The 111096-nt window shown below is 60.8% G+C and carries 124 protein-coding genes (2 of these 124 only partly in view); 69 read left to right on the forward strand and 55 right to left on the reverse strand.

The annotated features are described in order from the left end of the window. The 3 genes from proC to JAO82_RS05205 all read right to left on the reverse strand — a co-directional run. Nucleotides 1–191: the 5' end (the start) of a pyrroline-5-carboxylate reductase gene (gene proC / locus JAO82_RS05195; protein ID WP_198685303.1), read on the reverse strand. Its footprint begins 625 nt before the window's first position; the window shows 191 of its 816 coding nt (coding positions 1–191); its start codon is at nt 189–191; its stop codon lies beyond the left edge, outside the window. A 33-nt stretch (nt 192–224) separates the two neighbouring features. Continuing rightward, a complete protein-coding gene (locus JAO82_RS05200) occupies nt 225–725 on the reverse strand; it encodes a type III secretion system chaperone family protein (protein ID WP_198685304.1) in 501 nt (166 codons plus the stop codon). Between the two features lie 329 nt (nt 726–1054). Continuing rightward, nucleotides 1055–1297, reverse strand: a complete 243-nt coding sequence (locus tag JAO82_RS05205) for an accessory factor UbiK family protein (RefSeq protein WP_198685305.1) — start codon at nt 1295–1297, stop codon at nt 1055–1057. A gap of 94 nt (nt 1298–1391) precedes the next feature. Here JAO82_RS05205 and lgt point away from each other — a divergent pair, with 94 nt between their 5' ends. From lgt to pgeF, 3 genes are read left to right on the forward strand one after another with little or no spacing between them, the layout of a single operon-like run. Further along, nucleotides 1392–2279 (forward strand): prolipoprotein diacylglyceryl transferase, encoded by an 888-nt coding sequence (gene lgt, locus JAO82_RS05210; RefSeq protein ID WP_198685306.1) that lies wholly within the window; start codon nt 1392–1394, stop codon nt 2277–2279. After that, nucleotides 2276–3343 (forward strand): class I SAM-dependent methyltransferase, encoded by a 1068-nt coding sequence (locus JAO82_RS05215; RefSeq protein ID WP_198685307.1) that lies wholly within the window; start codon nt 2276–2278, stop codon nt 3341–3343. Before lgt ends, JAO82_RS05215 begins: the two co-directional genes overlap by 4 nt. Further along, nucleotides 3340–4095 (forward strand): peptidoglycan editing factor PgeF, encoded by a 756-nt coding sequence (gene pgeF, locus JAO82_RS05220; protein ID WP_198685308.1) that lies wholly within the window; start codon nt 3340–3342, stop codon nt 4093–4095. The genes JAO82_RS05215 and pgeF overlap by 4 nt, the downstream gene beginning before the upstream one ends. Before the next feature lie 15 nt (nt 4096–4110). Here the strand turns inward: pgeF and JAO82_RS05225 are convergent, their stop codons facing one another. After that, entirely contained in the window at nt 4111–4611 is a 501-nt protein-coding gene (locus JAO82_RS05225) for an Lrp/AsnC family transcriptional regulator (RefSeq protein WP_198685309.1), read from the reverse strand. 201 nt (nt 4612–4812) lie between these two features. Between JAO82_RS05225 and trxB the strand changes: the two genes are divergently transcribed. Together trxB and JAO82_RS05235 are read left to right on the forward strand one after the other, a co-directional pair. Next, a complete protein-coding gene (trxB, locus tag JAO82_RS05230) occupies nt 4813–5817 on the forward strand; it encodes a thioredoxin-disulfide reductase (RefSeq protein ID WP_198685310.1) in 1005 nt (334 codons plus the stop codon). 268 nt (nt 5818–6085) lie between these two features. Next, complete coding sequence (locus JAO82_RS05235) at nt 6086–7795, forward strand: bifunctional sulfate adenylyltransferase/adenylylsulfate kinase (RefSeq protein ID WP_198685311.1); 1710 nt, start codon at nt 6086–6088, stop codon at nt 7793–7795. Nucleotides 7796–8010: 215 nt separating this feature from the next. Here JAO82_RS05235 and JAO82_RS05240 read toward each other — a convergent pair whose 3' ends face one another. Both JAO82_RS05240 and JAO82_RS05245 read right to left on the reverse strand, forming a co-directional pair. Next, nucleotides 8011–8235 (reverse strand): DUF1150 family protein, encoded by a 225-nt coding sequence (locus tag JAO82_RS05240; protein ID WP_198685312.1) that lies wholly within the window; start codon nt 8233–8235, stop codon nt 8011–8013. 3 nt (nt 8236–8238) lie between these two features. Then, on the reverse strand, nt 8239–8652 hold the full coding sequence (locus JAO82_RS05245; RefSeq protein ID WP_198685313.1) for an Hsp20 family protein: 414 nt from the start codon (nt 8650–8652) through the stop codon (nt 8239–8241). 167 nt (nt 8653–8819) lie between these two features. On the opposite strand from JAO82_RS05245, the gene JAO82_RS05250 reads away from it, so the two are divergent. The 3 genes from JAO82_RS05250 to JAO82_RS05260 all read left to right on the forward strand — a co-directional run bounded on the left by JAO82_RS05250 (nt 8820) and on the right by JAO82_RS05260 (nt 10666). Then, entirely contained in the window at nt 8820–9044 is a 225-nt protein-coding gene (locus tag JAO82_RS05250; RefSeq protein WP_198685314.1) for a YdcH family protein, read from the forward strand. A gap of 67 nt (nt 9045–9111) precedes the next feature. Further along, nucleotides 9112–9600, forward strand: a complete 489-nt coding sequence (gene purE / locus JAO82_RS05255) for a 5-(carboxyamino)imidazole ribonucleotide mutase (RefSeq protein WP_198685315.1) — start codon at nt 9112–9114, stop codon at nt 9598–9600. Next, complete coding sequence (locus JAO82_RS05260) at nt 9593–10666, forward strand: 5-(carboxyamino)imidazole ribonucleotide synthase (RefSeq protein ID WP_198685316.1); 1074 nt, start codon at nt 9593–9595, stop codon at nt 10664–10666. Before purE ends, JAO82_RS05260 begins: the two co-directional genes overlap by 8 nt. A gap of 3 nt (nt 10667–10669) precedes the next feature. Here the strand turns inward: JAO82_RS05260 and smc are convergent, their stop codons facing one another. The 6 genes from smc to JAO82_RS05290 all read right to left on the reverse strand — a co-directional run bounded on the left by smc (nt 10670) and on the right by JAO82_RS05290 (nt 17332). Continuing rightward, nucleotides 10670–14125 (reverse strand): chromosome segregation protein SMC, encoded by a 3456-nt coding sequence (smc, locus tag JAO82_RS05265; protein WP_198685317.1) that lies wholly within the window; start codon nt 14123–14125, stop codon nt 10670–10672. Nucleotides 14126–14697: 572 nt separating this feature from the next. Continuing rightward, nucleotides 14698–15267, reverse strand: coding sequence for a F0F1 ATP synthase subunit B (locus JAO82_RS05270; protein WP_198685318.1), 570 nt, complete (start codon nt 15265–15267; stop codon nt 14698–14700). 5 nt (nt 15268–15272) lie between these two features. Continuing rightward, a complete protein-coding gene (locus JAO82_RS05275; RefSeq protein WP_198685319.1) occupies nt 15273–15842 on the reverse strand; it encodes a F0F1 ATP synthase subunit B' in 570 nt (189 codons plus the stop codon). Nucleotides 15843–15927: 85 nt separating this feature from the next. Then, complete coding sequence (locus JAO82_RS05280) at nt 15928–16164, reverse strand: F0F1 ATP synthase subunit C (RefSeq protein WP_198685320.1); 237 nt, start codon at nt 16162–16164, stop codon at nt 15928–15930. A 63-nt stretch (nt 16165–16227) separates the two neighbouring features. Next, on the reverse strand, nt 16228–16935 hold the full coding sequence (locus tag JAO82_RS05285) for a F0F1 ATP synthase subunit A (RefSeq protein WP_232897269.1): 708 nt from the start codon (nt 16933–16935) through the stop codon (nt 16228–16230). A 37-nt stretch (nt 16936–16972) separates the two neighbouring features. Continuing rightward, complete coding sequence (locus JAO82_RS05290) at nt 16973–17332, reverse strand: AtpZ/AtpI family protein (protein WP_332872489.1); 360 nt, start codon at nt 17330–17332, stop codon at nt 16973–16975. Between the two features lie 229 nt (nt 17333–17561). Between JAO82_RS05290 and JAO82_RS05295 the strand changes: the two genes are divergently transcribed. The 10 genes from JAO82_RS05295 to JAO82_RS05340 all read left to right on the forward strand — a co-directional run bounded on the left by JAO82_RS05295 (nt 17562) and on the right by JAO82_RS05340 (nt 23844). After that, nucleotides 17562–17912, forward strand: coding sequence for an ArsR/SmtB family transcription factor (locus JAO82_RS05295; protein WP_198685323.1), 351 nt, complete (start codon nt 17562–17564; stop codon nt 17910–17912). A gap of 249 nt (nt 17913–18161) precedes the next feature. Next, nucleotides 18162–19658: a signal recognition particle protein gene (gene ffh, locus JAO82_RS05300; RefSeq protein ID WP_198685324.1), complete on the forward strand. Its 1497-nt coding sequence runs from the start codon at nt 18162–18164 to the stop codon at nt 19656–19658. After that, the gene (locus JAO82_RS05305) at nt 19655–19903 is read left to right on the forward strand and encodes a hypothetical protein (protein ID WP_198685325.1); all 249 of its coding nucleotides are present in this window, start codon (nt 19655–19657) and stop codon (nt 19901–19903) included. Before ffh ends, JAO82_RS05305 begins: the two co-directional genes overlap by 4 nt. Continuing rightward, nucleotides 19900–20196, forward strand: coding sequence for a chorismate mutase (locus JAO82_RS05310; RefSeq protein ID WP_198685326.1), 297 nt, complete (start codon nt 19900–19902; stop codon nt 20194–20196). Before JAO82_RS05305 ends, JAO82_RS05310 begins: the two co-directional genes overlap by 4 nt. A gap of 57 nt (nt 20197–20253) precedes the next feature. Next, nucleotides 20254–20619: a 30S ribosomal protein S16 gene (rpsP, locus tag JAO82_RS05315; RefSeq protein WP_198685327.1), complete on the forward strand. Its 366-nt coding sequence runs from the start codon at nt 20254–20256 to the stop codon at nt 20617–20619. 109 nt (nt 20620–20728) lie between these two features. Further along, nucleotides 20729–21259 carry a ribosome maturation factor RimM gene (gene rimM, locus JAO82_RS05320; RefSeq protein ID WP_198685328.1) on the forward strand — a complete coding sequence of 177 codons (531 nt, stop codon included), beginning with the start codon at nt 20729–20731 and terminating at the stop codon, nt 21257–21259. Beyond that, complete coding sequence (trmD, locus tag JAO82_RS05325) at nt 21256–21984, forward strand: tRNA (guanosine(37)-N1)-methyltransferase TrmD (RefSeq protein WP_198685329.1); 729 nt, start codon at nt 21256–21258, stop codon at nt 21982–21984. Before rimM ends, trmD begins: the two co-directional genes overlap by 4 nt. 248 nt (nt 21985–22232) lie before the next feature. Then, complete coding sequence (gene rplS / locus JAO82_RS05330) at nt 22233–22616, forward strand: 50S ribosomal protein L19 (protein WP_198685330.1); 384 nt, start codon at nt 22233–22235, stop codon at nt 22614–22616. Between the two features lie 11 nt (nt 22617–22627). Then, on the forward strand, nt 22628–22849 hold the full coding sequence (gene rpmE / locus JAO82_RS05335; protein WP_198685331.1) for a 50S ribosomal protein L31: 222 nt from the start codon (nt 22628–22630) through the stop codon (nt 22847–22849). A gap of 185 nt (nt 22850–23034) precedes the next feature. Then, entirely contained in the window at nt 23035–23844 is an 810-nt protein-coding gene (locus JAO82_RS05340; RefSeq protein ID WP_198685332.1) for a division plane positioning ATPase MipZ, read from the forward strand. Nucleotides 23845–23860: 16 nt separating this feature from the next. On the opposite strand, the gene JAO82_RS05345 is transcribed toward JAO82_RS05340, so the two are convergent. Genes JAO82_RS05345 through fdhD form a run of 4 tightly spaced genes read right to left on the reverse strand, consistent with a single transcriptional unit; the run spans nt 23861 to nt 27238 of the window. After that, on the reverse strand, nt 23861–25153 hold the full coding sequence (locus JAO82_RS05345; RefSeq protein ID WP_232897254.1) for a molybdopterin-binding protein: 1293 nt from the start codon (nt 25151–25153) through the stop codon (nt 23861–23863). A 54-nt stretch (nt 25154–25207) separates the two neighbouring features. Beyond that, on the reverse strand, nt 25208–25699 hold the full coding sequence (mobB, locus tag JAO82_RS14245) for a molybdopterin-guanine dinucleotide biosynthesis protein B (RefSeq protein WP_232897255.1): 492 nt from the start codon (nt 25697–25699) through the stop codon (nt 25208–25210). Continuing rightward, a complete protein-coding gene (gene mobA, locus JAO82_RS05350) occupies nt 25696–26316 on the reverse strand; it encodes a molybdenum cofactor guanylyltransferase MobA (RefSeq protein ID WP_198685333.1) in 621 nt (206 codons plus the stop codon). Before mobA ends, mobB begins: the two co-directional genes overlap by 4 nt. Nucleotides 26317–26347: 31 nt before the next feature. After that, a complete protein-coding gene (gene fdhD / locus JAO82_RS05355) occupies nt 26348–27238 on the reverse strand; it encodes a formate dehydrogenase accessory sulfurtransferase FdhD (protein WP_408635506.1) in 891 nt (296 codons plus the stop codon). Between the two features lie 50 nt (nt 27239–27288). Between fdhD and JAO82_RS05360 the strand changes: the two genes are divergently transcribed. Continuing rightward, complete coding sequence (locus tag JAO82_RS05360; RefSeq protein WP_198685335.1) at nt 27289–28005, forward strand: AzlC family ABC transporter permease; 717 nt, start codon at nt 27289–27291, stop codon at nt 28003–28005. Next, nucleotides 28002–28346, forward strand: coding sequence for an AzlD domain-containing protein (locus JAO82_RS05365; RefSeq protein ID WP_198685336.1), 345 nt, complete (start codon nt 28002–28004; stop codon nt 28344–28346). The genes JAO82_RS05360 and JAO82_RS05365 overlap by 4 nt, the downstream gene beginning before the upstream one ends. Here the strand turns inward: JAO82_RS05365 and JAO82_RS05370 are convergent. The 5 genes from JAO82_RS05370 to JAO82_RS05390 all read right to left on the reverse strand — a co-directional run bounded on the left by JAO82_RS05370 (nt 28335) and on the right by JAO82_RS05390 (nt 32401). Next, on the reverse strand, nt 28335–28964 hold the full coding sequence (locus JAO82_RS05370; RefSeq protein ID WP_198685337.1) for a hypothetical protein: 630 nt from the start codon (nt 28962–28964) through the stop codon (nt 28335–28337). The genes JAO82_RS05365 and JAO82_RS05370 overlap by 12 nt on opposite strands. Nucleotides 28965–28979: 15 nt before the next feature. Continuing rightward, the gene (locus JAO82_RS05375) at nt 28980–29111 is read right to left on the reverse strand and encodes an aa3-type cytochrome c oxidase subunit IV (RefSeq protein ID WP_198685338.1); all 132 of its coding nucleotides are present in this window, start codon (nt 29109–29111) and stop codon (nt 28980–28982) included. An 83-nt stretch (nt 29112–29194) separates the two neighbouring features. Then, on the reverse strand, nt 29195–29641 hold the full coding sequence (locus tag JAO82_RS05380) for a DUF6173 family protein (protein ID WP_198685339.1): 447 nt from the start codon (nt 29639–29641) through the stop codon (nt 29195–29197). A gap of 1 nt (nt 29642) precedes the next feature. Continuing rightward, complete coding sequence (locus JAO82_RS05385) at nt 29643–30695, reverse strand: MBL fold metallo-hydrolase (RefSeq protein WP_198685340.1); 1053 nt, start codon at nt 30693–30695, stop codon at nt 29643–29645. A 2-nt stretch (nt 30696–30697) separates the two neighbouring features. Then, on the reverse strand, nt 30698–32401 hold the full coding sequence (locus JAO82_RS05390; protein WP_198685341.1) for an acyl-CoA dehydrogenase: 1704 nt from the start codon (nt 32399–32401) through the stop codon (nt 30698–30700). Between the two features lie 133 nt (nt 32402–32534). Here JAO82_RS05390 and JAO82_RS05395 point away from each other — a divergent pair, with 133 nt between their 5' ends. Further along, nucleotides 32535–33482, forward strand: coding sequence for an L-threonylcarbamoyladenylate synthase (locus tag JAO82_RS05395; protein ID WP_198685342.1), 948 nt, complete (start codon nt 32535–32537; stop codon nt 33480–33482). On the opposite strand, the gene JAO82_RS05400 is transcribed toward JAO82_RS05395, so the two are convergent. After that, nucleotides 33479–34033 (reverse strand): YqgE/AlgH family protein, encoded by a 555-nt coding sequence (locus JAO82_RS05400; RefSeq protein ID WP_198685544.1) that lies wholly within the window; start codon nt 34031–34033, stop codon nt 33479–33481. The two genes, JAO82_RS05395 and JAO82_RS05400, sit on opposite strands and share 4 nt — an antisense overlap. Nucleotides 34034–34195: 162 nt before the next feature. On the opposite strand from JAO82_RS05400, the gene JAO82_RS05405 reads away from it, so the two are divergent. Together JAO82_RS05405 and JAO82_RS05410 are read left to right on the forward strand one after the other, a co-directional pair. After that, on the forward strand, nt 34196–35008 hold the full coding sequence (locus JAO82_RS05405) for a protein-disulfide reductase DsbD domain-containing protein (protein WP_198685343.1): 813 nt from the start codon (nt 34196–34198) through the stop codon (nt 35006–35008). After that, the gene (locus JAO82_RS05410) at nt 35005–35472 is read left to right on the forward strand and encodes an NUDIX hydrolase (RefSeq protein WP_332872490.1); all 468 of its coding nucleotides are present in this window, start codon (nt 35005–35007) and stop codon (nt 35470–35472) included. The genes JAO82_RS05405 and JAO82_RS05410 overlap by 4 nt, the downstream gene beginning before the upstream one ends. Here the strand turns inward: JAO82_RS05410 and JAO82_RS05415 are convergent. The 5 genes from JAO82_RS05415 to JAO82_RS05435 form a co-directional block, all read right to left on the reverse strand. After that, on the reverse strand, nt 35430–38801 hold the full coding sequence (locus JAO82_RS05415; RefSeq protein ID WP_198685344.1) for an efflux RND transporter permease subunit: 3372 nt from the start codon (nt 38799–38801) through the stop codon (nt 35430–35432). The two genes, JAO82_RS05410 and JAO82_RS05415, sit on opposite strands and share 43 nt — an antisense overlap. A gap of 3 nt (nt 38802–38804) precedes the next feature. Continuing rightward, a complete protein-coding gene (locus tag JAO82_RS05420; RefSeq protein ID WP_198685345.1) occupies nt 38805–40262 on the reverse strand; it encodes an efflux RND transporter periplasmic adaptor subunit in 1458 nt (485 codons plus the stop codon). Nucleotides 40263–40360: 98 nt separating this feature from the next. Next, complete coding sequence (gene moaB, locus JAO82_RS05425) at nt 40361–40903, reverse strand: molybdenum cofactor biosynthesis protein B (protein ID WP_198685346.1); 543 nt, start codon at nt 40901–40903, stop codon at nt 40361–40363. Nucleotides 40904–40906: 3 nt separating this feature from the next. Then, nucleotides 40907–41527, reverse strand: coding sequence for a LysE family translocator (locus JAO82_RS05430; protein WP_198685347.1), 621 nt, complete (start codon nt 41525–41527; stop codon nt 40907–40909). Further along, a complete protein-coding gene (locus JAO82_RS05435) occupies nt 41520–42287 on the reverse strand; it encodes a uracil-DNA glycosylase (RefSeq protein WP_198685348.1) in 768 nt (255 codons plus the stop codon). The genes JAO82_RS05430 and JAO82_RS05435 overlap by 8 nt, the downstream gene beginning before the upstream one ends. Before the next feature lie 106 nt (nt 42288–42393). Here JAO82_RS05435 and JAO82_RS05440 point away from each other — a divergent pair, with 106 nt between their 5' ends. The 13 genes from JAO82_RS05440 to JAO82_RS05500 all read left to right on the forward strand — a co-directional run bounded on the left by JAO82_RS05440 (nt 42394) and on the right by JAO82_RS05500 (nt 55301). Beyond that, nucleotides 42394–43083 (forward strand): scavenger receptor class F, member 2, encoded by a 690-nt coding sequence (locus tag JAO82_RS05440; RefSeq protein WP_198685349.1) that lies wholly within the window; start codon nt 42394–42396, stop codon nt 43081–43083. Nucleotides 43084–43178: 95 nt separating this feature from the next. Continuing rightward, nucleotides 43179–44126, forward strand: coding sequence for an aspartate carbamoyltransferase catalytic subunit (locus JAO82_RS05445; RefSeq protein ID WP_198685350.1), 948 nt, complete (start codon nt 43179–43181; stop codon nt 44124–44126). After that, nucleotides 44123–44653 (forward strand): hypothetical protein, encoded by a 531-nt coding sequence (locus JAO82_RS05450; RefSeq protein ID WP_198685351.1) that lies wholly within the window; start codon nt 44123–44125, stop codon nt 44651–44653. Before JAO82_RS05445 ends, JAO82_RS05450 begins: the two co-directional genes overlap by 4 nt. Further along, the gene (locus JAO82_RS05455) at nt 44650–45039 is read left to right on the forward strand and encodes a hypothetical protein (protein ID WP_198685352.1); all 390 of its coding nucleotides are present in this window, start codon (nt 44650–44652) and stop codon (nt 45037–45039) included. The genes JAO82_RS05450 and JAO82_RS05455 overlap by 4 nt, the downstream gene beginning before the upstream one ends. Next, a complete protein-coding gene (gene pyrC, locus JAO82_RS05460; protein ID WP_198685353.1) occupies nt 45036–46349 on the forward strand; it encodes a dihydroorotase in 1314 nt (437 codons plus the stop codon). Before JAO82_RS05455 ends, pyrC begins: the two co-directional genes overlap by 4 nt. After that, nucleotides 46349–46957, forward strand: coding sequence for a glycerol-3-phosphate 1-O-acyltransferase PlsY (gene plsY, locus JAO82_RS05465; protein WP_198685354.1), 609 nt, complete (start codon nt 46349–46351; stop codon nt 46955–46957). Before pyrC ends, plsY begins: the two co-directional genes overlap by 1 nt. A gap of 73 nt (nt 46958–47030) precedes the next feature. Further along, nucleotides 47031–48017, forward strand: a complete 987-nt coding sequence (gene hslO / locus JAO82_RS05470) for an Hsp33 family molecular chaperone HslO (protein WP_198685355.1) — start codon at nt 47031–47033, stop codon at nt 48015–48017. Beyond that, nucleotides 48007–48606, forward strand: coding sequence for a CoA pyrophosphatase (locus tag JAO82_RS05475; RefSeq protein ID WP_198685356.1), 600 nt, complete (start codon nt 48007–48009; stop codon nt 48604–48606). The genes hslO and JAO82_RS05475 overlap by 11 nt, the downstream gene beginning before the upstream one ends. After that, nucleotides 48603–49763, forward strand: coding sequence for a CCA tRNA nucleotidyltransferase (locus tag JAO82_RS05480; protein ID WP_198685357.1), 1161 nt, complete (start codon nt 48603–48605; stop codon nt 49761–49763). The genes JAO82_RS05475 and JAO82_RS05480 overlap by 4 nt, the downstream gene beginning before the upstream one ends. A gap of 44 nt (nt 49764–49807) precedes the next feature. After that, on the forward strand, nt 49808–51646 hold the full coding sequence (locus JAO82_RS05485) for an ABC transporter ATP-binding protein (protein WP_198685358.1): 1839 nt from the start codon (nt 49808–49810) through the stop codon (nt 51644–51646). Next, nucleotides 51643–53475, forward strand: a complete 1833-nt coding sequence (locus JAO82_RS05490) for an ABC transporter ATP-binding protein (protein ID WP_198685359.1) — start codon at nt 51643–51645, stop codon at nt 53473–53475. The genes JAO82_RS05485 and JAO82_RS05490 overlap by 4 nt, the downstream gene beginning before the upstream one ends. Beyond that, nucleotides 53476–54699 carry a class I SAM-dependent RNA methyltransferase gene (locus JAO82_RS05495; RefSeq protein ID WP_198685360.1) on the forward strand — a complete coding sequence of 408 codons (1224 nt, stop codon included), beginning with the start codon at nt 53476–53478 and terminating at the stop codon, nt 54697–54699. It abuts the gene before it with no gap. 107 nt (nt 54700–54806) lie between these two features. Further along, the gene (locus JAO82_RS05500; RefSeq protein WP_198685361.1) at nt 54807–55301 is read left to right on the forward strand and encodes a L,D-transpeptidase family protein; all 495 of its coding nucleotides are present in this window, start codon (nt 54807–54809) and stop codon (nt 55299–55301) included. Nucleotides 55302–55325: 24 nt separating this feature from the next. On the opposite strand, the gene dalA is transcribed toward JAO82_RS05500, so the two are convergent. After that, nucleotides 55326–55838: a divisome-associated lipoprotein DalA gene (gene dalA, locus JAO82_RS05505; protein ID WP_198685362.1), complete on the reverse strand. Its 513-nt coding sequence runs from the start codon at nt 55836–55838 to the stop codon at nt 55326–55328. A gap of 166 nt (nt 55839–56004) precedes the next feature. Here dalA and JAO82_RS05510 point away from each other — a divergent pair, with 166 nt between their 5' ends. Together JAO82_RS05510 and JAO82_RS05515 are read left to right on the forward strand one after the other, a co-directional pair. Beyond that, on the forward strand, nt 56005–56595 hold the full coding sequence (locus JAO82_RS05510) for a L,D-transpeptidase (RefSeq protein ID WP_198685363.1): 591 nt from the start codon (nt 56005–56007) through the stop codon (nt 56593–56595). Nucleotides 56596–56732: 137 nt separating this feature from the next. Then, complete coding sequence (locus JAO82_RS05515; protein WP_198685546.1) at nt 56733–56915, forward strand: hypothetical protein; 183 nt, start codon at nt 56733–56735, stop codon at nt 56913–56915. Nucleotides 56916–56972: 57 nt separating this feature from the next. Here the strand turns inward: JAO82_RS05515 and hemH are convergent, their stop codons facing one another. Further along, the gene (gene hemH / locus JAO82_RS05520) at nt 56973–58028 is read right to left on the reverse strand and encodes a ferrochelatase (protein ID WP_198685547.1); all 1056 of its coding nucleotides are present in this window, start codon (nt 58026–58028) and stop codon (nt 56973–56975) included. Nucleotides 58029–58083: 55 nt separating this feature from the next. Then, nucleotides 58084–58899 carry a methyltransferase domain-containing protein gene (locus JAO82_RS05525; protein ID WP_232897256.1) on the reverse strand — a complete coding sequence of 272 codons (816 nt, stop codon included), beginning with the start codon at nt 58897–58899 and terminating at the stop codon, nt 58084–58086. A gap of 17 nt (nt 58900–58916) precedes the next feature. Here JAO82_RS05525 and JAO82_RS05530 point away from each other — a divergent pair, with 17 nt between their 5' ends. The 4 genes from JAO82_RS05530 to JAO82_RS05545 are packed head-to-tail and all read left to right on the forward strand — an operon-like array spanning nt 58917 to nt 61229. Beyond that, nucleotides 58917–59645: a ComF family protein gene (locus tag JAO82_RS05530; RefSeq protein ID WP_332872498.1), complete on the forward strand. Its 729-nt coding sequence runs from the start codon at nt 58917–58919 to the stop codon at nt 59643–59645. A 51-nt stretch (nt 59646–59696) separates the two neighbouring features. Continuing rightward, on the forward strand, nt 59697–59954 hold the full coding sequence (gene grxC / locus JAO82_RS05535; protein ID WP_198685365.1) for a glutaredoxin 3: 258 nt from the start codon (nt 59697–59699) through the stop codon (nt 59952–59954). Between the two features lie 2 nt (nt 59955–59956). Next, a complete protein-coding gene (locus JAO82_RS05540) occupies nt 59957–60793 on the forward strand; it encodes a carbon-nitrogen hydrolase family protein (protein WP_198685549.1) in 837 nt (278 codons plus the stop codon). Further along, nucleotides 60786–61229, forward strand: a complete 444-nt coding sequence (locus JAO82_RS05545; RefSeq protein WP_198685366.1) for a MarR family winged helix-turn-helix transcriptional regulator — start codon at nt 60786–60788, stop codon at nt 61227–61229. Before JAO82_RS05540 ends, JAO82_RS05545 begins: the two co-directional genes overlap by 8 nt. On the opposite strand, the gene ubiG is transcribed toward JAO82_RS05545, so the two are convergent. Next, a complete protein-coding gene (gene ubiG / locus JAO82_RS05550) occupies nt 61226–61972 on the reverse strand; it encodes a bifunctional 2-polyprenyl-6-hydroxyphenol methylase/3-demethylubiquinol 3-O-methyltransferase UbiG (RefSeq protein ID WP_198685367.1) in 747 nt (248 codons plus the stop codon). The genes JAO82_RS05545 and ubiG overlap by 4 nt on opposite strands. A gap of 47 nt (nt 61973–62019) precedes the next feature. Between ubiG and pip the strand changes: the two genes are divergently transcribed. The 6 genes from pip to infB all read left to right on the forward strand — a co-directional run bounded on the left by pip (nt 62020) and on the right by infB (nt 69569). Beyond that, on the forward strand, nt 62020–63003 hold the full coding sequence (gene pip / locus JAO82_RS05555) for a prolyl aminopeptidase (protein ID WP_198685368.1): 984 nt from the start codon (nt 62020–62022) through the stop codon (nt 63001–63003). Then, a complete protein-coding gene (locus JAO82_RS05560) occupies nt 63000–63830 on the forward strand; it encodes an ABC transporter substrate-binding protein (protein WP_198685369.1) in 831 nt (276 codons plus the stop codon). Before pip ends, JAO82_RS05560 begins: the two co-directional genes overlap by 4 nt. 392 nt (nt 63831–64222) lie before the next feature. Next, complete coding sequence (gene rimP / locus JAO82_RS05565; RefSeq protein WP_198685370.1) at nt 64223–64801, forward strand: ribosome maturation factor RimP; 579 nt, start codon at nt 64223–64225, stop codon at nt 64799–64801. After that, nucleotides 64801–66423, forward strand: a complete 1623-nt coding sequence (nusA, locus tag JAO82_RS05570) for a transcription termination factor NusA (protein WP_198685371.1) — start codon at nt 64801–64803, stop codon at nt 66421–66423. The genes rimP and nusA overlap by 1 nt, the downstream gene beginning before the upstream one ends. Before the next feature lie 23 nt (nt 66424–66446). Further along, entirely contained in the window at nt 66447–67070 is a 624-nt protein-coding gene (locus tag JAO82_RS05575; protein WP_198685372.1) for an RNA-binding protein, read from the forward strand. Between the two features lie 9 nt (nt 67071–67079). Continuing rightward, nucleotides 67080–69569 carry a translation initiation factor IF-2 gene (gene infB / locus JAO82_RS05580; RefSeq protein WP_198685373.1) on the forward strand — a complete coding sequence of 830 codons (2490 nt, stop codon included), beginning with the start codon at nt 67080–67082 and terminating at the stop codon, nt 69567–69569. Between the two features lie 66 nt (nt 69570–69635). Here the strand turns inward: infB and JAO82_RS05585 are convergent, their stop codons facing one another. Genes JAO82_RS05585 through JAO82_RS05595 form a run of 3 tightly spaced genes read right to left on the reverse strand, consistent with a single transcriptional unit; the run spans nt 69636 to nt 72123 of the window. Further along, a complete protein-coding gene (locus JAO82_RS05585; RefSeq protein WP_198685374.1) occupies nt 69636–70034 on the reverse strand; it encodes a (deoxy)nucleoside triphosphate pyrophosphohydrolase in 399 nt (132 codons plus the stop codon). A gap of 7 nt (nt 70035–70041) precedes the next feature. Then, complete coding sequence (gene argJ / locus JAO82_RS05590) at nt 70042–71268, reverse strand: bifunctional glutamate N-acetyltransferase/amino-acid acetyltransferase ArgJ (RefSeq protein ID WP_198685375.1); 1227 nt, start codon at nt 71266–71268, stop codon at nt 70042–70044. Nucleotides 71269–71271: 3 nt separating this feature from the next. Next, nucleotides 71272–72123 (reverse strand): peptidylprolyl isomerase, encoded by an 852-nt coding sequence (locus tag JAO82_RS05595; protein ID WP_198685376.1) that lies wholly within the window; start codon nt 72121–72123, stop codon nt 71272–71274. Nucleotides 72124–72320: 197 nt separating this feature from the next. Between JAO82_RS05595 and secA the strand changes: the two genes are divergently transcribed. Continuing rightward, nucleotides 72321–75017: a preprotein translocase subunit SecA gene (secA, locus tag JAO82_RS05600; RefSeq protein ID WP_198685377.1), complete on the forward strand. Its 2697-nt coding sequence runs from the start codon at nt 72321–72323 to the stop codon at nt 75015–75017. 15 nt (nt 75018–75032) lie between these two features. On the opposite strand, the gene radC is transcribed toward secA, so the two are convergent. The 3 genes from radC to dnaK form a co-directional block, all read right to left on the reverse strand. Further along, nucleotides 75033–75794: a RadC family protein gene (radC, locus tag JAO82_RS05605; RefSeq protein WP_198685378.1), complete on the reverse strand. Its 762-nt coding sequence runs from the start codon at nt 75792–75794 to the stop codon at nt 75033–75035. 48 nt (nt 75795–75842) lie between these two features. Then, nucleotides 75843–76982, reverse strand: a complete 1140-nt coding sequence (dnaJ, locus tag JAO82_RS05610; protein WP_198685379.1) for a molecular chaperone DnaJ — start codon at nt 76980–76982, stop codon at nt 75843–75845. Between the two features lie 76 nt (nt 76983–77058). Then, nucleotides 77059–78966 carry a molecular chaperone DnaK gene (gene dnaK, locus JAO82_RS05615; protein WP_198685380.1) on the reverse strand — a complete coding sequence of 636 codons (1908 nt, stop codon included), beginning with the start codon at nt 78964–78966 and terminating at the stop codon, nt 77059–77061. Nucleotides 78967–79185: 219 nt separating this feature from the next. Here dnaK and JAO82_RS05620 point away from each other — a divergent pair, with 219 nt between their 5' ends. Both JAO82_RS05620 and zapE read left to right on the forward strand, forming a co-directional pair. Continuing rightward, a complete protein-coding gene (locus JAO82_RS05620; protein ID WP_198685381.1) occupies nt 79186–79785 on the forward strand; it encodes an alpha-ketoglutarate-dependent dioxygenase AlkB family protein in 600 nt (199 codons plus the stop codon). A 42-nt stretch (nt 79786–79827) separates the two neighbouring features. After that, a complete protein-coding gene (gene zapE, locus JAO82_RS05625; RefSeq protein WP_198685382.1) occupies nt 79828–80886 on the forward strand; it encodes a cell division protein ZapE in 1059 nt (352 codons plus the stop codon). 65 nt (nt 80887–80951) lie between these two features. On the opposite strand, the gene JAO82_RS05630 is transcribed toward zapE, so the two are convergent. The 3 genes from JAO82_RS05630 to JAO82_RS05640 all read right to left on the reverse strand — a co-directional run bounded on the left by JAO82_RS05630 (nt 80952) and on the right by JAO82_RS05640 (nt 84152). After that, nucleotides 80952–82226, reverse strand: coding sequence for a bifunctional folylpolyglutamate synthase/dihydrofolate synthase (locus tag JAO82_RS05630; RefSeq protein WP_198685383.1), 1275 nt, complete (start codon nt 82224–82226; stop codon nt 80952–80954). Further along, nucleotides 82223–83197 (reverse strand): acetyl-CoA carboxylase, carboxyltransferase subunit beta, encoded by a 975-nt coding sequence (gene accD, locus JAO82_RS05635; RefSeq protein ID WP_198685384.1) that lies wholly within the window; start codon nt 83195–83197, stop codon nt 82223–82225. The genes JAO82_RS05630 and accD overlap by 4 nt, the downstream gene beginning before the upstream one ends. 61 nt (nt 83198–83258) lie before the next feature. Continuing rightward, nucleotides 83259–84152 carry a CPBP family intramembrane glutamic endopeptidase gene (locus tag JAO82_RS05640; protein WP_198685385.1) on the reverse strand — a complete coding sequence of 298 codons (894 nt, stop codon included), beginning with the start codon at nt 84150–84152 and terminating at the stop codon, nt 83259–83261. A 153-nt stretch (nt 84153–84305) separates the two neighbouring features. Here JAO82_RS05640 and ilvD point away from each other — a divergent pair, with 153 nt between their 5' ends. The 4 genes from ilvD (at nt 84306) to JAO82_RS05660 (ending at nt 87714) form a co-directional block, all read left to right on the forward strand. Beyond that, nucleotides 84306–86069, forward strand: a complete 1764-nt coding sequence (ilvD, locus tag JAO82_RS05645) for a dihydroxy-acid dehydratase (RefSeq protein WP_198685386.1) — start codon at nt 84306–84308, stop codon at nt 86067–86069. Between the two features lie 106 nt (nt 86070–86175). Beyond that, complete coding sequence (locus JAO82_RS05650; protein WP_198685387.1) at nt 86176–86937, forward strand: DUF6478 family protein; 762 nt, start codon at nt 86176–86178, stop codon at nt 86935–86937. A gap of 13 nt (nt 86938–86950) precedes the next feature. After that, nucleotides 86951–87481 (forward strand): hypothetical protein, encoded by a 531-nt coding sequence (locus tag JAO82_RS05655; protein WP_332872492.1) that lies wholly within the window; start codon nt 86951–86953, stop codon nt 87479–87481. A gap of 17 nt (nt 87482–87498) precedes the next feature. Then, entirely contained in the window at nt 87499–87714 is a 216-nt protein-coding gene (locus JAO82_RS05660) for a hypothetical protein (protein WP_198685388.1), read from the forward strand. A gap of 22 nt (nt 87715–87736) precedes the next feature. On the opposite strand, the gene flbT is transcribed toward JAO82_RS05660, so the two are convergent. The 5 genes from flbT to JAO82_RS05685 form a co-directional block, all read right to left on the reverse strand. Next, nucleotides 87737–88144: a flagellar biosynthesis repressor FlbT gene (gene flbT, locus JAO82_RS05665; RefSeq protein ID WP_198685389.1), complete on the reverse strand. Its 408-nt coding sequence runs from the start codon at nt 88142–88144 to the stop codon at nt 87737–87739. A gap of 1 nt (nt 88145) precedes the next feature. Then, nucleotides 88146–88517, reverse strand: a complete 372-nt coding sequence (gene flaF, locus JAO82_RS05670; RefSeq protein ID WP_198685390.1) for a flagellar biosynthesis regulator FlaF — start codon at nt 88515–88517, stop codon at nt 88146–88148. A gap of 67 nt (nt 88518–88584) precedes the next feature. Continuing rightward, nucleotides 88585–89424 carry a flagellin N-terminal helical domain-containing protein gene (locus JAO82_RS05675; protein ID WP_198685391.1) on the reverse strand — a complete coding sequence of 280 codons (840 nt, stop codon included), beginning with the start codon at nt 89422–89424 and terminating at the stop codon, nt 88585–88587. Between the two features lie 203 nt (nt 89425–89627). Then, nucleotides 89628–89987, reverse strand: coding sequence for a flagellar biosynthesis protein FlgN (locus JAO82_RS05680; RefSeq protein ID WP_198685392.1), 360 nt, complete (start codon nt 89985–89987; stop codon nt 89628–89630). Further along, on the reverse strand, nt 89984–90259 hold the full coding sequence (locus tag JAO82_RS05685) for a rod-binding protein (protein WP_198685393.1): 276 nt from the start codon (nt 90257–90259) through the stop codon (nt 89984–89986). Before JAO82_RS05685 ends, JAO82_RS05680 begins: the two co-directional genes overlap by 4 nt. Before the next feature lie 252 nt (nt 90260–90511). Between JAO82_RS05685 and JAO82_RS05690 the strand changes: the two genes are divergently transcribed. Continuing rightward, nucleotides 90512–91342, forward strand: a complete 831-nt coding sequence (locus tag JAO82_RS05690; RefSeq protein ID WP_232897257.1) for a flagellar hook-length control protein FliK — start codon at nt 90512–90514, stop codon at nt 91340–91342. A 4-nt stretch (nt 91343–91346) separates the two neighbouring features. Next, nucleotides 91347–92024 carry a flagellar hook capping FlgD N-terminal domain-containing protein gene (locus JAO82_RS05695; RefSeq protein ID WP_198685395.1) on the forward strand — a complete coding sequence of 226 codons (678 nt, stop codon included), beginning with the start codon at nt 91347–91349 and terminating at the stop codon, nt 92022–92024. A 65-nt stretch (nt 92025–92089) separates the two neighbouring features. On the opposite strand, the gene JAO82_RS05700 is transcribed toward JAO82_RS05695, so the two are convergent. The 5 genes from JAO82_RS05700 to JAO82_RS05720 all read right to left on the reverse strand — a co-directional run bounded on the left by JAO82_RS05700 (nt 92090) and on the right by JAO82_RS05720 (nt 97544). After that, the gene (locus JAO82_RS05700; protein WP_198685396.1) at nt 92090–93421 is read right to left on the reverse strand and encodes a UDP-glucose dehydrogenase family protein; all 1332 of its coding nucleotides are present in this window, start codon (nt 93419–93421) and stop codon (nt 92090–92092) included. 152 nt (nt 93422–93573) lie between these two features. Further along, nucleotides 93574–94392, reverse strand: a complete 819-nt coding sequence (locus JAO82_RS05705; protein WP_198685397.1) for an ABC transporter permease — start codon at nt 94390–94392, stop codon at nt 93574–93576. Further along, a complete protein-coding gene (locus JAO82_RS05710; protein WP_198685398.1) occupies nt 94389–95267 on the reverse strand; it encodes an ABC transporter permease subunit in 879 nt (292 codons plus the stop codon). The genes JAO82_RS05705 and JAO82_RS05710 overlap by 4 nt, the downstream gene beginning before the upstream one ends. Then, a complete protein-coding gene (locus tag JAO82_RS05715; RefSeq protein ID WP_198685399.1) occupies nt 95267–96394 on the reverse strand; it encodes an ABC transporter ATP-binding protein in 1128 nt (375 codons plus the stop codon). The genes JAO82_RS05710 and JAO82_RS05715 overlap by 1 nt, the downstream gene beginning before the upstream one ends. Before the next feature lie 64 nt (nt 96395–96458). Continuing rightward, nucleotides 96459–97544: a polyamine ABC transporter substrate-binding protein gene (locus JAO82_RS05720; protein WP_198685400.1), complete on the reverse strand. Its 1086-nt coding sequence runs from the start codon at nt 97542–97544 to the stop codon at nt 96459–96461. A 296-nt stretch (nt 97545–97840) separates the two neighbouring features. On the opposite strand from JAO82_RS05720, the gene gpmI reads away from it, so the two are divergent. From gpmI to JAO82_RS05735, 3 genes are read left to right on the forward strand one after another with little or no spacing between them, the layout of a single operon-like run. Further along, on the forward strand, nt 97841–99358 hold the full coding sequence (gene gpmI, locus JAO82_RS05725; protein WP_198685401.1) for a 2,3-bisphosphoglycerate-independent phosphoglycerate mutase: 1518 nt from the start codon (nt 97841–97843) through the stop codon (nt 99356–99358). Next, the gene (locus JAO82_RS05730) at nt 99355–100491 is read left to right on the forward strand and encodes a murein hydrolase activator EnvC family protein (protein ID WP_198685402.1); all 1137 of its coding nucleotides are present in this window, start codon (nt 99355–99357) and stop codon (nt 100489–100491) included. The genes gpmI and JAO82_RS05730 overlap by 4 nt, the downstream gene beginning before the upstream one ends. Before the next feature lie 6 nt (nt 100492–100497). Further along, complete coding sequence (locus tag JAO82_RS05735; protein WP_198685403.1) at nt 100498–101838, forward strand: S41 family peptidase; 1341 nt, start codon at nt 100498–100500, stop codon at nt 101836–101838. 42 nt (nt 101839–101880) lie between these two features. Here the strand turns inward: JAO82_RS05735 and JAO82_RS05740 are convergent, their stop codons facing one another. Beyond that, nucleotides 101881–103218, reverse strand: coding sequence for a FliI/YscN family ATPase (locus tag JAO82_RS05740; protein ID WP_198685404.1), 1338 nt, complete (start codon nt 103216–103218; stop codon nt 101881–101883). Between the two features lie 89 nt (nt 103219–103307). Between JAO82_RS05740 and JAO82_RS05745 the strand changes: the two genes are divergently transcribed. The 9 genes from JAO82_RS05745 to JAO82_RS05785 are packed head-to-tail and all read left to right on the forward strand — an operon-like array spanning nt 103308 to nt 107822. Beyond that, nucleotides 103308–103682 carry a FlgB family protein gene (locus JAO82_RS05745; RefSeq protein WP_198685405.1) on the forward strand — a complete coding sequence of 125 codons (375 nt, stop codon included), beginning with the start codon at nt 103308–103310 and terminating at the stop codon, nt 103680–103682. A gap of 15 nt (nt 103683–103697) precedes the next feature. Beyond that, on the forward strand, nt 103698–104090 hold the full coding sequence (flgC, locus tag JAO82_RS05750) for a flagellar basal body rod protein FlgC (RefSeq protein ID WP_198685406.1): 393 nt from the start codon (nt 103698–103700) through the stop codon (nt 104088–104090). Between the two features lie 22 nt (nt 104091–104112). After that, nucleotides 104113–104394, forward strand: coding sequence for a flagellar hook-basal body complex protein FliE (gene fliE / locus JAO82_RS05755; protein WP_198685407.1), 282 nt, complete (start codon nt 104113–104115; stop codon nt 104392–104394). Nucleotide 104395: 1 nt separating this feature from the next. After that, nucleotides 104396–104668 carry a flagellar biosynthetic protein FliQ gene (locus JAO82_RS05760; RefSeq protein WP_198685408.1) on the forward strand — a complete coding sequence of 91 codons (273 nt, stop codon included), beginning with the start codon at nt 104396–104398 and terminating at the stop codon, nt 104666–104668. Then, entirely contained in the window at nt 104668–105381 is a 714-nt protein-coding gene (locus tag JAO82_RS05765; RefSeq protein WP_198685409.1) for a flagellar hook-basal body complex protein, read from the forward strand. Before JAO82_RS05760 ends, JAO82_RS05765 begins: the two co-directional genes overlap by 1 nt. Before the next feature lie 22 nt (nt 105382–105403). Beyond that, the gene (gene flgG / locus JAO82_RS05770; RefSeq protein ID WP_198685410.1) at nt 105404–106189 is read left to right on the forward strand and encodes a flagellar basal-body rod protein FlgG; all 786 of its coding nucleotides are present in this window, start codon (nt 105404–105406) and stop codon (nt 106187–106189) included. Next, nucleotides 106189–106605, forward strand: coding sequence for a flagellar basal body P-ring formation chaperone FlgA (gene flgA / locus JAO82_RS05775; RefSeq protein ID WP_198685411.1), 417 nt, complete (start codon nt 106189–106191; stop codon nt 106603–106605). The genes flgG and flgA overlap by 1 nt, the downstream gene beginning before the upstream one ends. Continuing rightward, nucleotides 106605–107345 (forward strand): flagellar basal body L-ring protein FlgH, encoded by a 741-nt coding sequence (gene flgH / locus JAO82_RS05780; protein ID WP_198685412.1) that lies wholly within the window; start codon nt 106605–106607, stop codon nt 107343–107345. Before flgA ends, flgH begins: the two co-directional genes overlap by 1 nt. Nucleotides 107346–107354: 9 nt before the next feature. Beyond that, nucleotides 107355–107822, forward strand: a complete 468-nt coding sequence (locus tag JAO82_RS05785) for a flagellar basal body-associated protein FliL (protein ID WP_198685413.1) — start codon at nt 107355–107357, stop codon at nt 107820–107822. On the opposite strand, the gene JAO82_RS05790 is transcribed toward JAO82_RS05785, so the two are convergent. The 4 genes in view from JAO82_RS05790 to flhA are tightly spaced (each overlapping or abutting the next) and all read right to left on the reverse strand, a layout consistent with a single transcriptional unit that may run on beyond the window. Then, complete coding sequence (locus JAO82_RS05790; RefSeq protein WP_198685414.1) at nt 107810–108181, reverse strand: hypothetical protein; 372 nt, start codon at nt 108179–108181, stop codon at nt 107810–107812. The two genes, JAO82_RS05785 and JAO82_RS05790, sit on opposite strands and share 13 nt — an antisense overlap. Then, nucleotides 108178–109269, reverse strand: a complete 1092-nt coding sequence (gene flhB / locus JAO82_RS05795) for a flagellar type III secretion system protein FlhB (RefSeq protein ID WP_198685415.1) — start codon at nt 109267–109269, stop codon at nt 108178–108180. Before flhB ends, JAO82_RS05790 begins: the two co-directional genes overlap by 4 nt. Next, nucleotides 109266–110039 (reverse strand): flagellar biosynthetic protein FliR, encoded by a 774-nt coding sequence (locus JAO82_RS05800; RefSeq protein ID WP_198685416.1) that lies wholly within the window; start codon nt 110037–110039, stop codon nt 109266–109268. The genes flhB and JAO82_RS05800 overlap by 4 nt, the downstream gene beginning before the upstream one ends. Then, a protein-coding gene (gene flhA, locus JAO82_RS05805) for a flagellar biosynthesis protein FlhA (protein ID WP_198685417.1) crosses the window boundary here: on the reverse strand, nt 110036–111096 show its 3' portion. Its footprint extends 1024 nt past the window's final position; the window shows 1061 of its 2085 coding nt (coding positions 1025–2085); its start codon lies off the right edge, out of view; the stop codon is at nt 110036–110038. The genes JAO82_RS05800 and flhA overlap by 4 nt, the downstream gene beginning before the upstream one ends.

Genomic DNA, 111096 nt, shown 5'->3' on the forward strand with positions numbered 1-111096 from the left:
GCCGGATCAGGGGGCAGGTCGGCGTTCAGATGCACCCCCTGCCGTCGCAGCCACGCGGACGGGGCCGGGTCGATCACCCACACCGCCCCGGCGGGCAAACCGCGCTCCAGCCACCCCGCCAGCAGGGCCGAACCCATCTTGCCGCAGCCCAGCAGCACCAGCCCACGCTGTGCAATCGCATCCATTTCCATCTCATCCCTGCCTCAGCCAATATCGGCCACAGGTTATGCGCGCCCGTAGGCCTCGGCAATGGCGACCTGCATCGCTTCCGTCGGTGTGCGATCGCCCCAGACTAGAAGCTGAATCGCAGGGTAATACCGCTCGGCGCTCGACACCGCGGAGCGAATCATGGTGTCAATCTGCTCGGGACTAGCGATCTGCCCTCCGCTCAGCACCAAGCCATAGCGATAGACCATCAGTTTTTCCGCACCCCAATAGGTAAAGCAGCCAGCCCAGCACTGATCGTTCATTGCATTCAACAACTCATACAACCGGCCCAGACGCTCCACCGGTGGCTCCATTTCGAACGTGCACACCAAACGCAAGGTTTCGTCATGTTCCGACCAGTCCAGCGTAATTGAATAGGTCCGCCATTGCCCAACCACAGCCATGGCAATCTGATCGTCTCCCAGTCGTTCAAAATCCCACTCATGATACGCAGCGAGATGCTCAACAGTATCGATAGGATGAATGTCTGTTTCGAGAAACTGCTCGGAAAGGGCCATAATGCCACCTCTCTGCTCGCTAGGTCGGAGCGGATGCCCTCAAACACTAGGCGCCTGCACTACCGGGCGGGGCGATCCCCCGATCCCATACAATATATGGTGCGGCGCGGCAGAAGCTCTGGCAACCCTTAATTTGTAGATAACCGCTGCAAATCGACAATAAGTTGTGGACAAAACCGCTTTTCACGCCATATATCGCGGCACCCTGCTTCTTTCTGGTTTCAAATACCCAAATCCCGGCCGCGCAAAAGAAAGCGCCGCACAGGAATGGTGCGGCGCTTTGCCAAATCAGATTCAATAAACATCCACTAAACGCAGACGCGAAATGGTCAATCTTTGGCTTCCAGAGCGTCCAGACGGGCTGCCAAAGCCGCATTTTCCTCGCGCGCCTTTTGCGCCATGGTCCGTACCGCGTCGAACTCTTCCCGTGTGACCAGATCGCGATCTGCCAGCCAGCGGTCCAGCATCGACTTCATCGCGGTTTCCGCTTCTTCCCGCGCGCCCTGCGCGACGCCCATCGCGTTGGTCATCAATTGCGAGATGTCGTCGAAGATCTTGTTGCGGGTCTGCATTATCATTCTCCTGTGGTACTGCGCCCTATATGGGCGGTCATTCCAACCGCGACAAGGTTGACTTTCGGCGCGGATCAACGGCATTCAACCTGCCATGCGCGCATCCCTCTCCTTTCCCGACATCTCGCCTGATATCCTGTCTTTCTCCATAGGCGGAATGGAATTTGCCCTGCGCTGGTACGCGTTGGCCTATATCGTCGGCATCGTGATCGCGTGGCGGCTGGCGCTTGCGGCGCTGAAACGGCCCGCGCTCTGGGGTGCAGACGCACCACCGCTGCGCCCCGTACAGGTCGAAGATCTGCTGACCTGGATCATCCTTGGCGTGATCCTTGGCGGGCGGCTGGGCTTCGTGCTGTTCTACCAGCCGGGCTATTACCTGCAGAACCCGGCCGACATTCTCAAGATCTGGCAGGGCGGCATGTCCTTTCACGGCGGGTTGATTGGTGTTGTTTTGGCCGGCTGGCTGTTTGCGCTCAGTCGGGGCGCGCCGATGCTGTCGCTGGCGGACCTGATCGCCCATACCGCGCCGCCGGGGCTGCTGCTGGGGCGGCTGGCCAATTTCATTAATGCCGAGCTTTGGGGCCGGCCCACCGACCTGCCCTGGGGCGTGATCTTTCCGGGCGACGCTGCGCAGCACTGTCCCGGTGTCCTCGGCCTGTGCGGGCGCCATCCCTCGCAACTCTATGAAGCCGCGCTAGAGGGGCTGATCCTTGGTGCGCTAATCCTTTGGCTCGCTTACCGCCGCGGCGCGCTCAAGGCTCCCGGCCTGATTACCGGAACTTTTCTCACCGGCTATGGGCTGGCACGGTTCATTGTCGAGTTTGTGCGCCAGCCCGACGCGCAATTCATCACCCAAGACAACCCTTTGGGGTTGGCTTGGCATATCGGGGGCTACGGTCTGACCATGGGGCAGATCTTGTCGCTTCCGATGGTCTTGCTGGGCCTGTGGCTGATCATGCGCGCCCGCCGGGCCCTCCGATGACCCTGCTTGATCTGATTGCCGCGCGCATCCGCCATGACGGACCGATCAGCGTCGCCGATTATATGACTGACTGCCTGCTGCATCCGACACTGGGCTATTACACCACCCGCGATCCGCTGGGTGCCGCCGGGGATTTCACCACCGCCCCCGAGATCAGCCAGATGTTCGGCGAATTGATCGGCCTGTCGCTGGCGCAAGCATGGCTGGATCAGGGCAGCCCGAACCCCTTTACACTGGCCGAACTTGGGCCCGGACGCGGCACATTGATGGCCGACCTGTTGCGCGCGACCCGTGCCATCCCCGGCTTTCACGATGCCGCGCAAATATCGCTGGTCGAGGCCTCGCCGGTTTTACGCGCCACTCAGGCCGAAAACCTGCCGGATCATGCGCCACAATGGCTTGATAGCGCCGCCTCCCTGCCCCAAGCACCGCTGTTTCTGATCGCGAACGAGTTTTTTGATGCTCTGCCGGTCCGCCAGTTCATCCGGCACGAACAGGGTTGGGCCGAACGCCGAATCATCTATGTTGATGGAGCGCTGGCCTTCGGGCAGACGGCTCCGACAGAACACCCGGCTCTGGCGCATCGCCTCAACGACACACGCCCCGGCGATCTGGTCGAACTTTGCCCCCCTGCCCCGCCCATCCTTGCCGCTATTGCCAGTCGCATTGCACAACATGGTGGCGCGGCGCTGATCGTGGATTACGGCGATTGGCGCTCTCTGGGCGACACTGTTCAGGCCCTACGCGATCATCGTCCAGTGGATGTGCTGGACCAGCCCGGCAAGGCGGATCTGACGGCCCATGTCGATTTCGAGCTCTTGGCGCAGGCCGCTCGCGGCGCGGGGTGCGGCGTGACAAAACTGACCAAGCAGGGGGTGTTTCTTGAGCGCCTGGGGATCACGGCACGGGCGCAAGCATTGGCGCAGGGCTTGCAGGGCGCGGCGCTGGATGATCTGGTCGCGGCACATCGCAGGTTGACGCACCCGCAGGAAATGGGAAACCTGTTCAAAACGCTGGGGCTGTTCCCGGCGCAGGCATCACCACCGCCGGGATTAGAGATATGACACTGGAAATCTTGACCTCCGAGCATCTGAGCAAACTGCGTCACGGCTTCTTCACTCGGCGTGGCGGCGCGTCTTCGGGCGTATTTGCCGGGTTGAACTGCGGCCCCGGGTCCTCGGATCAACGCGACATCGTGGCGATTAACCGCGAGCGCGTCGCCGACGCCCTGCACCTCACGCCCGAGGCCCTGATCGGGCTGCATCAAATCCACTCTGCGGATGTTGTCAGCGTCACCGCCCCCTTACCCCACCAGCCACGCGCCGATGCGCTGGTGACCGCAACGCCGGGCCTTGCCCTGACCGTGCTCACAGCGGATTGCCAACCGGTCCTGTTCGCGGACCATGCAGCACAGGTGATCGGAGCCGCCCATGCCGGTTGGCGCGGCACCCTTGATGGCGTGCTCGAGGCAACGCTTGACGCGATGGAGGTGCTGGGCGCTGACCGCGCCAATACGGTCGCCATCATCGGCCCCGCAATCAGCCAATCCGCTTATGAGGTTGGACCCGAATTTCTTGATGACTTCATGATTGACGACCCGGAGAATGTCAGGTTTTTTGCCAATGGCGAGGGCGACCGGCTGTTATTCGACCTGCCCGGCTATGGTCTGCATCGGTTACGCCAGGCGGGCGTGGGCCATGCCGAATGGATGCGGCTCTGCACCTATCGTGATCCCAACCGTTTCTTTTCCTACCGCCGCGCCACTCATGCGAAAGAGGCCGATTACGGACGGCTGATTTCTGCGATTCGCCTTTGAGCCTTTGACAGCGCCTCAGGGGGTTCTCTGCAACCGCTCTTCCATCACCTCAAACGGTACGCCCGGCTCTTCCTTGGCCTCGCGAATCACCAGGGATGTTTTGACGCTGCCCACATTGGGTGTGGTTAATAACTGTCCGGTCAGAAAGTTTTGGAAGCTGCTGAGGTCAGGCGCCACGCATTTCAGGATGAAATCCACCTCGCCGTTCAGCATGTGACATTCACGCACCAGCGGCCATTCGCGGCAAAGCCCCTCGAACGCGTTCAGCTCCGCCTCGGCTTGGCTTTCCAGCCCGACCATCACGAACACGTGAACCTCGAACCCCAGTTCCCGCGCATCCACGCGGGCATGATAGCCGCGAATCAACCCCGAATCTTCAAGCGCCCGCACCCGGCGCAGGCACGGCGGCGCTGAAATTCCGACGCGTCTGGCCAATTCCACGTTCGTCATGCGGCCATCGGCCTGCAATTCCGCCAGAATTTTTCGGTCAATCGAATCCAGTCGTGTTCCGACCATCCAAAACCCCACTATTTTCACGTCCCTTATAGCAGCGCATCGGGTGACGCAATTATGTTTCACCGCAGGGCGGCGGTTGCCATGTTCGCGGTCATTTATTGCTTCTACCACTATCCTGTGCACCTTGTAAGCGCTGCGCCCCGCGCGCTATATCGGCGGCGGGACGGATTGCCGTCAGCACCATAGCATTGGAGAGTTTCAATGGCCGAAACACGACACACAAAGGTTTTGATCGTTGGATCCGGCCCGGCCGGATATACTGCCGCGGTCTATGCCAGCCGCGCCATGCTGAACCCGATCCTGGTGCAGGGAATCGAACCGGGCGGCCAATTGACCACCACAACCGATGTCGAAAACTGGCCCGGCGACACCGAGGTGCAAGGCCCTGACCTGATGCTGCGGATGGAAGCCCACGCCAAGGCAGTGGGTTGCGAGGTTGTCGGCGACATCATCACCGATCTCGACCTGTCGCGCCGTCCCTTCACCGCCAAAGGCGACAGCGGCACCATCTACACCGCCGAGGCCGTCATATTGGCCACCGGGGCCCGCGCCAAGTGGCTGGGCCTTCCGTCCGAGGAAAAATTCAAGGGCTTTGGCGTGTCGGCCTGCGCGACCTGCGACGGATTCTTTTATCGCGGGCAAGAAATCGTGGTGGTCGGCGGTGGCAACACCGCTGTTGAAGAAGCGCTTTTCCTGACCAACTTCGCCAGCAAGGTCACGCTGATCCATCGCCGCGACGAATTGCGCGCCGAAAAGATCCTGATCGACCGACTGCTAAAGAACCCCAAGATTGAACCACTCTGGAACCACGTTCTGGACGAGGTTGTCGGCGCCGACAGTCCGTTAGGCGTCGAGGCCGCGCGTGCCAAACATGTCCAGACCGGCAAAATCACCGAAATCCCCGCCAAGGGCGTGTTCATCGCCATCGGTCATGCCCCGGCCAGCGAATTGGTCGCGGATCAGCTGGAAACCCATATGGGTGGCTATGTCGTGGTGGAACCCGGAACCACCCGCACCAGCGTGCCCGGCGTCTACGCAGCCGGCGACCTGACCGATCACGTCTATCGCCAGGCGGTGACCAGTGCCGGCATGGGATGCATGGCGGCGCTGGATGCCGAAAAATTCTTGGCCGAACAGGGCGAGGTGACCGGCCGCGACACCAGCGAGCCATTGGGCTATGGCGCCGAGGTCGAAACCGAGGCCTGAGAAAACCACTCCGCCCGAACCCGATTGACTAGCATCGGGCAGGTTGCGTTCCATCGAACTCGCCCGCTGTCATGACCCCATTTGCGGGGCAAACGCTGTCTCTTGACGGCAGGCGAATAATTGAAGCCACTAAAACGCAACACGCTCTAGCGCGCCGATAAGGTGAATTTCGTCACTGGCCGCTGGACATCTCCCGGCGCGGACGTCTATGCGATGTGCAATAGCGGGTGTCATGCCCCTCTTTGCCACATCAATCAGCGAGTTTCCCATGACAATGCTCAGTAATCTGGCCCCGATCCCGGAGCTGTATGTTTCCTACGATTCGGCGCAAAAGCTGAAAGCCGAAGCTGGCGATCTGAAAAGTCACGATCTGACTCCGCGTCAGATTTGCGACCTGGGGCTGCTCATGAATGGCGGCTTCAACCCGCTCAAGGGCTTCCTCAGCCAGGCCGATTACGAAGCTGTCGTTGAAAACATGCGGCTGCAAGACGGCACGCTCTGGCCGATGCCGATCACTCTGGATGTCTCCGAGAAGTTCGCCGATTCGCTCGAGCTTGGCGAAGATATCGCCCTGCGCGATCAAGAAGGCGTGATACTGGCCACGATGACCGTCACCGACCGCTGGACGCCCGATAAAAGCAACGAGGCCGAAAAGGTGTTCGGCGCCGACGACAGCGCCCACCCGGGCGTGAATTACCTGCACAACACCGCTGGCGAAGTGTATCTTGGCGGCCCGGTCACCGGCATCCAGCAGCCGGTGCATTACGATTTCCGCGGTCGGCGCGACACGCCCAACGAATTGCGCGCACTGTTTCGCAAACTCGGCTGGCGGCGCATCGTCGCGTTCCAGACCCGCAACCCGCTGCACCGCGCGCATCAGGAACTGACCTTCCGCGCCGCGCGCGAGGCGCAGGCCAACCTGCTGATCCATCCGGTTGTCGGCATGACCAAGCCCGGCGACGTCGATCACTTCACCCGCGTGCGCTGCTACGAGGCGGTGCTTGACAAATATCCCGCTGCCACCACGACATTGTCACTTCTGAACCTCGCCATGCGCATGGGTGGCCCGCGCGAGGCGGTCTGGCACGGGCTGATCCGCAAGAATCACGGCTGCACCCACTTCATCGTCGGCCGCGACCATGCCGGTCCCGGCAAAAATTCGGCGGGCGAAGATTTCTATGGCCCCTATGACGCGCAGGAACTGTTCCGCAAACACCAAGAGGAAATCGGCGTCGAGATGGTCGATTTCAAACATATGGTCTATGTGCAGGAGCGCGCGCAATACGAACCCGCGGACGAGATTGAAGAGGACGCCACCGTGCTCAATATCTCCGGCACCGAGTTGCGCCGCCGTCTGCAGGAAGGTCTGGAAATCCCCGAATGGTTCTCCTTCCCCGAGGTGGTGAGCGAACTGCGGCGCACCCGTCCGCCGCGTAACCAACAAGGCTTTACGGTGTTTTTCACCGGGCTTTCAGGATCGGGTAAATCCACTATCGCCAACGCGCTGATGGTCAAGCTGATGGAGATGGGCGGGCGTCCGGTCACACTTCTGGACGGCGATATCGTGCGCAAGAACCTCAGTTCCGAACTGGGCTTCTCGAAAGAGCACCGCGATCTGAACATCCGCCGCATCGGCTATGTCGCCTCGGAAATCACCAAGAACGGTGGCATCGCTATCTGCGCACCAATCGCGCCTTATGCCACCACCCGCCGCGCCGTGCGCGAAGAGATCGAACAGTTTGGTGCCTTCATCGAGATCCATGTCGCCACCAGCCTCGAAGAGTGCGAACGCCGTGACCGCAAGGGTCTCTACAAACTGGCGCGCGAAGGCAAGATCAAGGAATTCACCGGTATTTCCGATCCCTACGACGTTCCCGAAGACCCGGAACTACGCGTCGATACGGAAGGCATTGAGGTCGACAACTGTGCCCATCAGGTTCTGCTGAAGCTTGAGAACATGGGCCTTATCGGCGCCTGATTCCGTCGCAAACCCGCGACACGGCCCGGAACAGCATATCCGGGCCGTCTCCCTTCTCTCATTTCTACTTGCTGTAAATATCCCGGGGAGCGCGAGGGGCAGCGCCCCTCGTTTCCACTACTAAACCTGACGCCCCGCCGGTCCCTGTCAAAAACTCAACCGCCCCACCACCAGACAGCGCAGCCATCGCGACTGTATCCAAATTCAGACAATAATCAGTGGACCGCGACCGGCGACATATCGTGCTGACGTGCCAACACAAAGGCGAGGCGACGGTCGGCCACCAGAGCCAATTGCTGACCATCAGCATTATGTACCGCATAAAGCCGGTTCAAATCCCCTGCTTCAGCCTGAATCTCTTTGGGAAGATCGGCAACATTCACCGTTTTCACATAGACGATGCGATTGTCGTCATGCTCGAATTTTTGTGGCGTATTCATGGCTTACCCCTTCCTGATATTGATGGTCTGCACCACGGCATCCGGTGCGGCGCGGGTCAGGTCCACATGCAGCAAACCGTTCTCGATAATCGCCTCTCCGACATCGACCCCATCAGCCAGCACGAACATGCGCTGGAACTGGCGCGCGGCGATGCCCCGATGCAGAAACACGCGCCCCTCGCTGTCGTCGTTCTGACGGCCCCGGATTACCAATTGCCGATCTTCCACAGTGATCGACAGATCGTCCTGCGCAAATCCTGCGACCGCCAACGTAATCCTGTAGGATCGTTCGGATGTCTGTTCGATATTATAGGGCGGATATCCTTCGTTACCGGATTTCGCCGAACGCTCCAACAGACGTTCCAGTTGCTCGAACCCCAGCATATGGGGGTATGAAGCCAGAGTAAGTTTCGACACAGTTTCGTCCTTTTCACTAAAGCGACGTGTTTCCACGGCCCCTTGGCGGCGACCGCTTGCTACAAATATGGTGGGAAATCCCCCGCACAACAAGGTCTATGCGGAAACATCTTCTGGCTCTATACTGCGCCCTACCGTTTTCCGTCCCTCTTTTCCGGAGATCATCCATGAACGTCCAATCAGATCTGTCGATGAAATCCGACGAAGTCCTGCGCATTGAACTTGAGGTTCTGCGGCGCCAGCATCGCGATCTTGACGAGGCCATTCGCGCGCTTGTCGACCGTGGTACCGGAGACCAGCTTACCATCCGGCGGCTCAAGAAACAAAAGCTGCGCCTCAAGGATCTCATCGCGCGGATCGACGATCGTCTGACCCCCGATATTATTGCCTGAGAGCGCATTGCAGGGCGGCGCGATCTGGCTATAGTGCGCGCTCTTTCCACGAGGGCCGGGGTCGCAAATGGACCATATTCACATAGGCATCATCATGGGCAGCCAGTCCGACTGGCCCACTATGAAAGAAGCAGCGACAGTTTTGGACGAACTGGGTATTACCTATGAAACCCGGATCGTTTCGGCTCATCGCACCCCGGACCGGCTGTGGGAATATGGCCGCACGGCGAGCGAACGCGGCCTGCGCGCGATCATCGCCGGGGCGGGTGGGGCGGCGCATCTGCCGGGTATGATGGCCTCGAAAACACGTATTCCGGTGATCGGCGTGCCGATCCAAACCCGCGCGCTGTCGGGCGTGGATTCCCTTTATTCCATCGTTCAGATGCCCAAGGGCTTCCCGGTCGCCACCATGGCCATCGGCGCGGCAGGGGCCGCCAATGCCGGGTTGATGGCGGCCAGCATTCTGGCCCTTGGCGATCCCGATCTGGCAAAACGCTTGGACGATTGGCGCGCCGCGCTCTCGGCTTCAATTCCAGAGGAACCTTGCGATGACTGATCCCCTGCGTCCCGGCGCGACCATCGGCATTCTTGGCGGCGGCCAACTGGGTCGGATGCTTTCGGTCGCCGCTGCACGGCTTGGTTTCCGCAGCCATATCTTCGATCCCGGCGCAAATCCGCCTGCGGGCGAAGTCGCGGCCCAGGTCACCACGGCACCCTGGGATGACGAAGCGGCATTGGCTGCTTTCGCTGACAGCGTCGATGTCGTCACCTACGAGTTCGAGAACATTCCCACCGCAACGCTGGACATTCTGCAACGCCACCATCCGATCCGTCCGGGGCGCGAGGCGCTGAGGATCAGCCAGGATCGCTTGACCGAAAAGACCTTTCTGCAGGGTCTCGGCCTGAAAACCGCGCCTTACGCCGACATCTCCTACCTTGCCAGCCTGCAAGCGGCGCTGCGCGACATTGGCACGCCCGCAATCCTGAAAACCCGCCGGTTCGGCTATGATGGCAAGGGGCAAGCGCGGCTGGACAGCATCGACGACGCCGCACATGCCCACGCGGCGATGCAGGGCGCACCGGCGATTCTGGAAGGGTTCGTCGCCTTCAGTCACGAAGTTTCGGTGATCGCCGCGCGCGGGTTGCAGGGCGATGTGGCCTGTTTCGACCCCGGCGAAAACGTGCATCGCGACGGCATCCTGCATACCACCACGGTTCCTGCACGCCTTACCCCCGGCCAGCGCAGCGATGCGATCCTGCTCGCCGCCAACATCCTGAACGCGCTGGATTACGTCGGTGTTCTGGGTGTCGAACTGTTCGTCACCTCGGACGGGCTGATCGTCAATGAAATCGCCCCGCGGGTGCACAATTCCGGTCACTGGACGCAGAACGGTTGCGCTGTCGACCAGTTCGAACAGCATATCCGCGCGGTCGTAGGCTGGCCTCTGGGTGACGGACACCGCCATGCCGACGTGGTGATGGAGAACCTGATCGGCACCGATATTGACCGTGTTGCGACCCTCGCAGCCGAACCCGATACCGCGCTGCACCTTTACGGCAAGGCCGAGACCAAGCCGGGACGCAAGATGGGCCATGTGAACCGCATCCGGCGGCTGTCGTGACCCTCAGGCCACCAATGTTTCGGCCTTCTTGAGATCAACCGAAACCAGCTGACTGACCCCCTGTTCAGCCATCGTGACGCCAAACAGCCGATCCATCCGGCTCATGGTCACGGCATGGTGGGTGATAATCAAAAACCGGGTGTCGGTCTGGCGGCACATTTCGTCGAGCAGATCGCAAAACCGCGTCACGTTCGCGTCGTCCAGCGGCGCGTCCACCTCATCCAGCACGCAGATGGGCGCTGGATTGGCAAGGAACACCGCGAAAATCAGCGCGGCAGCGGTCAGCGTCTGCTCGCCCCCCGACAGCAACGAGAGCACGGAGAGCTTCTTGCCCGGTGGCTGGCACATGATCTCCAGCCCGGCATCCAGCGGATCGTCGCTTTCGACCATGACCAGATTGGCCTCGCCGCCGCCGAACAGGTGGCGGAACAGCATGGTGAAATTGCTATTCACCTGCTCGAACGCCACCAGCAGCCGCTCGCGACCCTCGCGGTTCAGGCCAGAGATGCCGCTACGCAGGGCGCTGATCGCCTCTTCTAGATCGGCCTTTTCGGCCACAAGGCTGTCGTGTTCGTCCTGCACCTCGCGCGAATCCTCTTCGGCACGCAGGTTGACCGCGCCCAATGCCTCGCGCTGGCGTTTGTAGCGCTGCACGTCAGCCTCCAGCGTGTTGGCATCGGGCATCGCGCCGGGTTCGACGCCCAGATCCTCAAGCAACGCGTCGGGGCTCGTCGCGCGCTCGTCAACAATACGTCCGGCGGCTTGCGCCACGGCTTCACGGGCGGCTTCGGCGCGGGCCTCGGCGCGCGCGCGCGCCTCGCGGGCTTCGGAGGCAATACGCTCCGCCTCGCGTTCGGCCAGCACGGCATCCCGAAGGGCCGCGTCGGCATCACTCAGCGCAACCGCCGCAGCAGCGCGACGTTCCTCGGCCTGAGCAATATCTTCCGACAGCGCATCGCGTTTGGCGGCAATCTCTTGGGGCACGGCTTTGGCCTGAGCCAACTCGGCCTCGGACTTGCGCTTGCGCGTGACCAGTTCCGAAATCCGCTTGTCGGCAGTCTGCAAGCGATGACGCCAGCCGCTCAGTTCCTTGGCGACATCCTGACTGCGCCGGGTGCGCGCCTCGCCCTCGCGGCGCAGTTCGTCATGCGCAGAGCGGTGTGACATCATAGTGATTCGCGCCGCCTCGACCGTCATGCGGATATCCTCGGTCTGCGCCCGCGCCGCCTCCAGATTCTCCAACTCACCCGAGGCGCGTTCGGCCTCGCGCAACCGGCCCCGCGCCTCGATTGCCGCCGCCTCGTGGCGCGCAACGGCAAGGTCCAGTGCTTCCAATTTGCCTTCGGCCAGATTGCGCTCGGCTTCGGCGAACGACAGGGCGCGCCCGGCCTCGGTGACGGCACGATCAGCGTCGCGCCGGGCGTGACGGGCGGCTTTCTCGGCCTCGGACACTTCGGCCAGCCGCACGGTCAATGCCTCATGCACATGCACAGCCCCATCGGCGCGCGCTGATGCTTGCTCCATGGCCTGCTTCAACTCCTCCAGCCGGTTCATCTGTTGCAGGCGTAATGCCGCCGCGCTGCTGGCGTCCCCGGCCCCGACCCGGTAGCCATCCCAACGCCACAGATCCCCGTCCAGCGACACCAGCCGCTGGCCTGGCAATAGTTCGACTTGCAGACGCAGCCCCTCAGACGCCGGAACCAGCCCGATTTGCGCCATGCGCCGCTGTAAGACCTCGGGCGCCGACACGTGGCTTGACAGCGGCGTCACCCCCGCGGGAAGCTTTTGTTCCGCCGCATAAGGCACCAGCATAGCCCATCCGGTCTGGCTGTCAGCGCCTGCCTCGGGGGCGCGAAGATCGTCGGCCAATGCGGCCCCAAGCGCCTTTTCAAAGCCCTTTTCGACCTGCAAGCGATCCAGAATCTGACCGCCCTTGGCAGAATCGCGCTGCAACAACTTGCCCAGTGCCGCAACCTCGGCGCGAAGTGCATTCAACTCGCCGGTCGCCTCCGAACGTTCCCCGCGCGCCTCGGCCTCGCGGGCTTGTGCCTCCGCGCGCTCGGTTTCGGCCTCTGTCAGGGCGGCCTCGGCATCAGACGCCGCTCCTGTGGCAACCGTTTCCGCTTGCCGCGCGGTCTGGTGGTCCAATGCGGCACGATCCAGTGCGGCCCGGGCCTCGGCCATGGCGGTGCGGGCCTTTTCAGCCTCGGCCTCTGATTTTTCCTGCGTCTTGCGATTGTCCTCAAGCAGACGCTGCGCGGAATGGTGCCGCGCTGCGAGCCGGGCAACATCCTCGGTCTGAAGTGCCAGATCGGCCTCGCGAATTTGCAGCACTTCGGCCGATTCGCTGGCCAGATCGGCAGCTTCGCTTAGGCGGGCGTCATGCCCTCGTGCTGCCTCGGCCAATTCATGCGCCTCTTTCTCCAGGCGGGCGATCGTTTCGGAGGCATCGCGGTTCAATCCGGTCTCGCGTTCAATGTCCCGCGCCAGTTGTTCGATCCGTGCGCCCAGCGTCTCAATCGCCTCGCGCGCGCGCTCTTCTTGGTCGGTCAAGCTATCGCTCTGCACTTGCAACCGCTGCAAGACCGCGCCGGCAATCGCCTCTTCCTCGCGCAGGGGCGGCAGCGCCGTTTCGGCGTTGCTGCGCGCCACGGCAGCATCTCGCGCCGCAATTTCAGCCTGCTTGGCCTCGCCAACCCACTGGTGCAAAATCTCGTCGGCTTCGGCACGGCCGGCATCCGCCTCGGCCCAGCGGCGAAACAGCAGCATGCCCTCGGCCTGGCGCAATTGCTGCCCGATTTCGCGATAGCGCGACGCCTGTCGCGCCTGTCGCGCCAGTTGTGCCAATTGCGTTGCCAACTGCTCAATCACGTCATCGACGCGGGTAAGGTTGCTCTCGGCGCCGTTCAGCTTCAATTCGGCCTCGTGGCGACGTTGGTACAGGCCAGAGATTCCAGCGGCCTCTTCCAGGATCCGGCGCCGTGCCTTGGGTTTGGCACGGATCAATTCGGCAATCTGCCCCTGACTGACCAACGCCGGCGAATGCGCACCGGTCGAGGCATCCGCGAACAGCATTTGCACATCCCGCGCGCGCACGTCCTTGGCGTTGACCTTGTACGCACTGCCGACATCGCGGGTTATTCGGCGCACAATCTCCAGTGTATCGCTATCGTTGAATCCAGCCGGGGCCAGCCGGTCGGCGTTGTCGATCTGCAACGCCACTTCGGCGAAATTGCGCGCGGGACGTGTCGCAGCACCAGCAAAGATAACGTCTTCCATACCGCTGCCGCGCATTGTCGTCGGGCGGTTTTCACCCATCACCCAGCGCAGCGCCTCAAGCAGGTTCGACTTGCCGCAACCATTCGGCCCAACCACACCAGTCAGGCCGTCCGAGATAATCAGATCGGTCGGATCGACAAAGCTTTTAAAGCCGGTCAGTCTGAGTCTGGAAAAACGCAAAATATATCTGCCCTAGTTTTGCTGGTCTGGAATGTGACGTCTTGACGGGTTTCAAGTCAATGGGCTTGCTGCCTCATATGGCCATTTACGCAAATATCACCACCATATCTTGATCTGCCCCGTCTAATTCCAGCATGGGCCGCATTCGAAACCCGGGTATGTGACCCCCAGAGCCATGTTTGCCCACGCTCTGTGTTGAAAATAGTCATAAAAAACCAGCGGAATCGGCGCTTGCTACGCCGTTGCAGGCCAGCCAGCCCAGAGCCAGGGCTTGCTCGCCGCGCGGGCGCGAACCGGGCCGAATTGCGGGGCATACTATGTATTAACCGCACCGCCACGGTAAGACGCGTCGCGGTTTCGCCGCGAAAATACGGGCTAGACGGCGCGCAGTCAGCACAAAACAAGAGGATGCCAAGCAAGACACCTTTCACCACCCCAGTCTGACGACCAGTGATTGAGCAAACGTTTATCCGTAAATACTCGTTTTATTCACCCGACGGGAGTGCAAACCACAACAGCGCGAAAGGAAAAGGCCGGCTTTGCATGCCGGCCTTGCAGATTTATGCGTCCGATCAGTGCAGCTTGGCTTCGACGTCGCTAATTGCCGAATCGATCAGTGCGTTGCCGGTCGCAGCGGTCATCTGTTTGGCGATAACCTCTTTGGCCGCACCGACGGCAATCGCAATGGCTTGGTCACGAACCTCGCGCACAGCTTTGTCCTGTGCCGAAGCAATCTGTTCATCCGCAGCCGCAAGGCGACGAGCGACGGATTTTTCCATATCGGCCTTGGCCTGCTCGGCGGCAGCCGCGGCTTCGTGGCGCGCGGTTTCGACGATCCTATCGGCTTGCGCCTGAACCTCTTTCTGCTTGCGCTCATAAGAGGCCAGCAGCGTCTGCGCCTCTTCACGCAAAGCGCGAGCCTCGTCCAATTCACTGCGAATGGTCTCGGCGCGCTTGTCCAGCATTTTGACCAGCAGGCTGGGCACTTTGAAATATAGCAGGACCGCAATGAACAGGAGAAAGGCCAGCAGCACGACGAAATCGGTATTGTGCAGCGAAAAGAACGGCCCCGTAGCCGCCAGCGCAGGTGAGGCAGACGCGATTGCGCCGAACGCCAGAACCGGGGCAAATTTGGTGCGCATGTCTTTTATCCCTTCATCCGGTTTTCGACAGCCGCCTTGATGGCCGCTCCGTCCGGTTTGCTGCCCATGGCTGCAACCAATGCTTCGGCGGTATCTGTGGCGACAGTCTGAACTGCCTCGATCGCACCTGCGCGGATGTCAGCGATGGCGGACTCGGATTCCGCCGTGCGGGCGGCGATTTCGGCATCCGCCTCTTTCAGGGCCGCGTCCAACTCCGCCTGAATCTCGGCACGCGTCTCGGCAACAATAGCTTGCGCTTGCGCCCTCGCATCGGCAAGCGCCTTTTCATAAGCTTCTTCGGCTTTCAGCGCCTGCGCCTTGAGATCTTCTGCAACGGCGATGTCATTGGTGATCGTGCCCTGACGCTCGGCCAGAATTGCACCGATCCGGGGCAACGCAACTCGAGACAGGATCAGATAGATCACCACGAGCGTGACTACCAGCCAGAAGATCTGGTTGCCGAAATGCGAGAAATCAAGCTGCGGCAGGCCCGATGCTGTATCGGGGTCGTGCATCGCCAGACCGGTAGCGTCAGCCAGACCGTCGCCTGTGGTCTCAAATGTCTCGGTTTCCATGTCGTTCTCCTAAGGAACTTGACCTACACCGGGCAGCGCATGGGATATGCGCCACCCGATCGTAAGGATGCTGGTTCCAAAGTTATCAGACGGCGAACATCAGCAGCAGAGCGACGAGGAACGAGAAGATCCCCAGAGCTTCTGCAAAGGCGATGCCGATGAACAGCATGGCTGTCTGGCCCGCTGCCGCCGAAGGGTTGCGCAGAGCACCTGACAGGTAATTGCCGGCCACATTGCCCACACCGATCGCCGCGCCGCCCAGACCCATACAGGCCAGACCCGCGCCGATATATGCGCCCATTTGTACGATATCGCCTTCCATTGGTATTCTCCTTACGTTGGAATTGGTGATGGATGTCAGACGGGCACAACGCCCGTTCTTGTCTTAATGTGCAGGTTGCAACGCGTCCTTGAGATAGACGCAGGTCAGGATCGTGAAGACATAGGCCTGAATGAAGGCGACCAGCACCTCAAGCCCATACATCGCGGTGATCGCCACGATCGACAACGGCGAGATTGCCGCGATGACCGCAAACCCTGCAAAAACTTTAACCACGGCGTGACCCGCCATCATCGTGCCGGCCAGTCGGATCGAGTGGCTGACCGGACGCACAAAATAAGAAATCAGTTCGATCACCGCGAGCACCGGACGCAAGGCAAGCGGCGCTTCCTTGGCCCAGAACAGCCCCAGAAAGGCTGGGCCGTTCAGCACGAACCCAAGCACCGTAACGGACAGGAACACCGTGATCGCCAGCAGACCAGTCACCGCGATATGGCTGGTGGTGGTAAAGGCCATCGGCAACAGACCGAGAAAGTTGGCAAAGACGATGAACATGAACAGCGTCATGATATAGGGAAAATACTTCACCCCTTCCTTGCCGCAAACGTCTTCAACCATCTTATATATGAACCCATAGGCCAGTTCGGCAACCGACTGCCCGCGCGAGGGCACGATGGCACGTTTTGAACTGCCGAGGATCAACAGCGCGACAATCGCCAGTACGGTAAGGCCCAGCCACAGCGTCACATTGGTGGGTGTATACCACGCAATCACGTCGCCGCCGAACAGCGGTTCAACCTTGAACTGGTCCATCGGGTGAAAGACCAGACCGCCCTCTTCGCCCTGCACTTCAGTCGCCACTTGTCCGTTCCTCTTCTTCGTCGTCCTGCGCGGCCATGTCAGCCGCTGCGGCCTGTTTGTCGGCCTGTATTTCCTGCGCGCTACGCAGCATGGTTTTGATGCCTGCCGCCAGCCCCAGCAATGTAAACAGCACCAGAAAAATGGGGATCGTCCCCAACAGGCGGTCCAGCCCGTATCCGATGCCAAAGCCGATCACCAGACCGGCAACAAGTTCGATCACCATCCGCCAGGCCAGTTGCGCCTGAGAATAATGTTCTTCCTGATGGGACTTGGCCGGCTTGCCCGACCGGGCTGCTGCGATCCGCGCCTCAAGCTGCGCGAGGCGCTGCTTATGGTCGTCATCAGCCACCGCTGCCCCCATCTTTGGTTGAGCTTGTGCTAGTTCGCCAAGCGCGCGGAGTCAATTGCGTAAATCCGGTGCCCAGAATTCACGTATTGCGCTGATAAATAAAGATTAAATAGGTAACGGACCCGAGATCACACATCGCGCCACACCGATGACCGGCCCGCTTATGGGCCTCCTAGCTCATTCAACCAAACGGTTGACCATGCCCGCCCCATGGCGCTATCGCCCTACTATGTCCGTAACGCTTGACACTGTTTTCGCCGCGCTCGCCGATCCCACCCGGCGGGCAATCCTGTCGATGTTGCTCGAGGATGATATGGCGGTGACCGACGTCGCCGCACCGTTCGACATATCGCTGGCCGCAATCTCCAAACATCTTGGCATACTTTGCCGCGCGGGACTTATCACGCAAGAAAGACGCGGGCGGTTGAACTGGTGCAAACTGGAGCCAGACGCCCTGCGCGCAGCCAGCGTCTGGATGCAGGGGTTTGGCCAGTTCGAACCGATCCATCTGGACGCGTTCGAGCGCTTCCTGGGGCTGGAGCTTGGCCCCGATCACTCTGGCCCGCGCAGGAATGATTAGACCAACGATGGTTCCCCACTCCGGATCGGCCTCGGTCTTTGTTGTCACACCGGGCCGTGCGGTCTTGACAGGATAATCATACATCTTTATCCGACGCCCAACCCCCGGAAGGTCTGTCCCTTCCGGTCCCGGACGCGGTTCGGGATCGCCCTCCACCAGCGCGTTGCGCCCGTGGAGGCATTTGCGCTTTGCCCGGCTGTCTCTTACATCGGAGACAGTTAAAACCAGTGACAGGGAGCCAGACGGCCCATGTTCGAAAACCTATCTGAACGCCTTTCCGGTGTCTTTGACCGGCTGACCAAACAGGGCGCACTCTCCGACGAGGACGTGAAAACCGCCCTGCGGGAGGTTCGCGTCGCGCTGCTTGAAGCGGATGTTTCGCTGCCAGTCGCCCGTGATTTTGTCGCAAAGGTGCAAGAACAGGCCACCGGGCAGGCAGTGACCAAATCGGTGACTCCGGGCCAGCAGGTCGTCAAGATCGTACATGATGCGCTGATCGATGTGCTGAAAGGCGATAGCGACCCCGGCAAGCTGAAAATCGACAACCCGCCCGCCCCGATCCTGATGGTCGGGCTTCAGGGGTCGGGAAAGACGACAACCACCGCCAAACTGGCCAAGCGGCTGAAAGAGCGCGACGGCAAGCGCGTCCTGATGGCGTCGCTGGACACCAACCGCCCGGCGGCGATGGAACAGCTCGCGATCCTTGGCAATCAGATCGGTGTCGATACCCTACCCATCGTCAAGGGTGAAGATCCGGTACAGATTGCCAAACGCGCCAAGACGCAAGCCAGCCTTGGCGGCTATGATGTCTATATGCTGGATACTGCGGGCCGGCTGCATATCGATGCAGAACTGATCGCACAGGCGGCGGCAGTGCGCGACGTGGCCAATCCGCGCGAAACCTTGCTCGTGGTCGATGGCCTCACCGGTCAGGATGCCGTGAACGTTGCCACCGAATTCGACGACAAAATCGGCGTCACCGGTGTCGTGCTCACCCGCATGGACGGCGACGGGCGCGGCGGTGCGGCGCTGTCGATGCGCGCAGTCACTGGCAAACCGATTCGTTTCGTCGGTCTGGGCGAAAAGATGGACGCCATCGAGACCTTCGAACCCGACCGCATCGCTGGCCGCATTCTGGGCATGGGCGATATCGTCGCGCTGGTCGAAAAGGCGCAAGAGACGATCGAGGCCGAACAGGCCGAACGGATGATGAAGCGCATGATGAAAGGTCAGTTCAATATGAACGACCTGCGCATGCAGCTTGAACAAATGCTCCAGATGGGCGGAATGCAAGGCATGATGGGCATGATGCCCGGCATGGGCAAAATGGCCAAACAGGTCGAAGAGGCTGGCTTCGACGATAAGATCCTGAAACAGCAAATTGCCCTGATTCAGTCGATGACCAAACGCGAGCGCGCCAATCCGCAGATCCTACAAGCCAGCCGCAAAAAACGCATCGCTGCCGGCTCGGGCATGGAAGTGTCCGACCTTAACAAGCTTCTTAAGATGCACCGCCAGATGGGCGACATGATGAAGAAGATGGGCCGGATGGGCAAAGGCAAGATGTTGCGGCAGGCCATGAAAGGCATGTTCGGCAAAGGTGGCATGGACCCCTCGCAGATGGACCCACAGGCGCTTGAGGCAGCAGCCAAACAGATGGGTGGCAACCTGCCCGGTGGCTTGCCGGGTCTGGGTGGTGGCACGGCCTTGCCGCGCGGCCTTTCAGGATTTGGAAAAAAGAAGTGACGGCGCCGTTGGCCGATACCCCGATGATCCAGACCGAAAGGCTGATCCTGTGCGCCGCCGGCCCAAAGGACTGGTCGGCAGGTCGCATGATCAAGGCAGCGCAGCGCGCCCAAATCATGCGGCGCGGTGCCGCCAGCTCTACACTTAATTGCGGTGCACCTCATCTCGGCGATGCCCCTTGCACCGTCTATCCTTTCCCCTTGCCGAACCAATTGAATGACGGCGGAATCGAGGATCACCCATGACCGAAACCGCATCATCCGTCGACGACGTCCTGAAAGAACACCGCGCCAGCATCGACCGGCTTGACGCAATCCTTGTTTTTACTTTGGGTGAGCGCTTCAAGCACACTCAGGCAGTCGGTCGTCTCAAGGCCGACCACAACCTTCCGCCCTCCGATCTTGCCCGCGAAGCCGCGCAAATCGAGCGGCTCGAAGACCTTGCGGAACAGGCCGATCTCGATCCGGTCTTTGCCCGGAAGTTCCTGAACTTCATCATTGCCGAAGTTATCCAGCACCACCGTCAACACCAATCATAGGGCGGGGTCACCGCGCCGCCCCTCTCAAATCAAACGCCATTCAAAGGAGACAACCAAATGGCCATGAAGATCCGCCTTGCCCGCGCCGGCAGCAAAAAACGTCCTTTCTATCGCATCGTGGCGTCCGACAGCCGGATGCCCCGCGACGGCCGCTTTCTGGAAAAGCTGGGCACCTATAACCCGCTGCTGCCCAAAGACAGCGAAGAGCGCGTGAAGATGGATGCCGAGCGTATCCAGTACTGGCTGGATCAGGGCGCGCAGCCCACCGACCGTATTGCCCGCTTCCTCGAAGCCGCCGGCCTGCGCGAAAAAGCCGTTCGCAATAACCCGCAAAAAGCCGAGCCGGGCAAGAAGGCCAAGGAACGCGCCGAGGAAAAGGCGGCCAAAGCCGCAGAAGCCCCTGCGGACGCATCGGCCGAATAAGATCCTGCGCTCTGGACATCTGATAGTCAGGCAGGCCACTCTTGGCCTGCCGCTTCATTCTTCGAGGTTCCATGATCGTCCAGCGCCCTTTCTCTGACAGGTACGCGACATGAGTGATCTCATCTGCGTCGGCGCCATTGCCGGTGCCTTTGGCGTGCGTGGCGAAGTGCGTCTCAAAAGTTTTTGCGCCAACCCTGAAGACATCGCCAGCTATTCTCCGCTGACAACCGAAGACAATTCGCGCCAATTCGAAATATCGCTGACCGGGCGGGCCACCAACGCGCTAACCGCGCGTTTAAGCGGCATCACCACCAAGGAAGAGGCCGACGCAATGCGCGGCTTGCGCCTGTTCGTTTCGCGCGACCGGATGCCATCCCTGCCCGATGATGAGTTTTATCATGCCGACCTGATCGGACTTGCCGTGCATGACACCGGCGGGCGACTGCTGGGCCATGTCAAATCGGTGATGAACCACGGCGCCGGCGACCTGTTGGAAATCCACGGCGCAGGGCTGCGCGACACCGTGCTATTGCCGTTCACCCGCATCGCCGTACCCACTGTCGATCTGGCTGCGGGACGAATCGTCGCCGACCCGCCTGAAGGGCTGTTTCCCGACGCTGGCGGAACCTCTGGCACATGAGCGGGGAAACCACCGCCTGGACGGCGCGTGTCATCACCCTGTTTCCGTCGGCCTTTCCCGGTGTCCTTGGCGAAAGCCTGACCGGCAAGGCGCTGCACGATGGACTATGGCGGCTTGAAACCATCGACCTGCGCAATTTCGGCATCGGGCGGCATCGCAACGTCGATGACACACCCGCCGGCGGTGGCGCGGGCATGGTGTTGCGCGCCGATGTTCTGGGTCCGGCAATCGAGGCGGCGCAGGCTGATTCGCTGGCGGCGCCGCTGATCTATCTCAGCCCGCGCGGGCGCCCGATGGATCAGGCCTTGATGCGCGATCTGGCGGCGGGGCCGGGTGTTACCCTGATCTGCGGCCGCTTCGAAGGCGTGGACGAACGCGTTTTGCAACATTACGACGTGCAAGAGGTGTCGCTTGGCGATTTCGTCCTGACCGGCGGTGAAATTGCGGCACAGGCTCTGATCGACGCCACCGTTCGGCTGTTGCCCGACGTGCTGGGCAATGCCGATTCGGCGGTCAACGAAAGCTTTGATGCCGATCTGCTGGAACATCCACATTACACCCGCCCCGCCGAATGGCAGGGCCGCCCAATCCCCGAGGTTCTGATGTCCGGACATCATGGCCGCATCGCCGAATGGCGCCAGCAACAGGCCGAGGCGATCACCCGCACCCGACGGCCCGACCTTTGGGCCCGCCATATCGCGCGAAACGCCCCGGATAAGGCTTGATCCATCTCGCAGTTTGCCCTAACCCACACCTGCCCGGAGTCGCGATCGCGGCTGCGAGCCAGTTGGTCTTGGCAATACATGGTGAACCGACCTTCTTCGGTCTTTACCCACCTCGCCGGGATCGCCGCACAAGGAATGACGACACGATCTCCGGCGGGCTGGCAGATGCTGGAACCCGATGAAGACCAGGAGCTCTCGGTCGCGCAAATCTTCGTGGACCAACCACGAGCCATATCAGGAGTAATGCGATGGACCTGATCGCACAGATCGAGGCGGAACAGATCGCCGAGTTGGGGCACGATATTCCCGACTTCAAAGCTGGCGACACGATCCGCGTCGGCTATAAAGTAACCGAGGGCACCCGCACCCGTGTCCAGAACTACGAAGGCGTCTGCATCAGCCGCAATAACGGCAATGGCATCGCAGGCAGCTTCACCGTGCGCAAGATTTCCTTTGGCGAAGGCGTGGAACGCATGTTCCCCCTACACTCGACCAACGTGGACAGCATCACCGTGGTGCGTCGTGGTCGCGTGCGCCGTGCCAAGATGTACTATCTGCGCACGCGCCGGGGCAAATCGGCCCGGATCGCGGAAGATTCGAACTACAAGCCGCTTTCGGGCGCAAAGGCGTAAGGACCGGACCGATGAAAAAAGAAATTCATCCCGATTATCACCTCATCGACGTCAAATTGACCGACGGCACCGTCGTGCAGATGAAGTCGACCTGGGGCAAAGAGGGCGAGCAACTGTCGCTCGATATTGACCCTTCGGTGCATCCCGCATGGACCGGAAGCTCGGGCCGTCTGATGGATACCGGTGGCCGTGTTTCCCGGTTCAAGAAGAAATACGAAGGTCTGGGATTCTGACTCTTTCCCCATGACCGAGACAGGACGCCGCCCCTCCTCGGGCGGCGTCTTTCGTTTCAGGGGTGCAGTTTCGCCACAGGCAAAATTAGAATCGCCGTTCGGCATTCTTCCCAAGCCCGAATCAGCCACATAGACTGCGCTGCACGGATCCCCGCGCGACGAACCTGCGGGCAAGAGGGAATGCAATGGCGCATATCATTGTCATCGGCAACGAAAAGGGCGGCGCGGGCAAATCAACCGTGTCGATGCATCTGGCCAGCGCTTTGGCGCGCCTGGGCCACAAGGTCAGCGCATTGGATTTGGACCTGCGCCAACGCTCGCTGGGCCGCTATATCGAAAACCGCCGCGCCTTTGACGCCAAGGCCGGCATTGGCCTGCCCACCCCAACCTATCACGATCTCCCCGACATCGACGCCGACAACCTGCAACCGGGGGAAAACATATATGACCACCGCCTGTCTGCCGCCGTCGCCGCGCTCGAGCCGGACTGCGATTTCATCCTGATTGACTGCCCCGGTTCGCATACGCGGCTCAGCCAAGTGGCGCATTCACTGGCCGATACGCTGGTGACGCCGTTGAACGACAGCTTCGTCGATTTCGACCTGCTGGCCCATATCGACGGCCAAGGCGAGAAAATACTCGGGCCGTCAGTCTATTCCGAAATGGTCTGGAATGCCCGCCAATTGCGCGCGCAAGCTGGGCTGAAGCCCATCGACTGGATCGTGGTCCGTAACCGATTGGGTTCGCAACGCATGGTCAACAAAGAGAAGATGGAGCGGGCACTTGATAAACTGGCCAGCCGCATCGGCTTTCGCGTGGCGCCGGGATTCAGCGAACGGGTGATCTTTCGCGAATTGTTCCCGCGTGGCCTGACCTTGCTCGACCTCAAGGATATCGGCGTCAAGCAGTTGAATATTTCCAATATCGCCGCGCGTCAGGAATTACGCGACATGATCAAAGCACTGAACCTGCCGGGGGTCGAACCGGTGTTTTGAACCGAGCGTTGCCCGCTCAGATGCCAAACCCGGCCCATGGAATATACCGGACGGGATCTCCGGGACGAACGTGAAGCGCGCCATCCGGCAGTTCTACCAAGCCTTCGGCCCAACTCAGACCACTGATGCGCCCTGACCCTTCCGAGGCGAACGGCTCTACCTGCCCGTCCCGCACCCGTGCGCGCAGATATTCGCGCCGCCCCTGCTTCTTACGCTTTTCAAACGCGGCGGGCACCTCAAAACCCTGCGGCTCGACCCAGCCCATGCCCGCCAACAGCGCCAGCGCCGGACGCGCAAAGATCAGCGTGCAAACCATCGCCGCAACCGGGTTGCCGGGCAGCCCGAAAACCGGCTTGCCGTCCCAAAGCCCCAGCGCCAGCGGCCGCCCCGGTTTCACCGCAATGCGCCATTTCTGCATCGCCCCCGCCTCGCCAAGCAGAGCAGAGACGTGATCCTCGTCTCCCGCTGACGCGCCACCGCTGGTCAGGATCGCATCGACCCGCGTCGCGCCCGAGTCCAATGCCGCGCGCAGCAGATCGCGATTATCGCCGACCTTCCCCAGATCCACTGGGCTGTGTCCCATCCGCTCCAACAGCGCCAGCAACATGGGCCGGTTTGCGTCGTAAATATGCCCTGCGCCGGCATCGATGCCCGGTTCGGCCAATTCATCTCCAGTGGAAAGAACCCCCACCCGCAATGAGGTGCGCACTGCAAGCGCACCTATGCCGACCGCCGCAAGCAGTGCCAGATCGGCGGGCGTCACGTGCCGCCCTTCCTGCAATATTACGTCACCGGCCTCGACATCCTCGCCCGCGCGGCGGGCATTCGCACGCTGCTTTAGGGGCCCGTGAAAGGCGATATGGCCCGCCTGTACGGTCACGTCTTCTTCCAGAACCACCGTATCGACCCCCTCGGGCAATGCCGCACCGGTCAGGATGCGCAGCGCGTGCCCCTTGGGCACCGCGCCGGAGAAATCGCCCCCCGCCGCCGCCCGTCCATCAAGCAGCGGCATCACCTGCACACCCTCGCCCGCCGGTCCGGCAAACCCATAGCCATCAATGGCAGAATTGGCCCGTGGCGGGTTCGAACGCGCCGCGATCACGTCTTCGGCCAGCACCCGGCCAAGGGCCTGCGACAGGTCAATTGTCTCGACCCCGCAAACCGGATGCAGCCGTTCGCGCAGCAAGTCCAGCGCTTCGTCCACCGGCGTCCAATGCACGCCGGCGGGCAAGGCGAAACAATCATTGCGCAGCGGCGGCGGCACCGGCATCGCGGCCGTGCTCGGTTTTTCAGGCTTAGGTGATGACATCGTTCTGCCCTCTTTTGTCATGATCGCAATCAGCAAATGCACATGACTGAAACCTCACAACCCCACCTCGCGCAGGATGAAATCGGCAATGCTTTGCGTGTCGTCCAGATCGAAAACCGGGCGGTTTAGATCCAGCGGCGTGTCGCTTGCCAGCGCCCGCACGGTTTCATCCCCGGGCGCGATCAGCGGGTTGTTGGCAATCGCGCGATAGGCCTCGATCTTGGGATGGCGGTCGCGTTTATAGCCCTCGATCAGCACCAGATCGCAGGGTGATAACCGGGTCAGCAATTCGCTCAGGGTCAATTCGGGTGCGCCGCGCAATTCGTGCATCAGCGCGAAACGCCGCCCCGAGGCCAGCATCACCTCGCGCGCGCCGGCGATGCGATGGCGATAGCTGTCCGTGCCCTCGTGATCCACGTCGAATCCGTCATGGGCATGTTTGACCGTGGACACGGTGAAACCGCGGCCGGTGATCTCGCTTACCAGTCGCTCCACCAGCCCGGTCTTGCCGGCGTTCTTCCAGCCGGTAACGCCGTAGACTCTCATGGCTGTTCCTCCAGCAAGGCCTCGGCGCGGGCCAGATCTTCGGGTGTGTTCACGTTGAAGAACGGATCGAACCGATCTACCGGAAACTGTGCCAGCTGCCCATTGTGACGGTCGGTCCACAGCACCACCTTGCGCAGCCCGTCACCCAGCGCCGCACGCAGATCGTCGCGCAGCGCCACCGGCCAGAGGCCAAATGTCGGGTGCCGCGCCTGCCCGCGCTCGGGGTCTGGTGTGGCCGCCAGAACCAGCGGATGGGTCATGCCCTCGCCCGCCAGTTGCAGGCGCGGGACCAGATCGCAGGGAAAGAACGGCGTGTCGGCAGCGGCGGTCACGATACTGTCGGTGCCCTGTTCGGCAGCCCAGTCCAGCCCGGCCAGAACCCCGGCCAACGGACCAACAAAGCCGTCGATACTGTCGGCCAGAACCGGCAGGCCCAGATCCGCGAAACGGCTCGGGTCGCCATTGGCGTTCAGCGCCAGCCCCGCAACCTGCGGTGTCAGCCGGTCGATCACATGGGCCAGCAATGTGCGTCCGCCAATGCGCAGACGCCCCTTGTCGCCACCGCCCATGCGCCGCGCCTGCCCGCCTGCCAGAATCACCCCAAGCGGCGCGTTCATACTATGACCTGCATCGAAAACCCCTGCATCTTCACCCTTCAGCACTTTTGCGGCGATGTTTGCGATCCTCTTCGGGGATGCTGGCGGGGTCAGTGTCGCGAATCAGCCGATCTTCACCGCTCAGGCAGGTGAACCGTCGCCCGCGCATTCGCCCGATCAATGTCAGCCCGACCTCGCGCGCGATTTCCACACCCCAAGCGGTAAAGCCCGAGCGCGACGCCAAAACGGGGATACCCATCATCGCCGTCTTGATCACCATCTCCGAGGTCAGCCGCCCGGTGGTGTAAAGGATCTTGTCATCCGAGGCCACGTCGTTGCGCAGCATCCAGCCGGCGATCTTGTCCACAGCATTGTGACGGCCGACATCCTCCATATAGACCAGCGGTCGGTTCTGGTAACACAGGACGGTGCCGTGAATCGCCCCCGCCGCAAGATAAAGCGACGGCGTGCGGTTAATCTGTGAGGCCAGATCATAGAGCCATGACGTGCGCAACTCGAACTTGGGCAGGCGCAACCCCTCCAGTCCCTCCATCATATCCCCAAAGACAGTGCCCACAGCGCAGCCGCTGGTGCGGGTCTTTTTCTTCAGCTTGTCCTCGTAACTGGTTTCGCGCTCGGTGCGCACGACGACGACTTCCAGATCCTCGTCGTAATCGACGCCGGTGATGGTATCGTCGGCCCGCAACATGCCCTGATTCAACAAGAACCCCAGCGCCAGATATTCAGGATAATCGCCAATGGTCATCGCGGTCACGATCTCCTGAGCGTTCAGAAAGATCGTCAGCGGCCGTTCCTCGACCACCGAGATCATCGTGCGTTCACCGGTTTGGTCCACCCCCTCGACCTTGCGCGTCAGGCGCGGTGCGTCGGGATCGGGGGCGATCACATAACCGTCGGCTTGGTCAAACTTGGCCAATTGCAACCTCTTTTAATGCGCGATACGTCCGTTTCGACACATCCTAGGGGCAACGCATGGCATCCACCACCGTGAATTCCTATTTCTGGGCCGGGCTGCGCGCCGGCGCCCCCTTTGTCGTGGTGGTCGCGCCCTTCGGCCTGCTGTTCGGGGTGCTGGCAACCGAGGCCGGGTTGAACGTGTTTGAATCCATGACTTTCGCCGTGACCGTCTTTGCCGGGGCGTCGCAATTCGCCGCCCTGCAACTGATGCAGGAAAACGCGCCGACCATCGTGGTGCTGGCCTCGTCTCTGGCGGTCAACCTGCGCATGGCGATGTATTCCGCCTCGCTGACGCCCTATATGGGCAAGGCGCCACTGTGGCAGCGCGCATTCGCGGCGTTTTTCATGGTCGATCAATCCTATGCCGTTTCCTATGCCCGGTTTGAGACTGACCCTGCCATGACCATCCCCGACCGCATGGCCTATTACGCCGGCACCTGTGCGCTGATCGCGCCGATTTGGGCGGTTGCCACGCTGGTGGGGGCGCTGATGGGGGCGCGCATTCCCGACGCCTTTGCGTTGGACTTTGCGCTGCCGATCACTTTTCTGGCAATGATCGCACCGATGTTGCGCACCCCCGCACATGTGGCCGCCGCGCTGGTCGCGGTCGTCGCCTCGATCCCCGGATCGCTCTTGCCCTATAATCTGGGCCTGCTGGTTGCCGGCGGGGCCGGGATGCTGGTTGGCGCGCGTACTGAACTATTGCTTGAGAACCGAAAGGAACGGACATGAGCGGCGCGGGGACCCCGCCCGATACGCTGACCCTGTGGATCGTGATCGTCAGCCTTGCGGTCGGCAGTTTTTTACTGCGCTTTGTATTTCTTGGAATGGTGGGCAGTCGGCCCATGCCGCCTTGGGTGTTGCGGCATCTGCGCTATACGGCGGTGGCGATCCTGCCGGCGCTGGTGACGCCTTTGGTGATCTGGCCCGCGGCGACCGGCGGCGCGGCGGATGTGCCGCGTATGGCTGCTGCAGTTGCCACCGTAACCGCGGGATTGCTGAGCCGCAATGTCTTGGCCGCGATCTTGGCCGGTGTGGTCACGCTTTATGGGTTGCTTTACCTAATCGGCTGACGCTGCAGTGGCCAACAGCGCGCGGTTTGCCGCCTGCATGCTTTTCTGCAGATTCGCGTCCCCGCCCTCATAATATTTGTCCGAGGTGACATCTGGCAGCGCTGCCACCTGATCACGCAGCTTGGTGGGGAACATGGTCGGGCGGATCGCCTCTTCGAACCCCGGCACCCGGTTCAGAACCCGCGAGGTTGCTGCAGCGCAGAATGCCCCCGGCACCGGCCCATAATCCAGCGCCATACGATAGGCCGCCTCGGCTTGCTGCGGGGTCACGTCGATGGTCTGGCGGACCACGTGATAGGTGCTGCGCGCATGGCTCGAGCGATAGGCTTGTTCAATCGCGGGCGTGATTCCGAACAGGACATCATCGCGCTGCGGCACCAAGTCGGATTGAAACGACCCCGCAGGGTCGAAAATCACCCGTTCATAACCATTGATCAGCAGCGCCGAATGCCCGCCCTTGCCGGTGCGGTTGTTCACCATTGTATAAAGCGTCAGCGACGTCGGTCCCGGATCACGATAGGAAACCGCCGCGATGATTTCATCATCGGCGACGGGGCCGCGCGTCGCGCAACCGGCAACAACAAGCAACAGCGCTCCAAGGCACAGCAAACGGCGCATCAGTATGGCCTTGGGTCAGGTCGCGAAAATCGCCAGAAAGATGGCAAGCACCACGCTGGCGATCACCACCTTTACGATCAGGCTCAGAAAACCGGCATAGGTTCGGTCTTGTTCCGCAATGTCCATGTCACCGTGCTGTTCAGCCATATCGCATTGTCCCGTTTGTTCATGTTTCCCTTACGATTAGCCTATTCGCCCATCTCTGTCACCCCGCCAAATCGGCCAGCGGATCATTCCAGATCGGCGGCAAGGCGAAACCCGATGCGATAGGCGGGTTTGTCGGCATCGGGCTTGGGCATGGCGCGCAGCAGCACGTTCAATTGGCTGACATGCTGCACCAGCTGATTTCTGGCACCGCCGGCGTCACTGCCGTAGAAGGTGACAATATCGGGGTCGAAATAGCCCATCCCCTCAATCCGCAACACCCCCGTGTTGCCGCCGGTAAAGCCCATCGCAACCTCGTGTTCGCTGTCAAGCTGCTCCTCGAAATTTCGGATATACAGAATCAACCGCTCATAGGCCCAGCGTGCTGCGCTTTTTTCCTTGCAGGGGCGTTTCATGCTGTCGGGCATGCAATCGGCCTGAGGCGCGTAAGTCGGGTCGGTGTGAACCTCATACATATGTGGCAAGACCGCATTCTCGGCGGCCTCGGCGGATGTCGCTATATTGTCGTCCATGTCATATTTCCTTGCGCTCGAACAACCATGCGCCATCCTCGGCGCGCCGCCCCCGCGTGACAAGACCCTGATGGAGCAGGTGATTCAGGTGGGCCACGGACTCGACCAGTGCCAGACCGTATTCGCCCTCGCCAATGCGGCGCTTGAACAAGGGCGCAAAACATTCCGCGGCGGTTTTCGGGCAATCCAGATAATCCAGCAGACGCCGCAGCGCGCTGTGGTGGTTTTCAATCAACTGCCCCATGCGATGCGGCAACCCGGTGAACGGCAGCTTGTGCCCGCCCAGCGCCAGATGCTCCTCGCGCGCCAGACGCGACAGGCGCTCGCAGCTTTCCAGCCATTCGGCCAGCGGATCGGCCTGCGGTTCGGTCGCATAGACGCCGATATTGGGGCTGATCGTTGACAGGATCTGATCACCTGTGATCACCAGATTGTCATCCCGACTCCAGAAGGTCGCATGTTCCGGTGCGTGGCCGCTGCCTATGTGCACTTCCCAATCGCGCCCGCCCATGCGGAAGACATCGCCCTGTTTCACCCGGGTAAAGCCCAGCGGCATCGGTGCCACAACATCGGCAAAATTGAACGGACGCTGTGCCGCGCGCTTGTCATAGAAATCCCGGTCCATGCCGGCATTGCGGTAATAGGCCAGCGTCTCGGCGGGCCATTCGCCCTGTTCGTCCAGCGTCAACATCCGCGCGAACAGCCAGGCGGTGCGGGTGGTGACCAATTCCGCCCCATGTTCGCGCTGGAACCAGCCCGCCAGCCCGATGTGATCGGGATGGTGATGGGTCACCACCACCCGCCGCACCGGTTTACCTGCCAGCGTTCCGGCCATCAGCTTGGCCCAGATGTTGCGCGTCTTGCGGCTGTTGAATCCGGTATCGATCACGGTCCAGCCAGCGCCATCGTCCAGCGCGTAGACATTGACATGGTCAAGCTTCATCGGCAGCGGCAGACGCATCCACAGCACACCCTCCGCGACTTCGATCGCCTCACCCTCGGCGGGCGGTTCGGCCCAAGGGTAACGCAGCCCTGTCTTACCTGATTCGCTCATGTTCAGACCGCCAGTTCGTCGGTGCCAAGCGCAAATAACGCTTCGGCACCGCTCTGCACCTGTGCCAGCAGCCCGGCATGTTCGGGCAGCAGCGCGGTAATATAATAGCGCGCCAGCTTTTCCCGTGGGCCGCCCGGATCGGCCAGCGCCGCAGCCAGATGATAATGTGCACCGAGCACACGGGAGAAGGCGCGCAGATAAGGCACGGCCCCGGCAAAACGATCATTCATGTTGTTCTGCGCGACCAGCCATTCGGTCGCCCCGCGCAGGGCTTCGCCAGCCTGAAGGACGGGCTCGGCCAGATCGGACAGGCGGGCGCGGGCGCTTTCTGCATGGCGCTCGATCTCGTCTAACAGGCGAAAAGCCGCCGCGCCCCCGTCCGCCATCTTGCGCCCGACCAGATCCATCGCCTGAATGCCATTGGTCCCCTCATAGATCGGCAAGACGCGGGCATCGCGGGAAAACTGCGCCGCGCCGGTTTCCTCGATAAAGCCCATGCCGCCATGGACCTGCACGCCAGCATAGGCGACCTCATTGCCGATTTCGGTTCCAAAGGCCTTGGCAATCGGCGTCAGCAGCGCAGCGCGCGCGGCCCAGTCGGCTTTGCCCGTCGCCTTTTGCATGTCGATCGCCAACGCGCAGGCCAGCATGACCGCACGTGCGGCGAAGACATCCGCGCGCATCCCCGTCAGCATCCGGCGCACATCGGCGTGATCGATAATGGTGCCACTGGGCGTTTTGCCCTGCTTGCGCTCTTGCGCATAGTCCAGCGCTTGCTGAAAGGCGGCCTCGGCGATGCCGACCCCTTCACCGCCCACACCAAGACGGGCGTTGTTCATCATTGTGAACATCGCCGCCATGCCGCCATGTTCGGCTCCGACCAGCCAGCCGGTCGCGCCATCATAGTGCATCACACAGGTGGGCGAGCCGTGAATGCCCATCTTATGTTCCAAGCTGACCACCTTAAGCGCATTGGCGCGACCCGGCCTGCCATCTGCTTCGGGCAAGTATTTCGGCACCAGAAACAGGCTGATCCCCTTGGCCCCGGCCACCGCGCCGGGCAGACGCGCCAACACCAGATGAATCACGTTCTCGGTGAAATCATTATCGCCCCAAGTGATAAAGATCTTCTGCCCGCTGATCGCATAGCTGCCATCACCGTTCGGTTCGGCCTTGGTGGTCAGCGCGCCCACATCCGATCCGGCCTGCGGCTCGGTCAGGTTCATGGTCCCGGTCCATTCGCCGCTCATCAGTTTGGGCAGGTATTGCTGTTTCAACGCAGCGCTGGCGTGATGCTCTAGCGCCTCGATCTGGCCCTGCGTCAACAACGGCGCCAGTTGCAGCGACAGGCAGGCCGCCGACATCATCTCGTTCACCGCGGTGGTAAGGGTCATCGGCAGGCCCATGCCGCCATAATCCGGATCCCCACTCATTCCGACCCAGCCGCCCTCGGCGATGGCCTTGAACCCTTCGGCAAAGCCGGGCGGCGTGCGCACCACGCCGTTTTCCAGCCGCGCAGGGTTCAGGTCACCGACGCGGTTCAGCGGGGCCAGCACCTCCTCGCACAACTTGCCCGCTTCGCTCAGGATCGCGCTGATGGTCTCGGCGCTGGCATCTGCAAAACGTTCGGTCGCCGCGACCGACTCGTAGCCCACCACATAACGCAGCATGAATTCATAATCAGCGACGGGCGCACGATAGGTCATCGGTCGGATCCTCCTCATCTGGATCGGCAGGGAGCGGGCTTGGCAACCCGGCACGGCACCGTTAAGAAACATGATCCGGTCCCTATAGCAGACCACGCAGGCCGGTCCCACAACCAAAACGCAGCATTCCGCCATGCCCCAACCGCAAACTGAACTGCTTGGCACCGCGCAAGCCGATCTCGCCCGCGCCGCCAATCTGCTGGGTGAGGGCCGCTTGGTCGCCTTCCCGACCGAGACAGTCTATGGCCTTGGCGCCGACGCACGCAACGGCGTGGCGGTGGCGGCGATCTACGCGGCCAAAGGGCGGCCCGCCTTCAACCCGCTGATCGTCCATGTCGCTGATGCCGATGCCGCGCGCCGCTATGTCCAATGGAACGACATCGCCACGCGCCTTGCCGATGCGTTCTGGCCGGGACCGCTGACCTTGGTGCTGCCGCTGCGCGAGGGTCACGGGATTTCGCCACTGGCCACCGCGGGGCTGGAAACGCTGGCAGTCCGCGTCCCTGCCCACAAGTCGGCGCAAGGGCTGCTGCGCGCTTTTGACGGACCGCTGGCCGCGCCGTCAGCCAACCCATCAGGGCGGATCAGCCCGACAACGGCGGCGCATGTGCTGGCCGGTCTGGACGGGCGCATCGCGGCGGTAATCGACGATGGCCATTGCCCGGTCGGGCTGGAATCCACGATCCTTGCATTGGATGGCACACCCCGCCTGCTGCGTGCGGGAGGTATCGCCGCCGAAGCGGTCGAAGCATTGTTGGGCCAGAGTCTTGCCGCGCCGCAATCCCCCACTACGCCCAGCGCGCCGGGGCAACTGGCCTCGCATTATGCGCCGCAGGCTCAGGTGCGGCTGAACGCCAAGACCGCCCGCCCGGGCGAAGTGCTGCTTGGGTTTGGCGACATGGGCTGCGACCTCAACCTGTCGCCCGGCGGCGATCTCATCGAAGCGGCGGCTAATCTGTTCGGGCATCTGCACCAGCTTGATGCAACCGGTCGCCCGATTGCTGTTGCGCCGGTTCCCGATCACGGGTTGGGCCGCGCGATCAACGACCGCTTGCACCGCGCCGCCGCGCCACGGGATTAAGCCCGTCCTGCCGCAGCCGACAAGGTCAGGGGATCGACCCCGAGCAGCTTCAGCGCCGCCTCCCATTTTTCATGATCCGGGCGGGAGAAAAGCAACTCGGCTTCGGGGTCGGCGGTCAACCAGCCGTTCATAGCGATTTCGCTCTCGATTTGGCCCGGTCCCCAGCCGGCATAGCCCAGCATCATCAGCGCCCGTTCCGGCCCCTTGCCCACGGCGATATCCTCAAGAATATCGATCGTTGCGGTCATGCTCAGCCAATCATTGATCGTCAGCGTCTGCAGGTTCGAGACATAATCGCTGGAATGCAGCACGAATCCGCGACCGGTTTCCACCGGTCCGCCGAAATGCACCGTCATGTCGCGGCTGGGCGGGTCCGGCACGATGTCGAACTGATCCAGCAAATCCGACAGACGCACGTCGCTTGCCGGCTTGTTCAGAATCAGCCCCATCGCGCCTTCGTCATTGTGGCTGCACATGACAACCACCGAATGTTCAAATCGCATATCTCCCATTCCGGGCATCGCGATCAGCAATTTGCCGGTCAGGTCCATCATACTTCGCCTATGTTCAAATATTTATCTTTTCAGCATGACCGTGCAGACCCGGCCATGCAAGAGCCATGTCCGACATGATTTGGAACAGCCGGCGTGAATTACAAGCCAATGACCCGAACGTGACTTGTCCTTCATGGCGCAGAAGCGCATCAATAGCGCATGATTAAGACATCATCCCTTGTGCTCGCGCTTGGTGTGGCGGTAGCCCTGCCGATGCCCGCCCCGGCGCAAACCGGCACCGAAGAACTGGTGCAGGTTGGAGTGCTGGATGGCGGTGTAACCGAACGCGGCACCCAGATGGCAGCGCTGGAACTGACGCTGGCCGAGGGCTGGAAGACCTATTGGCGCGCCCCGGGCGAGGCCGGTATCCCGCCGCGGTTCGATTGGCGCGACTCACATAATGTCGCGGCTGTACGGATCCATTGGCCGACGCCAATCGTGTTCGATCAAAGCGGGTTCCAGTCCATCGGTTATGAATCGCGGCTGGTTCTGCCGGTCGAGATCACGCCCGCGAAACCCGGCAACCCAGTGCGGCTGTCGGGCCGGATTGAGCTGGGCATCTGTCGCGACATCTGCATTCCCGATTCTGTCACCTTCGACAGTGCACTGGACCCGAAGGCCGCGCGCAATCCCGCCATTGCCGCCGCATTGGCACAGCGTCCCTATTCCGCTGCCGAGTCGGGCATGCGTAAAACCACCTGCCGGATTGCCCCCATCGACGGCGGCGTCCGCCTAACCGCGCAAATCACCATGCCCCCGACCGGCGAGCCCGAGGTCGCGGTGATCGAACCCGGCGACCCGGCGATCTGGGCCTCGCAGACGCAGCACACGCGGGCGGGGGACGTGCTGACCGCGACCACAGACCTGTATCATGAGGGCAATGGCGGGTTCGCGCTGGATCGCTCGGCCATCCGCATCACGGTTCTGGGCCGTTCCCGCGCCGTCGACATCATGGGCTGCGCTGCACCGTGAGCACATCTGTCACGCCACTTCTTGCTGCGCTGGCAGTGGTGCAGCGCGGCGACCGTTTTCTGCTCGTGCGGCGCGCCCATCAGCCTGACCGCGGATTATGGGGCTTTCCCGGCGGCCATGTGGAACCGGGCGAAACAGCACTGCAGGCCGCCATGCGCGAACTGCACGAGGAAACCGGCCTGCGCGCCGATCCGGTCGAATATCTGACCAATATCGATGTGATCCGCCATGATGAAAACGGCGCACTGGCGGTGCATTACCTGTTGGCGGCGGTTCTGTGCGAATACCGCGCGGGCACGCCGGTCGCCGGGGATGATGCCTTTGACGTGGCCTGGATCTCGCTGGAGACATTGCGCGCGGGAACGCTGAAAACCAGCGCCCGCGTCGCGGAACTGGCCGAGCTGGCGTCTAATCGATTCGCTCAGCTACGGCGCCGCGCCAGTCTCAGCATCGAGACCAGATAGACCCCCAAAACCAGCAGCGCTGCACCGCAGAGGAACAGCACCAGCCCCGCTTGCATCGGCGCCAGCCCCGGCAGCGCCCAGCGCAAAGCCGTCGGCAATGTGCCGGCCAACAACGGCCAGTGCATGGTCAGCCCCAACCACAGCGCCATTAGCGTCAGCGCCAGCCCCACAGTGCCGCGAATCACCCTGCTGCGCAGGCCGCGGCGCAATGCAATCAGTGGGCGGATCAGATCATTCTGCGCGGCCACTAGCGCGGGGACCAGTAACAGCACCAGCACCATGCCAAAACCCAGTCCATAGACCAGCGTGATCACCGTCGGTTTCAAAAACTGCGCTTGCTGGCTTTTCTCATACAGGAGCGGCATCAGGCCCAGCACCGTGGTCAGCGTGGTCAGCATCACCGGGCGCAGCCGGTCTGCGGCAGCGTCGACAATCGCCGGAATCAGCCCGCGCGTCTTCGCGTATTCGTCTATGGTGCTGACCAGAACGATGGAATCGTTGATGATGATTCCGCTCAATCCCAGCAGCCCCACCACCGTGAACATGCTCAGCGGCACCTCCCAGATGTAATGGCCCCAAATCGTGCCGATCAGCCCGAAGGGAATGACCGCCATCACCACCAGCGGCCGGGTCCAGCTGGCAAACACCCAGGCCAGAACCAGATAGATGCCCGTCAGGCACAGGATCAGCCCGGTCAGCGCGTCGGACAGAAAATCGCTCTCCTGCTCGCTCAGCCCGGCCAGCCGCCACTCCACCTGAAGCTCGGCGGCAAGTTGCGGCAGAATCTCGGTTTCCAGCGCTTGCATGATCTCGGCGGCGCGGGCGGGGTTGTCCTCGGACAGGTCACCGGTCACCGAAATCACCCGCAGCCCGTTCTCGCGCTGCACTGTGGAAAACCCGGTGCGCCGCGCGACGCTGACAATATCGGCCAGCGGCACATGAGCCCCCGAGGCCGCGCGCAGATAGGTGCGGTCAAGGAAATCCGCGGTCTGTTCGTTTTCTGGCAGTTCCACGCGAATCGCGGCGCTGCGCCGTCCGGCGGGATAGGTCGCGGCCTCGATTCCGTTCAATCGGGCGCGCAGCACACGGCTGAGGCCCTCCATGTCAAAACCCAACGCCTGCCCTTGTGGTGTCAGGTCAAGGATCAACTCCTCCTTGTCATAGGGCAGATTGTCCTGCAGCCCCGAAACCTCTTGGTAGCGCATCAGGGCGGTTTGCAGGTCCAGACTGGCGCGTTTCAGCGTGTCCACATCCGCGCCATAGAACTGCACGTCCAGCGCATCGCCCCCCGGCCCCGACCGCCAGCCGCGAAAGCTGACGGTTTCGACCATCGGGTGCGGGCGCACGCGCTCCTGCAATTCACCGACAAAAGCGAAACTGGAATAGGGGCGCAAATCGGCGTCGATCAGTTCGATATTGATGCCGCCTAAAAGGTCGGCATCCTTGTTTTCGGCCCCCGACAGGCCCCGGCCCGCATTACCGCCGATCTGCGCCATCACGTATTCCAGCGGGTTGGTGCCATAACGCGCCGCGTATTCGCCGCCCAGTTCCTCGGCTGCGCGCTGCATTTCCTGCATCATCGCAAGGCTGTCGGCGCGGGTGGCTCCCTCGACCATGGCGAAATCGCCGGTCACCGAGCCGCGCTCGGGCGCGTTAAAGAAGCGCCACTGCACCTGCCCGGAAACCAACAACGCAATCTGGCTGGCCAGCACCAGAATGAGCGCCCCCATGACCACGTAACGGGCCGTCACGACCCAAGCCATTAGCGGGCGGAACAGCGTGTCGCGGAACCAGCGAAAACCTCGATTGACCTGCCGGTTGGGCCAATCATACCAGTGCTCGCGCGCGGAATGGGCGATGGCGTGGCGCAGGTGGTTCGGCAGGATCAGGAAACATTCCACCAGCGAGGCCAGCAGCACGGCGATCACGGTAAACGGCACATCGGCGATCAAGTCGCCAAACCGACCGCCCACCGCCGTCAGCCCAAAGAAGGCCAGCACCGTGGTCAGCGTCGCCGCGACCACCGGCATCGCCATGCGTCGTGCTGCATTTTCGGCAGCGACCACCGGAGATTCGCCTAGCCGGCGGGCGCGAAAATCGGCGTGTTCGCCCACCACGATGGCATCGTCGACCACGATCCCCAATGTGATGATCAGCCCAAAGAGCGACACCATATTGAAAGTCAGTCCGACCGCATACATCAGCGCGATCGCCGCGAACATCGCCGCCGGTATCCCCACCGCCACCCAGAAAGCAATGCGCGCATTCAGGAACAGGAATAGCAGCACAAGAACAAGGCCCAAGCCCATCAGGCCGTTTTCCATCAAGATGTTCAACCGCCCCGAAATCGCCTCGGCACGGGTGCGGATCAGCTCCACCGTGACGCCCTGCGGCAGACTGGCCTGCAGTTCCGCCACGACCTTTTCCACCGTTTTCTGGATCGCGATGGCATCGCCCGCATTCGAACGATCGACGCGTATTGCCATCGCCGGATCGCCGCCAACGTAATAAGCCCGTTCGCGGTCGACGCCCTCAACACGCACCCGCGCCACATCATCAATGGTCAGCGTCGACCCATCGGAATTGCGGCGCAACACGATGCCGGCGATATCGAAGGGCGCGCGTTTTTCGGTGCCGGTGCGCACGCGGGCATTGGCGCCACTCACATCGCCGGCCGGGTCCGCATCGACCTCGGCCCGGATCGCAGCGGCGATCTCGGTCATGGTGACGTCATGGGCGATCAGCTTGACAGTCGGCACCTCGACCACGGTTTCGGGCGCGGCCAGCCCCTGGATCGTCGTGCGCGTCACCCTGGCCGCGAACAGCCGCGTCACCAACTCGTCTGCGAACTGGCCCAGTTGCTGCGGCGCGACCGGTCCGGTGATCACCACATCGGTCACCCGGTCGCGCCAGCTGGCGCGGCGCACGGCGGGTTCTTCGGCCTCTTCCGGAAATTCGGTGATGGCATCAACCGCCGCCTGTACATCATCGGTGGCGCGGCCCATGTCCCAGCCCGGTTCGAAATCCAGCGCAATGCTCGCCCGCCCCTCGCGCGCGGTGGCGCGAGTTTCCTCGACCCCGTCCACCGCCTGGAGGGTCGGCTCCAGCACCTGCACGATAGCGCTGTCCACATCCTCGGGCCCAGCACCATCCCAGAGCACGGTGACATTCACGCTGTCGACGATCACGTCGGGAAAGAATTGTGCACGCATGTTGGGGATCGCCGCCGCGCCCAGCGCCAACATCAGAACCAGCAGCAGGTTGGCGACGGTGCGGTGGCGCGTGAAATAGGACAGCAGCCCTTCCGCCTTGCCGGGAATATCGCGCATGGCCTACCCCCCGCGCCGGTTCTCGATGCGTCGGATCAGCGCAACCGGTACGCGTGCCGCGTCGAGCTGCGCCAGCAACCGCGCCCTTGCCTCGTCCGGCAAGGTGCCGTCCCCCTGCACCAGCGCGACCAGTTCCGCGCGCCGCTCCTCGGTCAGGTCCAGCATCACCTGCTCATCGCCCAGCGCCGCCTCGTCGCGCAGCGGGCGCACACGGATGCCCTCGCCCAGCAGCGGCGTACGCCCGATCACGACCTCCTGACCAGCCAGCCCGGCACCACGCAATAACACCTCGTCGCCCTGCCGGCGCAGCAGCGTGACCGCAAGCGCGCGCAAACGATCCTCGCCATCCAGCACCAGCACCGTGCCGCTGGCGGCGTCATAAGAAGACGCGGGCAGGCGCACGACATTGTCCAAGGGCGGTTCCTGCACCGCAACGGTGACGAAATCGCCGGGCTTGAAGCCCCGCGCATCCTCCAGCCGCGCAAAGATCAATCGCCCCGACTGACCCTCGCCGGTGGCGGCACTGTCGCGGCTGATCTTGCCGGTAGCCATAAATTCAACTCCCGCCGCATCCAGCGTGATCGCCACCGGAGCCGCGATCAGCCGCCCCGTATCGTCCAGCAGCCGCGCATATTGTGCGGTCGAGACCCGAAACGCGACCTCAAGCGCATCCGTATCGACCAGCAGCGCCAGTTGCTCATTGGGCGTGACCAGTCGCCCCTCGACCAGCCGGACCTCGGACAAGGTGCCGTCGAACCCGGCGGTCAGTGTGGTCTCGTCCAGTTGCCGCCGCGCCTCGTCCAGTGCGATTTCGGCGCGCGCCTGCCGGGTGGCGGCCTGATCTACGCGCGCCTCGGCCTGCGCCACCGCCTGCCGCCGCGACAGCACCGCCAGCCGCGCCGCCGAAGCCGCCAGATCAGCGGTTTCAACCAGCGCTGCGCTGCCAACGCCCCGTTCCTGCAAATCATTCTGCCGCGCCGCCGCGCGCTCGCGCAGCTTGGCCTGATCCTGCGCCGCCGCCAATTCGGCACGGGCCAGTTCCAGCCCGCGTTCGGCATCGCGCACTTCGAACCCGGCATCCATCAAATCGCTTTCGGCCCGGTCCAGCGCCGCCTGTGTATCGGCGGGATCGATACGCAGCAGAACCTTCCCCTTGCGCACGACACCGCCCTCTTCAAAGGCGTCGGCCAATTCGATCACCCGCCCGCCAACCGCGGCGCGCAATTCCAGCGTGCGGCGGCTTTGCACCGCACCATAAGCGTGCAGGATCGGCGTCGCCGTGGCGGATGTCGCGGTCTGCAGGTTGACCGCAAACACCCGTTCGCGCGCGGGCGGCGTTTGCGGCGCCGCACCCAGCCGGGTCTGGATCGCCGATATCACCACCTGCCCGGCGTAAAGCAGCAGCGCCAGCGTCACACCCGCTAGAAAGACGCCAAACAGACTTTGCCTTAGAAATCGCATGCGTAAATCGCCCTTGGGCCGCAACGGTGCGACCGATAAAACAGCCTAACGCGACAAGGCGAAATGCCAAATCACAAAGGTATCAACGCAGGCGCAATTTATTTCCGTCGCAATTTCTCATCAAGACGCGGCATTATTTCGACAAAGTTGCAGGGTCGGTGCCGATAATCCAGTTGCTGCGAGAGTATCCCCTCCCACGCATCCTTGCAGGCGCCGGGGCTGCCGGGCAGCGCAAACAGATAGGTGCCGCCCGCAACTCCGCCGGTCGCGCGGCTTTGAATGGCGCTGGTGCCGATCTTTTCCATCGAGATCATGGTAAAGGCAGTGCCAAAGGCGTCGATCTCTTTCTCATAGACATCCCGATGCGCCTCGACCGTGATATCGCGCCCAGTGAGACCGGTGCCGCCAGTCGAGATCACCACGTCAACGCCGTCATCGGCGATCCAGTCGCGCAGTTGCGCCACGATCTGTTCGCGGTCGTCGATAATGATCTTGCGATCCGCCAGAATGTGCCCTGCAGATGTCAGCCGGTCCACCAGCACCGCCCCCGAGCGGTCCTGCTCCAGGGTGCGGCTGTCGGAGACCGTCAGGATGGCGATGCGCACAGGAATGAATTCCCGGCTTGCGTCGATACGCGACATGTTTCAAGTCCTTTCCAGAATCGCCAGCCGAATGGCCAGCGCGGTGAAGATTGTGCCGCTGGCATAACCCAGATAGCGCGCGACGCGCGGATTGCCCACAAGGCGGCGGCGGGCGCGACCGGCAAACAGGCCGACCAATCCGTTGATCACCAGCCCACCAAGCGACAAAACCGCGCCAAAGATCAGAAACTGCGCCCAGATCGGCCCGGCCCCCGGCACGATGAATTGCGGCACGAAGGCCAGCACGAACAGGATGATCTTGGGGTTGGTCAGGTTCACCAAAAAGCCGGTGCGAAACGCCCGCCCGGTACCGGTGTCGGAGATGGTTCCTTCGGCCCTGACCCCGCGGAACGCGCCCCAAGCCAACCACAACAGATAGAAGACGCCAATCCAGCGGATCGCATCAAACAGCCACGGCAGCGCCGCCACTAGTGCGCCAAGGCCCACGCCGGCCAGAACCACATGCGCCATCACCCCGGCGGACACACCCGCACTGGCCGCCAGCGCCGCAGGCGGTCCGGCGCGCAGCCCCTGCCCCAAACAGAACATCATGTCCGCCCCCGGCGTCAGGTTCATCGCCAGCGCCGCAGGGGCAAAGGCCAGCAGGATCAGCGGATCAACCATCGCGCAACCGCGCCTGCAAGGCCAAGAGGTCTGCCCAGGTCTCGCGCTTGGCGATCGGGTTGCGCAGCAGATAGGCCGGGTGCAGCATCGGCAGCACTGGTCGGCCCAGCGCCTCGTGCCAGTGCCCACGCAGCCGCGTGATGCCGGACTTGTCCAGAAGCGCCTTGGTGCTGGTATTGCCCATCACCACGATCACTTCGGGCGCGATCAGCTCGATATGGCGGATGACAAAGGGCAGCATCATCGCGATTTCCTCACCCGTGGGGGTGCGGTTCTGCGGAGGCCGCCAAGGCAGCACGTTAGTGATATAGACATTGCTTTCACGCGACAGGCCAATCTCGGCCAGCATCCGATCAAGGAACTGCCCCGCCTGCCCGACAAAGGGGCGCCCGGCGCGGTCCTCCTCGCGGCCCGGTGCCTCGCCGACGATCACCACGCGCGCTGATGGCGTACCGTCGGCAAAGACCAGATTGCGCGCGCCTTTTTTTAGCTCGCAGCCGTCAAACGTCGCCAACGCCGCGCGCAAAGCGTCCAGCGTCCCGGCCCCCTTTGCGGCCTTTTGTGCGGTTTCCACGGGCGACTCGACAGGATCGAGCACCGGCACGGCCAGTGCCGCCTGCCGCGCCTGCCGCCCCCAGGGGTTGGCCTCGGGCAGCGCATAGCGGTCCACCGGCATATCGCCGATCGGGTCGATCGCGCCCATGTCGCACTGCCATTCCAGCAGCGCGCGCGCCATATCAGGATGAAGGTTCGATTCCATTGCGCCCATACTACCTGACCCGCTGCCAAGGGAAAGCCACCGCAGCCGCGTCAAAACGCTTTGGGTACACCATCCCTGCCGCTAAACTGGGCGCGAAGGAAACCCGATGCGCCGCGCTCTGCTCCTGCTGGTCCTCTGTCTGATTGCGCTCGCGCCCGTCCCCTTGGGCGCGCAAACGCAGTTCGGCACCGGCGGCGTGGGCAAAGACTGCCCCATCGGTACCATCCGTTGCGGGCTGACCACCTGCTGCCCGCTGGGCGCGCGCTGTGCCTTTGACGGCAAGTGTATCCCCCTAGGGCACAGCTATTGCGGTGGCGGGCGCAGCTGTCCACCGGGCTTCATCTGCAAGCAGAACGGCACCGGATGCGAACCGCCCGGTGCCAGCAAATGCGCCCGCGGTCAGGTCTGCCCACCCGGCACCACCTGCGGACAAGCCGGAAACTGCGTTGCGCAGGGGCGGATCGATTGTGGATTGGGGCGCAGCTGTCCGACTGGCACCCAATGCCTGCCAACCGGCGGCTGTTCGCGGCTGGGGGCGAAGAAATGCGATACGGGCTCGGTCTGCGATGCCGGTTTCAAATGTTCATTGATCCGGGGCTGCGTGCCGCAGAACGCCACCGATTGCGGCAACGGGCGCTGGTGTTTGCCGGGCAGCCTGTGCATTGCGGATGGCGACTGTTCGCAAGCGGGCGCGACGCGCTGCGCTGGCGGCACGCTCTGCACACCCGGCACCACCTGCACCGCCAAGGGCGATTGCAAGCCGACGAAGCCCAAGGCACGCCCCGAAGGACAATAGTGTTGCGGTTCCATCCGGCTTCTTGACAGCACGCTCTATTGCCCCGCAGGACGCCGGTTCCTATAACCGCCACGAACCACGCCGGAGCCTGCCGCATGACCTTTGCCCATCGTCACCTTCTGGGGATCGAACACTTGGCCCCCCATGACATCACGGCGATTCTCGATCTTGCGGAATCCTATGTCGAGATGAACCGCCAGCCTGCAAAACATTCCGACGTGCTGGCGGGGCTGACCCAGATCAACATGTTCTTCGAGAACTCCACCCGCACACAGGCCAGTTTCGAATTGGCAGGGCTGCGGCTGGGCGCGGATGTGATGAACATGGCAATGCAGGCCAGCAGCGTGAAAAAGGGCGAGACCCTGATCGACACCGCCCTGACCCTGAACGCCATGCGCCCCGATCTTCTGGTGGTGCGCCACCCGCATTCCGGCGCGGTGGACCTGCTTGCACAAAAGGTGAAATGCGCGGTGCTGAACGCCGGCGACGGGCGCCACGAACATCCCACCCAGGCCTTGCTTGACGCGCTGACCATCCGGCGCGCCAAGGGCCGCCTGCATCGCCTGTCAATCGCGATCTGCGGCGATATTGCCCACAGCCGCGTGGCGCGCTCTAATATCCTGCTGCTTGGCAAGATGGAAAACCGTATCCGCCTGATCGGCCCGCCGACGCTGATTCCCGCCGGTATCGACGAATTCGGGGTCGAAGTTTTCGAGGACATGCAGCAGGGTCTGGCCGATGTTGATGTGGTGATGATGCTGAGATTGCAGAAAGAGCGGATGGATGGCGGCTTCATCCCATCCGAACGGGAATATTACCACCGTTTCGGGCTGGATGCCGAAAAGCTGGCGCTGGCCAAGCCCGACGCCATCATCATGCACCCCGGACCGATGAATCGCGGCGTCGAGATCGACGGCACCTTGGCCGATGACATCAATCGCAGCGTAATTCAGGATCAGGTCGAGATGGGCGTCGCCGTGCGCATGGCGGCGATGGAACTGCTGGCGCGCAACCTGCGTTCGGGACCGGAAGGTGCGGCATGAGCGATATAATCGCGATACCCGAGAACGAACGCGGCGTGGTGCGGATTTTCGCGCTCGATATGCCGCCCGAGCGCGCAAAATTCTTGCGTGAACCGGGCGCGGCGGCGCAGGTGCTGGGGATCGATGCGCTCGATCCGGCACATGTCGAAATATTCCCGCTGTCCGATCTCGATGAGCTGGGTCTGGCCGGCTATCTGGCCGAAGGGCTGGGCGTGCCGGCCGCGCAGCTTGATGTTGATCGCGCCCGGCTGAACGCCATCACCGGCTGGGTGATGATCCTGCGCAGCCCGGCGTTTCAGGACACCCCGGCCCGCCTGTCCCCGGCCCAAGAATTGACCCTGATCGCCAGCTATACCGAAGAGGGCACCGACTGGAGCGACAGCGGTCCGATCCCGACCGAAAGCGCGCGCATCGGCTCGGGCCCGCCACCACAGTCGGGGGCACAATCGCGGCGCATTGGCGCCTTGGGTATTGCCGGGGTGCTGCTCGTGCTTGCCATTCTCATCTTGTTGGTGATCCTGCTGTGAACGCTGACAAGATTCGTTTTCCGCCCAGCCGCGAGGTCTATCTTCGCAGCCACGCTAAATTGGCCGCCCTTGCGATGGCCGGCGCGATGTTCGTTTTGTGGCTAATGGATGACCCCAACATCTGGGTCGGTGCGATTGCCGGATTGGGTGCCATCGCGGTGCGCGGCTGGTACATGCTTTCAGAGGAAATGACAGCGGTCTGGGAGCTGGATGCGAACGCGCTGCATGGCCCCGCTGAACGCCACGTGCCGCTGGCCCGGATTGCCCGCCTGCGCCGGATCGGCAGTTTCGTGCAAATCATCACCGATGGCGGCGACAAGCATCTGATCAAATTTCAATCCGATCCCAACGCCACCATAGAGACCATAGAAAGGGCGCGCGCATGACCGTCACCCTGTTCCAGAACGCTCGCCTGATCGACCCCGAGGCGGATACCGACGCGCCCGGCCACCTGCTGGTGCGGGACGGAAAGATTGACGAAGCCTTACCAGAAAACATCGAATTTGAATCAATGTTTCGCGCGCGAAACATAGCGCCCGAGACTGTCACCGTCATCGACTGCAATAATCGCTATCTTGCGCCGGGCATCGTCGATATCGGCGTCAAGGTCTGCGAACCAGGCGAGCGGCACAAGGAATCCTATCGCTCGGCCGGGTTGGCCGCAGCAGCGGGCGGCGTCACCACCATTGTCACCCGCCCCGACACGACACCCGCCATCGACACGCCCGAGACGTTGGAATTCGTGCGCCGCCGCGCGAACGAGGCGGCACCGGTCAATGTGTTGCCAATGGCCGCGCTGACTAAGGGCCGCGAAGGCCGTGAGATGACCGAGATCGGCTTCCTGATGGATGCCGGTGCGGTGGCCTTTACCGATTGCGACCACGTGGTCAGCGATACCCGCGTGTTTTCACGCGCGCTGACCTATGCGCGTTCGCTCGGCGCATTGGTGATCGCACATCCGCAGGAGCCGGGTCTGTCGCGCGGGGCCGCGGCCACCTCGGGCAAGTTCGCCTCGCTACGTGGCTTGCCGGCCGTCTCGCCGATGGCCGAACGGATGGGGCTGGATCGCGACATCGCGCTGATCGAGATGACCGGGGCGCGCTATCACGCCGACCAGATCACCACCGCCCGCGCCCTGCCGGCCCTGAAACGCGCCAAGGCCAACGGGTTGGATATTACCGCCGGGATCGGCATCCACCACCTGACGCTGAACGAATTCGACGTCGCGGATTACCGTACCTTCTTCAAGCTCAAGCCGCCGCTGCGCCCGGAAAGCGACCGTCAGGCGGTGATCGAAGCCCTGCAGACCGGCCTGATCGACATCATCAGTTCGATGCACACGCCGCAAGATGAGGAATCAAAACGCCTGCCGTTCGAAGAAGCCGCCAGCGGTGCGGTGGCACTGGAAACCCTGTTGCCGGCGGCACTGCGCCTGTATCACAGTGGCCAGATCAGCCTGAATGCGCTGTTCCGTGCGCTGGCGCTGAACCCGGCGAAACGGCTGGGGCTGGACTCGGGAAGGCTGGCGGCAGGAGCCCCCGCCGATCTGGTGCTGTTCGATGCGAATGCGCCCTTCGTGCTGGACCGCGCCACCCTGAACAGCAAGTCGCGCAACACGCCATTCGACGGTGCGCGCATGCAAGGCCGGGTTCTGGCCACCTATGTGGCCGGTCAGGCCGTCTACCGGAGAGAGTGATGCCGCCTTTTGAAACCTCCGCCATATCGCTGATCCTCTGGGCGCTGGCCGGCTACGGGCTGGGCTCGATTTCCTTCGGGCTGATTCTGGCGCGGCTGATGAACCTTGGCGATCTGCGCACCATCGGCTCGGGCAATACTGGCGCGACCAATGTGCTGCGCACCGGCAGCAAAAGCGCGGCAGCGCTGACCTTGCTGCTTGACGCGGCCAAGGGCGCGGCGGCGGTTCTGCTGGCGCGCGTCTTCGCCGGAGAGGACGCCGCGCAACTGGCTGGTCTAGCGGCCTTCTTTGGCCATTGCTGGCCGGTCTGGGCCAGATTTCGCGGCGGCAAGGGAGTGGCGACATTTCTTGGACTCTGGCTGGCTCTGGCTTGGCCGGTGGGCGTGGCCTGCTGCCTGACATGGGCGGCAACGGCGGCGCTGACCCGCATCTCCTCGGCCGGCGCGCTGGGGGCGGCGGCGGCGTCGATCGTCTGGGTGCTGGTTCTGGGCCCAATCAATGCGCTGGTGCTTGCGGTTGTGCTGGCGGCGCTGGTGTTCTGGCGGCACAGCGCCAATATCGCCCGCCTGCGCGATGGCACCGAACCGCGGATCGGGCAGCGGGACTAAGCCACCCCTTTCAACGGCTCTTGATCCACCTATATAGCAGCGGTATCCCACCTGCGGCAGACAAAGGAATTCCATGGCCCTCGGATCGAAACTCGCGTGGGACGACACCGTCCTACCCTTCCAACTTGACGCATCGGATATCCGCGGCCGCGTGGCGCGGCTGGATGGCGTGTTGGGTGGCATTCTGAAACAGCACGACTATCCGCCACAGGTCGAAGCGCTGGTGGCGGAAGTGGCGCTGCTGACCGCGCTGATCGGCCAGACCATCAAACTGCGCTGGAAACTGTCGCTCCAAGTGCAGTCGAAAGGCGCAGTGCGGATGATCGCGACCGATTACTTTGCCCCCGCCAGCGAGGGCGAACCGGCCCGTATCCGCGCCTATGCCAGTTTCGACCGCGACCGGCTGGACGATGGCGCGCCCTTCGATCAGGTCGGCGAAGGCTATTTTGCGATCTTGATTCATCAGGGCGAGAACATGCGCCCCTATCAAGGTATCACCCCGCTGGTCGGGTCGAGCATACGCGCCTGCGCCGAGGCTTATTTCGCGCAGTCCGAACAGTTGCCGACACGGTTTTCACTCAGTTTCGGACAGGCCCGCGAACCGGGCAAGGACAGTTATTGGCGCGCGGGCGGCATTATGCTGCAACATATGCCCAAGGCTTCGCCGCTCATGGCCAATCGCGAGGGCACCGGCGAACTGGTGTCGGCAGAGGATCTGCTGGATGGCGATGCGGTCGAAAACTGGGGCCGCGTCAACATCCTGCTCGACACGGTCGAGGATCTTGAACTGATCGGCCCAACCGTGCCGCCCACGGACCTTCTGGTGCGTCTGTTTCACGAGGAACAGCCGCGCGTATTTGACGCCCAAGCGGTGCGCTTTGGCTGCACCTGTTCCGAAGATCGCGTGCGCCAGAGCCTGTCGATCTATTCCGCGCGTGACATCGAGAAAATGACCACCGAGGATGGCCGCGTAACCGCCGATTGCCAGTTCTGCGGCGCACATTACGACCTGGACCCGGCGACGGTGGGTTTTGACAACGATATATCGGATGCCAAATGACACCATTGCAGCCCTGCGCGCGGCTTTGGCGCATGACGGCGCCGAAACCTCGGATTTCGACCTGAACCCCGAGACCGTCCTGCCCCCCGAACGCGCACTGCTCCCCGCCGGGGTGCTGGTGCCGGTGCAATTTGGCGATGGCGCGCCGCGGGTGATTCTAACCAAACGTTCCTCGGCGTTGAAACATCATCCCGGCCAGATCTCGTTTCCCGGCGGCAAGCAGGACGAAGACGATGCCGATGTGACCGCCGCCGCCCTGCGCGAGGCGCATGAGGAAATCGGCCTGCCTTACGGGCTGGCGCAGGTGCTGGGCCATCTGCCGGCCCATGAAACGGTCACCGGGTTCCATGTCACCCCGGTGATCGCCGCCATCGCGCAACCCTTCGACATCGTGGCGGAACCCGGCGAGGTCGAAGAGGTGTTCACGGTACCGCTGGCACATCTGCTGGATCCCGACAACTTCCTGATCGAGTCGCGCCGCTGGCGCGGCAGCCGGCGGCATTATTTCACGGTGCCTTACGGCCCCTATTACATTTGGGGCGCCACCGCGCGGATGCTGCGCGCGCTGGCTCAGCGGATGGAGACATGACCCGGATCACCGACCCTTGGCTGAAAACCCCGGCGACGCAATCGGTCTGCGCGCTGATCGAAGCCGGAGGCGCGCAGGCCTTATTTGTCGGCGGCTGCGTGCGCAACGCGCTGCTGGGCGTGGGTGTCAGCGATATCGACATTGCCACAGACGCGCCACCAGAACGGGTGATCGAACTGGCGCGAAAGGCGGGCATCAAGACGGTACCGACGGGGCTCGACCACGGTACGGTGACGCTGGTCGCCGACGGGCTGGCGCATGAGGTGACAACGTTTCGCCGCGATGTGGCCACCGACGGACGCCGCGCGGTGGTGGCGTTTTCGGGCGATGTGGCCGAGGACGCGGCGCGGCGCGATTTCACCATGAACGCGCTTTACGCCCGCCCCGACGGGACGGTGATCGACCCCTTGGGCGCAGGGCTGGACGATCTGCACGCGCGCCGCGTCCGCTTCATCGGCGCGGCATCCGACCGCATCCGCGAGGATTACCTGCGCAGCCTGCGCTATTTCCGCTTTCACGCCTGGTATGGCGACCTGGATCAGGGCTTCGACCCCGAGGCGCTGTCGGCCATCGCGCAGAACCTCGACGGGCTGTCTCAGCTTTCAGCGGAACGGGTCGGGGCCGAGATGCTGAAACTTCTGGCCGCGCCTGACCCGGCGCCCTCGCTCGCGGCGATGCGCTCGACCGGGGTGCTGGGGCAGCTTCTGCCGGGGGCGGATGACCGCGCGCTGGCCCCGCTGGTGCATCTGGAAACCCAAGCCGGGATTGCGCCCGATTCGCTGCGCCGTCTGGCTGCGCTTGGGCCGGTTGATGCCGAGAACAAGCTGCGTCTGAGCCGCGCCCAGCGCAAACGGCTGGAGCAGATGCAAGAGGCGGCAAGCGGTCTGATGGCAGCGGCCGAATTGGGTTATCGCCTGGGCGAGAGCGGTGCCTGCGACGCCCTGTTGCTGCGCGCGGCATGGAGCGAACAGCCGTGGCAATCAGAGTGGCAGGGCGCTGCGGCGCGCGGGGCCGCGGCCGAGTTTCCCCTCACGGCCAAGGATCTGATGCCGCGCCTTACCGGCCCCGCTCTGGGCGCGCGGCTTGCGGCGCTGACGCAAGAGTGGATCGATTCGGGCTTTGCCCTTGACCGCAAAGAACTGCTGGCCCGCATCTGATCTCCTGTTCCCGGACATGGGTTGGGATTATACCGGGGGGCGAGATGTTCCGCTTTTTTGAGCAGATGGTGAACCCTTACGGGGATTACACGCAGGACGACCGCCCGCCAACACGGGTCGGGCCGTTCCTGCGCGCCTATGCGCAGCCGTTCCGGCGCGTGTTTTTCTGGGCCGGGCTGCTGTCTGTCGTGGTCGCGGCAATCGAGGTCGGGCTGATCTATTACTTGGGGCGCGTGGTCGATCTGCTGGGTGGCGACCCGGCGCTGTTCTGGGCCAATCACCGGGTGGAGCTCATTGCCGTGGCGCTGTTCATCCTGTTTTTGCGCCCGCTGCTGCATATGTTGAGCGTGCTGTTCCTGAACAATGCGATCCTGCCGAATTTCGGCACGCTGATCCGCTGGCGCGCGCACAAACATGTATTGCGCCAATCGGTCGGCTGGTTCGAAAACGACTTTGCCGGGCGCATCGCCAACCGGATCATGCAAACCCCGCCGGCGGCGGGCGAGGTGATCTTTCAGGTTTTCGACGCAATCTCGTATTCGCTGGCCTATGTCATCGGTGCCGCGATCCTGCTCAGCGCAGCGGATTGGCGGCTGATGGTGCCGCTGGCAATCTGGCTGATATTCTACGGGCTGCTGGTGCGCTGGACCGTCGCCCGCGTCGGCCCGGCATCAAAGGCGGCATCCGATGCGCGTTCGACCGTGACCGGGCGGGTGGTCGATGCTTATACCAATATCCATTCGGTCAAGATGTTTGCCCATCACGACCGTGAACTGGACTATGCAAAAGAGGCAATCGAAAACACCCGGCGCACCTTTGCCACGGAAATGCGGATCTATACCCTGATGGATATGGCGCTGGTGGGCTTGAACGGCGGGCTGATCGTCGGTGTCGTGGGCTGGGCGCTCTGGCTGTGGATGCAGGGGCAGTCCAGTGTCGGCACGGTGGCAGCAGCGTCGGCGCTGACCTTGCGGCTGAATGCCATGACCGGTTGGATCATGTGGGCGCTGACCACGTTTTTCCGCCAGTTGGGCGTGGTCGCCGAAGGTATGGAAACCATCGCCCAACCCATCGCGCTGGTCGATGAGCCGGGGGCGCAGCCGCTGCACCTGCACCGCGGGCGCATCGACGTGCAAGCGGTCTCGCACCATTACGGGCGCGGCGCGGGCGGGCTGGATGATATCAGCCTGACCATCGAACCGGGCGAAAAGATCGGACTGGTTGGCCGCTCGGGGGCGGGAAAGTCCACCTTGGTCAAGCTGTTGCTGCGCTTCTACGATCCTGAATCGGGGCGCATCCTGATCGACGGTCAGGACATTACCCAGGTGACGCAGGATTCTCTGCGCCGCCAGATCGGCATGGTGCAGCAAGACAGCGCGCTGCTGCACCGCTCGGTGCGTGACAATATCCTTTACGGCCGCCCTGACGCCAGCGCGGCCGAGGTAATCGCCGCCGCCAAACAGGCCGAGGCACATGCGTTCATCCGGGATCTGTCCGATCCCGAGGGGCGGCGGGGCTATGACGCCCATGTCGGCGAGCGCGGCGTGAAACTCTCGGGCGGACAGCGCCAGCGCATCACGCTGGCACGGGTGATCCTGAAAGATGCCCCGATCCTGCTGCTCGACGAGGCCACAAGCGCACTGGATAGCGAGGTGGAGGCCGCGATCCAAAGCACGCTTTATGGCATGATGCAGGGCAAGACAGTGATTGCCATTGCGCATCGTCTCTCTACCATTGCACATATGGATCGAATTCTGGTGATGGATCAGGGCCGTATTGTCGAACAGGGCAGCCATGACGCGCTTCTGGCCGAAAAGTCCCTCTATGGGCAGTTCTGGTCCCGTCAATCGGGCGGATTCCTGAATCCCGGGGCGGCGGAATGAAGATTGGGAACCTGATCGACGCCTTCCGCCCCGCCGAGGGGCAGCCGCCGGTCACGCTGCTGGCGTTTTTCCGCTGGTGTCTGGCGGGTGCCTGGCCGGCGCTGTGGCTGGCGGCGCTGTTCTCTGCCGCTGCTGGCGCGATGGAGGCCCTGACCGCACTGATCCTTGGGCTGGTGATCGACGCCGCCGCCGCCAGCGGGCCGGAGAGTTTCTTTGACGGCACGAACACCATGCTGATCCTGAGCGCTATCGCGTTCTTTCTGATTGCGCGCCCGGTCCTGTTCGGGTTGTCGGCAGCGTCGAACTCGATGGTGGTGCAACCCAATGTGCTGCCACTGGTGCTGTCGCGGCTGCATCGCTGGACCTTGGGTCAGGCGGTGACTTTCTTTGACGATGATTTCGCCGGGCGGATCGCGCAAAAACAAATGCAGACCGCGCGGGCTGTGACCGATGTCGCCGCCGAGGTGATCAATGTGGTCGCCTTTGCCTTGGCCTCGCTAATCGGTTCGCTGGCCTTGCTGGGAGCGATCGACTGGCGCGTGACGCTGCTGTTTCTGATCTGGCTGGTGGCGTATTTCATTTTGATCGCGGGCTTCCTGCCGCGCATCCGCAAACGCGCCGGGTTCCGCGCCGGGGCGCGGGCGATGGTGTCGGGGCAAGTGGTCGATACGGTCACTAATATCAAGACGGTCAAACTGTTCGCCCATGACGATCACGAGGACCGCGCGGCGTTGGGAGCGATGGACCATTACCGCGAACGTGCGCTGGATTTCGGGCGTCTGGCGGCGCTGTTTCGGCTGTGCCTGATGACGCTGGCGGGGCTGTTGCCGGTATTGCTGATCGGGGCGACGCTGCTGTTGTGGCAGCGCGGTCTGAGCAGCGCCGGCGATATCGTGGCGGCTGGCACCATCGCCATCCGCATCTCGCAGATGACCGGTTGGGTCAGCTTCACCCTGATGGCGATTTACTCTAATGTCGGCGAGGTCGAGGACGGCATGAAGACCCTGACCCCGCGCACCCGGCTTTACGATATACCCGACGCGCCAGAATTGCAGGTACCCGGTGCCAAGATCGTTTTCGATGGTGTGACCTTCACCTATGGGCGCGAGGTGGGCGGGGTGCAGGACATAAACCTGACCGTCGCGCCGGGCGAAAAGCTGGGCATCGTGGGAGCCTCAGGAGCCGGAAAATCGACGCTGGTGGCGCTGCTGCTGCGGCTATATCACGGCGAACAGGGCCAGATCCGCATCGACGGGCAGGATATCGAACAGGTCACGCAAGAAAGCCTGCGCCGCAAGATCGGCATGGTCACGCAGGAAACCGCGATGTTCAACCGCTCGGCCCGCGACAACATCCTCTATGGCCGTCCCGATGCCAGCGAAGACGAAATGATCGCCGCCGCGCAAAAGGCCGAGGCGCATGAATTCATCGTGACCATGCAGGACCACAAGGGCCGCCGTGGTTATGAGGCGCATCTGGGCGAGCGCGGGGTGAAACTGTCGGGCGGTCAGCGCCAGCGGATCGCGCTGGCCCGCGCCATCCTCAAGGACGCGCCGATACTGGTGCTGGACGAGGCCACGAGCGCGCTTGATTCCGAGGTCGAGGCGGCGATACAGACGGCGCTGCACCGGGTGATGGAAGGAAAGACCGTGTTGGCCATTGCACACCGCCTATCGACGCTGTCGGAAATGGACCGGATCATCGTGATGGACGAGGGCCGGATCGTCGAAAGCGGCACCCATGCCGATCTATTGGATCGCGGTGGCCTTTACGCCCGTTTCTGGAACCGTCAATCCGGCGGCTTCATCCGGGCCGAGGCGGCGGAATAGATGCGCGAGACGGTGACGATCGAGCGGCTGGGCCACAAGGGCGCCGGGGTTGCGCCAGGGCCGGTCTTTGCGCCGCGCTGCCTGCCCGGGGAAACTGTCAGCGGCGAGCGCGACGGCGATCGGTTGACCGATATCCGCATCGGCACACCCGCGCCCGAACGGGTGACGCCGCCCTGCAGGCATTATCGCGCCTGTGGCGGTTGCCAGTTGCAACATGCCAGCGACGGGTTCGTTGCCACTTGGAAACAGCAGGTTGTGCACACCGCCCTGAGTGCGCAAGGGCTGGAAACCGCGTTTCGCCCGATCGTGACCTCGCCGCCGCTGTCGCGTCGACGGGCGACATTCGCGGTGCGGCGCACCAAAAAAGGCACGCTTTGCGGGTTTTACGGGCAGGCTTCCGAGGTGATCGCGGATATTCCCGATTGCCTGCTGGTGCTGCCCGAGGTTCTGGAAGGGCGTGCGGTGGCTGCGGCGCTGGCGCTGGCCGGGGCCAGCCGCAAGGGCGCGCTGGCGGTGACGGTCACGGCCTCTGATAACGGACTCGATATATCGGTGAGCGGTGGCAAACCGCTGGATGGTCCGCTGCGCGCTACGCTGGGCGGAATTGCCGCAACGCAGGGTCTGGCCCGGCTGACTTGGGAAGGGGAAACCGTGGCGCTGGCGGCCCCGCCGGTGCAGCAATTCGGCGCGGCACGGGTGGTGCCGCCGCCCGGTGCGTTCCTTCAGGCCACGCGCGAGGGCGAGACCGCACTGCTGAGTGCGGTGCGCGAAATCGTCGACGATTCGGCGCGCGTGGTCGATCTTTTTGCCGGGTGTGGTACGTTCTCGCTGCCGCTGGCCACGCGCGCCGAGGTCCACGCGGTCGAGGGCGCGACCGAGATGCTTAAGGCGCTGGATCACGGTTGGCGCAATACGCCAGGGCTGAAAAAGGTCACCACCGAAACGCGCGATCTGTTCCGCCGCCCGCTCAGACCGGACGAACTGGCGCATTACGACGCCGCGGTTCTGGACCCGCCCCGGGCCGGAGCCGCCGCGCAGATCGCCGAATTGGCGCAGGCGCGACTGCCGGTTATCGCCCATGTCTCGTGCAATCCGGTCAGCTTTGCCCGCGATGTGCGGCATCTGGTCGATGCGGGTTACGCGCTGGACTGGGTGCAGGTGGTAGACCAGTTCCGCTGGTCGGCGCATGTCGAACTTGTCGGGAAACTGCGCCTGATTCGGTGATTTGCATTCCCTCAACCGCTGTTTCACCGCTGTGAAAAATACTGTTTTGAAATTCGCCGCCGATTTCGTATTCAAGAAGCATAACGAGGCAGAGACAGTGAAAAACAATGAAACGGCGAATTTTCACGCTGGGTGCCCTTGCGGCCCTCGCAACCAGCGGATGCAGCAGCAAGTTCCGATCCTATAACGGCCCCGAGGTGACCTCGATCGTCGTCAACAAAGGCGAGCGGCGCATGTATCTGTTGCACCATGATCAGGTGATCAAGGATGTGGAATTCGATCTTGGCTTCGCCCCGGTCGGCCACAAACAGATCGAAGGTGATGGACGCACCCCCGAAGGCGTGTATTTCATCGACCGGCGCAATCCCAACAGCCAGTTCCACCTGTCGCTGGGCATCTCTTATCCCGGCCCGGCGGATGTGGCAGCAGCGCGCGCTTTCAACAAGAGCCCCGGCGGCGACATCTTTATCCATGGTCAGCCCAACAAGGAAAAGGCCAAGGGCCGCGACTGGACCGCAGGCTGTATCGCGGTCAAGAATCGCGATATTGAAAAGATTTATGCGATGGTGCGCGACGGCACCCCGGTCTTTCTGTATCCCTGATCAGAGCCTTGGTAGGGCGGCGCGTCAGCCGCCCATCAGCATGGTCCACCAGATTTTGCCATTGGGTTCCTGATACCAGGAAAAGCCGATATCGCGTGCGCGGCGGTTCAGGATAACGTCACGGGTGCTGGCGGTTTCCATCCAAGCCGCGAGGGTCTCCAATTCGGTCTCGTAGCTTTCCGAGATGTTCTCGCCGAGCATTTGGCCCTGATACCCCGAACGGCGCACGCGATCGATGGGCGATGAACCGTCCGAACCAAAATGCCAAGGCCGGTTCTGTTTGGCCATATCCCGCGAATGGGTTTCGGCGGCCGCGTTGAGATTGGAACTTAAGGTTACCTCGGACGCACCGGCGGCAGTGCGCAGCGAGTTGACCGAATCAACCATGTTGAACTGAATCTTGCTCGTGTCGCCCGCGCGTATGCGGTAAACTTTGGGCAACGGCTTTCCATCCGGGCCGATCTGCGGCGCAGACAGTTCGCTACAAGCCGCAAGCCCAAGGGCGGTGATCAGAAAAAGCGAAAAGATGCGCGCCATGACTTACCTTGAGAGTTATCCACTTTACGCCAATACAATGTGGGGCCACTCGACGCAAACCTTTGCGCGTTTCTCAGCCACGTTCTTCTTGAAAGGTTGATTTGCGACAACAGTTTTACAGGCATAGGATCATAACCTGACGACGGAACATGAAAGGTGAAACCGGATGCCACGTACGACCTTTCCGCTTGTCACGCGTCGCAGCCTGCTTGTCGGCGGTGCGTGCGCGCTTGCAGGTCCAGCCTTGGCCCGCAACAGCGCGCTTTACCCGGAGCCAGAGCCCGAACCCCCGGTGCGACGTAATATTTCCGGGTTCCGCTCCATCGATTGGCGGCCACATTTCAAAACGCTGAAAAAAGGGGCGATTCTGGTCGATACAAGATCACGGGCGCTACATTTCTGGTCGGAAGACCGGAAGATCTATCGCCTCTACCCGTCCAGCGTGCCCTTGAACGATCAAATGACCCGCCGAGGCCGCACATCCGTTGTGCGCAAGGTCGTTGGCCCAAGCTGGGCACCGACTCCGTCGATGAAAAAGCGCAATCCCGAATGGCCGGATTTTGTGCCGCCGGGCCCAGATAATCCCATGGGAACGCACGCCTTGTATCTGAGTTGGAAATATTACCGGATCCATGGCACCCACGATAACCGGAAAATAGGGCGCCAGTCGTCCAACGGTTGCATCGGTCTTTTCAACAAAGACATAGCAGACCTGTTTTCCTTGACCCGGATCGGTACGCAAGTGTTGCTAATATGACGACTTTTCCGGTCACGGGCGCGTGATGGGATGACAAATATTTGCAATCTATCCGTAATGCTGGTTACAAAAAAGGCACAAGAAGTCTTGGCCGCGCAGATCACATTTTTGAACTGCGTTTATTTTTGGAGGATAATATGAAGAAACTCGTTCTCGCTGCTGCATTTGCCGGTGCTGCATCCACTGCATCCGCAGGGAACATCCAGGAGCCAATCGTTGAGGCCCCGGTCATTGTCGAAGAAACACAGGGCTCGTCCAGCGGCATCGTTCTGCCCCTGGTCCTGCTGGTTCTGGTCGCTGCTGCAGTCGCATCGAACTAAGCTGGCATCAGCCTGAAGTTTACGGAAAGGCGATGGGTTTCCATCGCCTTTTTCATTTCATCCGATCCAGCCTTTCAGGTTCTCGCGAATAACGGCACCGAGGGCTTCGATATGGGTGTCTTCGTCATTAAGGCAGGGAATATAGGTAAATTCCTGCCCACCGGCGCCCTCGAAACTTTCGCGGATCTCGTCGTTGATTTCTTCCAAGGTCTCGACACAATCGGCTGAAAAGGCCGGGGCACAGACCGCAATGCGTTTCTTCCCTGCCTTGGCCAGCCTCGCGACCTCATCGACGGTATAGGGTTTCAGCCATTCTTCGGGGCCGAAAACCGACTGAAAGGTGCTGGTTAGTTCGGTCTCCTCCCAGCCCAGCCGCTCGCGCAGCAGGCGCGTGGTTTTCTGGCATTGGCAATGGTATGGATCGCCCTCGTGCAGATAGCGCTCAGGCATGCCGTGATAGGAACACACAAGAATGTCGGGGCGGTTGGGCAATTCGGCATAGGCGCGTTCGATCGATTGGGCCAAGGCCTCGATATAGAGCGGATGGTCAAAATAGGGCTCGACGGTGCGCGCGACGGGCTGCCACGGCTCCGCCATCAAGGCGCGGAAAAACTGGTCATTGGCGCTGGCCGACGTGGCCCCGGCGTAATGGGGGTAAAGCGGGAAAAATAAGATCTTGCGGCATCCGGCGTCAACCATCGCCCGGACCTTGGATTTGGTCGAGGGATTGCCGTAACGCATGCAGAAGTCGACCATCACCCGATCACCGTATTCCGCTTGCATCGCAGCAGCAAGCTTGGCGGTCTGCTGTTTAGTGATGGTCAGCAGCGGGCTTTCGTTGTCAGCTTCATTCCAGATGGTTTTATAGGCCTTGCCACTGGCAAAGGGGCGCTTACTCAGAATGACCGTCTGCAACAGCGGTTGCCACTTCCACGACGGATAGTCGATCACCCGTTTGTCCGATAGAAATTCGCTCAGATAGCGGCGCATCGGCCAGTAGTCATAGGAATCCGGCGTGCCCAGATTGGCAATCAGAATGCCGATCTTTTCCGAAGCGATGGCGGGGTGATCAGCCGGCGCATGGGCGGATGGGCTGGCGGGCATGTCTTTCATACCGGTCTCCTGATTGTCGTGCATGATGATGCAGATATAGGGTTTTCCCTGCGGGTCAATCCGGCAGGGGTGTTTCAGTGGTGTCCAGCGCATCGGCCAGCCGCATCTGCGCCGAGCCGGGCCGCAATGGTTTGGGCTGGCTTTCCGATGGTGACCAACCGGTCAGGCAAACCAGTTCGAACCGCGCTGGAATGCGGCCATCGGGCTCGCCGAAATGCTGTTGGTAAAGTTCGCCCGCGCGGCGGAAGACGGCCCGCCCGGTGGCGCGGCGCAGCCGGTGCGACAGCGCGTTGGTTTCGCCCATCGCCCGCAGGTCGTGCATCAGGTGGTAAATGTCGCGATAGCTGGCGGTCAGGTCAATGCTATCGGCCACCGGAAGCGCGAACCCGGCCCGTTGCAGCAGCGCACCCAGTTCGCGGATTTCACCCATTGGCGCGATTCGCGGCGACAATCCGCCGGTGATCTCGGTCTCGGCCTGCCCCAGTACCGCCCGCAATTGCGCCAAGGTCTGCCCGCCCGGCGCGATCGACAGGAAAAAGCCATCTTCACGCAGCGCCCGGCGGCATTGGATCAATTGGCCGACGGGGTCATTGGCCCAATGCAGGCCCATGGCGTGAATTACCAGATCATGTGCGCCCGGCTGCAACTCGATTGTGTCGCTATCTGCCACACAAACCGCGGCGGGGAACGCATCGCGCCAGAAATCGGGGAAAGGCGTGACGACCGCGGGCGCGGTAAACTCTCTGTTAACCATCGCAAGACGATCCTGCACGTCGTCCATCGCGGCACGGTGCAAGAACAGGTCGGCGGTATCGGCGCGGCGGCGATGGGCCAGCAGGGCATCGCGGTCAATCAGGGGAGAGGTGCTCATAATTGAAGAATAGGGCGATCGCGCAAAGGTTTCAAACCGCAGTTTCGCTTCTGTATCCGCCACGATGTCTGGGCTGCGGGGAAATGGTGGAACGCGATTTCGGCCTGTGCGGTCCATGCTGGCGCGATACCCCGTTTATCGCCGGGTCGGTGTGCGATGCCTGTGGCGTTCCACTGCCGGGGGCAGAGGACGGACATCGGCTGGAATGTGACGACTGTATGGAACGCCCGCGGCCTTGGACGCAGGGCCGCGCCGCGCTGCTCTACAAAGATCGGGCGCGGCGGATGGTGCTGGCGCTGAAACACGGTGACCGGGGCGAACTGGCGCGTCCGGCCGCGCTGTGGATGGCGCGGGCGGCGCGACCACTGCTGCGCGACGCCATGCTGATCGCGCCGGTGCCGCTGCATTGGGCGCGGCTGGTGCGGCGGCGCTATAACCAATCGGCGCTTCTGGCACAGCATCTTTCGATCCAGACCGGGCTGGTCCAATGTCCCGACTTTCTGGTGCGAACCCGCCGGACCCAACCGCTCGACGGCAAAAGCGTGAGGCAGCGATTCGCCGATCTGGACGGCACCATCCGGGCGCATCCCCGGCGCCGCCACCGGATCGCTGGGCGGTCTGTGTTATTGGTGGATGACGTGATGACATCAGGCGCGACGCTTGCCGCCTGCACAACTGCCTGTCTGGAGGCCGGAGCGGCAGAGGTTCGCGTCATTACACTGGCGCGCGTTGCAAAGGATGCCTAAATCTTCGACAAAGCTCATTCTGGTAGGGCGCAAGTATCAAGGGGTAAAGTGATGCAACAAGTCGAGATTTATACGTCACCGCTTTGCGGGTTTTGCCATTCGGCCAAACGCTTGCTGAAGAGCAAAGGCGTGAATTTCTCGGAAATCAACGTGCTGACGAATCCGTCGCGAAAACCCGAGATGATTCAGCGCGCCAATGGCGGGCGGACTGTTCCGCAGATCTTTATCGGCGACACCCATATTGGCGGCTGTGACCAACTTTATGCGCTGGAGCGCGCCGGCAAACTCGATAGATTGTTGTCGGCATGAACCTGCGCGCTGCATTGATTCAGTTGAATTCGGGAGATGATCCGGAGGTCAATCTACCAATCACGCAGGGGTTCGTTGCCGATGCGGCCAAGGCAGGTGCCGGGTTTGTCCTGACGCCGGAAGCGACAAACTGTGTTTCGACCAGCCGGACTTGGCAAAATCAGGTTCTGCACCATGAAGCAGAGGATCCGACGCTTGCGGCCCTGTGCGCTCAGGCGCGGGAGCTGAAGATCTGGCTGTTGATCGGGTCGCTGGCGCTGAAAACCGATGATCAGGACGGACGTTTCGCAAACCGGTCGTTTCTGATTGGACCGGATGGCGAGATTATCGCGCGTTATGACAAGATTCACATGTTCGACGTTAACGTCAGCGCAACGGAAACCTATCGCGAATCGCAGGGCTTCCGCCCCGGCAACAGCGCGGTTGTGGCCGACACCGCCTATGGCAGGCTGGGTCTGAGTATCTGTTACGATCTGCGGTTTCCACATCTCTATCAGGCATTGGCGCAGGCCGGCGCACAGATCCTGACGGTTCCGGCGGCATTTTCAGCGGTCACAGGCGGGGCGCACTGGATGCCGTTGCTGCGGGCGCGGGCGATCGAAAACGGCTGTTATGTGCTGGCCCCGGCGCAGACCGGCACGCATCAGGCCCGACGGGGCAAGCAACGCCGCACCTTCGGTCACAGTGTGGCGATCTCGCCCTGGGGCGAAATTCTGAGCGATGGCGAAACCCGGCCCGGCGTCAATGTGTTCGAAATCGACTCCGACGAGGTTGCGACCGCGCGGCGCCGGGTGCCGTCGCTATCCCATATCCGGCCTTTCGATGGCCCGGATGCGTGAAGGATCAAACCCGCTTGCGGTCGCATTGTTCAGCGAAATCCTGACCGCTGACCAATTGCTGCGCAACCGGCTGGGGCGGGTGCTGCCCAAGGGTATGGAAATTTCACATTTCTCGGTGCTGAACCATCTAGCATCGATCGCCGCCGAACGGTCACCGGCGCAATTGGCGCGCAGTTTTCACGTCACGCGCGGAGCGATGACCAACACGCTGAGCCGGCTGGAATGGGCCGGTTACATCCACATCCGCCCCGACTGGGATGATGCACGGCGCAAACGGGTGGCGATCAGCCCGGCAGGGTTGCTGGCCCGTGATCAGGCCATCGCGGCGCTGACACCGATGGTCAATCAGGTCGTCGGCGAACTGGGTGCGCAAAAGGTGCGGGCGGTTCTGCCGGTTCTGCGTGAGTTGCGCAGGCAATTGGAATCCGAGGATTAATCTGGCTTCACACTGGCGGTAACGTAATTTACGCCAAGATCGCGCACGGACAGCCGCCACTGCCATGTGACCGGGTTGAAAACGAATCCCTTGCGGTCAACCGGGTTCAGTCCGGCGCGATGCAGCAGCTCGAACAACTCGTCCGGGGTGATGAATTTCGACCATTCATGGGTGCCGCGCGGCAGCCAGCGCATGATCATTTCGGCCCCGATTATGGTCATGGCAAAGCTTTTGGGATTGCGGTTGATCGTCGAGCAGATGTGCAGCCCACCGGGTTTCAGCAACCGGCGGCAGGCTGTCAGAAAGGTCAGCGGATCGGCAACATGTTCGATCACTTCCATGTTCAATACGACATCGAACTGTTCGCCCGCATCGGCCAGCGCCTCGGCCGTGGTGTGGCGATAGTCGATGCTCAGGCCGGATTGCTGCGCATGAATCTGCGCCACCGAGATGTTCAGCTCGGCCGCATCCGCTCCGACCACGTCGCCACCCAGCCGCGCCATCGGCTCTGATAGCAACCCGCCACCACAGCCAATATCAAGAATGCGCAGACCCCGGAATGGACCATTTGCGGTCAGGTCACAGTCGAACTGGCCGCCGATCTGGTTTGTGATATAGTCGAGCCGACACGGATTCATCATGTGAAGCGGCTTGAATTTTCCCTTAGGATCCCACCAATCGGCTGCCATCGCCTCGAATTTGGCGATCTCGGCAGGGTCTACGGTGGTTTGTCGCGCTTGCATTCCTGTCTCCCTGTGGTTTTGTGGCCGCTCTTATATATAGGTCAGTAATGGACAAGTACCCCGATCAAAAGCAAAAGCGCGCCGTGCAATATCTTCACCCGCCGATCGAGCCGTTTGACACGCGGATGATTGATGTGGGGCAAGATCACCGGATCTATGTCGAGCAATCGGGCAATCCCGACGGCATACCGGTTGTTGTACTGCATGGCGGCCCCGGTGGCGGATGCAGCCCCGCGATGCGCCGATATTTCAACGCCTCAGCATACCGAATCATCCTGTTCGATCAGCGCGGGTGCGGGCACTCGCGTCCGAATGCTTCGGTTGAAAACAACACGACGTGGCACTTGGTCGCAGATATCGAGACCATCCGCCAGCAGCTTGAAATCGAAACATGGTTTGTCTTTGGCGGCAGCTGGGGCGCGACGCTGGCGCTGCTTTATGCGCAGACCCATCCCGACCGTGTGACACATTTGATCCTGCGCGGCGTGTTTCTGATGACGCAAGCCGAACTTGACTGGTTCTATGGCGGAGGTGCCGGACGGTTCTGGCCCGAGACATGGGAGCGCTTTGCCGCGCTGGTCCCCGAAGGCGAGCGCAGCAACATGATTGCGGCCTATCACAAACGGCTGTTTTCGGGCGACTTGGCTGAGGAGATTCGCTACGCGCGGGCTTGGTCGGCTTGGGAAAACGCGCTGGCCTCGATCCAATCCAGTGGTATATCAGGCGAGCCTCCGGGAGATTATGCGCGCGCCTTTGCCCGGCTTGAAAACCACTATTTCATTAACGGCGGCTTTCTCGATTTTGATGGTCAGATCCTTGCGCATATGGACCGGATTTCCCACATTCCGGGTGTGATCGTGCAGGGACGCTATGACATGATCTGCCCACCTGCCTCGGCGTGGAATCTGGCGCAACGCTGGCCAAACAGCGAGTTGCGGATGGTGCGCAATGCCGGACATGCCCTGTCGGAACCGGGGATCAGCGCCGAACTGGTGCGGATCATGGACCAACTTGCCGAAGACAGCCTATGACCCGGATTGATCGCCGCCTTCTGTTCACGTCCGGTGCTGCTGCTGCCCTCTTGGCCGCCAGTGGTTTGGCGCCTGAGCGCGCGCCGCGTTCAGGCGGGCGGTTGCGCTTGGCGGTGCCGCGCGATGATGGGTCGCTGGAGGCGGTGATGCGCGGGGCGGTGTTTGACACGATGACCGAGATTGCCCCGGATGGTACCTTGCGCCCTGAGCTGGCCACCGCGTGGCGAGGAAGCGAGGACGCGCGGCGCTGGCAGTTTGACCTGCGTCAGGGGGTGACCTTCCATGACGGGCGCCCATTCGGCGCGGACGCTGTCGTTGCCTCGCTCGCGGCGCAGGATCTGCCGGTATCGGTGGCGCGGATCGAAGCCAAAGACGCGCACCGTATTTTGATTGAGCTGGCGCAAGCCAACCCTCACCTGCCCTATCTTCTTGCCGATCCGGCGCTGGTGATCTCTCCGGATGGCGATATATCTCAACAGATCGGCACGGGCACCTATATGCGCGGCGCCTTTACCGAAGGCCGGCACTTCAGGGGCACGCGGGTCGCGCAGCACTATAAATCTGGTCAAGCTGGATGGACCGACACGATTGACGTCACGGTAATTCCCGATTCCGGCGTGCGGGCGGAGGCGCTGCGCGATGGTTTTGTCGATGTCGCCGCCCTGCCCCGCCCCGACGGATTGCGCGGTCATGGTACGTTTACTTACCACCCTTCCGAAGCTCACATGGACCTCGCCGCCCATCAAGGTGTTGGTGTCCCCCGAGTGATCGGGGCACGTGGCCCGCTGGATGACGGCCGTATCGCGGAACGTTGGTGGCTGGTCTGAATTGTGGCCAGACGCCGCGCAAGCGCGTATTCAGGTGACCGTGCGGAATGTGAAAGCGGCCAGCCAAATCTGATAACAATGCGCGAATTTAGGGGCGCTGACTTCACCTGACGCTCTCCGAAAGGCGCCACGTCATCTGTTTGGGAAATTTAAAGAACCGCAAGGCTGCTGTTGCGGGCCCGCGCCCCGCCGTCACCGGTCCAGAGGCTGCCCTCTGGCACTCTCTGAGCGGCCTGCGGTCGAATTCCCCTTGCGAAAGCTACCACCTTACCATATATGCCCTTCAACAGCGGCGCGTCGGGCTCTGGTCCACACGCTCCACCGGAACACGATAACGGGCCGCGGGCCCGTTTTTTTGTGCCTGAAAGTCACTTGATACGACAGATGGAATTATGACGAACGACCTGATTGCCAAAGCCGCCATCGACCGACGCCTTGCCGAGATCATCACACCGGTGGTCGAGGACTTGGGCTTCGAGTTGGTGCGCGTAAGGCTGATGTCGGGCAAGGCGACGACCCTGCAGATCATGGCCGACCGACCCGAAGGCGGCATCGATGTGGACGAATGCGGCGATATTTCGAACGCAGTCAGTGCGACTCTGGATGTCGAAGACCCGATTCTCGATACCTATACGCTGGAAGTATCCAGTCCCGGCATTGATCGCCCACTGACTCGACTCAAAGATTTCGAAGATTTCGAGGGCTATGAGGCCAGGCTGGAGACCGAGGAACTGATCGACGGGCGCCGCCGCTTCAAGGGCGTGCTGGCCGGGGTCGAAGGCGAGGAAGTTCTGATCAATGTCGCTGAGGGCACGATCGGGCTGCAATTCGACTGGCTTACCGACGCCAAGCTGGTGCTCACGGACGACCTGATCAAGGAAATGTTGCGCCAACGCAAGGCAGCGGACGCGGCAAGGGATAAACAACTCGACACCAAAGAAACCGATGTGTCCGATGAGGAGAACCGCTAATGGCCATCACATCCGCTAACCAGCTTGAGTTGCTGCAAACCGCCGAGGCCGTCGCCCGCGAAAAGATGATCGACCCCGGTCTGGTCATCGAGGCGATGGAAGAATCGCTCGCTCGGGCGGCCAAGTCGCGGTACGGCGCGGACATGGATATTCGTGTCGATATCGACCGCAAGACCGGGCGCGCTGTGTTCACCCGCGTGCGCACCGTGGTCGAAGAGGACGAGCTTGAGAACTATCAGGCCGAGTTCACCGTCGAGCAGGCCCGTCAATACATGGAAGACCCAAAGATTGGCGATACCTTTGTTGAAGAGGTTCCCCCCGTCGAGATGGGCCGGATCGCCGCGCAATCGGCCAAGCAGGTCATCCTGCAACGGGTCCGAGAAGCCGAGCGTGACCGTCAGTACGAAGAATTCAAGGATCGCGCCGGCACCATCATCAATGGACTGGTCAAGCGCGAGGAATACGGCAACGTCATCGTCGATGTGGGCGCTGGTGAGGCGATCCTGCGGCGCAATGAAAAGATCGGGCGCGAAAGCTATCGCCCTAACGACCGCATCCGCTGTTACGTCAAGGACGTGCGTCGCGAACCGCGCGGGCCGCAGATCTTCCTGTCGCGTACCTCGCCCGAGTTCATGGCCGAACTGTTCAAGATGGAAGTGCCGGAAATCTATGATGGCATCATCGACATCAAGGCGGTCGCCCGCGACCCCGGAAGCCGCGCCAAGATCGCGGTGATCTCCTATGATAACAGTATCGATCCGGTCGGTGCCTGCGTTGGTATGCGCGGCAGCCGGGTTCAGGCGGTGGTGAACGAGCTTCAGGGCGAAAAGATCGACATCATCCCGTGGAACGAGGATATTCCAACCTTCCTGGTAAACGCGCTGCAACCCGCCGAGGTTTCCAAGGTGGTGTTCGACGAAGAAGCCGAACGCGTCGAGGTCGTCGTTCCCGAAGAGCAGCTTTCGCTGGCAATCGGGCGTCGCGGGCAGAATGTGCGGCTGGCCAGCCAACTGACCGGTCTGGATATCGATATCATGACCGAGGCCGAGGAGAGCAAGCGGCGGCAGGAAGAGTTTGAAAAGCGCACCAAGCTGTTCATGGATACACTGGATCTGGACGAATTCTTTGCCCAGCTTCTGGTTTCCGAAGGCTTTTCCAGTCTGGAAGAAGTCGCCTATGTCGAACAGGCCGAGCTTTTGGTCATTGACGGCGTGGACGAGGATACCGCCAACGAACTACAGGCCCGCGCCCAAGATGTGCTTGAGGCACGAAACAAGGCCGCACTGGAAAATGCCCGCGCGCTGGGTGTCGAGGACAGTCTGGTTGAATTTGACGCCCTGACACCCCAGATGGTTGAGGTATTGGCGAACGACGGCATCAAGACGCTGGAAGACTTTGCGACCTGTGCCGATTGGGAACTGGCCGGCGGTTATACGACCGTTGACGGACAGCGCGTGAAGGACAATGGTCTTCTAGAGAATTTCGATGTCTCGCTGGAAGAGGCGCAGAATATGGTGATGACCGCCCGCGTATTGCTGGGTTGGGTTGACCCCGAAGAACTGGAAGCTGAGGACGAGACCGAAGACGAGAGTGACGAACAACAGCATGAGGCCGGAGCCTGAGTTCAGGCTCCGCGAGGCATAATATGGGACGCGCTGGCGCCTCCACGGATCAGGCTGAAGATCCCCGCCGCAAATGTATTGCAACGGGGGAGGTGCAACCTAAATTCGGGCTAATCCGCTTTGTCGCGGACCCCGAAGGACAAGTGGTGCCGGATATCCTTGGCAAACTTCCCGGACGTGGTACATATGTTGCCGCTGACCGGGAGGCGTTGACCAAGGCCGCGACCAAGAAATTGTTTGCGCGCGGCCTGAAAGCGCCGGTTCAGGTGCCGGACGATCTGATTGACGAGATCGAACGCCAGCTGGCGCGCCGGGTGATCGACCTGATCAGCCTGGCCCGCAAGTCCGGCGATGCGGTCGCCGGCTACGAAAAAGTCAAGGACTGGCTGGCCAAGGAAGAGGCCCAAGTCCTTATCCAGGCCGCTGACGGGTCTGGCCGAGGTAAATCGAAACTCAGCACGCCGCATTTTGGTCACTATATCGGCTGGCTGAGCGCGGACGAGATGGGAATGGCATTTGGTCGGCAAACTGTGATACATGCTGCGCTCGCCTCTGGTGGACTCGCTCCGCGTGTTGTAGAGGAAGCGCAGCGGCTGCGAGGCGTGCGCGAATTGACGGATGGCGGCAAGGGCCGCCCGGAAGGGTAAAAAAGCTTTATGAGCGATACTGACGGCAAAAAGACATTGGGTGTTCGCGGAAGTTCCCGTCCGGGGAACGTGAAACAGAGTTTCAGCCACGGGCGGACCAAGAATGTCGTTGTGGAGACCAAGCGCAAGCGTGTGGTCGTGCCCAAGCCGGGTGCCGGCAAGGCGGCCGGTTCCGGCGGCGGCAGACGTACGCCTGCGGGCGACCCGTCGCGCCGTCCCGCTGGCATTTCAGATGCCGAGATGGAGCGCCGCCTGAAGGCAGTTCAGGCCGCCCGGGCGCGCGAGTCCGAAGAGGCAGCTGCACGCGAAGCCGAGGAAAAGGCCCGCGCCGAAGAGCGCGAGCGCCGCAGAGCTGAGGCCGAGGAAAAAGAACGCGAAGAGCGCGAGCGCGAAGAAGCGTTGAAGGCGCGGGCGGAAGAAGAAGAGCGGCAGCGCCGGGAAGCTGAAGAGGCTGCCAAACGGGCGGCCGCACCAGCGACGCCCGAACCAGCCGCTGAGCCGCGCCAAACCCCCCAGCGCGCGACGCCAGCCCCGACCCCGCGCAAGGACGACCGCGAGCAACAGCGCCCCCGTGGCGGCAAGGCGCGCCAAGATACACGCCGCTCTGGCAAGCTGACGGTTAATCAGGCACTGCGCGGCGGCGAAGGTGGCCGCCAGCGTTCGATGGCCGCGATGCGCCGCAGGCAAGAGCGTGATCGGCAGCGGGCCAGCGGTGGCAGCGCCGAACGCGAAAAGGTCGTGCGCGAAGTGCAACTGCCCGAAACCATTGTGGTCAGCGAGTTGGCCAACCGCATGTCCGAGCGTGTCGCGGCAGTGGTCAAGGCGTTGATGAACAACGGCATGATGGTAACCCAGAACGAGGTTATCGACGCCGATACCGCGGAACTCATCATTGCGGAATTTGGCCACAACGTTGTTCGCGTATCCGCGTCGGACGTCGAGGACGTCATTACGCAGATCGTGGACGATGAAAAGGATTTGGAACCGCGTGCGCCGGTGATCACCATCATGGGCCACGTGGACCACGGGAAAACCTCGCTTCTGGACGCGATTCGCAACGCCAAGGTCGTCTCCGGCGAAGCGGGTGGAATCACCCAGCATATCGGTGCCTATCAGGTGCAAGCGAGCGATGGTCAGCTCCTGACCTTCCTCGACACGCCCGGCCACGCCGCGTTTACATCGATGCGCTCGCGCGGTGCGCAGGTGACCGACATTGTTGTGCTGGTGGTTGCAGCCGATGACGCAGTTATGCCGCAAACCATTGAAGCCATTCACCACGCCAAGGCGGCCGGGGTGCCGATGATTGTTGCCATCAACAAGGTCGACAAACCCACAGCCAACCCCGACAAGGTGCGCACCGATCTGTTGCAGCACGAAGTTGTGGTCGAGAAAATGTCTGGTGACGTGCAGGACGTCGAAGTGTCCGCGCTTAAGGGCGAAGGTCTGGACGATCTGCTTGAGGCGATCTCACTGCAGTCCGAGATCCTCGAGCTCAAGGCCAACCCGGATCGCGCCGCACAAGGTGCCGTGATCGAAGCACAGCTGGATGTGGGCCGCGGCCCGGTGGCAACGGTTCTGGTCCAGTCCGGCACGCTGCGTCAGGGCGATATCTTTGTCGTCGGCGAGCAGTGGGGCAAGGTCCGCGCGATGGAAAACGACAAAGGCAAGCGCGTGAGCAAGGCTGGTCCATCGGTGCCGGTCGAGGTGCTGGGTCTGAATGGCACGCCCGAAGCAGGTGACGTTCTGAACGTGGTCGAAACCGAGGCACAGGCACGTGAAATTGCCGAGTACCGCGCTGACGCAGCCAAGGACCGCCGCGCCGCCGCCGGTGCTGCGACCTCGCTCGAACAGCTTATGGCGAATGCCAAGGCCGACGAGGACGTCAAGGAACTGCCTATCGTGGTCAAGGCCGACGTACAGGGCAGCGCCGAAGCCATCGTTCAGGCGATGGAAAAGATTGGTAACGAGGAAGTCCGGGTCAACGTCTTGCATTATGGCGTGGGCGCAATCACCGAAACCGATGTCGGGCTGGCCGAAGCCAGTGGCGCGCCGATCATGGGCTTTAACGTCCGTGCCAACGCCACTGCGCGGGCAACTGCCAACCAAAAGAGCGTCGAGATCCGCTATTACTCGATCATCTACGATCTGGTTGACGACGTGAAGGCGGCCGCCAGCGGCTTGCTAAGCAGCGAAATCCGCGAGCGCTTTATCGGCTATGCCGAGATCAAGGAAGTGTTCCGGGTCACCGGCGTCGGCAATGTTGCCGGGTGTCTGGTCACAGAAGGTATCGCCAGACGTTCGGCTGGTGTACGCCTGCTGCGCGACAACGTGGTGGTACACGAAGGCACGCTCAAGACGCTCAAACGTTTCAAGGACGAAGTTCCCGAAGTCCAGTCGGGCCAAGAATGTGGGATGGCCTTCGAAAACTACGACGATATCCGTGCCGGAGATGTCATCGAGATTTTCGAACGCGAAGAGGTCGTCCGCACGCTAGAGTGATCCGACTGAAATATGTAACAAAGAGGGCGTGGCGAAAGCTGCGCCCTTTTTACGTCTGAGATCGGCTCAGAGCCAGTCGCGCAAGATCGGGATCAGCGGCAGATCGGCAGCGGGCATGGGGTATTCGCGCAGGTCTTGCGCCCGGACCCAGGCCAGTTTCTGGCCTTCCTGCGCCACCGGTATGCCCTCCCACTTGCGGCAGGCAAACAGCGGCATCAGCAGGTGGAAATCATCATATTGATGGCTGGCAAAGGTCAGTGGCGCTAGGCAGGATGCCCATGTGTCAATGGCCAGTTCTTCCCGCAATTCGCGAATCAACGCCGCTTCGGGGGTTTCGCCGACTTCGACCTTGCCGCCGGGAAACTCCCACAGCCCCGCCATCGCCTTGCCTTCGGGGCGCTGCGCCAGCAAGATCCGCCCCTCGACATCGATCAGGGCCACCGCAGACACCAGAACCGATTTCATGGAGCGGTCACGACCGGTAATCGGCGTTGATGTCGATATAGCCATGGGTCAGATCACAGGTCCAGACCGTCGCCTGACCGTCACCCAGACCGAGATCGACCGAGATCACAAGATCCTGCCGTTTCATGTATTCAGCGGCAGCCTCTTCCCGGTAATCCGGGCTGACCCAACCGTTTTCGGCCACAAGAATATCTCCGAATCGGATATTCAGCCGGTCACGGTCGGCGCTGGCACCGGATTTGCCGATGGCCATGACGATGCGGCCCCAGTTCGGATCTTCGCCCGCGATGGCGGTCTTGACCAATGGCGAATTGGCTATGGACAACCCATGCACCTTGGCATCGTCGGTATTGGCGGCGCCGGTCACGCGGATTTCGACAAACTTGCTGGCCCCCTCGCCATCGCGCACGACCTGATGCGCCAGATCCAGCATGACATCGTGCAGCGCCGCGGCAAAAGCGGCATTCTGGGTCACGTCCACCTGCGACGCACCCGTAGCGCACAACATCAGGCTGTCCGAGGTCGAAGTATCGCTGTCCACGGTAATACAGTTGAATGTGCGATCGGTCAGATCGGCCAGCAGCGTTTGCAACCGGGGCTGATCGACCACCGCATCGGTAAATATATAAACCAGCATCGTCGCCATATCCGGCGCAATCATGCCCGACCCCTTGGCGATACCGGCGATGGAGACCGTCTGGCCGTCGATCACGACCTGCCGCCCGGCACCTTTTGCAAAAGTGTCGGTGGTCATGATGGCTTCGGCGGCGGCCTTGATCCCGCCCGCGTCCAGCGTCGCGTTAAGCTCCGCAATCCGGTCGGTGATCCGCTCATGCGGCAATGGCTCGCCGATTACCCCGGTCGACGCGCTGAACACCCGCGTTGTGGGCAATCCGGTTGCATCGGCGACCGCCTTGCAAATCTCCGCCACCGACTTGGCACCGTGCCTTCCCGTGAACGCATTCGCATTCCCCGAGTTCACCAGAATCGCCGCCCCCTCATCCGCGGCTTGGCCGATCTTGTCCTGACAATCCAGCACCGGCGCCGCGCGCGTGGCCGAGCGCGTGAACACGCCCGCCACAGTGGTTCCCGGCGCCAGAACGGCCAGCATCACATCGGTGCGGCCCGTGTAGCGCACACCAGCAGCCACAGAGGCGAAGCGCACGCCCTCGATCACTGGAAGATCGGGAAATGAAGCAGGTGCAAGCGGTGAGCGAGGTAGTGTGTTGACCACGTATCAGTTCCCGATCAAGGTGCCGTCAGCCAATATCTCCGGATCAAAACCCTCGATCACGGGACGCTCGACGGTGGCGTTGGCAGTCAATTCTTCAATCTTGGCTTCGACAGCGGCGCTGCGCAGATCATTGGCGATATCGTCGCGCACGTCATCCAGCTCGGGCGCTTCCGCAGTCCGCCTTTCGTTCAGCTTGACGATGTGCCAGCCGAACTGGCTGTGAACAGGCTCGGAAATTTCGCCCGGCTCCATTGCGACCACGGCCTCTTCGAACTCGGGTACCATCGTGCCTTTTTGGAACCAACCGAGTTCGCCACCATTTGGACCAGTCGGACCCGTCGACTCGTCTTTGGCGAGAGCGGCGAAATCCGCACCTTTGTCCAGACGGGACTTGATCTTCTCTGCTGCCGCTTTGGTTTCAACAAGGATATGCGCTGCGTTGAATTCTTCGCCACCGTCGCCATCGCCGAACCGTTGGTCATATGCTGCCTGAATATCGGCGTCACTCGCCGCATTCATCATCACCGACTCAAGCACATCCGCTGCAAGAAGCGAGCGCCGCTCGTTTTCAAGCGCCAGTTCGACAACCTTCGGAATATCACCGCTATGGGCCTGCTTCAGGGCGCTTTGTTGGATCAACTGTTCGCGGATTGCATCGAAAAGCATTTCGGCAGGAGCCTGCCTGTACTGGGCGGGAAGGGTCTCATAAGCGACAACCATATGACCCAGAGTGATCTCATCCCCGTTCACGCGTGCAACCACGGTATCGGCGTCAAACGCAGCTTCTGCAGCCGCCGGCAGACCAAGGGACACTGCCACCGCGATAGCAGACAGAAAAGTGAGACCTTTAGGCATTGATTCATCCTATTGATGGGCCGCGACCGGGCGCAACGTTGACACTGTTTCAACGGCCCCTTACATCGCCTTGTGGCCTGTGAAAATGCCGTTATTCATTCCGTCTTAGGGGATGTTGTCAAAGCGGACAACCCCGTGGCTGTCGCGATACAGTCGCAACCGGGGGGCGCAGGATTGATGGATCCGTTGGAGTAAGCATGTTGGGTATCGGAAAAATCGCCAGAAAGGTATTCGGGACGCCGAACGACCGGAAAATCAAGGCGACACGCCCTCTGGTGGATCAGATCAACGCTTTGGAACCCGAGCATGAAAAGCTTGACGATGACGGGCTGAAAGCCAAAACTGATGAACTGCGTAAACGTGCGCTGGATGGCGAAAGCCTGGACGATCTGCTGCCTGAGGCTTTCGCCAATGTCCGCGAAGGGGCACGCCGTGCGCTGGGTTTGCGCGCCTTCGACGTACAACTTATGGGCGGTATCTTTCTGCATCAAGGCAACATCGCCGAGATGAAAACCGGCGAGGGCAAGACCCTTGTCGCGACCTTTCCCGCCTATCTGAACGCGCTGACCGGTAAGGGTGTGCATGTCGTCACGGTCAACGAATATCTGGCCAAACGTGACGCCGAATGGATGGGCAAGGTATTTGCCATGCTGGGCATGACGACCGGCGTCAATGGTTCGGATATGACCGGCGCAGACAAGCTCGCCGCTTATAGTTGTGACATCACCTATGGCACCAACAATGAATTCGGCTTTGACTATCTGCGCGATAACCTCAAATCCGACTTGGCCGATGTCTTTCAGAAGGACCATAATTTTGCCATCGTGGACGAGGTCGACAGCATCCTGATCGACGAGGCGCGTACCCCTCTGATCATTTCCGGGCCATCGGATGACCGCTCGGAACTGTATGTTTCGATCGATAAGATTATCCCCCTGCTCAAGGACGATCACTACGAGCTTGATGAAAAATCCCGCGCGGTATCTTTCACGGACGAAGGCAACGAGTATCTGGAGCAGCAGCTTTCGGCACATGGGTTGCTGGAAGACGGCCAATCCCTTTACGATCCCGAAAGCACCACCATCGTTCACCATGTCAATCAGGGCTTGCGCGCGCATAAACTGTTCCAGCGGGACAAGGATTACATCGTGCGCGGCGACGATGTGGTGCTGATCGATGAATTCACCGGCCGCATGATGGCGGGCCGCCGCCTGTCCGACGGGTTGCATCAGGCGATTGAAGCCAAAGAAGGCGTGCCGATCCAGCCCGAAAACATCACCATGGCCAGTGTCACCTTCCAGAATTATTTCCGCCTTTACGACAAGCTGGCAGGCATGACCGGCACCGCCGCAACCGAGGCCGAGGAATTTTCCGAGATCTACGGGCTTGGCGTCGTCGAGGTTCCGACCAACAGGCCAATCGCCCGGATCGACGAAGACGACAAGGTCTACCGCACAAGCGGCGAGAAATATCAGGCGATCATCGACGAGATCAAAGAGGCACACGCCAAGAAACAGCCGGTGCTGGTTGGCACCACGTCGATCGAAAAATCAGAGATGCTAAGTGATCTGCTGAAATCGGCTGGGATCGAGCACAATGTTCTGAACGCCCGCCAGCATGACAAAGAGGCCGAAATTGTCGCCGATGCGGGTCGTTTGGGCGCTGTCACAATCGCCACCAACATGGCCGGGCGCGGCACCGACATCCAGTTGGGCGGCAACGCGGACATGAAGGTGATGCAGGCGCTTGCCGAGAATCCCGATGCCGACCCCGCCGCCCTGCGCGCCGAGCAAGAGGCGGCGCATGCGGCCGAAAAACAAAAGGTTATCGAAGCAGGCGGGCTTAACGTCATGGCTTCGGAACGTCACGAAAGCCGCCGGATCGACAATCAGTTACGCGGCCGGGCCGGACGGCAGGGGGATCCAGGGCGCACGGCGTTCTATCTCAGCCTTGAAGACGATCTGATGCGTATTTTCGGCTCTGAGCGGCTGGACAAGGTGCTGACCACCCTTGGAATGAAGGAAGGCGAGGCGATTGTTCACCCATGGGTCAACAAATCGCTGGAGCGTGCACAGGCAAAGGTCGAAGCGCGCAATTTCGACATGCGTAAGCAGGTCCTGAAATTCGACGATGTCATGAATGACCAGCGCAAGGTGATCTTTGGCCAGCGCCGCGAGATCATGGCGGCCAAGGATCTGTCCGAAATCGCTACCGATATGCGCCATCAGGTCATCGATGATCTGGTTGACGCGCACATGCCACCCAAGACCTATGCCGACCAATGGGACATCGAGGGGCTCTATGCGCATGCCATTGAGATGCTGGATATTGACGTCCCGATCATCGAGTGGGCCGCCGAGGAAGGTGTCGATGACGAAGACATCCGCGAACGCCTGACCAAGGCGGCGGACGAAAAAATGGCCCAGAAAGCTGCCGCATTCGGCCCCGAAACGATGCGCAATATTGAAAAACAGGTCCTGTTACAGACCATAGACAGCAAATGGCGCGAACATCTGCTTACCCTTGAGCACCTTCGCTCGGTCGTGGGCTTCCGTGGCTATGCGCAACGCGATCCCTTGAACGAATACAAATCCGAGGCGTTCCAGCTGTTCGAGGGGCTGCTCGACAGCCTACGCGAAGAAGTGACCAAACAGCTTGCGCGGGTCCGCCCGCTGACCGACGAGGAACAGCGTCAGATGTTGGCGCAAATGGCGGCACAACAGGCCGAGATACAAAAGGCTGCGGTACCGGCAGATGATGAAGCCGCTGAGGGCGAAGCCGTGAATGGCTTTGACGCCGACGAGCCAACCACCTGGGGAAATCCGGGGCGCAATGAAAGATGCCCTTGTGGCAGCGGGAAGAAATTCAAACATTGTCACGGCCGTCTGACCTGAGCAGACAGGCCTTGGTCAAAGGTACCCTTGCGCACGGAAACTGAGTTCGCGGGATTTCCCAATAATCAGATGATCATGCAGGGTTAGGCCCAGAGCGGTGCAGGCGGCCTGAATCTGCGCTGTCATGTCAATATCCGACGGTGACGGGGTTGGATCCCCCGATGGGTGATTGTGTACCAGAATTAGCGCTGAGGCATTTAATTCCAAAGCGCGTTTTGCAACTTCGCGGGGGTAGACCGGAACGTGATCAACGGTGCCGCTTGCCTGTTCCTCATCCGCAATCAGGGTATTCTTGTGATCTAGGTAAAGCACCCGGAATTGCTCGGTCTCGCGATGGGCCATCGTGGTGTGGCAATAATCCAGGATCGCATTCCAACTGGAAATGATCGGCCGTTGCATCACCCGCGCGCGGGCCATGCGATGCGCCGCAGCCTCGACGATCTTCAGGTCGGTGATAACCGCCTCGCCCACGCCCTTAACCTGTTTCAACCGCTCTGGCGGCGCGGTCAGGACACGATTGAAATCCCCGAAAATGTCCAGCAATTCGCGCGCCAATGGTTTTACATCGCGTCGCGGGATCGCGCGGAACAGCACCAATTCCAGCAATTCGTAATCGGGCATCGCCCCGGCTCCGCCCTCGCGGAATCGGGCGCGTAATCGGGTGCGGTGATCAGCGATATAGGACGGCAATCGCCCCTGCGGTAAGGCAACGGCAGGCGCTTCGTCGCTGTCAAAAAGCGAGGCGGGCGCCTCGTGGAGTGCCGGACCATGTGTCATGATCTCAGATTTCCACGAGACAGGTGAATTATCGGTTAACCGGGTTGGTCAGCCCTTCATGCTTTCCCAAAAGGATTTGACCGAGGAAAAGAACGAATTGGACTCGGGATTGTTGTCCTCGCTCAAATCCTCGAATTCGCGCAGCAATTCCTTTTGGCGGCTGGTCAGGTTCACCGGAGTTTCCACCGCAAGTTCGATAAACATATCCCCGACACCGCCACCGCGCAGTGCGGGCATACCCTTGGAACGCAGGCGCATTTGACGGCCCGACTGGCTGCCAGCGGGAATCTGCACACGGCCACGCCCGCCGTCGATGGTCGGCACTTCGATCGCACCACCCAGCGCCGCCTTGGCCATACTGACCGGAACGCGGCAGAAAAGATTGACGCCCTCGCGTTCAAACAATTCGTGCTTGGCCACTTCGACAAAGATATACAGATCGCCCGGCGGACCGCCCCGCATTCCGGCCTCGCCCTCGCCGGCAAGACGGATCCGGGTTCCGGTTTCGACCCCGGCCGGGATATTTACGTTCAGTGCCCGATCCTTTTCGACCCGGCCTTGTCCGCCACAGCTTTTGCAGGGATTCTTGATGATCTGGCCCATGCCCGAACAGGTCGGACAGGTTCGCTCGACCGTAAAGAACCCTTGCTGCGCACGCACCTTGCCCATGCCCGAGCAGGTCGGGCAGGTGGCAGGTTCGGTGCCGCCCTCGGCACCGGTACCGTTACAGGGCGAACAGGCGACCGCAGTTGGCACGTTGATGGTTTTTTGCAGGCCGTTATAAGCCTCTTCCATGGTGATCCGCAGGTTGTAGCGCAGATCCGCGCCGCGTGCGGCCCGTCGTCCACCACCGCGTTGCCCCATGAAGTCGCCGAACAAATCGTCAAACACGTCGGAAAAAGCCGACGAGAAATCACCCCCGCCAAAGCCTGCGCCGCCACCGCGGTGACCGCCCCCACTGCCGTCAAACGCGGCATGGCCAAAGCGGTCATAGGCCGCCTTTTTTTCGGCGTCCTTCAGAATCTCGTAAGCTTCGTTGGCTTCCTTGAACTGCGCTTCGGCGTTTGGATTATCCGAGTTGCGGTCAGGATGCAGCGCTCGCGCTTTGCTACGATAGGCTTTCTTGATTTCATCTGCTGAAGCGCCACGTGCGACGCCCAGAACTTCATAGAAATCGCGTTTCGACATCGTATTGTCCCTTCTGCCCGAACGAGACCGGGCCGGCCCGACCCTTGGACCGACCCGATCTTACTCTGGCTAGCCTTTAGGCACGCTTGTCATCATCCAGATCTTCGAATTCAGCATCGACAATGTCGTCATCTGCCGGACCTTCATCGGCCGCCGATGGCTCTTCGCCAGCCTCTTCCTGAGCAGCTTTGTAAATCGCTTCACCCAGTTTCATTGCTGCTTCGGTGACGTTCTGGATGCCGGATTTGATCTTTTCGGCATTATCACCTTCCAGATCTTCCTTGAGCGCCGAAATTGCCAGTTCGATCGCTTCGATCGTGGTCGGATCAACCTTGTCGGCATGTTCTTCCATCGACTTTTCGGTCGAGTGGATCAAGCCTTCTGCCTGGTTGCGCGCATCCACCAGATCGCGGCGCTGCTTGTCATCCTCGGCATGTTCTTCGGCATCCTTGACCATGCGCTCGATATCCGCCTCCGACAGACCGCCGGACGCCTGGATCGTGATCTTCTGTTCCTTACCGGTTCCCTTGTCCAAAGCACCAACCGACACGATACCGTTGGCGTCAATGTCGAACGTAACCTCGATCTGCGGCATGCCGCGCGGGGCTGGCGGGATGTTTTCCAGATTGAACTGACCCAGCATCTTGTTGTCCGATGCCATCTCGCGCTCACCCTGGAACACCCGGATCGTCACCGCATTCTGGTTGTCCTCGGCGGTCGAGAAGATCTGCGACTTCTTGGTGGGAATGGTCGTATTGCGGTCGATCAGGCGGGTGAACACGCCGCCCAGGGTCTCGATCCCAAGGCTCAGCGGTGTCACATCCAGCAGGACGACATCCTTGACATCGCCTTGCAGAACGCCTGCCTGAATCGCGGCACCCATGGCAACGACTTCGTCCGGGTTCACACCTTTGTGCGGCTCTTTGCCGAAGAACTTGGTGACTTCTTCGACCACTTTGGGCATCCGGGTCTGGCCGCCGACCAGAACCACCTCATCGATGTCGCTGCTGGTAAAACCCGCATCCTTGAGCGCCGCCTGACAGGGTTTGATCGAAGCCTTGATCAGATCACCCACCAGGCTTTCCAGCTTGGCCCGGGTCAGCTTCATGACCATGTGCAGGGGCGAACCATCCTTGCCCATCGAAATGAACGGCTGGTTGATCTCGGTCTGGGTGGCGCTGGACAGTTCGATCTTTGCCTTTTCAGCGGCTTCTTTCAGACGCTGCAGGGCCATCTTGTCCTTGCTCAGATCGACGCCGTGTTCCTTTTTGAACTCGTCCGCCAGATAGTTGACGATCCGCATGTCAAAGTCTTCGCCACCCAGGAAAGTGTCGCCATTGGTCGATTTGACCTCGAACAGGCCATCGTCGATTTCCAGAATCGTGATGTCGAATGTACCACCGCCAAGGTCATACACCGCGATGGTGTGGCTTTCGGTCTTGTCCAGACCATAGGCCAGTGCCGCGGCAGTCGGTTCGTTGATAATGCGCAGCACTTCAAGCCCGGCGATGGTGCCGGCATCCTTGGTGGCCTGACGCTGGGCGTCGTTGAAATAGGCCGGGACCGTGATGACGGCCTGCGTCACCTCTTCGCCCAGGTAACTTTCAGCAGTTTCCTTCATCTTGCCAACGATGAAAGCGGAAATTTGGCTGGGCGAGTATTTCTCGCCGCGCGCTTCGATCCACGCGTCGCCATTGCCGCCATCGACGATCTCGAAAGGCACCAGTTTGCGATCTTTTTCCACGGCCGAATCGCCGATGCGACGACCGATCAGGCGTTTAACGCCAAAAACTGTATTCTCCGGGTTTGTAACGGCCTGCCGTTTTGCCGCTTGACCGACCAGTCGCTCTTCTTCGGTGAAGCCAACGATCGACGGCGTGGTGCGCCCGCCTTCTGCGTTCTCGATGACCCGCGGCTGGCTGCCGTCCATGATGGCCACACAAGAGTTCGTGGTCCCTAGGTCGATACCGATAACTTTAGCCATTGTAATTTGATCCCTTCTAACTTCAAGGCGATGACCCGAGGCCGAACCCGTTGTGGCGCCCAGACCCCGATTATTGTGCTGTCCGGTGCCTGCACCTTTCAGCGTCCCGGCGTATATAAGGATCGCAAACCGCTGCTGCAACCGCCCAAACCGGGCAGTTTGTGTGAATTAAGCGGGAATCCGGGCCAGGCCCGGCAAGTAACTGAAGGGAAACTGGGAATGCGGATAACGTTGCGCGGCTTCGAGATATTCAAGGGCCGTCTGGATGCTCCGGCACAGCGCGCGCTGATCGCGGCGCTGCGCCCGGTGCTGCAAGCCGCGCCGCTGGTCTCGCCGCAAACGCCCTATGGGAAGGCAATGTCCGTGCGCATGACGTCGGCAGGTGCGGTCGGCTGGTATTCTGATCGCAAGGGCTACCGTTACATGCCCCAGCACCCGCAAGGCACCGCTTGGCCCGACATCCCGCAGCCGGTGCTGGATATATGGGACGACGTAACCGGGCTGGAGCGGCGGCCCGATTGCTGTCTGGTAAACTATTACGGCGAAGGCGCACGGATGGGGTTGCACCAGGATAAGGACGAGGCCGATTTTTCCTGGCCGGTCGTGTCAGTGTCACTGGGCGATGACGGGCTGTTCCGGATTGGCAACCGGACACCGGGTGGATCGACGGAATCAATCTGGCTGACTTCGGGGGATGTGGTTGTCATGGGGGGTGAGGCACGATTGGCCTATCACGGGCTGGACCGGATCAGATTCAAATCCTCGCGCCTGCTTTCCAAAGGCGGTCGGCTGAACCTGACCCTGCGGGTCACGTCCTGAGGCGCTTTTCAACGCAGCGGGCCTGCGTTAAGGATACCGGCCATGAAAGATCTGCCCGCCCTCTATAAAGCCGGGGTCGCTGACGGAAGCCTCACCCCCGATCCGGCGCAGGAGGTCGTCCTACCCGAGTTTGAGCGCATCCGCGCGGAACTGGCCCGCCCAGTCCGGAGAGGCCTTTTCCGCAAACCACCCGCGCCCCCAAAAGGGCTGTATCTCTGGGGCGGGGTTGGGCGCGGGAAATCCATGCTCATGGATCTGTTCGTAAGTTCGCTCGGCGGCGTGCCACGTCGGCGGGTCCACTTCCATGTCTTCATGCAGGAAGTTCACGCCGCGCTTCATCAGGCTCGCATGACTGAGGTCGAAGACTCGCTGGGTCCCGTCGCGGCCAGGATGACGGCCGATCTGCGCCTCTTGGCCTTTGACGAGATGCAGATCACCGATATCACCGATGCAATGCTTGTGGGACGTCTGTTTCAGACGCTGCTTGATGCCGGCGTCACCATCGTCACTACATCGAACCGACCGCCTGACGATCTTTACAAGGACGGCTTGAACCGGCAGCTCTTCCTGCCGTTCATCGACCTGATCAAATCCCGGATGGCGGTGCAGGAACTGGCCAGTCCAACCGATCACCGCCAGAATCGCCTGGCCGGGACACAGACCTATTTCACCCCGGCCGGGGCCGACGCACACGCCGCGATCGAGACAATCTGGCAAGATCTGGCGGGCGGCGAAGGCCGATCCCTGACCCTTACGGTGAACAAACGTGATATCACCCTGCCGCAATGTCGCAACGGCGTCGCGCGGGCCAGTTTTTACGATCTCTGCGCAAACCCGCTCGGGCCTGCGGACTATCTCGCCATTGCCGACGCGGTGCGCGTGCTGATCCTCGAAGACATTCCGCGCCTGTCGCGCTCAAACTTCAATGCGGCCCGCCGTTTCGTAACGCTGGTTGACGCTTTATACGAGGCTCGCGTGCGCCTGATCGTCTCGGCTGATGCGCAGCCAGAATCGCTTTACGTGGAAGGGGACGGCGCGTTCGAGTTCGAGCGCACCGCCTCGCGCCTGCGCGAGATGCAAAGCGCCGACTGGGCCGGCTGATTCGCCCGCCCAGCTTCTTTCTGGTCAGAAATACCCATTGCACCGGGGCGCGCCCCGGTCCTGCCCTAGGCGTTTTCGCGCATCACCGACCCGGCCAGATAAAGCGAGCCGCAGATCAGAACGCGCGCGCCGGGAGCGTCTTGGCGTATCACGTCTAGCGCCGCCCGCACGGTTTTTGCCGTTTCTGCCTTTAGTCCAACCGCGCGCGCGGTCTCGGCAACCGCTTCGGCGGGCAGGCTATTGGGCTCGCCCGGGATCGGCACCGCGATCAGCACCTCTGCCTGCTCGGCTAAGGGGCGCAAAAAGCCGCTGATATCCTTGCTGTTCAACATGCCGCAGATCAGCCGGGTCGGACGTTCGGGCAGATCCGCCATAAGGGCGCGCAGGGCCTGACCCGCGGCCGCGTTATGGCCACCGTCCAGCCATAACTCGCAGTCCCCGGCGGCCTCGACCAGCGCGCCTTCGGTCAGGCGCTGCATCCGCGCGGGCCACTCGGCACGGGTGACCGCGGCTTCCCAGGCGGCCTCGCCCAGGTCAAGCTGGCGCAGCGCCGCGATCGCAATTCCGGCATTCTCGATCTGATGGGCCCCTTGCAGATTGGGCAGCGGTAGATCGCACAGGCCACTCTGATCGCGATAGACCAGCCGCCCGCGCTCTTGCGTAACGTGCCAGTGCTGGCCATGGGTCAAAAGCGGCGCACCAACGCGGGCGGCCTGTTTTTCGATTACCCGCAAGGCCTCGTCCGGCTGGGGGCCGACGATACAGGGCACGCCGCGTTTCAGAATACCGGCCTTCTCAAGGGCGATCTCGGCCAGCGTGTTACCCAGAAACTGTTCGTGATCGATCGAAATCGGCGTGATGACCGTCAGACAGGGTTGGGGAATGACATTGGTCGCATCCAGCCGTCCACCCAAGCCGACCTCAAGCAGGGTGTAATCTGCCGCCGTGCGGCTGAATGCCAGCAGGGCGGCGCAGGTGGTGATCTCGAAATATGTGATCGGCACATCGCCATTGGCGGCATAGCACTCGTCCAGAACGGCGGTCAGGTCGGGTTCTGAAATCAACTGCCCCGCCACCCTGATTCGTTCGTGAAACCGCGCCAGATGCGGTGAAGTATAGGCATGCGCGCTGAGCCCCGCGCCCTCGATCCCGGCCCGGATCATCGCTTGGGTCGATCCCTTGCCATTGGTCCCCGCGATATGGATGACGGGAGGCATGCTGTCTTGCGGATTGCCCAGATCCTGCAACAGCCGCCAGACCCGATCCAGCGTCAGGTCGATGATCTTGGGGTGCAATTCCATCATCCGTGACAGGATGACATCGGATGAAGGGGTGCTCATTCAGCGCTCTTTTCTGATGTTTTCGCCATGGCGGATTTGTCGTCGTCAGGTTTCGCGGTCGCGTCCCCCGCCACCGCCGCAGGCCCGGGTGTGGGTGGGGGCAAATCACCGCGTACCGCCGGCGGCAGGCCCAGCAATATCCTTGTGATCGTAATCAACTCATCGCGCAGGCTGTTGCGATCGATCACCCGGTCCAGCATCCCGTGATCCAGCAGGTATTCGGCGCGCTGGAACCCTTCAGGAAGCTTCTCACGGATAGTTTGCTCGATCACACGCGGGCCGGCGAAACAGATCAGCGCGTTCGGCTCGGCAATCTGCACATCGCCCAACATCGCGTATGAGGCGGTCACGCCGCCCGTGGTGGGATGGGTCAGCACCACGATATAGGGCAGCCCGGCCTCTTTCAGCATCTGCACTGCCACGGTGGTGCGCGGCATTTGCATGAGCGACAGGATCCCTTCCTGCATGCGGGCACCGCCCGAGGCGGAAAACAGGATCAGCGGACGTTTTAACTTCACCGCCTCTTGCGCGGCGGCGACAATGGCATTGCCGACATACATGCCCATGGAACCACCCATGAAGCTGAAGTCCTGCGCCGCCGCGACGATGGGCGTCCGCCCCATCTCGCCAGTGGCGATCAGCATCGAATCCTTCTCGCCCGTGGCTCTCTGGGCAGCGCGCATGCGCTCAGGGTATTTCTTTTGATCGCGGAAATGCAGCGGATCGACAACCGGCTGAGGCACCTTGATTTCAGCGAAGACGCCGCCATCAAACAGCGCTTCGAACCGCTTGCGCGGGCTGATCTGCATGTGATGGCCGCAACTGGTGCAGACGTTGAGATTGTCGCTCAACTCGCGGTGAAACAGCATGGTGCCGCAGTCATCACATTTCTGCCAGAGGTTCTCGGGCGTATCACGGCGCGAGAAAATCGAGTTGATACGGGGGCGGACGTAGTTGGCGATCCAGTTCATCGAGAGGCCCTTTTGCGGCGGAGGCTGGCGCCCAGATAATCTGACCCGCAGTGAATTGCAATCAGCGCCGGATCGCCAGCCGCGCGGCCAGCCAGGTGACGAACATCATAGCGAAATCAACCACCAGCCAATTGCGCAGATATTCGGTGTCGGCCATATCGAAAGCCACGACATATAGCGCCAACCCGCTAAGCGAGTCGGGCAGCGACACGACGATCAGCGCGGTAACATTATTGGCCAGATGCACGGCAATCGCCGGGCCCAGCGTGCCGGCCCGCGCCGTGAGATCAGCCATCAATATGCCGAACAACCCGGCCCAGATCGCGATGGGCACCGCGTTGTCCCCGGCCTGCGTGGGCAGATAATGGCCCAGCGCGAATAATACCGAGGGCAGGATCATCCAGATCAGCGGATTGGAAAACCGCGCCGCCAGCGCCTGCTGGATATAGCCGCGAAACAGGATTTCTTCGGCGCTGGCCTGCACCAGAACGGCCATCAAAGACAGCGGAAGCAGGCTCAGCCACATTGGCAAGGCCAGATTTTTGGTCAACGGAGGGTCGATAGCGTAGGGGGGCAGGAGCGCCAGAACCGCGCCCAGCGCAATCAGCGCAATCAGCACCCTGCGGAACTGGCGCAGCGTCTGCCACAGCGGTCCGAGCAAGCTCAGACCCGAGCGTTTTTGGAGCAGCCTTGCCGCCACAAACACGCCCAGCGTGACAAATCCGAAACTGCCCAGCATCACCAGAAGCGGCAGCGGAGAATTGCCCAGCCCGCTTCTGAATTGCGCCGCCCAATAGGACGCATTCCACGCCATCAGCAAGGCGCTCAGCGTTGAGTTCAAGCCAAAGCTAACGGCAGCAATCAGCACCAGCCCGATCCCAAGGCGCCACAGTTGCGGATGCCGACGTGCCGGGGCAATCAGTTGGTCATGCGCAACATAAGGGCGCGGGGGCATCAGTTTCCTTTCCTGCGAAAATCGCACAGGCGCGCGTGCGCCCGATATTTCGCTAAAACTGGAGGCAAACCCGCATGCCGTCAATCCTGCGGCCCTTGTGCAGCAGCAGGCACAAGTCTATTCCAAGGCCAACGGAACATGAGGAGAGCCGCCATGCTCAAGCGGGAATTCGATAAAAGCAAACTGCCCAGCCGCCACGTGACCGAAGGTCCGGCCCGCGCGCCGCATCGCTCGTATTACTATGCCATGGGCATAAGCGAGGAAGAAATTCACCAGCCCTTTGTCGGCGTCGCCACCTGCTGGAACGAGGCCGCGCCGTGCAATATTGCGCTGAACCGTCAGGCGCAGGCAGTCAAGATGGGTGTGAAACAAGGGTCCGGCACGCCGCGCGAATTCACCACCATTACCGTGACCGACGGCATTGCCATGGGCCACGAAGGCATGCGCTCGAGCCTTGCCAGCCGCGAAGGAATCGCCGACACGGTCGAACTGACCATGCGCGGACACTGCTATGACGCGCTGGTGGGCCTTGCAGGCTGCGACAAATCGCTGCCCGGCATGATGATGGCGATGGTGCGGCTCAACGTACCGTCGGTATTCATCTATGGCGGCTCGATCCTGCCGGGGCGGGCGCCCGACGTGCCCGGCATCCCCGAGGATTTTGCAGCGCGCGACCTGACCGTTCAAGACATGTTCGAGGCCGTCGGACGCCAGCAAAGTGGCACCATGTCCGAGGCCGCGCTGGACGTGCTGGAACGCGTCGCCTGCCCCAGTTCCGGTGCCTGCGGTGGCCAGTTCACCGCCAACACCATGGCCTGTGTTTCAGAGGCAATCGGGTTGGCGCTGATGAACAGTTCCGGCGCACCGGCCCCTTATGAAAGCCGCGACCAATATGGCGAAGCCTCGGGCCGCGCCGTGATGGACCTGCTGGAGAAGAATATCCGCGCGCGCGATGTCGTTACACGCAAATCGCTGGAAAACGCCGCGCGCGTCGTGGCCTGCACCGGCGGTTCGACCAATGCCGGCCTGCACCTGCCGGCCATCGCCCATGAAGCCGGGATCGAATTCTATCTGGATGATGTGTGCGAAATCTTCCGCGACACGCCTTATTTCGTCGATCTCAAGCCCGGCGGGCAATATGTGGCGAAGGATCTTTATGAGGTTGGCGGGGTTCCCGTCGTTCTGAAAGAACTGCGCCGCGCCGGCCTGATCCACGAGGATTGCATGACCGCGTCGGGCAAGACTATGGGCGAGGAACTGGACCTGATCACCCGCGAAGCCGATGGTCGCGTGATTTATCCAGTGGACAAGCCGATTTCGAAAACCGGCGGGGTTGTCGGGCTGAAGGGCAACGTCGCCCCCGAGGGTGCCATCGTCAAAATCGCTGGCATGGCCGAAGAGGACATCGTGTTCACCGGCCCCGCCCGTGTGTTCGAGAGCGAAGAGGACGCTTTCGAGGCGGTCAAACAGCGCAATTATGAAGAGGGTGAAGTCATCGTCATCCGCAACGAAGGCCCCGCAGGCGGCCCCGGCATGCGCGAGATGCTGGCCACCACCGCTGCGCTGTCGGGCCAAGGCATGGGCAAGAAGGTCGCGCTGATCACCGATGGTCGCTTCTCTGGTGCGACGCGGGGTTTCTGCGTTGGCCATGTCGGCCCCGAGGCGGCCGCTGGCGGACCAATCGCGTTGCTCAGGAACGGCGACTTGATCACCATCGACGCCATCAAAGGCCAGCTCAGCGTCGATCTGTCCGATGAAGAACTGGCAAAGCGCAAAGCCGATTGGACAGGTCCGCGCGACACGATCTATGCCAGCGGCGCCTTGTGGAAATACGCGCAACTGGTGGGAGCGACCTATAAAGGGGCCGTGACCCATCCCGGTGCCGAAGTCGAAAAACACATCTATATGGACCTTTGACAAACGACCGGGGCCGCGCAGCACGACCCCGGTTGCTTTTCGGCCTTGAGCCACAGAAGATGGGCAACGTTGACTTTATAACCGCACCGACCGCGCCGGACCTGACATGAGTAGGATACTGGATCGACTCCTTCACAGGGGCGCCCTGCGCTGCTGGTCCCGCGCCGCGGGTTCTGCACACGAATCGTCCCTCGGCGACCTGCGTCGCCAGCGCAACAAAGCCCATCAATTGCGTGCGCAATTGAACCGGTTGATCCATGTGGCGGATGGACGTCTGGCGCTGCCACAGATCGGCAGTTCGCATTTCCCGCGCCCGCATGGCACTGACTGGTCATGGCGGCCAGCGATCTGGCGGGGTCCGCTCCCAATCGCGGGCTTGGCTTCGATGGACTCTAAGACAATGCTGGGCTCCGAACTGACCCTATTTCACGATTGCCCGCTCTCGGAGCTCAGCCTGCGACAGATGAGAAATAGCCATGCGACGGATCTTGCGCCGTATGGGTTGCGCTTGGATGTGTTTAGCTTTGACGGTTCGTATCTGTCGCTGGTTATCGATCTGCCGCCAGACGCTGCGAACGGCCTGGTCAAAACTCAATTGATAAGGGTTGATGCAACTATCCAGCTTGAACAGCCTGTCAAAGTTTTTTTCCGCCTCAACATCGACCATGGCCCCAACTCAGCACAAGTCGTCCGGGAATTGCCGATAGGCGAGCCGCATATATGTGTGGAGTTCGACCTTTTTGCTCTGCGCCTGAACGAAAACCGGGTTGAGAAATTGTGGCTGGACATAATCTTTGACGCACCCGAGATGAATCAGATCATCATTCGCGATCTGACATTTGCTCGCCATCCACGCGCCAAGATTTGACCGGGTTAATGACATGACCAAACTGAAACTGACCAAGCTACGCATGCGCAACCGTATCTGGGAAGGGCGTATTTCTGGCGCCTGTCACGCCGAAAAGCCGAATGTTCTTGTAACCTATCGGGATCAGCCTGTTACCGGTGTGACCCTGCAGAAAAGCAATGATCCAGGCCTCTGGGATATTTTTATCTCCGTGCCGACCCACGCAGTTGCGGACGGCGTACATACAATTGTTATTTCTGACGGACAAAGCCACGCACAGCTTGGCAATTTCAGCCTGATTGCGGGCGAAGCAGAAACCGATGATCTTCGTGCCGAGGTCGAGCTGTTGCGTGCTGAACTGGATATGCTGAAACGCGCCTTCCGGCGGCTCTATCTGGACTCAAAAACCGGGCCCGGCAACTCGCCGGTTAAGCGTCAAATATTCGCGTGCGACGCCCAAGTGGCGGAACCAACCGATCAGACGACAAGGCTTGAAGCCACAAAAGTCGAAGTGTCAGAGCCCACGCAACAAAAAAAGAGAAGTGGCATTCGGAGAAAAGGCTGACCGCATAGAATTAGTCCGTGACTGGGCCAGACTGGGCGTTGTCATACGCTCACGCGCGGCAGCGCCTGAAAATTGTTCAACTGATGCAAGAGCAGATTTCTAGTGATCTTTTCTTTAATCGTTTCCAATTCCTCGTCGATATCAATCTGACCGAATGGCTTGGGCAAACCTATGGCGGTCTTGAATTGCGCTGCATCGGTGTGCTGGAGAATTTCCCGCCTGCCGGACCTTGACCTAGGATGACGGGCTGAAAGCTCATGATTTAGGCATCGCTGCAAAAAGACGGCTTTCGCGGGGTAACAATCTGCGCAGCGCACGAAGGCAACCGTAATGGTGATCCGCGATCAAGGCCTCCGTGGCCTCGGCCAACGTTGCGCGACTGTCGCGGTCGGTGAATACTTGGCTCAGCTCTTCGATCTGGCGCAATAGCGCGAGGTGAGTGCGGTGCGGATCGCGGTCACCGGACAACACGAGTTGCACCGCAAAGCAAGCACGTCGCACCGGGGTATTGGCATCGTTCGGATGAATCGCGTCGCGCAAGCGCAGGATTTTGGTGCCCGGTGTCCTGATCGACATACGGCTTCGGCGATCGCCATTTTCGATAACCGCACCGTTCACCAATACGCGCTCTTTCGGCGCCAGTGTCAGAACCAGCCCGCCCATCTCATATCACCTCGCCACGTAGACCCGCCATGATAGAGGTATTGATATCTAGCAACGGCGAGACATCGTCGTCTCGGGATAACACCTTACTGGTATGGTGGTGGACAAACTCGGCAAGGTAAAACAAGCGCGCCTTCAGCTCCTTTGGCAAGCGATTAGTCGGGTCGGCGATATCAATAATAAAGATGTCCCACAGCTGGCGGTTTTCATGCAGTGCATGGGCCAACTCCACAAATCCATCGCGGCCTTTATCAGCTGCCGTTTTCAGATTTTTGGTAATGCGAGCAACGGCCTCATATTCGATTCCTCGGGGCGTGCGTGTCGGAGCAGCCGCTGCTGAGTAGGCGCGCTGGGCCTGAGAGATGGCGTTCATGCTATGTCCTCATATATTGGGGAATGGAGCAGGGAGGAGGCGGCGCAGACCGCCCCACCCTCGAGTATTAGCGGAACAACGACAGGATGGTCTGCGGTGCCTGATTGGCTATGGAAAGCGCCTGAATACCCAGCTGCTGCTGTGTCTGCAGTGCCTGAAGACGAGCCGAAGCTGCCTCCATATCGGTATCCACAAGCGCGCCAATACCGGATGCCATCGCATCCATGACCTTTCCGACGAAGTTGTTCTGGTCGGAAATTCGCTTGCCAGAGGCACCAAGACCCGCGGCCCCGTCTACCGCCGCTTGAATAAGCGTCTCGATCGTGTCAAGCGCAGTTGTGGCATTTGCAGTGGTATCGACAGCGATGCCGGTGCGAGCCGCAAGCGCCGCTTCAAAATCAGCCGAAGTAACGCTGATCTGAGTTCTGGTCACAGTACCGCCCGAGCGATCAAGTGAAGCTGTCACGTTGAGCGAGGCTGCACCGTTTCCATCCACATCGGTACGGAGCAGATTTGCACCGTTAAATTGCGACCCATTGATGATCGCGGTGATTTGGTCATTCATTGCAGCGACTTCGGCTGACAACTTGCTATGGTCGACGTTCTCGCCCGTCGCTGCGACAATCCGCTCCTTCATGTCGTTGAGGATATTAACGACTTGCTCGGCTCCGGCCGAGGCTACGGCAACGGTCGATTCACCAAGGGACAGGGAGTTGGATATGGCCCTGAAGCCAGAAACATCCGTTTCCATTACCTTGGTAATCGCCCAGATGGCCGAGTTGTCCTTGGCCGCTGCAATATCTTTGCCCGTCGAAATGGCGTTCTGAGTTTTGGTTAAATCATTATTGATGGCTTTCAGGGTCTGCAACGCAACCATAGCGCCGTTGTTTGTCAGAATACTGGACATTACTCATTCCTTCAGAACTTGGGCAGTTTCTGCCCGATTCGATTCCGCCCCCAATGGACGGAGAAAAATGTCATTCTGACGTCTGCGTAGGCCGATCGGCGTCGCGCCACCTTTTCGTTAAGGTGCTATTCGACAATGCGCTCTTAATGCTAAGGAAATGTTAAACCTAACAAGCGCTTAGCCTTAATTTAAATCAATTCTTGTCAGACCCGTGTTTCAATACTGGACTGTTTGCCCGCTGAGTAATCGGCGCGGCGACCACTCCTGTCATAAGTCGCCAATCCGGTCCGGACACTACGCAGAATCGCCATGCGTTTCGCGACCGCGCGGACGCCCTCCATGGCGCTGTCAAACAGAACCTGATTGCGCTCGGCCTTTTGCTTTACCGGCGCGAGCCTATGGCGCTCCGAATCTCCAAATGTGCCCAGCGCGTCGACTAGTGCGGTTTTCTGCTGCAGGATCGAATCGAGTTGACCCAACCCTCCGGCCAGCAGCGCAGCGTGTTCATGGTCAAGCAATAAACTAAGCTTTTCAATCAGCGTGTCGAATGATTCTTTGGTCATTTCCGAGCCTCCATTAGGGATTGGAAAAGGATTTCGGCCAGTCCGATGCCACCGCTGCGCGCGATCTGTTCGGCCTGCGCCCGCACAAGGAATGAGTGAAACTGCCCCTCACCGGGGCCTCCGCCTAGCGATTCGCGGTGTTGCCCCAAACCGGCAGATTTCAGCATCTCAGCGAGAAAAGCGGTTTCAAGACCCACTGCAGCTTCGCGCAGCGCGGCGACGCCGGGCGCATGAAGCTGAACGCCGTTAGGTGCTGGAGCGGGAATATCCATGAATTGACTCCAATTGCGTCGATAATTCCAAGGATCGGGCGCTCGGGTTAAAAATTCGGTAACTGGTTGCGGCCATAGTTGGGTCACGTTGATGGAGAAGGATGCGCTATGCTGATAGTTTCGACCAGCGCCCTTAACAGCGGCGCAGCGGCGGCGACCGCAAAGGAAAGCGACGGGTCCCGAACCGGGGCGCCGCATGATTTTGACACATTTCTCGACACTATAGGCGAGGGCGATTCGCCAGCCACCGATTTGCACGGTGACGAACAGGCCGGAACAGAAGACCACATCACCGCCGAAAGCTCGGAGGACAGCGAAGAAGACTCCTCGTTGGTTTGCGCGGATAAGTCGCCCGCCGGGGCGTGGATGAATCAGTCGCATGGGTTACAGATGGCGGACCTAAAGCGTATTGCACAGTTCGGCCTTAGCGGCGACGGTATTGCGCCTGAAGCCGATCAGAGAGTTGCTTTGGGAAATATCGCTGACATGCTGCCTGCGGAGAACCCGGCGACATCGCTCATTGGCGTGAAAAACCGAGAAGGCGCAGAAAACAGCCTGGTCGGGCACGTCATACCGTCCGTCTTACGAAAAGCCGAAATACCGGAATTTGCGCAATCCAACCCTGTTTTTGCGACACTCCCACTCCGGGGGGAGGCTGTAGCGGAGCCCTCGACATTGAACGCACTGACAGTGGCGCAGCCGGTCAGGCAGACCGCAGAGGCTATCGAAATGCTGATGCGCCAGCCTGACAAGCGGGTTGAGATTTCTCTCAACCCGGAGGAACTCGGGCGCGTCCGTCTGGCCTTGTCGCGCACCGAACACGGAATGACTCTGGCAATTATGGCGGATCGTCCTGAAACCCTTGATTTGATGCGCCGCCATATCGATCAGTTGGCCGCCGAGTTGCATCGCTTGGGGTATAGCGATTTCGGGTTCAGCTTTGGTGGCAACTCACCGGAGGGGCGGGACAGGGAAAACCCTAAGCGACAACACCCGCATAACTCTGCTCTTCCTGCGGACAGGGCGCAATCTGCCGTTATTTTCAACCGTCCGATGACAGATGGCCTTGATCTGAGATTATAGGACAATGATTTCACCCAACCCCAACTCTCCTTTGTTCGATTCGGTCGGCCATAACCGTGCAGCACCCGCCATTGAAACCAGCGCTCCCGCCGTATTGGCGTCGGATTTCGAAACCTTTCTGAAGATGCTGACGGCGCAGGCCCGCTATCAGGATCCGATGGACCCAATGGATTCATCGGCATATGCCGCGCAGCTGGCGCAATTCTCCATGGTCGAGCAACAGGTTCAGACGAACAACACGCTGGCCGCGCTGGTCAGTCAGATCGCGACATCGAAAATGGCCTCGCTGGCGGGTTGGATCGGATTGGAAGTGCGCAGCGCCAGTGCCATGCAGTTCAACGGCAATCCGATCACCCTTTTCCCCAGCCCTGCCGCCTTGGCCGACAGGATGACGCTTGTTGTTGCCGATTCCAAAGATGTCGAGATCCAGCGGCTGACCCTGCCGATATCTGCCGAGCCGATAGAATGGGCCGGGATGGACGAGAACGGTGCGCCATTACCATCCGGGCTATATAATTTTTCCCTCGAAAGCTACCGGGCCGGTGAACTGATCCTTACCGAACCTGTTGAAATCTACGGAAAGATCATCGAGACACAGGTCCATGAAAACGAGATCATTCTGATACTTGAGGGCGGCCAAATCGTGCCGTCTTCTGCCGTGACGGCATTGCGACGGGGTTGATCACATCCTTTGGCCGATTGCATCATCCCCGACGCCCGCAGAAAGATCACATCATCAAACAACCATCATTCATCCGACTGCGGCATCAAATCTCTGCGCCCGATGGAGACGTAGCGATAAAACCCTGCACGGGCGGTATCGCTGACCGAATAGACGTTCCTCAGATCCGCCATCGCAGGATTGCGCATCCGCGCTGCCAGACGCTCAAGATCAAGCGCGCGAAATTCGTTCCACTCGGTCAAAATGACCACAGCATCCGCATTATCGACCGCCTCGTAAACATCGTCGAGCCAGTCCACGCCCGGCAAAAGAGCCGCACCTTCGCGCTGACCCTGAGGATCCACCACGCGTATTTTCGCGCCGGCCCCGATCAACGCCGGGATGACGGTCAGGGCCGGAGCTTCGCGCATATCATCGGTATCGGGTTTGAAGGTGACGCCGAGAACAGTGATCGTTTTGCCCGCCACGGTACCATCCAGCATATCGACAATCTTTTCGCTCATACGGCGGCGGATTTCATCGTTCACCTTGATGACGGTTTCCGTAATTTGCATCGGCAGCCCATGTTCCTGCCCGATACGGGCCAGCGCGCGGGTATCCTTGGGAAAGCACGAGCCGCCATATCCGGGCCCAGCGTGCAGGAATTTGTTTCCGATACGTCCGTCCAGCCCCATCCCCTGACTGACCCGCTTCACATCAGCGCCGGTGCGTTCGCACAGCGCGGCAATCTCATTGACGAAGGTGATCTTGGTCGCAAGAAAAGCGTTGGACGCGTATTTGATCATTTCCGCGGTTTCGAGATCGGTGGTCATAATCGGAAAGTCGCGCAGATAGAGCGGGCGATATATTTCTTCCAGAATCTGGGCCGCGCGCTCGGTCTCGACACCGACAACAACGCGGTCGGGGCGCATGAAGTCATCGATCGCTGCGCCTTCGCGCAGGAATTCCGGGTTTGAGGCCACATCGAATTCGACATTCGGATTGGCGTTCTCAATAACGTGCTTGACCTGACGATTGGTCCCGACCGGAACGGTCGATTTGGTGATGACAACCGTATAGTCGGTCATCGCATTGGCGACTTCCTCGGCGGCGGCCATGACATAGGTCAGATCCGCATGCCCGTCGCCACGCCGCGTGGGCGTGCCGACCGCGATAAACACGGCTTCCGCACCCGCCACTGCGGCGGCAAGATCCCCGGAAAACGTCAGCCGACCGGCCTCGGTATTCCTGACGATCAGATCATCAAGCCCCGGTTCGTAAATCGGAACTTCGCCACGGCGCAGCATATCAATTTTCGCTGGATTCCGGTCTACGCACACGACCTCATGCCCGAAGTCGGAAAAGCAAACGCCGGATACCAGCCCGACATATCCCGTGCCGATCATCGCAATTTTCATTCGGTATACCTTTCAAAATACCCGCAGGAAAACGACGTCAGCCTGCCAGTTCCATCCGTTCTACTGTGTCTTCTTAAAGATCACCCTGCACCGGCGCCAGACAAAGTCTGCAATGCGCGCCCTAACCCAGATCCTGCTGCGCAGTTCCTGCATCATTGACCTCGCCGGACAGTCTTTTTGTCGTATCCTCGGCCCAGCGCATTGCGCTTGGTCAGCAGTGACGCGGTGATGATACCGACCGTTACAATCGCAATCAGGATAGTGGACAATGCATTGATTTCCGGACTGACCCCCAGACGCACCGCCGAAAAGATCTTGATCGGCAAAGTGGTCGAGGAAGGACCGGTGGTAAAGGATGCAATCACCAAATCGTCAAGCGACAAGGTGAAGGCCAATAACCACCCCGCGAAAACTGCCGGCGCGATGTTCGGCAAAGTGACCAGACGAAAAGCGTCGAATGGTGAACAGCCAAGATCAAGCGCAGCCTCTTCGAGCGAGCGATCAAAGGTCACAAGCCGCGACGAGACAACAACCGAGACAAAACACATCGAAAAGGTCGTATGCGCCAGCACGATCGTCAGGATGCCGCGATCCAGCCCGATACCGATAAAAAACAGCAAAAGGGACAGGCCGGTGATTACCTCGGGCATGACCAGCGGCGCATAGACCATCCCGGAAAACAGTGTTCGACCCGGAAAACGCCCCGCCCGCACAAGGACATAGGCGGCCATCGTGCCCAAGATCGTGGCCAGCGTCGACGAGAATACTGCCACTTTCAGCGTGACCCAGGCCGCGTTTAAAAACGCCTGATTCTGCAGCAGTTCACCATACCATCGAGTCGAGAAACCAGCCCAGACCGTGACCAGTTTGCTTTCATTGAAACTGAAGACCACCAGGATCAGGATCGGCAGGTATAGAAATGCAAAGCCCAGCGTAAGCGAGATGACGTTGAACCAGCTCAGCCGCATCATCGTCCAGCCTCGGCTTGATTCTGCTGGTTACGCTGGAACAGCATTATGGGGATAATCAGGATGAGCAGCAGAACCACTGCAACCGCCGACGCAACAGGCCAATCGCGATTGTTAAAGAACTCCTCCCACAGTACTTTGCCGATCATCAGCGTGCGCGACCCCCCCAGAAGCGAGGGAATCACAAACTCGCCCAGCGCGGGAATGAAGACAAGGAAACAGCCGGCGATGATCCCGTTACGCGATAATGGCACCGTGACCAGCCAGAAGGCGCCAATTCGCGAACACCCCAAATCTTCAGCAGCTTCAAGCAGCGACGCATCCATCCGGTCAAGCGTGGCATAGATCGGCAGGATCATGAACGGCAGATAGGTATAGACGATGCCGATATAGACTGCGGTGTTGGTGTTCAAAATGGTCAGCGGTGTGGAAATGATACCCGCCCACAGCAGAAACTGGTTCAGAAACCCCTCATTGCTCAGAATGCCCATCCAAGCGTAGACCCGGATCAGAAAGCTGGTCCAGAATGGCAGAATCACCAGCATCATTAATGTCGAACGCCATTTTTCGGGGCAACACGCCATCGCATAGGCCACCGGATAGCCGATCGCCAGCGTCATCAGAGTGGACAGGAATGCGATTTTCAGGCTGCTGAGATACGCCTTCCAATACAGATCGTCTTGCGTCAGCCAGATGTAATTCTCGAAATCGAGCTGCGACAGGAAGGTGCGGAAATCACGCCACTCCAGCGTCGGAACATAGGGTGGAATCGCCAGCGCCGTATCGGAAAGAGAAACTTTGAAAACAATGATGAAAGGCACCAGAAACAGTGCCATGAGCCAGAAATAGGGAACGGCGATCAGGACAGCCCGGCGCATCATTCTGCCAGCAAGATGCCCGCCGTGACTGTCCAGGACAGCCAAACCGCGTCTTCCCATGTGAAACTGCGCGGAGACATCCGCCTTGTATTGGCAGTTTGCGCCTTGATGATCATGCCACCGGGCAATTCGACGTGATAGGTGGAAAGATTGCCCAGATAAGCGATGTCCAGAATCTTGCCCTGCACGGCATTGTCCGCGTGAACGGGTTTATCCGCGCTGATGGTGATTTTTTCGGGCCGGATCGCCAAGTGGCAGGGCTGCCCTTCGGTGAAAGCGCGCTCGGACGTCACAGCCAAAAGCCTCTGCCCATCGGCCCAGTCAATACCATAAAGATCAGCGCCCTGTTTGCGTGCACGGCCTTCGATAATGTTCACGTCTCCGATAAAATCCGCGACATATACCGAGTTTGGCGATTCATAAATTCGGTCGGGGGTATCGACCTGAATCAGCTTGCCCTCGTCCATGACCGCAATACGGCTAGCGACGGTCATCGCTTCTTCCTGATCATGGGTAACAATGACGAATGTGGTGCCGGTGGTTTCCTGAATATCCACCAATTCAAATTGCGTCTCCTGGCGCAACTTGGCGTCCAGCGCACCCAGCGGTTCGTCCAGCAAAAGCAGCTTGGGCGCCTTGGCAAGCGAGCGCGCCAGCGCCACCCGTTGACGCTGACCGCCCGAAATCTGGTGCGGCTTGCGGCCCGCGAACTTTCCCAGCCGGGTCAATTTCAGCATTTCCTCGACGCGGGCGGCAATCTTATCCTTGGGCATTTTCGATCGTTTCAGGCCAAATGCAATATTGTCCCAGACCGTCAGATGCGGAAACAGTGCATAGGACTGAAACATCATGTTGACCGCCCGTTTATTCGCCGGCAACGGGACAATGTTCTTGCCCGAAAGCTCGATGCGTCCCGAGGTCGGGGTCTCAAAACCGGCCAGCATACGCATCATCGTGGTCTTGCCGCAGCCTGACGGGCCCAGCAAGGCCAAGAACTCACGCTCATAAATATCCAGTGAAACATCGTCGATGACGATGGAGTCGGCGAAACTTTTGGTGACGTTTTGAAACCGGATCAGCGGTTTTTCTTCGGGATCATCCCATGGAGCGAATACATCTTCCGGCAACCTGACCTCCCTAGGGCGCGACGGCAGGGGCGCGCCAGCAGGCCCGCCCACAGTTTCAGGCGTATCAGGTCCCCGACTTGATCTTGGTCCACAGCCGGGTCACGAAACGCTGAGTCTTGTCGTCTAAAGGCGCAGTCGTATAAAGATTGGCCAATGTTGCCGCGTCGGGATAGATCGCCGTATCGCCGATCACATCCTCGTTCAGGTATTCTTGGCTCGCCTTGTTGCCATTGGCATAATAGACATAATTCGATGTCGCTGCGGCGTTCTCCGGGTCCATCATGAAATTCAGAAATGCATGTGCGCCTTGGGGGTTTGGAGCATCTGCCGGAATTGCCATCTGATCAAACCACATCTGCGCGCCTTCTTTCGGGGCATTATAAATGATCTCGATACCCTTGCCCGCCTCTTCAGCGCGGTCGCGCGCTTGCAGGATGTCACCCGACCAGCCTATCGCCACACAGATATTACCGTTAGCCAAGGCGTTGATATACTCGCTGGAGTGGAACTTCTGGATGTAGGGACGGACTGCCGCATACACGTCTTCGATTTTGGCGATTACTTCGGGATCTTGGCTGGCGGGGTCTTCGCCCAGCCAAGCCAGCGCCAGCGGAACCGTCTCGTCCGGCGCATCTAAGAAATGCACGCCGCAATTTGCCAGTTTTTCCATATTCTCGGGCTTGAACACCAGATCAAGCGAATCGATCGGTGCGTCTTCGCCCAAGGCCTGCCTGACCTTGTCGATATTCACCCCGATCCCGGTCGTACCCCACATGTAGTTGACCGAATAGGCATTGCCGGGATCGTATTGCTGCGTCCGTTCCTCGATGAGATCCCACATGTGCTCGATATTGGGAAGTTGATCCTTATCCAGCTTTTGGAAGGCACCCGCAGCAATCTGCCGCTGCATGAATGTCGAGGACGGGACAACCACATCATAGCCCGAGCCGCCAGCCAGCAACTTGGTTTCCAGAATCTCGTTGCCGTCAAAGACATCATAGATCAATTTGAGGCCGGTTTCCTGCTCGAACTTCGCAAGAAGATCCTCATCGATATAGTCTGACCAGTTGTAAACACGCACCTGTTCAGCATGTGCAGCGCCGCAGACCAGCGCCAGAACCGCTGTCATCGCCAGTGACTTGAGGGTCATCGGATTCTCCCTGAACGTTCCGATTTATTGGAGGCCGCAATGGTGGATCCAGTGTCGCTGATCCAGGCCGTAAAAGATATATTTTCACGGGATGGAACATGACGCAAGCGGCCATGTCGGGCACCCGTGGTCAATGATGAATGCGTTGCAAAAATTGTCTAGCGGCACGCAGGCCATCGCTCGGGATCTTGAGCCAGAAAGGCAGCTACGAATTGCCGGTTCGAGAATAGCGGTTCACCCTGCGGACATCAGCGGTTAGAACCTTGAGGAGATGAAATAGGAACCGGAGCCGACGCATGAAAGTGCCCAAGCCTGTTGTGTTGTGTATTCTGGATGGCTGGGGCCTGAGCGAGCCGGGAGACGCGAACGCGCCCTATCTTGCGAATACCCCGAACTTTGACACCATTACGGAACGCGGTCCGGCAGCGCAGCTTATTACCCATGGTCCGGATGTCGGTTTACCTGTCGGACAGATGGGAAATTCAGAAGTTGGCCATACCAATATCGGCGCGGGCCGCGTGGTGACGATGGACCTGTGTCGAATCGATTTCGCGATCGAAGACCGCAGTTTTTTTGAGAACACTGCTCTTCTCGACTTTATCGACCAACTGAAAGCCAGCGGCGGCACTGCACATCTTATGGGCCTGATGTCGGATGGCGGCGTGCATGGGCACCTGAATCATATCGCCGCTGCGGCCAAGGCGATTGCCTCTGCCGGTGTGCCCGCGGTCGTGCACGCGATTACCGATGGCCGCGATGTCGCCCCGAAATCGGCGCTGACCTATCTTGAGCAGTTAAGCGCGTTGCTGCCCGAAAACGTGCCGATTGCCACAGTTCTGGGGCGCTACTATGCAATGGATCGCGACAACCGGTGGGTCCGGGTCGCTCTGGCCTTTGATGCGGTGATCCGCGGCCGGGGTATTGCCGCGGAAACCGCACAGCAGGCAATCGACTCGGCCTATGCTCGGCGCGAGACCGATGAATTCATTTCTCCCGCCGTGATCGACCATTACGCCGGCGTCACCGATGGCGACGGTATATTCTGCCTGAATTTCCGCGCAGACCGGGCGCGCGAGATTCTCGCCGCGTTCGGCCAGCCCGATTTTTCCGCTTTCAATACCGGGCGACGCCCCAATCTGGCCGCGCTCATGGGCATGGTCGACTATTCCGAGCAGCATTTGAGTTACATGACGACCCTTTATCACAAGGAAAAAGTCGTCAATGCTCTGGGCCCGTGGGTGGCGGCGCATGGACGGCGTCAGTTCCGGTTGGCCGAGACCGAAAAATACCCGCATGTTACGTTTTTTCTGAACTGTGGCGCAGAGCAGCCGGAAACCGGCGAAGATCGCTTCATGCCGAAATCGCCCAAAGTCGCGACCTATGACCAGAAGCCGGAAATGTCGGCAGAGGAAGTGACCGATCGCTTTGTTCATGCGATCGGGGCCGGATATGATCTCATTGTAACCAATTACGCCAACCCAGATATGGTCGGGCATACCGGAGATCTGAACGCGGCGATCAAGGCGTGTGAGGCGGTGGACCAAGGACTTGGCCGGGTCATTGCAGCGCTGGAAAAAGCCGGGGGCGCGATGATCGTCACTGCCGACCACGGCAATTGCGAGGTTATGGTCGATCCGGAAACCGGCGGACCGCACACGTCGCATACGTTGAATCCGGTGCCCGTGGTGCTGGTGGGGGGGCCGGAAGGTGCACGGCTACGCAATGGACGGCTGGCCGATCTGGCGCCGACCCTGCTTGAATTGATGGGCCTGCCGATACCGCCGGAAATGACTGGGCAAAGCCTGATCGAATGACGCACCGTCTTGCCCTGCTTTTGCTGCTGATCTGGTCGACCCCGCTGCGCGCGGCGCAGGAAGATCCGGCCAGCGCCGCTCTTGCGGCCATGCATCAGCTTGAAGCGGCAACCGTCGCGCTGGAGGAAGCCGAAAGCGCGCGGGATCGTGTGCGCGCCTACACTAATACGATTCGTGCCTATGAAACCGGTCTTGCCGCGATGCGCGAAGGTCTGCGCCGGGCCGCCACCCGCGAGGTCGAACTGACCCGCCGCCTGAGTGCGCAAGAGGGCGAATTGGCACAGCTTCTGGGCGTACTGCTGACCATCGAGACGGCGCCCACGCCAGTGCTGATGCTGCACCCCACCGGGGCGCTAGGTAGTGCGCGGTCGGGCATGATGCTGGCGGATGTGACGCCCGAACTGCAGGCACGCGCCGCCGCCATGCGCCAAAATCTGGAGGAGGTTCAGACCTTGCGCCTGTTGCAGAAAAATGCCGTACGAACGCTGAACGACGCTATGGCCAGCATGCAGCAGGCGCGCGCCGGACTTAGCATGGCCATTGCCGACCGAACCGGCCTGCCGAGCCGCTTTACCGAGGATCCGGTACGCACCGCGATTCTGATCGCCTCGACCGAAACGCTGGCCGGCTTTGCCAGCGGGCTTTCCGAAATCGCATCAGGCGATATTGCCGGGATGATGGCCAGTATAAGTGATCAGAAAGGCAGCATTGACCTGCCCGTTCAGGGCGCCGTGCTGCATGGCGCTGGCAAGGCGGACGCGGCCGGCATCGCCCGTGACGGAATCCTTGTGGCCACACGTCCTCGGGCTTTGGTCACCGCGCCCACCGCCGCGACGATTCGTTATCTTGGCCCGCTTCTGGATCTTGGGAATGTGGTCATCCTCGAACCACAACCCGATACGCTTTTCGTGCTTTCAGGCCTAGCCGAGGTTTTCGGCAAGGTGGGCGAGGTGGTTCCTGCTGGCACGCCTATAGGATTGATGGGCGGAGAGGCTCCACAAATCGGTGCGTTTCTGTCACTAAGCGGTGAAGGCAATGGACCCGAAAGATCAGAAACGCTCTATATAGAGGTCAGAGAGGGCGACAGCCCAGTGGATCCCGAAACGTGGTTCCGAACCGACAAGGATGGATAGACAGACATGAAGAAATTCGTGATGGCCGCTTTGGGTGGCACTTTGGCGGGCATTCTCGTCACGACGCAGGTGGCCGGGCCACTTCTCGCGCAGGAAAACGCCAAATCCTCCAGCGTCTATGAGCAGCTCGACCTGTTCGGCGACATCTTCGAGCGGATCCGCGCGGCCTATGTCGAAGAGGTCGAAGCTTCCGATTTAATCGAAGCCGCAATCGACGGTATGCTAACTTCGCTCGATCCGCATTCCAGCTATCTGTCTCCCGACGATGCCGAAGCCATGCGGGTGCAGACCAAAGGAGAATTCGGCGGGCTGGGCATCGAGGTCACCCAGGAAGAGGGTTTCGTCAAGGTTGTCTCGCCCATGGATGGTACCCCGGCGGACGAGGCCGGGATGGAAGCGGGCGATTTCATCACCCATGTCAATGGCGAAAGCGTGCTGGGGCTGACTCTGGACAAGGCGGTCGAGTTGATGCGCGGGCCGGTTGGGTCGGAAATTGTCATCACTGTTGTGCGCGAGGGCGAACCCGAACCGTTTGATGTTTCGATCATTCGCGACACCATCAAGCTGACCGCCGTGCGCGCCCGGACCGAGGGCGACACCGTCGTTCTGCGCGTGACCACATTCAATGATCAAACCACCTCGTCGCTCAAGGATCTGCTGGAAGAACAGGTCGAAGCTGCGGGCGGCATGGATAATGTCAACGGGTTCGTTTTGGATCTGCGCAATAACCCCGGCGGGTTGCTGACACAGGCGATACAGGTCTCGGATGCCTTTCTTGACGAAGGCGAAATCGTCTCGACTCGGGGTCGTCAGCCCGAAGATGGCGAGCGCTTCAACGCCTCGCCCGGGGACCTGACCCAGGGCAAGCCGATCGTTGTGCTGATCAATGGCGGCTCAGCCAGCGCGTCGGAAATCGTCGCCGGTGCATTGCAGGATCATCGCCGCGCTGTTGTCGTCGGCACCAAGAGTTTCGGCAAAGGCTCGGTGCAAACAGTCATGCCGCTGCGCGGCGACGGTGCGATGCGCCTAACCACGGCGCGTTATTACACCCCCTCAGGCCGCTCAATTCAGGCGCTCGGCGTGTCACCGGATATTGTCGTGGAGCAACCCCGCCGCCGACCGCAGACCGAAGAAGAGGACGAGGATGGACTGGCCGCACGTATCCGTTCGGAGGCCGATCTGCGTGGCCGGCTGAACAACGACAGCCTGTCCGAAGATGAAACCCGGCAAATCGAAGAAGAGCGCGAAAAAGCCGAAGCTGCGGCCAAGCGGCGCGAACAGGATTATCAACTGGCTTATGCCATCGACATCCTGAAAGGGCTTTCGGCGCTGGGTCCAAATCAGTGACACAAGGATGGGGCGGGGTCGACATGACCTCGCCCGCCCTTGTCACCCTTGTCTGACGGTGCCAGCGGCGCGCCGCAAAAGCAGGGTCAGGCGATCAAAACTGTCTGAAATTCCCTCGCCCTCAGAGCGCGCGAAGAAAGCATCCAGTTCGGGCCAGCGTTGCACCGCCCGGTCAAGCAAGGGGTCAGTCCCTTCGCTGTAAAGTCCAGCCTTTATCATCACTTCCGACTGTTCATAGGCACCCAACAGGCGGCGGACTTCCCCGATGGTGGCGTTTTCCTCTGTGCTGGCGGCGTCTGGAAGGCTGCGCGAAACTGATCGCCCCACGTCGATTGCAGGAAAGCGGCCCCGCTCGGCGATCTCCCGGCTCAGCACGATATGGCCGTCAAGAACTCCGCGCAGAATATCGGCCACGGGCTCATCCATATCCGATCCGGCCACCAGCACGCTGAACACCGCCGTTATGCTGCCCTGCCCCGGCGCGCCCGGCCCGGCACGCTCGCATAGCGAGGTAATCATCGGCGTGAGGGACGCAGGAAACCCGCGCAACACGCTGCTTTCACCCGAAGCGACAGCGATTTCCCGATGTGCCTCGGCAAAACGCGTCACCGAATCGGCCAGGAACAATACGTTTTGGCCCGTATCCCGAAAATGCTCGGCCACGCTCATCGCCGCCCAGGCACAGCGTCGCCGCGCCAGCGCCGACTGGTCCGAGGTTGCGGCAACAACAACCGCCCGTTTCATTTTTTCGGGCCCAAGGGTGCGCTGCACGAAATCGTTCACTTCCCGCCCCCGCTCACCAATCAATGCAATCACCACGACATCGGCATCCATCTGCCCCGCAAGCTGTGCCAATAGTCGCGATTTCCCCACTCCCGACCCGGCAAACAGGCCGATGCGCTGGCCTTCGACAATCGGCAGGATGGTGTTTAACACCGCCAGCCCGGTCGGTATTCGCGCGCCCATTGCCCGCCTTGTTACCGCAGCAGGAGGCGGGTTCATCAGATTGCAGCCGTCCCCGCCACACATAAGCGGGCGACCATCCAGCGGCACCCCGTAAGGATCGATCACCCGTCCAATCCAATGGGCGGAGGGCGCAAAAGGTGCCAGCGGCTGCAAGACCGCACGATCCCCGATCGCCACACCATCGGGCGCCGTTTCTGGCAACATGCCTACATGAGCGCGATCAATCTGCAGCACTTCTCCATGTAGCGGCGCAGCATCCCGGCGGTGCAGGATCAACTGATCACCGATACGGGCAGCTTCGGTAAGGCCGGAAAGACAAACGATCCCGCTGCTGATCCGGTCCACACGCCCCATGGGCCGCAACAGACTGGCATGTTCGATCGCCCGCCGTAACAAATCCAGATCCGTTTTCATGGTGCAACCGCTTCATCAATGTTCTGAAAACAATTTCTAAACGAATCGGAGTTAAACCTTGGTTGAAATCGATCGAGGGAGAGTTCCTGATGTTTACCGAACTCAAGGTTTTCAAACTGGCCCACGCCATGGCCAGCCATGCCGGGCGGCGCCAGGCGGTCGTCGCGCAGAACATGGCAAACTCTGACACCCCCGGCTACGCGGCGCGCGATATTTCGTCCTTTGCCGACCTTATTGGCAAAGCCGGTGCAACCACGATGCATCAGACCCGTCCCGCGCATTTTTCGGAATTTGCAAAGGACGCCGCGCAAGGTTCGGTGGGCGCGGTTCATCGTGGTAGCAACACGGTTTCGATCGAAGAGGAAATGCTGAAAGCGGTGGAGGTCACCCGCCAGCACGACCGCGCTTTGGCCATTTACAAATCATCGCTGTCGATCTTGCGCAGCAGCCTTGGCCAAACCTGAGCGGGGTAAACAGACATGAGCGAATTTTCCAAGGCATTATTGATTTCGGCCAGCGGCTTGCGGGCGCAATCGGCGCGGCTGCGCCATGTTTCCGAAAACATCTCGAACGCGGATACACCCGGCTATCGCCGCAAGATGATAGCGTTCGAAACCCTGCGCAGCGGCGATGATCGCACGAACACCATTGCACCCGGCCCGGTCCGATTGGATCGCAGTGACCTGCCCAAAATATACGATCCGTCGCATCCGATGGCCGATGAAAGCGGCCATTTCGACGGCTCCAATGTCAACCTCATGATCGAGATCGCCGACGCCCGTGAGGCCCAGCGCAGCTATGAGGCAAATCTGAAAATCTTCGACCAATCGCGACAGATGTCGGCCAAATTGATGGACCTGTTGCGCAAGTAAAACAGCAAGAAGGAAATCCAGAATGGATATTCGCAGTATTTCGGCGTTGCAGGGCTATGGCTCCGCGCGGCCCGCCACGCAGGCCGATCCGGGAACAGGCGGCGATCTGAAAACCGTACTTCAAGACTTCGCCTCGACTCTTCAGACCAGCGAACAAGCAGCCGTTTCCGCAATGACAGGCGACGCCGACCCGCATGCGTTGGTGCAGGCTTTGGCGCAGACCGAACTGGCGGTGGAAACCGCCATCACCGTTCGCAACAAGGTGGTCGAAGCCTATCAGGAAATTCTGCGGATGCCGGTTTGACATGTTAGCCGAGGGGGTTTTTCATGACACGTTGCGGCAAGGTCTGTGGGTGGCCGTCATCATATCGGTGCCGATTCTGACCGTTGCGCTGATCACTGGCCTAACCATCGGGCTGTTCCAGGCGCTGACCTCGATTCAGGAAATGACCCTGACCTTCGTGCCCAAGCTTGCCGCCATCGTCGTCGTGTTCTGGATATCCATGGGATTCATGACCCAGACCCTCGTTTCGTTCTTTCACAACGAGATCATCCCACTGATCACAGGAGGATTCTGATGGACGCCACTGGGTATATCACCCTCTCTCGTCAAAGCGGCCTGATGCAGGAAATGCGGCTCATCGCAAACAACATCGCCAACACGGCGACCACCGGATTCCGGCAGCAAGGGCTGATTTTCTCTGAGTTCGTGCAAGGCCAACCTGATCAGCCTTCGCTGTCGATGACGCGGGCGCAGGCCCGGAACATCTCGATGGAGCAAGGAATATTGTCGCAAACCAACGGCACCTTCGATTTCGCGATACAGGGCAATGGTTTTTTTCTGCTCGAAACGCCTGATGGCGAACGTCTGACCCGTGCGGGGAATTTCGCGCCGAACGCCGATGGCGATCTGGTGACGATGAGCGGGCATCGCGTTCTGGATGGCGGTGGTGCCCCGATTTTCGTTCCCGGCGATGTTGGCAGCATCAGTGTCGCGAGCGACGGCACGCTGAGCAGTAACGACCAGCTTCTGGGCCAAATCGGGCTATTCCAGCCGCTCGAGCCGTTGAAGCTGCAACGCGAAGATGGGGTGATGTTCCGCTCAGACGCCGGGGTCGAGCCAGCCGAAGAGGCAGCCGTTGTTCAGGGCTTTCTCGAGTCATCCAACGTCAATCCGATCCTTCAGCTCGCACGGATGGTCGAGGTCCAACGTGCCTATGAAACCGGGCAAAGCTTACTGGACGCCGAAGATCAACGCATTCGCGACGCGATCAAGACATTGACCAGGTAAAACATGCAAAGGGATTGCGACCATGCGAGCACTTCAAATCGCCGCGACCGGAATGAGCGCACAGCAAATGCGCGTCGAGACAATTTCCAACAATCTCGCCAATATGAGCACGACCGGCTATAATGCTCGTCGCGCAGAATTCGCCGATCTGCATTATCAGCAGGTGTCGCGCGCCGGCACGATAAATGCCACCGACGGCACCGTATTGCCCACTGGCGTGCAGTTGGGTCTGGGTGTGCGACCTGCGGCGATCACCGTACATCTGTCGCAAGGGTCATTAACCGCAACCGGGAGCGATCTGGATATCGCGATCGAGGGCGGCGGCTATCTTGAGGTGACGCTGCCATCAGGGCAGCCCGCCTATACCCGTGACGGCAGTCTCAAGCGATCTGCCGAGGGGATGATTGTTACGTCGGACGGCTTTGCGGTGGCCCCGGAAATCGTCATTCCCGACGATGCCCGCAGCATTTCCATCAACGGTGCGGGCGAAGTGTTCGCCTATTTCGACGACAGCGCAGAAGCGGAACTGCTGGGCCAGTTCACCCTGTCCGGTTTCACCAATGCCAAAGGTCTCGAAGCTCTGGGCAGCAACCTGTTTGCCGAAACCGAAGCATCCGGGCCTGCCCTGGTATCGTCACCGGGCGAGGATGGGCTGGGAACGCTGCGGCAAGGTTATCTTGAAAGTAGCTCGGTCGATGCGGTGCGCGAGGTGACCGAGCTGATCGAGGCGCAGCGGGGCTATGAAATGAACGCCAAAGTAGTTTCGGCCGCCGATCAGATGATGGCCGCTACGACTCAGGTGCGGTGATGAAACCTGTATTCACAGCGCTGCTGATCGGTGCCGCATCCGGTGCCTGCGCGGATATTGTCGTACCGGTCAGAACCATCCGCGCCAAGGAAATCATCTCTGCAGATGACTTGATTCTGAAGCCCGAGAATCTGCCCGGCGCGGTGGCCGACCCGCGGACGTTAATTGGCCAAGAAGCCCGCGTTGCGCTTTATCCCGGGCGCGCCATCCACAAGGGAGACATTGCGCCAGCTACGCTGGTCGAACGCAACGAGATTACAACGCTGGTCTATATTCGGGGCGGGCTTCACATCGTTACCGAGGGGCGCGCATTGGGGCGGGGCGCTGCGGGGGACATGGTCCGGGCAATGAATCTGTCATCGCGCACCACTATTACCGGCACAATTCAGACCGATGGCTCAATCGAGGTCCAGTAATGTACGTTCGTAAATTTGTTCGCGGGGCTACTCTGACTTTACTCGCCCTGATCACGGCCTGCGGGCGCGCGGATCATATTGGCAAAGCCCCCAGCTTTAGCCCCAACACCGAAAGTCAGGAACATTCGGCGATGCTTTGGCCGGGTTTGCCAACGCACGTGCAGCCCCAGCGCAATATCGATCGGTCTTCCCTCTGGAGCGGCGGGCGCCGGTCGCTTCTGGGAGATCGCCGGGCAATGGCCAAGGGCGACATCCTCACCGTCGTGATCGAGATCGACGAAAAGGCCGAGATTTCCAACGACACCGCGCGTTCCCGCTCGGGATCGGAGAATCTGGGCGTCCCGCACTTATTCGGCGTGCCACAAAGAATTGATGAAAAGCTGCCCGCAGATGCGGCGATGGCCAATGCCGTGGGCATCGATTCCAGCAGCGCATCAGGTGGCAAAGGGTCGGTGAAACGCAAGGAAAAACTGACGCTTCGCGTCGCAGCCACCATTGTCGATGTCCTGCCCAACGGCGTTCTGGCGATTTCTGGCTCGCAAGAGTTGCGGGTAAATTTCGAGCTGCGCGAACTTCTGGTATCAGGATTCGTACGTCCCGAGGATATCTCGCGCCAAAATGAGATCACCTACGACAAGATTGCGTCGGCGCGTGTATCCTATGGAGGTCGCGGTCAGATTACCGACGTCCAGCAGCCCCGCTATGGCCAGCAGATACTCGATGCTGTTTTGCCGTTCTAAGGGATAGATATGCTGGCAAGACTCCTCCCGATTCTTCTTGTCCCGCTGGCGATCGGTACTGGCGGCGGTGCGGCGCTATACCTGATGCCGCCACAGGAACACGAAGAAACAACAACGTTCAGTTGGCACGAGCCTGCCGATGCGCAATCAGGCGACCACGATTATATCAAGATGAACAATCAATTCGTCATCCCTGTTGTTTCCCGCGACCGGATCACCGCGCTCGTTATTCTGTCACTAAGCCTTGAGATAACGCGGGGTCAGCGCCAGCGAGTTTATGAGCGTGAACCCAAGTTGCGCGACAGCTTTCTGCGGGTCCTGTTCGATCATGCGAATATGGGTGGTTTCAATGGGCCGTTCACGCAGGAGGTTCGGCTTGCACCGTTGCGCGTGGCACTGCGCGACGCCGCACAGCGTGAGTTAGGCAAAGATATCCATAACGTGCTGATTGTGGATATCGCGCGTCAGGACCCCTGATCACGTGTTGCGCGGCGTTTCGTTTGGTCTGCCGCGCCTTTTTGAGCAAGCTGTCGCACGGCCTCCTTACGACCGAAGGCCTTGCGAACTCGTTCCAACAGTTCCAACTTGCGCGCCACGACCTGTGCCAGCTCCATATCGAGTTCCTGCATGGACCGCTCCCGCCATGCCTGCCAAACAAGGTCGGCCCCGACTGCCCGCATCTGCTGATTGCCGGCAGAATTGCGTTGGCCCTGCAATTGTGCAAGACGGCTGCGCAGCGTCGCTTCGCGGGTCAGAATGGGCTGAATCTTTTGATATTCAGCCATATAGACTGCCTCGGTCACATCGACCAACTGCGCTATCTTTCGGGTGGTCATCTCAGACCCGCCCGGGCGCGCATGCGCATTCGTTCGGCAAACCTGATTGCGGCGGCAACCGCGCGATAATGGTCTTCGGTGATTTCCTGACCCAAGGCTACTGTTGCATGAATCGCTCGAGCCGTGGGCGGATCGCTATGTATCGGTACACCTGCAGCCATGGCGGTTTCTCGAATGGTTGATGCGATCTCGTCCCGTCCTTTGGCGACACAAACCGGGGCGGTGCCGCGCATCCGGCTCCATTTCAGCGCAACTGCGTAATGCGTCGGATTGACGATCACCACATCCGCACCGGGAACATGGGCCATCATCTGTTTCATCGCGATCTCCTGCCCACGCTGGCGACGCTGCTGCTTCATATGCGGATCGCCTTCGGCTTCTTTTGCCTCGTCCATGATCTCTTTGCGAGACATGCGATTCTTGCGCAGATGTTCATGATATTGCCAGGCCATATCCAAGCCTGCGATGGCGGTTGAGATCACCACGACCAGAAACATGAACTCGATACAAAGGCGGGCCATCAGGGCAATGCCGGCCAGGGAACCAGATGACGCAGCGCCGACCATGTCATGCAGGCGCGCCTGCAAGAATAAGCCTAGACATACTGAATAGAGGACGAGTTTCGCAAAGCTTTTCGAGAATTGGAAAAAACCCGACCGGCCGAATTTGTTTTTCGCGTTCGACAAGATCGAAATGCGCGCCAGCTTTGGCGTAATTTTGCTAGGTGCGAAAACAAAAGCCCGCTGAGCCAGGATCGACACCATAACCGCCGCCGCCGGGATAACGAACCACGGCGCAAGCGGCGCCGCAACCGCCTGCATCAACCCGCCCGCCGGAGCCCGCGCCCCGCCATCAAAAAACAGCGTCGCAAGCTGGTCGGGCTGATCAAGCATGACCATCATGGCCGATCCGAAACGCTCGATCGATCCGGCGCCGAAAACCATCACCGTGAGGAGCAATCCGGCATAGCCGGCGGCCACAGAAACATCGGTGGATTTCGCGATCTCGCCTTTTTTTCGGGCTTTTTGTAGCTTTTGCGGAGTCGCCTCGTGGCTCTTTTCACTGTCTTCGTCGGAAGCGCTGCTCATTTCGGAGGAACCAGTGGCGCCTGCATGAACCCGATCAGCGCCTCGACCCAGATCGACAACATCAAGGGCGCGCTGAGACATAGCAGAAACAGCCCGCCCATTGTGATGACCGGCGCACCAATAAAGGCCACCATCAGTTGCGGCATTGCGCGATTGATGACGCCCAGCGTGAGATTATAGATTACCGATGCAATGACGAACGGTGTCGCAAGCATGAAAGCCAGCGAAAACGCGTGCGCGATGCGGGCGACACCCCAAGCCGAGAGATCACCCGCGGATGGCGCATAGCCCACCGGAAAAATCTGGTAGGAAACGATCAGCAGCCGGGCGGCATGGACATGCAACCCGAAGATGACCGCCAGCGCCAGACCGCCAATCGTCAAGGCGTAGCCCATTGCCGGGATCGGCTCGGCACCGGCGCCGCCCAGAATTTGCGACAGTGACGTCGATTGCGCCGCGATCGATCCGGCGGTTTGCAGCGCCAGAACGAAAAGCCGAACGCCGATTCCAAGCGCAAGTCCGACAAGCGTTTCGGTGAGCGCGAACCGCGCGAATGTCAGCGGATGTTCGAGATGTACATCCAGACTCACGGCTGGCGCGACAATCATGGTGAAAGCGACAGCGACCCCCAGCTTGACGCGGATCGGAACCGAACGCTCGCCAAACGCAGGCAGTAGTGAAACCAGCGCCGAAACTCGAAGGAAGACAATAATCGCGTGCCAAAGCTCGCGCGACAGAAGCGCCTGCAAATCGGGCGGCAAAGTGATCATGCCGCCACCGTGCCCAGCAATGCTGGGCGCGCCTCAATCCCGACTTCCTCGAAGGAAAGAACCGGGTTGGGAATGCCGCGCGCGCGCATGATCGTGCGCAGGAAACGGCGGCGGGTTGTCGAGGTGACGAGCGCGGGAAACACCCCTGTTTCCGCGATCTCATTCACTCGCTCGGATAAGCGGTCGGAAAGTTGATTGAACAGGTCGGGGGGCAACGCCACATCCATTCCCCCCGACGCAGCGTCGACTTGATAGGTGGCAAAGGTCTCCTCCCATTCCGGGGCAAGCTGGATCAGTGGGATGGTTCCATCGGGGCGCTTCAACTCGGTGATGATCTGGAACCCCAAGCGCTGGCGCACATGTTCACAGATCGCTTCTGGCTGGCTTGGTCCCAGCCGCGCCTCGGCGATGGATTCGAGGATCAGCGGCAGGTTTCGTATCGAGACGCGCTCGTCGAGCAGCAAGCGCAGAACTGCGTGCAATGTATCGATCGGAACCTTGTCGGGGATCAGATCATCCAGCAATTTGCGATTTTCTTCGGCGCGTTCCGGGTCGGAGAGGCGGGTCATCTCGGTCAGCAGGCGGCGCAGCGACTTAAGTGTCAGGAGGCGGGCGAAGTTCTGCTTGATGATCTCTAGAAGATGGGTGGCAAGAATTTCAGGCGGCGTCACGATGGTCGCGCCCGACAATGCGGCGGTGTCCTGTTCGCCGGGTAACATCCAGCGCGCGGGCGCACCATAAACGGGTTCCTTAACATCAGTCCCGGTCGGGAGGTTATCCGAACCATCCGGAAGCAGTGCGAGCACCATATCAGGGTGCAACTCACCACGGACCTGCTCGACCCCCTGAATGCGGATCACATAGGTGCCGACCGCAAGGCTGGGCTGATCGGTCAAGCGTATGTCGGGAAGGACCAGACCGTAAACCGTCGCCACATGGGTGCGCATATTGGCGATCCGAACGTCCAGCCCGGTGCCGGGATCCAGCACCATGTTCACCAGATCGGGTGCAAATTCCACGTGCACGTCGTCCAGATCGAGAATATCACCCATCATCT

It is taken from the genome of Pontibaca salina (genome assembly GCF_016307205.1).
Taxonomy (GTDB): Bacteria; Pseudomonadota; Alphaproteobacteria; order Rhodobacterales; family Rhodobacteraceae; genus Pontibaca; species Pontibaca salina.

Coding starts and splice junctions, on each gene's coding strand:
- flhB (WP_198685415.1), bottom strand. CDS start 109,269: ATGAGCAGCGCTTCCGACGAAGACAGTGAAAAGAGCCACGAGGCGACT.
- JAO82_RS05440 (WP_198685349.1), top strand. CDS start 42,394: ATGCGCCGCGCTCTGCTCCTGCTGGTCCTCTGTCTGATTGCGCTCGCG.
- mobB (WP_232897255.1), bottom strand. CDS start 25,699: ATGAGAGTCTACGGCGTTACCGGCTGGAAGAACGCCGGCAAGACCGGG.
- JAO82_RS05765 (WP_198685409.1), top strand. CDS start 104,668: ATGGACGCCACTGGGTATATCACCCTCTCTCGTCAAAGCGGCCTGATG.
- lgt (WP_198685306.1), top strand. CDS start 1,392: ATGCGCGCATCCCTCTCCTTTCCCGACATCTCGCCTGATATCCTGTCT.
- JAO82_RS05730 (WP_198685402.1), top strand. CDS start 99,355: ATGACGCACCGTCTTGCCCTGCTTTTGCTGCTGATCTGGTCGACCCCG.
- radC (WP_198685378.1), bottom strand. CDS start 75,794: ATGACACATGGTCCGGCACTCCACGAGGCGCCCGCCTCGCTTTTTGAC.
- rimM (WP_198685328.1), top strand. CDS start 20,729: ATGAGTGATCTCATCTGCGTCGGCGCCATTGCCGGTGCCTTTGGCGTG.
- trmD (WP_198685329.1), top strand. CDS start 21,256: ATGAGCGGGGAAACCACCGCCTGGACGGCGCGTGTCATCACCCTGTTT.
- grxC (WP_198685365.1), top strand. CDS start 59,697: ATGCAACAAGTCGAGATTTATACGTCACCGCTTTGCGGGTTTTGCCAT.
- JAO82_RS05585 (WP_198685374.1), bottom strand. CDS start 70,034: ATGAAATCGGTTCTGGTGTCTGCGGTGGCCCTGATCGATGTCGAGGGG.
- JAO82_RS05695 (WP_198685395.1), top strand. CDS start 91,347: ATGATTTCACCCAACCCCAACTCTCCTTTGTTCGATTCGGTCGGCCAT.
- JAO82_RS05430 (WP_198685347.1), bottom strand. CDS start 41,527: ATGGTTGATCCGCTGATCCTGCTGGCCTTTGCCCCTGCGGCGCTGGCG.
- JAO82_RS05435 (WP_198685348.1), bottom strand. CDS start 42,287: ATGGAATCGAACCTTCATCCTGATATGGCGCGCGCGCTGCTGGAATGG.
- JAO82_RS05560 (WP_198685369.1), top strand. CDS start 63,000: ATGACCCGGATTGATCGCCGCCTTCTGTTCACGTCCGGTGCTGCTGCT.
- JAO82_RS05495 (WP_198685360.1), top strand. CDS start 53,476: ATGCGCGAGACGGTGACGATCGAGCGGCTGGGCCACAAGGGCGCCGGG.
- JAO82_RS05395 (WP_198685342.1), top strand. CDS start 32,535: ATGCCCCAACCGCAAACTGAACTGCTTGGCACCGCGCAAGCCGATCTC.
- flgA (WP_198685411.1), top strand. CDS start 106,189: ATGAAACCTGTATTCACAGCGCTGCTGATCGGTGCCGCATCCGGTGCC.
- infB (WP_198685373.1), top strand. CDS start 67,080: ATGAGCGATACTGACGGCAAAAAGACATTGGGTGTTCGCGGAAGTTCC.
- JAO82_RS05240 (WP_198685312.1), bottom strand. CDS start 8,235: ATGAATACGCCACAAAAATTCGAGCATGACGACAATCGCATCGTCTAT.
- JAO82_RS05280 (WP_198685320.1), bottom strand. CDS start 16,164: ATGGAAGGCGATATCGTACAAATGGGCGCATATATCGGCGCGGGTCTG.
- dnaK (WP_198685380.1), bottom strand. CDS start 78,966: ATGGCTAAAGTTATCGGTATCGACCTAGGGACCACGAACTCTTGTGTG.
- JAO82_RS05260 (WP_198685316.1), top strand. CDS start 9,593: ATGACTGATCCCCTGCGTCCCGGCGCGACCATCGGCATTCTTGGCGGC.
- dnaJ (WP_198685379.1), bottom strand. CDS start 76,982: ATGTCGAAACGCGATTTCTATGAAGTTCTGGGCGTCGCACGTGGCGCT.
- mobA (WP_198685333.1), bottom strand. CDS start 26,316: ATGAACGCGCCGCTTGGGGTGATTCTGGCAGGCGGGCAGGCGCGGCGC.
- ilvD (WP_198685386.1), top strand. CDS start 84,306: ATGCTCAAGCGGGAATTCGATAAAAGCAAACTGCCCAGCCGCCACGTG.
- JAO82_RS05340 (WP_198685332.1), top strand. CDS start 23,035: ATGGCGCATATCATTGTCATCGGCAACGAAAAGGGCGGCGCGGGCAAA.
- JAO82_RS05685 (WP_198685393.1), bottom strand. CDS start 90,259: ATGGATATTCCCGCTCCAGCACCTAACGGCGTTCAGCTTCATGCGCCC.
- JAO82_RS05285 (WP_232897269.1), bottom strand. CDS start 16,935: ATGGACCAGTTCAAGGTTGAACCGCTGTTCGGCGGCGACGTGATTGCG.
- zapE (WP_198685382.1), top strand. CDS start 79,828: ATGAAAGATCTGCCCGCCCTCTATAAAGCCGGGGTCGCTGACGGAAGC.
- JAO82_RS05380 (WP_198685339.1), bottom strand. CDS start 29,641: ATGGACGACAATATAGCGACATCCGCCGAGGCCGCCGAGAATGCGGTC.
- JAO82_RS05200 (WP_198685304.1), bottom strand. CDS start 725: ATGGCCCTTTCCGAGCAGTTTCTCGAAACAGACATTCATCCTATCGAT.
- ffh (WP_198685324.1), top strand. CDS start 18,162: ATGTTCGAAAACCTATCTGAACGCCTTTCCGGTGTCTTTGACCGGCTG.
- JAO82_RS05405 (WP_198685343.1), top strand. CDS start 34,196: ATGATTAAGACATCATCCCTTGTGCTCGCGCTTGGTGTGGCGGTAGCC.
- JAO82_RS05800 (WP_198685416.1), bottom strand. CDS start 110,039: ATGATCACTTTGCCGCCCGATTTGCAGGCGCTTCTGTCGCGCGAGCTT.
- JAO82_RS05480 (WP_198685357.1), top strand. CDS start 48,603: ATGACCCGGATCACCGACCCTTGGCTGAAAACCCCGGCGACGCAATCG.
- JAO82_RS05215 (WP_198685307.1), top strand. CDS start 2,276: ATGACCCTGCTTGATCTGATTGCCGCGCGCATCCGCCATGACGGACCG.
- JAO82_RS05525 (WP_232897256.1), bottom strand. CDS start 58,899: ATGAGCACCTCTCCCCTGATTGACCGCGATGCCCTGCTGGCCCATCGC.
- JAO82_RS05275 (WP_198685319.1), bottom strand. CDS start 15,842: ATGGAAACCGAGACATTTGAGACCACAGGCGACGGTCTGGCTGACGCT.
- JAO82_RS05740 (WP_198685404.1), bottom strand. CDS start 103,218: ATGAAAACGGATCTGGATTTGTTACGGCGGGCGATCGAACATGCCAGT.
- JAO82_RS05475 (WP_198685356.1), top strand. CDS start 48,007: ATGCCAAATGACACCATTGCAGCCCTGCGCGCGGCTTTGGCGCATGAC.
- JAO82_RS05370 (WP_198685337.1), bottom strand. CDS start 28,964: ATGCGCCGTTTGCTGTGCCTTGGAGCGCTGTTGCTTGTTGTTGCCGGT.
- secA (WP_198685377.1), top strand. CDS start 72,321: ATGTTGGGTATCGGAAAAATCGCCAGAAAGGTATTCGGGACGCCGAAC.
- JAO82_RS05640 (WP_198685385.1), bottom strand. CDS start 84,152: ATGCCCCCGCGCCCTTATGTTGCGCATGACCAACTGATTGCCCCGGCA.
- JAO82_RS05735 (WP_198685403.1), top strand. CDS start 100,498: ATGAAGAAATTCGTGATGGCCGCTTTGGGTGGCACTTTGGCGGGCATT.
- JAO82_RS05745 (WP_198685405.1), top strand. CDS start 103,308: ATGTTTACCGAACTCAAGGTTTTCAAACTGGCCCACGCCATGGCCAGC.
- nusA (WP_198685371.1), top strand. CDS start 64,801: ATGGCCATCACATCCGCTAACCAGCTTGAGTTGCTGCAAACCGCCGAG.
- JAO82_RS05710 (WP_198685398.1), bottom strand. CDS start 95,267: ATGCGCCGGGCTGTCCTGATCGCCGTTCCCTATTTCTGGCTCATGGCA.
- JAO82_RS05310 (WP_198685326.1), top strand. CDS start 19,900: ATGACCGAAACCGCATCATCCGTCGACGACGTCCTGAAAGAACACCGC.
- JAO82_RS05500 (WP_198685361.1), top strand. CDS start 54,807: ATGAAACGGCGAATTTTCACGCTGGGTGCCCTTGCGGCCCTCGCAACC.
- JAO82_RS05575 (WP_198685372.1), top strand. CDS start 66,447: ATGGGACGCGCTGGCGCCTCCACGGATCAGGCTGAAGATCCCCGCCGC.
- JAO82_RS05630 (WP_198685383.1), bottom strand. CDS start 82,226: ATGAGCACCCCTTCATCCGATGTCATCCTGTCACGGATGATGGAATTG.
- JAO82_RS05445 (WP_198685350.1), top strand. CDS start 43,179: ATGACCTTTGCCCATCGTCACCTTCTGGGGATCGAACACTTGGCCCCC.
- ubiG (WP_198685367.1), bottom strand. CDS start 61,972: ATGCAAGCGCGACAAACCACCGTAGACCCTGCCGAGATCGCCAAATTC.
- JAO82_RS05415 (WP_198685344.1), bottom strand. CDS start 38,801: ATGCGCGATATTCCCGGCAAGGCGGAAGGGCTGCTGTCCTATTTCACG.
- JAO82_RS05620 (WP_198685381.1), top strand. CDS start 79,186: ATGCGGATAACGTTGCGCGGCTTCGAGATATTCAAGGGCCGTCTGGAT.
- JAO82_RS05545 (WP_198685366.1), top strand. CDS start 60,786: ATGCGTGAAGGATCAAACCCGCTTGCGGTCGCATTGTTCAGCGAAATC.
- JAO82_RS05510 (WP_198685363.1), top strand. CDS start 56,005: ATGCCACGTACGACCTTTCCGCTTGTCACGCGTCGCAGCCTGCTTGTC.
- JAO82_RS05490 (WP_198685359.1), top strand. CDS start 51,643: ATGAAGATTGGGAACCTGATCGACGCCTTCCGCCCCGCCGAGGGGCAG.
- JAO82_RS05375 (WP_198685338.1), bottom strand. CDS start 29,111: ATGGCTGAACAGCACGGTGACATGGACATTGCGGAACAAGACCGAACC.
- JAO82_RS05515 (WP_198685546.1), top strand. CDS start 56,733: ATGAAGAAACTCGTTCTCGCTGCTGCATTTGCCGGTGCTGCATCCACT.
- hslO (WP_198685355.1), top strand. CDS start 47,031: ATGGCCCTCGGATCGAAACTCGCGTGGGACGACACCGTCCTACCCTTC.
- JAO82_RS05420 (WP_198685345.1), bottom strand. CDS start 40,262: ATGCGATTTCTAAGGCAAAGTCTGTTTGGCGTCTTTCTAGCGGGTGTG.
- JAO82_RS05680 (WP_198685392.1), bottom strand. CDS start 89,987: ATGACCAAAGAATCATTCGACACGCTGATTGAAAAGCTTAGTTTATTG.
- JAO82_RS05225 (WP_198685309.1), bottom strand. CDS start 4,611: ATGGTCGGAACACGACTGGATTCGATTGACCGAAAAATTCTGGCGGAA.
- gpmI (WP_198685401.1), top strand. CDS start 97,841: ATGAAAGTGCCCAAGCCTGTTGTGTTGTGTATTCTGGATGGCTGGGGC.
- JAO82_RS05270 (WP_198685318.1), bottom strand. CDS start 15,267: ATGCGCACCAAATTTGCCCCGGTTCTGGCGTTCGGCGCAATCGCGTCT.
- JAO82_RS05345 (WP_232897254.1), bottom strand. CDS start 25,153: ATGTCATCACCTAAGCCTGAAAAACCGAGCACGGCCGCGATGCCGGTG.
- flaF (WP_198685390.1), bottom strand. CDS start 88,517: ATGAACGCCATCTCTCAGGCCCAGCGCGCCTACTCAGCAGCGGCTGCT.
- flgC (WP_198685406.1), top strand. CDS start 103,698: ATGAGCGAATTTTCCAAGGCATTATTGATTTCGGCCAGCGGCTTGCGG.
- pip (WP_198685368.1), top strand. CDS start 62,020: ATGGACAAGTACCCCGATCAAAAGCAAAAGCGCGCCGTGCAATATCTT.
- dalA (WP_198685362.1), bottom strand. CDS start 55,838: ATGGCGCGCATCTTTTCGCTTTTTCTGATCACCGCCCTTGGGCTTGCG.
- moaB (WP_198685346.1), bottom strand. CDS start 40,903: ATGTCGCGTATCGACGCAAGCCGGGAATTCATTCCTGTGCGCATCGCC.
- JAO82_RS05650 (WP_198685387.1), top strand. CDS start 86,176: ATGAGTAGGATACTGGATCGACTCCTTCACAGGGGCGCCCTGCGCTGC.
- fliE (WP_198685407.1), top strand. CDS start 104,113: ATGGATATTCGCAGTATTTCGGCGTTGCAGGGCTATGGCTCCGCGCGG.
- rplS (WP_198685330.1), top strand. CDS start 22,233: ATGGACCTGATCGCACAGATCGAGGCGGAACAGATCGCCGAGTTGGGG.
- JAO82_RS05790 (WP_198685414.1), bottom strand. CDS start 108,181: ATGACCACCCGAAAGATAGCGCAGTTGGTCGATGTGACCGAGGCAGTC.
- plsY (WP_198685354.1), top strand. CDS start 46,349: ATGCCGCCTTTTGAAACCTCCGCCATATCGCTGATCCTCTGGGCGCTG.
- JAO82_RS05390 (WP_198685341.1), bottom strand. CDS start 32,401: ATGACCTATCGTGCGCCCGTCGCTGATTATGAATTCATGCTGCGTTAT.
- JAO82_RS05595 (WP_198685376.1), bottom strand. CDS start 72,123: ATGCCTAAAGGTCTCACTTTTCTGTCTGCTATCGCGGTGGCAGTGTCC.
- JAO82_RS05385 (WP_198685340.1), bottom strand. CDS start 30,695: ATGAGCGAATCAGGTAAGACAGGGCTGCGTTACCCTTGGGCCGAACCG.
- rpmE (WP_198685331.1), top strand. CDS start 22,628: ATGAAAAAAGAAATTCATCCCGATTATCACCTCATCGACGTCAAATTG.
- flbT (WP_198685389.1), bottom strand. CDS start 88,144: ATGGGCGGGCTGGTTCTGACACTGGCGCCGAAAGAGCGCGTATTGGTG.
- pyrC (WP_198685353.1), top strand. CDS start 45,036: ATGACCGTCACCCTGTTCCAGAACGCTCGCCTGATCGACCCCGAGGCG.
- JAO82_RS05720 (WP_198685400.1), bottom strand. CDS start 97,544: ATGACCCTCAAGTCACTGGCGATGACAGCGGTTCTGGCGCTGGTCTGC.
- flgG (WP_198685410.1), top strand. CDS start 105,404: ATGCGAGCACTTCAAATCGCCGCGACCGGAATGAGCGCACAGCAAATG.
- JAO82_RS05485 (WP_198685358.1), top strand. CDS start 49,808: ATGTTCCGCTTTTTTGAGCAGATGGTGAACCCTTACGGGGATTACACG.
- JAO82_RS05365 (WP_198685336.1), top strand. CDS start 28,002: ATGAGCGGCGCGGGGACCCCGCCCGATACGCTGACCCTGTGGATCGTG.
- rimP (WP_198685370.1), top strand. CDS start 64,223: ATGACGAACGACCTGATTGCCAAAGCCGCCATCGACCGACGCCTTGCC.
- purE (WP_198685315.1), top strand. CDS start 9,112: ATGGACCATATTCACATAGGCATCATCATGGGCAGCCAGTCCGACTGG.
- trxB (WP_198685310.1), top strand. CDS start 4,813: ATGGCCGAAACACGACACACAAAGGTTTTGATCGTTGGATCCGGCCCG.
- rpsP (WP_198685327.1), top strand. CDS start 20,254: ATGGCCATGAAGATCCGCCTTGCCCGCGCCGGCAGCAAAAAACGTCCT.
- pgeF (WP_198685308.1), top strand. CDS start 3,340: ATGACACTGGAAATCTTGACCTCCGAGCATCTGAGCAAACTGCGTCAC.
- JAO82_RS05235 (WP_198685311.1), top strand. CDS start 6,086: ATGACAATGCTCAGTAATCTGGCCCCGATCCCGGAGCTGTATGTTTCC.
- JAO82_RS05295 (WP_198685323.1), top strand. CDS start 17,562: ATGTCCGTAACGCTTGACACTGTTTTCGCCGCGCTCGCCGATCCCACC.
- flgH (WP_198685412.1), top strand. CDS start 106,605: ATGTACGTTCGTAAATTTGTTCGCGGGGCTACTCTGACTTTACTCGCC.
- JAO82_RS05400 (WP_198685544.1), bottom strand. CDS start 34,033: ATGGACCTGACCGGCAAATTGCTGATCGCGATGCCCGGAATGGGAGAT.
- JAO82_RS05705 (WP_198685397.1), bottom strand. CDS start 94,392: ATGATGCGGCTGAGCTGGTTCAACGTCATCTCGCTTACGCTGGGCTTT.
- JAO82_RS05360 (WP_198685335.1), top strand. CDS start 27,289: ATGGCATCCACCACCGTGAATTCCTATTTCTGGGCCGGGCTGCGCGCC.
- JAO82_RS05450 (WP_198685351.1), top strand. CDS start 44,123: ATGAGCGATATAATCGCGATACCCGAGAACGAACGCGGCGTGGTGCGG.
- JAO82_RS05250 (WP_198685314.1), top strand. CDS start 8,820: ATGAACGTCCAATCAGATCTGTCGATGAAATCCGACGAAGTCCTGCGC.
- accD (WP_198685384.1), bottom strand. CDS start 83,197: ATGAACTGGATCGCCAACTACGTCCGCCCCCGTATCAACTCGATTTTC.
- hemH (WP_198685547.1), bottom strand. CDS start 58,028: ATGAAAGACATGCCCGCCAGCCCATCCGCCCATGCGCCGGCTGATCAC.
- JAO82_RS05675 (WP_198685391.1), bottom strand. CDS start 89,424: ATGTCCAGTATTCTGACAAACAACGGCGCTATGGTTGCGTTGCAGACC.
- JAO82_RS05700 (WP_198685396.1), bottom strand. CDS start 93,421: ATGAAAATTGCGATGATCGGCACGGGATATGTCGGGCTGGTATCCGGC.
- JAO82_RS05785 (WP_198685413.1), top strand. CDS start 107,355: ATGCTGGCAAGACTCCTCCCGATTCTTCTTGTCCCGCTGGCGATCGGT.
- JAO82_RS05205 (WP_198685305.1), bottom strand. CDS start 1,297: ATGCAGACCCGCAACAAGATCTTCGACGACATCTCGCAATTGATGACC.
- JAO82_RS05760 (WP_198685408.1), top strand. CDS start 104,396: ATGTTAGCCGAGGGGGTTTTTCATGACACGTTGCGGCAAGGTCTGTGG.
- JAO82_RS05655 (WP_332872492.1), top strand. CDS start 86,951: ATGACCAAACTGAAACTGACCAAGCTACGCATGCGCAACCGTATCTGG.